This window comes from Mesorhizobium sp. M0590 (assembly GCF_040320905.1).
Taxonomy (GTDB): domain Bacteria; phylum Pseudomonadota; class Alphaproteobacteria; order Rhizobiales; family Rhizobiaceae; genus Mesorhizobium.
The window spans coordinates 1-113717 of sequence record NZ_JAMYQN010000018.1; the positions used below are offsets into that span (position 1 = coordinate 1).

Below are 113717 nucleotides of genomic sequence, written 5' to 3' on the forward strand. Positions count from 1 at the left end.
TGGCCAGGTTATTATGTTATTAAGACACATGAGGACTAAGCCCCCCATGCCCGACTAAATTGTGTCGTGCTGTGGGCCCCCGCCCCACCGAAAGGTGCGGCGGGCTTTTTGCATTTTCCCTCGCATTCTGTACGATCTTTCTTTCGCGACAGGGCGGCTCGATCCGGCGCTGCCCGACCAAGATGCGCGTTAGGCATGGGAGATGGTGTCATGCTTGCCAAGGTCCTGACACAAGCGGCAGTCCTGACAGCCGGGGCGCTTCTGTTTGCCGCGACGGCCCACGCCCGGCCGGACAGCCGCGCGATGACGTGCGAACAGACACAGCTTCTGATCCAGAGGCATCGCTCGGTGGTGCTGACCACCGGCCAGAACACCTACGATCGATACGTCCGCCAATTCGGCAATGAATGCGACTGGCCGCAGGTGCCGCGCGCCGCTTATATCAAGACGCGTGACGGTCAATGTCCGGTCTATCGCTGCCAGGATCCGGTCTTCGACCTCCCGGACTGAAAGCAAGGGTTTTTCATCCGACCGCCGATGCAGAATGCGGAAGGCGGTGGCTCATTCCTCGTCGAAAGGACCACCTTCCCGTTGGAGATCGCGCGAAATGACGCGTTCATCGGTGTCGTCCGGCAAGGCCTCGTCGCTTTCCTGGTAAGCGTTATCGTCGTCCTCCTCCGGCAGTTCGCCGCTTTTCTCGACGTCGTAGCGAATATCGCCGTTTTGCGGCACGCCGTCAGGGAGGATTCTCCCGCTCCGGATGGCGTCCCAGTCCTGCTGCTGGATCGTCGGGCTCTCCGTCTCGTCGTCGGTTCGTTCTTTCCTGCGCGGTTTCATCGCGGTTCTCCATAATGTCAGGGGCCCTGAATTGGCTCAGTGGTTGAACTCATAAGTCTGGCGGCCGGTTCCGGGCCGCTGCGGTCCGGGCGCATTGCCGCACGACGGAACCAATCGCGCCTGCCCGCCTTCACATTCAGAAGATACTGGCGCGAAAGGAGCTCGATATGAGACCGCTCATTTTCTTGCCGTATATGCTAGGTGCGCTGCTGCTGGCGGTGCCGGCGGCCGCGCAGCCGGGCGAACAGGCGCAATCCGACCGCTGCAAAGTCGAGCTGCCGGACCAGAACAGCGAGCAGCAGAAGCCGGCCGGCAACAATTTGTCCGATACGCTCGAGCCATGCGGTGGGGTCCTGAAGCCCCCGCCAACGGGCGATCAGGGCATGGCGGCGCCACCGCCGGACGAGGGCAGGACCCCGGTGATCAAGCCCGGCGAGGTGCCGCCACAGCCGCCAAAGCAGTAGCAGCGACGAGCGGCAACTTCGCGCCGCTTGCGCCGGCAGGTTTGTTGCACTCGCTTAGGAACATTAGCTTGTCCTAAATGTTATTTCAGACGCAGTAGATATCACCCCCCTCCGGTATCGCTGCTGATCGGGAAACCGATCGGCCCGCGTCTTGCGACGCGGGCCACCGCAGTTCATTCGCAGTCCATTCGCCGCATCGCGCGGGCACTTCACCGGTGTTCGATTAGCCGCCACTTACGGAACAACAAGGTGGCGTGGGCGTTTGCCTAGAGGGTTCGCCGCTTCGACCGGAATGCCGCGTCGCAATTGTAAGGGCGAGGCCCGTAACAACAGGAGTAGACGATGAAAATCCACCTTGTTCCTGCTGCGGCGGGATTGGCGTTGCTTGCCGGCGTCGGCGTGGCCACCGCGGACCAGGTGATTGTCACGCCCGAACAGCAGACGGTCATCCGCGAATACGTCCACAAGCACCCGCTTGCGTCGATCAGTCTTCTGGGGGTGGAGCTCAATATCGGTTCCACGTTGCCCGATACGGTCGAGCTGCAACCGATCGATGTTCCAGACGTGCGGTACAGATACGTCGTCGTCGGCAATCGCACCGTGCTCGTCGACCCAGGCACCCGCAAGATAGTGCAGGTCATCGAGTGATCGGCGTTGCCAAACCGCGAACCGGGTTTGGAAAGGTCACGGTCTAATAACCAAATCAGAGCTCCATCCCGCGCGATCGGGATGGAGCCGCTGTCGTCTCGAAACAAGGAAAGGAGCCATTCCCATGCTGCCGCATGTCGAGCCGGTCAACGTGGCCGCCGCCGTCGACAAACTGCTTGCTGAACGAGGCGATGGCCTGCTGTCGATGAAGGCGGCGATAGCACTGTTGCGCGAACGCACCGGAACCGAGCGCTCGGACGCCGACCTTGAAGGGCTGATCATCAAGAAGGCGGCGCTCCTCGGCGTCGCTGTCCTGTGTGACAGAGAGGCTCAATGACGGTGTTGCCTGCGCCTCAAGACGCGGGTCGAAATTTCAGCTAGAACAGCGTTGCTTACGCATGAACCGAGCCGACGGAGGTATCAGTGACGGACAGGCAGGAACGGATTCGCCAGCGGGCACACGCGATCTGGGAACAGGCAGGCAGGCCCGATGGGGCGCATCAGCAGCATTGGGATCAGGCTACCACAGAAATCGACACGGAAATCGCCGCGAAAGAGAAGACCGCCAGCCGGCCGAAGCCGAAAGCACGCCAGCCTAAGCCGGCGCCCGTCACCAAGGACGGAAGCAAACCCAAGGCGCGACCACGCAAAGCGTGAACGAGCGGATTTAGGCAGACTTGGATTGAACGCGTCCAAACGGCAGAATTCAGATCCATTATAGGCTACGTTCATGGTATAGGCCCGGCCGCCTGGCGATTATGTACTTTACAAACACGGCGATGCCTGATACCTTGAATCCACAGTAGGAATCCGGGTTATGAGCGTCCTTTCCGAGCCACATTTCCACAACGAAGAAGCTGCTTTTGAGCGGCTGGAAGCGATTGTTTGGCCCGAAGGTCCGATTTGCCCGAAGTGCGGCAACTGCGAACAGGCGCGCATTACCCGAGTCTCTGGCCCAACCGCTCGCACCGGCCTTCGCCGCTGCTTGGAGTGCAAGAAGCAATTCACCGTGAAGGTCGGAACGGTGTTCGAATCAAGCCATGTGCCGCTGCACAAGTGGTGGCAAGCGGCGCACCTTCTTGCGTCCAGCAAGAAGGGTATCAGCGCTCACCAACTGCATCGGACTTTGCAGGTCCAGTACAAGACCGCGTGGTTCATGTTCCATCGCTTGCGTGAGGCTATGCGTGACGGGGTGCTGTCCCCAATGGGCGGCGATGGCAAACAGGTCGAAGTTGACGAAACCTACATCGGCCGCCTGAAAGGCGCTCCGGTGAAGCGTGGCGGCGGCGCTCACAAGAATTCTGTCGTTACGCTGGTCGAACGTGGCGGTCGCGCTCGTTCCTTCCATGTCGATACCGCTCGCATGGGCAATGTCATGCCGATCGTTCGCGCCAACATCGCGCGGGAAAGCGCGCTCATGACTGACGAGTCCGGCATCTATCGCCGCGCCGGTCAGGATTTCGCCTCTCACGATTTTGTCACGCACTCCAAAGACGAGTATGTTCGCGGTGACGTGCATACGAATACCGTGGAAGGCTACTATTCGATCTTCAAGCGTGGCATGAAGGGCATCTATCAGCATTGCGGTGAGCAGCACTTGCACCGCTATCTTGCTGAATTCGACTTTCGCTACAGCAACCGCATCGCGCTTGGCGTCGATGACAACAACCGGACGGTAAGGGCTATGGCTGGCATCGTTGGAAAACGACTGAAGTACCGGGACTCATCGGGCGTCGGGGCGGAATAGGCGAGAAAATGGACCGTGTCGTCATAACGGTGCACCCCACCGTCTCCGATGAAAAGTTGCTGAGCGTCACCGACGCCATGCAGCAGGTTCTCGACCACATGAAGCTATTTGAGGCCGCTCAGCAGTCGATGGGCGACCCGCACTCGCGTTTTGAGTGGAGGCTGGAGAAAGCCAGCACCAATAGCCCGTTTACTGTCGTTGCCGTTGCGCAAGCGTCCAATCCTTCGGTCAATGTGTCGGCCATGGCTAAGCGCGTCAAAGCCGAAGTCTCGCAAGGTCTTCGGAGCCTCATGACGCGCGGCACTCCTCCGGAATGGATGACGCACGATACCTTCGCTGTTGCCAAAGGCATCTTCGCCAGAAATCTAAACGGCATCGGTGAGACTTATATTGATTTTGAAGACGGTGACGTGATCTCGATCACGCCCGATCAGGCGAAAGCCGGTATCAACACGCTTGATGCTTTCAACGTGATGGATTTCGAGCAAGATCTAGTGCCGCGACAGTCGTTCGGCGAGATTGAAGGCGTGATGCTTGCGGCTGGTCGCTATCGCAATAGAGAGGCTATCCAGATCAAAAACGAAATGTATGGCTTCATCTGGTGCACTCTTTCCAGAGACCTAATCGAAAGGTTCGGTGACGAGCATTCCATGAGCGATATTTGGAAGGGAAAAACCCTTGGGGTACATGGGCGGCTCAACTACATCGCCGGCGGAAAATTGCAGACCATAGACGCGGTCGAAGTGCGGGAAATTGAGTTTGCCCCTCTTGTGAATTTGGAAGCGATACTTGATCCTGATTTTACGGCGGGGATGGACCCTCACGAATATTTAGAGCAATTGCACGAAGGGCGGCTTGGCTAAAAGAGTGTATTGGGATTCCTGTACGTTTCTCGGCCTCATAAACCAGGAGCCGGGCAAGCTGAATAATTGTGCCGCAGTGTGGAAGGAAGCCGAAGCCGGCGACGTACTGATCTACACGTCATTCTTCACCTTTGCGGAGGTCTTCAAGGCGAAGTGCGAGGACGCCGGCAAGCCGCTTTCTGAGGATGGCGATAAGCAAATCGAATTGTTGCTGCGGCAAAGATGGATTCGCGCGGTCGTCGTTGACGAAAAGATTGGTGTCGCCTGTCGAAGGCTTATGAGACATCACACCGAATGCAAGAAGCCCTCCGATGGCATCCATTTGGCAACGGCGCTGGCCCTGAACGTCGATGAGATGCACACGTTCGATGGCGCCGATTTGCTCAAGCTGGACGGTAAGGTGAACCGCGCTGATGGCAAGCCGCTGAAAATCTGCCCTCCAAAACCAACGCCTAAGCCACCTAAGCCGCAGCACGATATATTTGAGGGCGCCCAATGACCGCGAAGCACAAGTCCGCAAAGCGGGATGACGCAACACAGTCGCGCGCGTTCATAGAGAAGGCGCGCGAGATTGAAGCGGACGAAGGGAAATCCGATGCCGATGCCCTAATGGGCAAGCTGGCGCGTACCCCGGCTGACCACAAGCAAAAGCCGAAGGGCAAGAAGGCACGATGAGCGTCGTCAGCGGTGTGGTGCTTTGTACATCTATTGCTGAAGATTGTTCGAGCCCGAACGGTCAGCCCGTTCTTTTCGAGCGCATACAGGAGTGGCTAGCGGAGCGCGCCGGCCCCTTCCAACAACTTAACAGCGTCGAGGCTAGCTTTGGCGGCAGCAAGCATCCGCAAATGTTTGTAGCTGGCGGCGGCTTCAACCATTTCTCCGAAGACGACTTTGCGGCCTACGTGATGTCGCTGCCTTGGCAAAACCCAGAAAACGTTGTGTTGGTGATCGACCCCGAAGAGGGGGCTACCCGCGTCTTCAGACCTCCCTGTTTGTAAAGTACATAATCGCCCCGCCTTGTCCGGATCGGTCCGGTCACGGCGGAACTGCCCTGCCCAGGCAATGGCAACAGCCATTCCTCGTGCCTGCCAGTGCAGAGCTCATATTCAGGCGCGAGATTCGTCGGCGCCAAGCCCGCCATCCCAATGGCGGGCTACTTACCGCCTTGCACGTGGCGGCAGCAGGGCGGGGCTCACACGAGCACGCGCCTCAGTGTGTTTGACGGCCAGGATCCGGCGAAGCGGACGCTCCGTCTTCCAAGGCGTCCCAGCCCACGGCGGGGCTTCTTTGCATCAGCTGAGGGCACGCAAACTCCGCCAGATCGGTTTCCGCGAAGCCGTCGAACTCGATAGCCGCCCCGTAGAGCTGGGCTGCTTGCATGACGAGCCATTCGATGTCTTCGCGCGCAACATTCTCGGCGAGGTTCTGCAGTCGCGCGGCTTCGGCGACAGCAGTCAGATTGATGGCAATCCCGGACCGCAATGTAGCCCGAACTCGGGAACTGACGTCTTCGTGCAGGCGAACCGAAAATCCGTAGCGCATGGAAAACCTTCCCTTCAGGAGCGGTTTATCCCTCGCTTTCACCATGCGCCCAGAGTCGGCGATTGACAAGCGAAAATCTTGAAAAATCATTTAGTATCAAATAGTTAGTGTATTTTGTCGATTGTGCGGTTGATGCTTGATCCGCTTCATTGGATTTCTGCACGGATCACGCATCTGGAGATCTTGACGTACTCTGCCAACATACCTAACTCTACGAAGAATTAGGAACATGCTAACTCAGCTAGTTTTAGCCTGGTATGACTGGAGGCCGAGATGTCCGAACTGGAACGCCCGGAACGATTGCAGATCATGCTGACCGCCGATGAACTGGCGGCGTTGGAGAACTGGCGCTTCGACAAGCGCATGCCGAGCCGGTCGGCCGCGGTACGGGAACTTTTGAGGCGAGGCCTCACAGCCGATGGTTTCCTGACGGCGGCGCATGGGACCAAGTCGCGCGACTTCGGCATCCTGCCGCATTCTGCAGATGGCGACGGGGCAGTCGACGGGGTGCCCCAGAAGGAATAGCGTCGTTTCCGCGGCGATCGCCCGCTCTGCGACCGTGCTTCGCGACTCTCTTGCTTCGCGATGAGCTGTGAACGTCTGGTCCGCTGATCGCCGCGAAGTAGAAGAGATCCAAAGCTCTGTCTTGCCAGACGCTCCGCAATCAGGGAGTGCTCGATCGGCATAGTGTGGGCCCGGGAATTTGCCGATGACGCTGGAATTGACGGCCGGCGACCAGTCGATGCTGCATGGCGAGCAAGGCTCGGCAGCGGCTGCCGCCATGAAGATCCTGGTCGCTTTCGCGAAGGCGGTCGGCGCGCGCAAATTGCTGGACATTGCCGGTGCCCATATCGACGGCTGCCTTTATCACGGCCAGGCCAGCCTCGATTTCGTCGAAATGCTGATCGAGGGCGGCGGCCGCGTTCGGGTGCCGACGACGCTGAACGTCGGTTCGTTCGACCTCATCCATCCCGGATTGGTGAAGATGCCGGTGTCGCAAGAAACGCCGGCGCGACGCCTGATGAAGGCGCATCTGGAACTCGGCTGCCAGGCGACCTTCACCTGCGCACCCTATCAGACCCGGTTCCGGCCAAGGTTCGGCGAGCAGATCGCCTGGGGTGAGTCCAACGCCATCGTCTTTGCCAATTCGGTGATCGGGGCGCGGACCAACCGCTATGGCGATTTTATCGATTTGTGCTGCGCAATGACCGGGCGCGCGCCGGCATGGGGGCTGCATCTGAGTGAAAATCGACGAGGCCAGGTCCTGTTCGAGCTGACTGACGCTGCTTTCGAGCCAAGCGACGCTCTGTTTGTCGGCGTCGGGCTGATCATCGGGCAAAGGGCTCGCGACCGCATTCCGGTGATATCGGGCCTGCCGCAGCCGCGCGACGAGGACCAATTGAAGGCGCTGGGGGCGGCGGCGGCAACGACGGGTGCCGTGGCGCTGTTTCATGCCGTCGGCATCACGCCGGAGGCGAAGACGCCGGATGAGGCGTTGCACGGCCTGGCGCCGGAGGAAAAAATCCGGATCTCTCGCGCTGACATCCACCATGCGCTGGCCAGGCTGTCGAGCGTCCCCGATGGCGTGCAGCTTGCAGCCGTGTCGTTAGGCACGCCGCATTTCTCCTATGACGAGTGGATGCGCCTGTTGCCGCTGCTGCGCGAAGTCGGTCCAGGCAAGGGTGTCCCAATCTATGTCAACACAGGGCGCGCGACGCTGACGCGGCTGCAGGACGAAGGCGCACTGGCCGGCATGGAAGCCTTCGGCCTCGTTCCGGTCACCGACACCTGCACCTATGTCACGTCGATCCTCGAGCGTCTCGATGGCGTGGTGATGACCAATTCGGGCAAATGGGCGCATTACGCACCTGGCAATATCGGTGTCTCGGTGGCCTTCGGTGACATGGAAGACTGCGTCCGCTCGGCTGCGGCCGGCCGCGTCGTGCGAGGCGCGCCATGAAGACGCCGGCCAGAACCGGTACATTCCACCTTTCCGGCTCGGCACAAGGCCCAGCGCTGGTGCTTTCGCAGGCGCTCAGCTTCTGGGGCGGGATCGACGTCGAAACGGGCGACATCATCGACCATTCGCATCCGGACCTGGGCGGCAATATCGCCGGCAAGATCCTGGTGATGCCGAGCGGGCGAGGGTCGTCGTCCTCGTCTTCGGTTCTGGCCGAAGCGATCCGCAGAGGCACGGCGCCGGCCGGCATTATCCTGGAGCGGCCGGACCCGATCCTTGCCGTCGGCGCCATCGTTGCCGAATTCCTCTATGAAATCAGCATGCCGCTCGTTGTCTGCGACATGTCAGGCATTGTCTCCGGCGACCGGATCGCAATCGGTCTGGGCGAAGATGCGCAAGCGATGGTGAGCAAGCTCTAGCCGGCCATCAGTCCCGCCGCGCCCCGCCGCCAGTAGGCTGCCGCCAGTGTTTCGTTGCGGCCGAGCGCCAGCGTGCCGCGCCAGTGTTCGCGCACCGTCGTGGCGGCTGCCGCTTCGGCCGCGAACCAGCCGAATGCCGAACCGGCCGGCCATGCGACCAACCTTACCCACAGGAGCGAAATGGCATGGTCGGCAGTGATAGCGGGCAGATGCGCTGGTTTCGATCGGGCAGCATGACGGTTATGCTGCCGCTGGCGTGTCTGTCCTTGCGCCGTCTTGCGGGTTCAAGGCGCTGGCCGCCGAGACGGTCGTCGCCGGCGGCGGAGACGAAGGCGCTGTTCGTATTGGACGGCGCATCTATGATCGGCTTCGGCCCTCCTTTCAGATCTCCGGAATGCTTTCCCTGAAGATCACCTGCAGCCTTGGCTGGTGCAATTCGTAAGGCAAGCCCCTGACCGCATGGCTCAAGGTATTGAGCGCCTCGCGGGCCTCGACGCGCGGGTTCTGGTCGATGACCGCGTCGAGCGTGCCGTCGAGCAAGAGCTCCTTGGTGCCCTCCGTTACCTCATGGCCGAGAAAGACCGTCGACAGTGCACGCCCGCGCTCCTTGAGTGCGCGGGCGATGCCGGTGTTGCCGGCGCCGACATTGTAGATGGCGGCCAGGTCCGGGTGCCGGTCCAGCAGGGCGGAGGCCTCCGAATAGGCTTTTTCCCGGTCGTCGAGCATCTCGCGCATCTCGACGATCTGCAGATTGGGCGATTCTTCCGTCAGTATGTGGCGGAAGCCCATCTCGCGCTCCTCGTGGCCGCGGTAGGAGAGCGAACCGGCGAACAGCGCGACCTTGCCCGGACGCCCGGCGCCCATGAAGCGGTTGAGAAGGTAGCCGGCGAGCCGGCCGGCGGCGCGGTTGTCGATGCCGATATAGGCGACCCGCGGCACATGCAGGATGTCGGAAGCGATGGTGACGACCTTGACGCCGCTGGCCGAAAGCGAGCGGATCGCCTCACGCACAGTTGGATGGTCGAGCGCGATCACACCAACGCCTTGCGTCTGCCCGTGCAGTTCCTGCAGCAGACGCGCAAGCCGGTCCGGATTGAAACCTTCGATGGTAGCGACGCGGACGTCGAGGTCGGGCCGCGCCTGCGCCTGCGCCTCGATCTGGCGGTGCAGCATCTTGATGAAGGAATTGGTGCCGGCGGGCAGGGCGAAATCGAGCCGTATTACCTCACCGCGCAGCGCGTTGAGCGAGCTCGGATTATTCGAATTTTCAGCGATATAGCCAAGCCGCTGTGCCGTTTCGAGCACGACCTCGCGGGTGCGCGCCCTGACCCCGGCGCGGTTGTTGAGCACACGGTCGACCGTGGCGGCCGAAACGCCGGCCTCCCGGGCTATGTCTGTCAGGGTGGACCGCACTGTCGATCACCTCATTCCAAAACGCGCCAGGGGCGCATCGAGATCACGCATTTCATGGGTCCACCGTCGGAGAGCGGCTTCATCGCCGTCCGCGATTCTGATGGGAAATGATGTAACCGGCCTTGGCCGATGCGCAAGCCGCTGCGCTATACCAAAATGCCCAAGCAGACCAAAGCGGGGAGGTGGGCAGCCGGGCTCCCTCAAATTCAAGCACCGGCTTCAGTATGAGAGCCTTTACAAACGCCATTCTTCCCCTCCCATGAGATGTTATGAGGTGTATTGATTATTTATGATGTTGACAGCCTTCGTATAGTGCCGTCAATATCCATCATAAGGGCCGTGGAGGAACAAGGCCCTGAGGGAGGAGTTCCAATGTCGAATTTGATCCGCGTGTCGCGGCGCCGTTTGCTGGCGTCCGGTGGAAAGGCAGCAGTCCTTGTTGCCGCCGCAGGTATTGCACCGAAATTCATTCGCCCGAGCCGTGCCTATGCGGCCGATGCCCTGGCGCCCGGCATGATCGGTGGCCCGACGGGCTTCGACGGCTCGGAACGCTATCAATATGGCGCCGACACGCCCGAGGGTCGCGCCATCGAGGCGGCCAAGGCGATGAAAGGCGCCGGCAAGGCGCCGGCCAAGATCGTACTTGGCCTGTCCGACGGCTCGATCGGCCAGTTGACCCAGCCGTTTCCGGCCGGTGCGCCGTCGATCAAGGATCTCTGGGAGAAGGAAACCGGCATTCCGTTGGAAATCGTCGGTGTGCCAAACGGCCAGGAATTCACCAAGACGATGCAGGACATCTCCACCAAGGGTGGGGCCTACGACATCTACGCGGTCGAATGGAACCGCCTTGGCGACCTCGCCGAAACCGGCGGCATCCTCAAGCTCGACGACTTCGTCGCGCAATACAAGCCGGAATGGGACGATCCCGAGCGCGGCTATGTCGACGGCGCCAAGGGCGTCTCGCTGCTCAATCAGTATCGCGGCTCGACCTATGGCGTGTCGCTGGATGGCGACTTCCAGACATGGGTTTACCGTACCGATCTGTTCGGCGACGCAAACGAGAAGAAGGCCTTCTCCGACAAATACGGCTATGAACTGGCGGCGCCGAAGACCTGGAAGCAGCATGACGAGATCGCGGCTTTCTTCCAGCGCCCGGACAAGGGCCTGTTCGGCTCGACCGATCTGCGCAACCAGGGCTGGGGCTACACCAACTGGTATCAGCGTTATGTCTCAATGGCTTCGCCCAATCAGTTCTTGTTCGACGACGCCGGCAAGCCGCTGATCAATTCGGAGCAAGGTATCGCGGCGACCAGCGAGTACATTGCGTCGCTTTCGCATCATTCGCCGGATGCGATCTCCTGGGGCTGGCCGGAGCAGTACGGCAATTTCGCCAAGGGCGGCGCGGCCATGACCTGTGCCTTCTCCAATCTGCCGAAGTTCCTCGACAATGCCGGCAACAAGGATTCAGCTGTCACCGGCAAGATCGGCTCGATGCTGCCGCCCGGCCGTGAAATCGACGGCAAGCTGGTCAGCCGGTCGGTGCTGTGGCTCAATCTGTCGGCGTCGGTGTCCTCGCAAGCCAAGAATCCGGAGGCCTGCTACCTGTTCCTGCAGTGGCTGGGCTCAAGCCGCATCTACGCCTGGATGACTGCCAATCCGGGCGGCTACTTCGATCCGTTCCGGCTATCGGATTTCTCGGATCCGCTGGTTCGCCAAACCTATCACGCCTACCACATGGACGTGGTGCGAGAGACGGTCGCCCGCACCGTGCCCACCATCAACTATCCCGGCGCCACCGCCTTCCACAATGCGCTGGACGAGAACCTCGTCGCCGCGCTGACCAAGGCCAAGACAGCCGAGCAGGCGATGGCCGACACCGAGGCCGAGTGGAAGAAGATTGCCCGCCGCACCGGCGAGGAGAAGCTTCTCGAAGCCATCAAGACCAACAAGGAGGCCTGGCCGACCGTCCTCGATCCGATCGCCTGATCCTCGCAGGATCTTACCAAGAAGGGGAGGAGCGGTCGCTCTTCCCCTCGGCAACGAAGGACCCAGCAAAGCCGCAAGATGAAGCGTTCAGTTCCTTTCGAGATATTGCGCTATGCCGCGATCCTTGCGGCGATGGCGGTTACGCTGGTGCCGATCCTGTGGATGGTGTCGATGGCGTTCAAGCCGATCGCCGAATGGTCGGCGACCGGCGCCGACCTGACATGGTGGCCGAAGAACCCGACACTCAGCAATTTCCGCTTCGTCTTCGGTGAATCGACCAACAATCTGATCGTCGCGCTCGACCGCACAGCTTTGAAGCCGATCCTGTCATCGCTGCTGTCGGCCACATTCGGCACGGCAATCGCCATGTCGGCGGGCACCGCGGCGGCCTACGGGCTGTCGCGCTTCGGCTCGGGCCAGAACCTGCCGCTGGCGCTGATCCAGCTTCGCCTGTTTCCGCCGATGGCGGTCATGACCCCGGTGATGATCATGTGGGCCTTCCTCAACTTCACCGACAGCTGGTGGGGGCTGTCGTTGATCTACGGCATCGTCACGCTGCCTTTCGCCTTCTGGCTGATGAAGACCTTCTTCGACGACATGCCGCGCGAGATCGAGGAGGCGGCACTGGTCGAGGGCTGTTCGCGGTGGCGCGTCTTCACGCGCATCACGCTGCCGATGATGCGCGCGCCGCTGGCCAGTGCCGCGCTGTTCGTCTTCATCCTCAACTGGTCGGACTATCTGATTGCGCTGCTTCTGACCACGCGCGAATGGGTGACGGTCCCGGTCTACATGGCCTCGCTGTCCTCCTCGATGACCGGCCAACTCTACGGCGCCAAGGCAGCCCTCGGCCTGATAGCCGCAGTGCCGCCTGTCATCATGGGCATCGCCATCCAGCGCCATCTGGTGCGCGGGCTAACTTTCGGGGCGCTCAAGCAATGAGCGCGGTGACTGCGACGATTTCGGAGGGCGACATGCAAGCCTCCAAAGCGGCGTCGGTGCTGCCGGACGACGGCGCAAAGCTCGGCTTCCGGCTGACGCTGCCGGCGCAGATCCTGGTGCTGTTCATCGCCGTCTTCCCGCTCCTGATGCAGCTCTACATCAGCCTGACCGACTGGTCGCCGCTGTCGGGCACCGGCTGGTGGAACGCCTGGTCGATGTGGAACAGTTTCGCCAACTACACCGACCTTGCCGCCGATGCGCGCTTCTGGAGTGCGCTGAAGCGCACGGCCATCGTCATGATCGTCTGCGTGCCGGCGGAGTTCCTGCTCGGCTTGGCGCTCGCGACACTGTTTGCCGACGAGTTCCCCGGCAAGCGGATCTTCTACTCGATCCTCTTGATGCCGATGATGGTGGTGCCGGCGGTTGCCGGCTACATGTTCTTCATGCTGTTTCAGTCAGGCGGCCCGGTCAACGACATCCTGTCGGCGATCTCAGGCTTTCCCGTCACCATCGCCTGGCTGTCGGACCCGACGCTGGCGCTCATCGCCGTCATGGTCGCCGACATCTGGCAGTGGACGCCGCTGATGTTCCTGATCCTGCTTGCCGGCCTGGTCGGCGTGCCCGACGACCAGATCAAGGCGGCGACGCTGCTCGGCGCCAACCCGTGGCAGCGCTTCGTCACCATCGTGCTGCCGAAGATGAAGACGATCATCATCATCGCGCTGGCGATCAGGGTGATCGAGAACTTCAAGATATTCGACACGCTTTACATCATGACCGGCGGCGGTCCCGGCGTCGCTACCGAAACCATCTCAGTCTACATCTACAAGCTCACCACCCAGGACCTGATCTGGGGCTATGTGGCGGCAATCGCGCTGGCCATATTGATCGTGCTGTCCATCGCTGCGGTGTTTGCCATGAAACGCATGGCCCGGGTACGCGAGGTGGCGGCATGAGCACCATCCACCTGCAGAACCTGGTCAAGAAATTCGGCGACTTCACCGCGCTGAAGACGATGGACCTGGCCATTGCTGACGGCGAGTTCATGGCGCTGCTCGGGCCGTCCGGCTGCGGCAAGTCGACGACGATGAACATGATCGCCGGCATGGAAGGGCCGACCAGCGGCAAGATCCTGTTTGGCGAGCGCGACATGGCCGGCGTGCCGATGGGGCGGCGCGGCGTCGGCTTCGTCTTCCAGAACTATGCGATCTTCACTCATATGAGCGTGCGGCAGAACCTCGCCTACGGGCCGAAAATGCGCGGCGCACCAAAGGCCGAGATCGGCCGCCGTGTCGACGCCATTGCCGAGATGCTGCAACTGACGTCGCTGCTCGACCGCAAGGCGGACAGACTGTCGGTCAACATATTGCAGCGGGTGGCGATCGGCCGTTCGGCGATCATGGAGCCGGCGATCTTCCTGCTCGACGAGCCGCTTTCCAATGTCGACGCCGCCTTCCGGGCAGTGATGCGGACCGAACTGAAGCAGTTGCAGCGGCAGTTCCGGCAGACCATGGTCTACGTCACCCACGATCAGCTCGAAGCAATGACCATGGCCGACCGCATCGCGGTGATGGACCACGGCGTGCTGCAGCAGGTCGGCACGCCGCTCGAGGTCTACAACAACCCGGCCAATGTCTTCGTCGCCCGCTTCATCGGCGCGCCGGGCATGAACCTGCTCAAGGGCAGGCCGGCGGAAAGCGACCGAGGTCTGGTCATCGATCTCGGCCCGCTCGGCGTGACACCGCCGCTGCCGGTCGAGATCGCAGATGCCGTACGCAGGATGCGCGGCGAGGTGTTTTATGGCTTTCGACCGGAGCAGGTGACGCTGGCTGAAGGTGGCCGTGGCCTGTCCATGCCGGTGAGTTTCGTCGAGCGGATCGGCGCGCGCACCATCATCCACCTTGGCGACGGCGAGACTGCGGTGAAGGCGGTGTTCGACAATGATGTCGGGCTGGCGATCGGGCAGACAGCTGTCGTCGCGCCTGCGGCGGAGGCGGTGCGCGTCTTCGACGCCGCCTCCGGTCTTGCATTGAGAGCAGGTTGAGATGGCCGATATCGTTTTCCGTAATGTGACAAAACGCTATGGCGGCACGCTTGCCGTCGACGATGCGTCGTTCGCGGTGAACGACAACGAGTTCTTCTGCTTCTTCGGGCCGCCGCTGTCGGGCAAGTCGACGATACTCCGTCTGGTGCTCGGGCTGGAAACCCCGGACGCGGGCGAGATCCTGATCGGCGGAAAGCCGGTCAACACAGTGTCGCCGGCCGACCGCAACGTCGCCATGGTGTTCCAGAATTTGGCGCTGTTTCCGCATATGAGCGCGCGCGACAACATCCGCTTTCCGCTGGTCGAACGCCGGGTCGCCGAAGCCGAGATCGAAGAGCGCGTCGCCGACGTCGCAGCCAAGCTGCATATAGGCCATATCCTGCACAAGCCGCCGGCACAGCTTTCCGGAGGTGAGCGGCAGCGCGTGGCGATTGCCCGCGCGCTGGTGCGCGACCCGGCCGCCTATCTGATGGATGACCCGATTTCGGCGCTCGACGCCCGGCTGCGCGAGGAGACGCGCGTCGAGCTCAAGCGCATCCAGCGCGAGCTTGGCAAGACGCTGATCTATGTCACGCACGACCAGGAAGAGGCGATGTCGGTCGCCGACCGCATGGCCATACTGGAGAACGGCAAGATCAGGCAGATCGGCGCGCCGGCCGAGATCTATGACCGGCCGACCAGCACCTATGTGGCGCGGCTGCTCGGCTCGCCGATGATGAATATATTGAAGTCGGTGCACGGCGCTGAAGGCGTGGAGGCGGCGGAAGGCACGATCCGCATCGCGGATACCGGCGCCCCGGCCGATGCCGTGGAAATTGGACTCAGGCCGGAAGATATCAAGGTTAAGGCCTGGTCGGAGGGGGGCGCGGGCCGCGCGGCGCGAGTGTTCGAGGTCGAGCCGCTCGGCGGCTACACGGTTGTGACGCTCGCCGCCGGGCAGGCGCGTCTGCGGGCGCTGTTGCGCGGCCAGCCGGACATCAGGCCGGACGCGATGGTGGCGATATCCTGCGAGCCGGGCAGGGTGCATTATTTCGGGCAAGGCGGCGGAGCGCTGGCAAGATGACGGTGGCTGCAAGGAACGAGCTTCGGGAGGAATATATGGCAAGCCAAGAAATGGTGGGCAACGGCTTCGAGCCGGACGTTAAAGTCCGCACCAGAGAATACAGGATCGGCTGCGTCGGCGCCGGCATGATCATGGCCGAATGTCACCTTGCCGCCTACAAGGAAGCCGGTTTCCCCGTGGTGGCGATTGCCTCGCGGACCAAGGCCAGCGCCGAGAAGGTCGCCAAACGCTGGGATATCCCAACCGTCCACGACACGCCGGAACAGCTCATCGAGGACAAGAACGTCGAGATCATCGACCTTGCCTTTCCGCCGGACAAGCAGCCGGCGCTGATCCGCCATGCTCTGAAGCAGGCACATATCAAGGCGATCCTGGCGCAGAAGCCATTGGCGCTGTCCCTTGAAGAGGCAGTCAAACTTCGCGACGAGGCGGCCAAGGCAGGCAAGATCCTCTCGGTCAACCAGAACATGCGTTACGACCAGTCGATGCGCGTCTTGAAGCAGATCATCGACAGCGGCGCGCTCGGCGACATCGTTTTCGCCCAGATCGACATGCATGCGATCCCGCACTGGCAGAGCTTCCTCGAGGACTATGACCGGCTGACGCTCGCCAATATGAGCGTCCACCATCTCGACGTATTGCGCTTCCTGTTCGGCGATCCCTTGGAGATCACCAGCCTGACCCGCAAGGATCCGCGCACCCGCTTCGATCATTCGGACGGCATCACCGTGTCGACGATAAAGTTCCCGTCGGGCGTGCTCGCCGTATCGCTTGAGGATGTCTGGTCCGGTCCGCGCCAGGAGGGCTACAAGGACGACCAGCACATCAATTGGCGCGTCGACGGCACCAAGGGCGTCGCCAAGGGCACCATCGGCTGGCCGACAGGTTCTGCCTCGACGCTGACCTATGCCTCGACCGAGACCACCGGTGGCGAATGGGTGACACCCAAATGGGATACGATGTGGTTCCCGCATGCCTTCATCGGCGTCATGGAGCAGCTCCAGCACGCGGTTAAGACGGGCGAGCCGCCGGCGCTCTCGGTCGCCGACAACGTCAAGACCATGGCGCTGGTCGAAGCCGGCTATCGCTCGATCGACATGGGCCGGACAGTCAAACTTTCCGAAATATCAACTGACTGAATTACTTACAGGGAGGACTTCACACCATGATGCAGGCAGGTATTTTCACGGGTTATTTCCCGTATGGCCTCAAGGAAACCGCGCAGAAGATCCGTGCGCTCGATTTCAACACCGTACAGCTCGACCTGCATTTCAAGGACATAGATCTGTCGGCCGGGCAGATCACCAGGGACAAGGCCAAGACCGTCCGCGATACGTTTCGCGATCACAATCTGCCGATCTGCTGCGTATCGGGCTATACCAACATCATCCATCCGGATATGGCCGAGCGCGAGCGGCGCGTCGGCTATTTGAAGGAGATCATCCGCAACGCACGCCATTTCGGCACCCCTTACGTGATCTCGGAAACCGGTACCTACAACACCGAGTCCGACTGGGTGCATCACCCGAAGAACAAGACCGAGGAAGGTTTTGAGGAATGCCGCAAGGTCATCGCCGACCTTGCCCAGACCGCCTATGACCACGGCGCGGTCTTCCTGCTCGAAACCTATGTCAACAATGTCGTCGGTTCGGTCGAGGAGACGGTGAGGATGTTCGCGCAGGTCGACCACCCAGGCCTCGGCCTGCTGATGGACCCGACCAACTATTTCGAAACGCACAACATCGACAGGATGGACCAGATCCTGAACCAGGTGTTCGACACATTGACCGACAAGATCAAGATTGCCCACGCCAAGGACGTCAAGCGTTCCGGCGGCGACAAGTCGGAAAAGCACGCAGACATCGGCGACGAGGACGCGCTGGAGAGCCACACCTTCCGCGGCGTCGGCGAGATCGAGCTGCCGGCGCCCGGCCTCGGTTCGCTGAATTACGACCTCTATCTCAAGCGGCTGGCCGAAAAGCATCCGAACATCCCGGTCATCATCGAGCATCTTTCGGAAGACGACGTGCCCCGTGCCAAGAAATTCCTCGACGGGAAATTCCGCGCCAACGGACTGTGATGGCGCGGTTCGGCTACGAAACAAGGGAGGAAGAGAAATGTTGAAATTCGCGTTGAAAATCGCTGCCGCGGCGACGGTTCTCGCCGGTGTTGCGCTGGGTACGCCGGCGCTGGCGCAGGACGCCCAGAAGACGTTCTACCTGCTGTCGCATGGCGGCCCGTCGGATGCCTTCTGGATCGACTGGAATGCCGGCGCCACCAAGGCCTGCGACCAGCTCAAGGTGACCTGCAAGATCTCGTTCAGCGGCGGCGACATGGCGGCGCAGAAGGAAGCCTTCAACTCGGCACTCGCCGCCAAACCGGACGGCATCGCCACGACCTCGGCGCAGCCCGGCCTGTGGACCGAGGAGGTCAAGGCAGCCAAGGCGGCCGGCATCCCGATCGTGTTCTTCAATACCGACGATCCGGCAACCGGCCGGCAGGCCTATGTCGGCGCCGACCTTAAGGAAGCCGGTGTCATCTGGGCGAAATATCTGGTCGACCACAAGATGGTGAAGCAGGGCGACAAGGTGTTCCTGCCGGTCGAAGTGCCGGGCGCCAGCTACCAGCAGCTCGAGACCGAAGGCATTGCCAGCGTCTTCGATCCGCTCGGCATCAAATATGATGTGGTCGATTGCGGCACCGATCCGGCCGGCATCATCGCCAAGATGACCGACTACATGGTGGCCAACAACCCGCCGGCGATCATCGCGCTCGGCGATTCCGTTGCGGCCAGCGTCAAGCGGGTGTTCGACGGCGCCGGCGTGCCGGCCGGCAAGATCCCGGTCGTCGGCTGGGGCAATTCGAAGGAAACGGCCGAGTCAGTGAAGTCTGGGTTCATCAACGCGGCTGCCTGGCAGTTTCCCTCGGCGCAAGGCTTCATGCCGGTGGCGCTGCTCGGGCTGGCCGCCGCTGGCGAACCGATCGGCTACGACATCCACACGTTCAGCCTCTACGACGCGTCGAGCGTCGAACCGATCCTGAAACTCTACAACAAGTGATTGAAATTGACGCTCGCCGCGCAGGCGGCGGGCGTCACCTTGAAATATGGTCGAAACAGTCATGACAATTGCCGCAGAAGAGGAAATGCCGCGTACCAAACGCAGGTCGAGCCTGATGCGCTCGCCGCAGTTCTCTTCGCTCGTCATCCTGATCGTCCTGCTGGCGGTGTTCGCGATCGCCGACGCGAATTTCCTGTCGCCGCTCAACATCTCCAACATGATGGCGTTCCTGCCCGAGCTCGGCATCATCGCGCTCGGCATGACGCTGCTTCTGACGGCGGGCGAGTTCGACCTTTCGGTCGGTGCCGTGTTCGGGCTGGCGCCGGTCGTCGTCATGCTGCTGGTGCAGAACGGCGGGTTTGATATTGGCGTCGCGCTGTTGGCCGGCCTGCTGCTCTGCATAGCGATCGGTGCGATCAACGGCCTGATCGTCACCAAGATCGGGATCTCGTCCTTCCTGGTGACACTGTCGATGTTGCTCGTCGTGCGTGGGGCAGCGCTTTACATGACCCAAGGCTTTCCGCTGAAATCCTGGAACCAGCCAGGCTTCTTCGTGACGCTGCTGGCCGGCAGCTTCAATATCGGAACGTTCCGTTTCTATACCTCGCTGTGGTGGTTCATCGGCCTGTCGCTACTGGCGATCTATGTGCTGCGCTACGCCAAGCTCGGCAACTGGATCAGCGCTATCGGCTCGAACCGTAACGCTGCCGTGGCGCGCGGCGTGCCGGCCGATGCGGTCAAGATCTGGCTGTTCATCCTGACCTCGGTGCTGGCCGGTCTCGCCGGCATGATCAGCGCCTTCCGCATCTCTGCCGCCTCGCCGGTGGCCGGCACCGGCTACGAGCTCGAGGTGATCGCCATGGTGGTGGTCGGCGGCACTGCGCTGACCGGTGGGCGCGGCACCATCCTAGGCACCATCGTCGGCGCGCTGATGCTGCGCAGCATCCGCAACGGCATCGTGCTGATCGGCGTGCCCGGGCTCGCCTACAACATCTTCGTCGGCATCATCATCCTTGCCATGCTCATCCTGCACGCTTTGCTGCAGAAGAACGCCGCCAGGAGCTGATCATGGAAGTGCTTCGGCTGCAGAATTTGCAAAAATCCTTCGGCAGCGTCCGCGCCCTGAAGAGCGCCTCCTTCACGCTCAACGAGGGCGAAGTGGTGGCCTTGCTCGGTGACAACGGCGCCGGCAAATCGACGCTGATCAAGGCGATCTCGGGCGTGTTTCCGGTCGATCGCGGCGAGATCTATGTGCGCGGCCAGAAGGTCTCGATCCGCTCGACACGCGATGCGATGGATCTCGGCATCGAGACCATCCACCAGGACACCTCGCTGGCGCCCGATCTCAGCATTGCGCGCAATCTTTTCCTCGGCCGCGAGCCGGTCAATCTCAAATGGCTGGGCGTGTTCGCGCCGCTCGATCTCGCTCGATTGCGCGATGCTGCGTCGGCTCTATTGAAGCGCGTCGGCATCTCGAAAAAACTCGACGCCGATGCGCTGGTCAGCACATTGTCGGGCGGCGAGCGCCAATCGATCGCCATTTCGCGTGCCATGCAATTTGCCGCCAAGGTCATCATCCTCGACGAGCCGACCAACAATCTCGGCGTCGAGGAAACGCACGGCGTGCTGCGCTTCGTCAAGGAAGTGCGCGACGCCGGTCACTCGGTGCTTTTGATCACCCACAACATCCATCACGTCTTCCAGGTCGCCGATCGCATCATCGTCATGCGCCGCGGCGAGATCGTCGCCGAGCAGACGGTCGCCGACACCGACCTGCTGACCGTGGAAAGCATCATCACCGGCGCCGACATGTCGGCCCTGCTCAAGGAGACGAGAGCGAAATGAAGGTCGGGAGCAAAGTGAAAGAACTGGCCGTCACATGGTAGAGCTTTACGGCAAGACGCTGTCGCGCCGGCAGGTCTCGGAACGATCCGGCATGCTGTCGCAGTTCGCCGGCGTGCGGCTGATGACGCTTGGCGACGGCGTCGAGCGCGGCATCCGCATGCTCGAATTCCGCACCGGCTCCGGCCTGCGCTTCACCGCGCTGGTCGACCGGGCGCTCGACATCGCCGACTGCGACTTCAAAGGCCAGGCGATCGGCTGGCACTCGCCGAGCGGTTTTCGCCATCCCGGCCTGCACGAGTATGAAGGCGAGGAGGGATTGGCGTGGGCGCGGTCGTTTTCCGGCCTTCTGCTGACCTGCGGCCTCGACCATATATTGTTCATGAACGAAGTACCGGCCGATACCTACAACTACCCGCCGAAGACGATGGTGCGCCATTCGCTGCACGGCCGCATCAGCACCATCCCGGCGCGGCTGACCGGCTATGGCGAGACCTGGGACGGCGACCGCTGCGTGTTGTGGGCCGAAGGCATCGTTCAGCAATCGACTGTATTCGGCGAGGATCTGCACCTGCTGCGGCGGATCGAGGCCGATGTCGGCGGCAACGAGATCCGGCTTTCGGACCGTGTCGTCAATCACGGTTTCAACCGTACGCCGCATATGTATTTCTACCACATCAATATCAGCCATCCCGTGCTCGACGAAGGATCGCGCTACCTGGCGCCGATCCGCGACGTCGTCTGGGCGGGCCATGCCGGCGAGCGCTATGAAGTGCAGAAGGTCGGCTACCGCACGGTGCCGGCGCCGCAACCGGGATTCAAGGAACAGGTCTGGCAGCACGAACTCGGCGCCGACAGCACCGGCGAAGTCCCTGTGGCGGTGGTCAACGACAGGCTCGGCCTCGGCTTCGAAGTGGTCACGCGCAAGGACCAGTTGCCTTGCGCCTATCAATGGCAGAATTTCCAGGCCGGGCAGTACGCGCTTGGGATCGAGCCCTCGACGCATCATGTGCTGGGAAATCTGGCCGCGCGCGAACGCGGCGAGATGATCTGGCTGGAGCATGGCGAGAGTCGCTCCTACAATGCCGTTTTCCGGGTTCTCGACGGCGCCGGCGAGATCGCCGTCGCCGAGAGCCGGATCGCGGCAATCGCCAGGCAGCCGCAGCAGGATTATCCCCAGCCGTCGGGCCATTTTCCTGTTCTTGGAGGCAGGTCGTGATAATGGCGAACAGAATACGGGACACCAGTTGGGAGGCTGGCTCCGGCCGGAGCGGGAAGGGCTCGCGGCCGAGAGGGAATTGGAGGTCACAATGGCTGGCACGGTAAAGCGCGATTACAGCCTGGTCGGCGAAAGCACGCGCAGGGCGATCGAGACGGGACTGGCCTCGGCGGAGTGGTACCACACGGATGTCCCCCGCAAGGCGATCAAGGAGTTGATGCAGCGCTCAGACGGCCCGGCGATCCGCGACACGATCATTTGGATCGTCGCCATCCTCGGCTCGGCCGCCGGCGCCATCTATTTCTGGGGCACCTGGTGGTGCGTGCCGTTCTTCTTCGTCTACGGCGTGCTCTACGGCTCCTCCAGCGACTCGCGCTGGCACGAATGCGGCCATGGCACTGCCTTCCGCACGCGCTGGATGAACGATGTCGTCTACCAGATCGCCAGCTTCATGCTGATGCGCAACCCGGTGACCTGGCGCTGGAGCCATGCCCGGCACCATACAGACACGATCATCGTCGGCCGCGACGCCGAGATCGCCGTGATGCGCCCGCCGGACCTTTTGCGTGCGGCGCTGGCTTTCACCGGCATCCTTGATTTTCGCTATTCGCTTCCGGCGCTGGTACGCCAGGCGTTCGGCAAGCTGACGCCCGACGAGAAAAGCTACGTTCCCGAGATGGAACAGCACAAGGCCGTCATCGCGGCGCGCTGGCATATTGCCATCTATATCGCCACGATAGCACTCGCCCTCTACATGCAGTCGTGGGTGCCGGTGGTGCTCATCGGCGTGCCGCGCCTCTACGGCACCTGGCACATGGTGATGACCGGCCTGCTGCAACACATCGGTCTGGCCGACAACGTCGTCGATCACCGGCTCAACACCCGTACCGTGTACATGAACCCGATCAGCCGGTTTATCTACTGGAACATGAACTACCACGTCGAGCACCACATGTTTCCGATGGTGCCCTATCACGCGCTGCCCAAGCTGCATGAATTGATCAAGCACGATCTGCCGGAGCCGAACCCGTCGATATGGCATGCCTATCGCGAGGTCTGGCCTGTCCTGCTCAGGCAGCTCAAATACGAGGATCATTTCCTCAAGCGCGAACTGCCGCCAACGGCCAGGCCCTATCGTGGCGAGTTCCACGAAGTGAACATGTCGGCGGCGGCTGAATAGGCACCGCACCGGCGCCATGCAGAAAATTTCAGGAGAGATATAGAATGGCCGATTGGGTCGAAGCGTGCGCCGTGGACGATGTCGAAGAGGAAGACGTCATTCGCTTCGACCATGGCGGCCGCACCTTCGCGATTTACCGTTCGCCGGACGATGAATTCTTCGCCACCGACGGGTTTTGTACGCATGAGAAGGCGCATCTGGCCGATGGGCTTGTCATGGACGACATCATCGAATGCCCAAAGCACAATGGCCGCTTCAATTACAAGACCGGCCAGGCCAAAGGGGCTCCCGTCTGTGTCAATCTGCAGACCTATGCGGTCAAGGTGGAAGCTGGCAAGGTGATGATCCAGATCGCCTGACCGGCCTTCTGTCACGTAGCAAAGGGGACCAAAATCCATGAGCCGGAAAAGACCGACCGTCGCAGACCTGCGGGCCATGAAGGGCAAGCGGCAGCTGACGATGCTGCGCGTGCTGACGATGGACGAGGCCGAGGCCGCCGAACGCGCCGGCGTCGACATCGTCTCGGTGCCACCGGAGCTGGTGCTCAATCCGCAATACCGCGATGCGGCACCCAGCCTGTTCACCATGCCGGGCGAGAATTTCTTCGAGATCGGCACCGCCGATGATTTCGTCCGCTGGGCGTTCCGGCTCTACAAGGCCAGCGCCGATGCGGTCTATTGCAGCGCCGGCTATGCCACCATCAAGCGGATGGCCGACGACGCCATTCCGGTAATCGGCCATGTCGGCCTCATCCCGTCACGCGCCACCTGGACCGGCGGCTTCAAGGCTGTCGGCAAGACCGCCGACACCGCCATGCAGGTGTTCGAAGCGGTGAAGCAACTGGAGGCCGCCGGCGCGATCGGCGCCGAGATCGAAGTGGTGCCGGTGGAAGTGGCCAAGGCGATCTCGGAACGGACGTCGCTGATCATGCTGTCGATGGGAGCGGGCACCGGCTGTGACGCGCAATATCTGTTCGCCGACGACATCCTCGGCCAGAACCGCGGCCACATGCCTCGGCATTCCAAGGTCTATCGCAATTTCGCCGCCGAATACGATCGCCTGCAGGCCGAACGCATCGCCGCCTTTTCCGAATATGTCGCCGATGTGAACAGCCTGGCCTATCCCGAAGACAGGCACGTCGTGCACATGGACCCGGACCAGCTCAGCCTGTTCCTGGAGAAGATCGAAGCCGCATGAGATACGCCGGCTGCGGCACAAAGCGTCATCGCGGATCGTAAAAGGCCGGTTCGGCGCCAGGGCCAGGTCATCGCATGGCCGGCAGCGATGCCACACGAAAGTTTGTTGGACCAGGTCTGGACGGCACCGGCCAGATGCTGTTGAAACCGGTGCGTCATCGGTTTGCCGGACAATTGTGCGGTTGCCGATGGAGCGGGTGAAAATTCCCCTTCGGACAGTTCTGTGCATGACCGCCATTCCCGAAAACAAAGCCTTGCCCGAAACCGCGCCGGCGGCGCGGCAAGCTCGGCGGGTGGCGCTGATCGTCGCCGTCGCCTTTTTCATGCAGCTTCTGGATTCGACCATCATCTCGACCTCGCTGCCGCAGATGGGAGAATCCTTCGGCGTGCCGGCGGTGGCGATGAGCATCGGCATCACCGTTTATATGCTGACCATGGCGGTGTTCGTGCCGCTGTCCGGCTGGCTTGCCGACCGTTTTGGCGCGCGCAACATCTTCCTCGTGGCGATTGCCCTGTTCACGCTGGCCTCGCTCGTTTGCGGCATCTCACAGAACCTGGCCGAGTTCGTCGCCGCACGCGCGGTTCAGGGCCTGGGCAGCGCGCTGATGACGCCGGTCGGCCGCATCCTGGTCCTGCGCAACGCGCCGAAATCCGAGCTTCTCAACGCCACGGCGCTGATCACCTGGCCGGCGCTGTTCGCGCCGGTGGTCGGGCCGGTGCTTGGCGGCTTCATCACCACCTATCTCTCCTGGCACTGGAATTTCTTTATCAACATTCCGCTTGGGGTTGCCGGTTTGGCGCTGGTCGCCCGCTTCATTCCCGGCGACCGCGAAGGCGGCGCTAGGCCGCTCGACTGGCCGGGCTTCCTGCTGACCTCGGTGGGGCTCGCCGCGATGCTCTATGGCCTCGAGCGCATCGCGCATCCGCAGGAGGGTGTGTTGCCGACCGTGGCACTGCTCGGCACGGGCATTTTGGTCGGCTGGCTGGCGGTGCGGCATCTGGGAAGCGCCAACCATCCGCTGCTCGATCTCACAGCTTTCAAGGTGCAGACCTTCGCCATCTCGACGCTGTCGGCCGGCACGATTTTCCGGATCGCCATCAACGCCACGCCGTTCCTGCTGCCGCTTTTGTTCCAGGTCGGCTTCGGACTGAGCCCAGTCGATGCGGGCATGATGATCCTGGCCTATTTCCTCGGCAATCTCGGCATGAAGGCGGTGACGACGCCGACGCTGAGGCGCTTCGGCTTCCGTTCGGTGCTGATCGTCAACGGGGTGATCGCTTCCTTGTCGATCATGGCCTGCGCGGCGCTTTCGCCGCAGACGCCGCAAGCGTTGGTGGTGGTGCTGATGCTGATCGCCGGCCTTTCGCGATCGATGCAGTTCACCGCGCTCAACACACTGGCCTTCGCCGATGTGGCCTCACCGCAGCGCAGCTCGGCGGCGACGTTGTCCAGCATGCTGCAGCAGGTGGCGATGCTGTTCGGCGTAGCGGTCGCCGCGGCACTGCTCAACCTGTCGCAGATCGCCAGGGGGGCTGCGGCGCTCGATCTCGTCGACTTCCGACTTGCCTTCCTGGTGATCGGCGCAATCGGGCTCGTCGCCTCGTGTCGCTTCCTGGCGTTGCCGAAGGCTGCCGGCGCCGAGGTCTCGGGCCATGTTTTGCGGATTTGACGCGGGAATCCAGCGGCGATCGCGGACATAAATTCTGCCTGCTTCGCTCGTTGTGGAACAAACTTTTGCGAGCGCTCCGATCGGCACGGTTAATGCAAAAGTGCTTGAGTTCCTGGCATTGCGCCAGCCTCGCCAATCGGCGCGTCCAACCGCGGAATTTCCTCGCAAGCCGGCCTGCAATGCGCGGATTCATTTGACGAATTGGTCTTGAGCCGATTAGCTTTCGTTCCGATGGCCGCAGAGGGAGCAGGGCGTAGCCATCGCGGGTGAAAGCGGGCAATGAACGCGACCGGCTGGCTAAACTGGAGAAGCCTGAACCAGGAGGGCATTGTCTTTGCCATCGCGGTTGTGCTGTTCATTGCCGCCGCCATCGGACTGCCTGGTTTTATCAACTCGAACAATCTCGTTGCCATCGTGCGCTCGGTCTCGGTGCTGGGCATATTGGCGCTCGGCATGGCGGTCGTCATTATCGGCAGGGGCATCGACCTGTCGGCGGTGGCGATCATGGCGATGTCGGTCGCCTGGTATCTGCAACTGCTGAATTCGGGAACATCCGACGGGCTGGCCTTCGCCTATGTGCTCGCTGGCGTTCTCGCCATCGGGCTGTTGAACGGAATCCTGGTCGCCTACGCCGAGGTTCCGGCGATCTTCGTGACGCTGGCGACCGCATCCTTCGTCTTCGGCTATGTGCGCTCACAATTGATCACACAGGACGCCGTGCCGGTGCCGCCCGGCCATTGGGTCGAGCTTCTGGGCGGGCTGCGTTTCCTCGACATCCCGGTCGAGGTCTTTGTCTTCGCCGGGCTGGCTTTCGCCTTTTTCCTGTTCCTGCGCTACACCAAATGGGGTCGCTACGTCTATTTCGCCGGCGACAACCCGGTTGCCGCGCGCAACATCGGCATTCCAGTGCGCCCGATGCTGGTGCTGCGCTACGTGCTGTCGGCCCTGGTCTCGCTGGTGGCCGGCCTGCTCACCGCCGCCAGCCTGCATTCGATCAACACCCGCATCGTCAATTCCACGCTGCTCTACGACATCGTGCTGGTGGCGGTGATCGGCGGCATCGGTCTGTCTGGCGGGCGGGGCGGGGTGCGCAACGTGCTGGTGGGTGCCGCGCTGATCGGCATCCTGCTCAATGCGATGACCATCATCGACATTCCGCTGCTCTATCAGAACCTGATCAAGGCCGCGATCCTGCTGGCGGCGATCATCGTCGATGGGTTCATCAATCCGCGCGACGAGCAGACCGCGCAGCAAGGCGACATTTAGACTGACGCGAACGGTTGGGGCCGGCCGCGAACGACAACGACCAAACCAGAGGATGTGACATGAAAATCATCAGGACGTTTATGGCTGCCGCGGCAGCGCTTGCCGCCTCCGCATTCGTGGCGCCAAGCTTCGCGGCCGAAGATCCGGGTCCGGGCGCCTATTCGCAAGCACTCAAGGGCAAGCGCGTGATGCTGGTACCGATGGCGATGGGCTTCGACCTGGCACAGGGCTGGGCGCATTACCTGAAGACGGAGGTCGAGGCCTGGGGCGGCGTGTTCGAGACGCGTGACCCGAACTGGGTGGTCGATGCCGGCGCGCAGGCGATAACCGACGCAATCTCGTCGGACACCAGGCCGGACGTGCTGATCATCCATTCGCCGGACCTCAACTCCTATGCCAAGCTGATGAAGAAGGCGCAGGCCGCAGGCACCTATGTGCTTTTGGTCGACAATCCGGCGAACTTCCCGGCCGATGCCTTTGTAGGCAGCGACTGGGATCGGCTCGGCCAGCTGGAAGCCGAAGCGGCGATCAAGGGTTGTGGGCCGAACTCGTCCAAGAAGATCGGGCTAGTGCAGGGCGACCAGGCCAACTCGTCGAGCCTCTACCAATATGCCGGCATCATGAAGGTGCTGGACAAGAACCCCGACTTCAAGGTCGTGGCCAAGCCTGACTCCAACTGGGATGCGACGACCTCGCGCAACGTGACGACGACGATGCTGCAGCAGAACCCCGACATCTGCGCCATCATCGATTTCTGGGACGGCGACGCGACCGGCGCATCTGCTGCGATCCGCGATGCCAAGCTCGAGGGCAAAGTCTTTCTGGTCACCACCGGCGGTGGCGAAAAGACCGCCGACTGCGACAAGCTGCAGGACGGCACCTATGGCGCGGTGGTGATGACCGACCTTGCCCGCCAGTCGGGCGACATCAACGCCGTCATCAAGTTCCTGTTGCAGAGTGGCCAGCCGGCCGGCACCTCGCACACCTACATCTACACGCTGGAGAAGGCGACAACCAAGGCCGACCTCAAGCCAGACAGCTGCTGGGACTTGAAAGCACTGCAAGCCCAAGCTGCGGCCAAGTAGGCCGGCTTTCCTGAGCTTGGCGCTGCCCCTCATCCGCCTGCCGGCACCTTCTCCCCGTATAGTGACGGGGAGAAGGGATACGCTCCAACGCTGGCGACCCCCTCTCCCCGTCTCTATACGGGGAGAGGGTAAGGGTGAGGGGCAGCGCAAACCTGAGGCGATTGTTCTGCGGATAGCCCGGCCTCTTTTTCCCTTTTCTCTCGAATAGCAGCAACCGATGTCCTTTCGCGAACGCCTCCAGTCCTGGCGCTACAATCTCGTGCCCGACCATCTCGTCGGCGAGATATTGAGCAAACGCTGGACCGACAACGCCATTCCGTTCCTGGCGCTGGTGGCGACGCTCGGCGTGTTCGGTTCAATCATTCCCGGCTTCTTCAAGCCGATGTCGCTGCAGGAATCGACCCGCCAGCTCGGCGAGTTCTCGCTGGTGGTCACCGGCATGACGGTGGTCATGCTGGGCGGCGGCATCGACCTTTCGGTCGGCTCGATCTTCGCGCTGTCGTGCTTTTCCGCCGTGTTCGTCTTCTTCATCCTCGAACAGTCGGTGTGGCTGGCGCTGGCCGCCTCGATCGTCACCGGCCTGCTGTTCGGCGCGATCAATGGCTATCTGATCGGCTATTTCCGCCTGCGCGCTTTCCTGACGACACTGGTCACCTTCATTTTCGGGCGGGCGCTGTTCGACATACTGGTCACCACCTATGCCGCCGACGTGCAGCTTTCCGATGCCACATCGGATGTGCTGGACTTCATCGGCGACGATACCTTTTGGGGCCTGTCGGTTGCGGTGTGGGCGGCGATTATCCTGGCCATCATCACCCACGTCGCGCTGACGCGCTCGCGGCCCGGCTGGCATGTGCAGGCGGTAGGCGGGTCGCGGCGCTCGGCCCACAATGCCGGCATCCGCGTGCGCCACACCGTGTTCATGACTTATGTGTTCTCCGGCTTCTGCGCCTCGCTCGGCGGCTTTCTCATCGCCTGCCGGCTGAGCGGGGCAGGGCCGGGAACCGGCCTCAACCTTGAGGTCATGGCGTTGACGGCGGCGGTCGTCGGCGGCGTCAGCCTGGGCGGCGGCCGCGGTTCGGTGATCAAGGGGCTGATGGGCGCAATCATCGTGCTGACGATGACCAACGGGCTGATCCGGCTGGGCTATGGCACCGGCACCAACCAGATGGTGCTGGGCATCATGCTGGCCGTCGCCGTCACCATCGACATTCGCTGGCTGAAGAACCGCCACAAGGTTCTGGACGAGGTCTATGTCGCACCGGTCTATCTGAAAATGGGCGCAACGCAGTCGGCGGCACCGGGCTCGGGCACGCCTTACGAGCTCGACAATCGGCTGTCTGGGGCTGACCATATCGGGCTCGGCGAGCTGGAAGGGCCGGAAGACGTCATCCTCGACCGCGACGACCATCTCTATTGCGGCACCAGGCATGGCGAGATCGTCCGTTTCTTCGCACCGGACTACAAACGCTCGGAGGTCTTTGCCCATATTGGCGGCTTTCCGCTCGGCCTGGCCTTCGACAAGACAGGCAATCTGATCAGCTGTGTTGGCGCGATGGGCCTTTATTCGGTTTCGCCGCAGCGGGAGGTGAAGCGGCTTTCGGCGGAAACGTCGCGCTCCTGGACCTCGATCGTCGACGATGCGCGGCTGCGCGACCCAAATGATTGCGACATCGCGCCGGACGGCCGCATCTACTTCACCGATTCCACCAAGCGCTATGACGCGCACGACTGGGCGCTGGATTCGATCGAGAACCGCGCCACCGGGCGGCTGCTCGTCTATGATCCGACGGACGGTTCGACCAAGACATTGCTCGACGGCTACCGTTACACCAACGGCGTCTGCATGGCGCATGACGGCAAGTCGCTGTTCTTCGCCGAAAGCTGGGCCTGCCGCGTGCACCGCTACTGGCTGGAAGGGCCGAAGGCGGGCGTTGCCGAATGCGTCATCCGCGACATGCCTGGCTACCCCGACAACATCAACCGAGCGTCGGACGGCAATTACTGGATGGCCTGGCTCGGCATGCGCACGCCAAGCTTCGACCTGTCGCTGCGCCACCCCGACATGCGCAAGCGCATGACGCGCCGGCTGCCGCAGGACGAATGGCTGTTCCCCAACATCAACACCGGCGGCGTGGTGAAATTCAACGAGAAGGGCGGCATCGTCGAAGCGATGGGCGACCTGTCGGGCGCCGCGCATCCGATGGTCACCTCGATGCGCGAGCACAAGGGTTTTCTGTTCGTCGGCGGTATTCTCAACAACCGCATCGGCCGCTACCGGATTGCCGGGGCCGACCCGAACTGGACCAGCCCCGCTTCTTACTGGGGGGCGAAGGCATGATGCTGGACCCGATCCTCGACATCTTCCGCGGCAAGGCGGTGACCATCCCGCCGCTCGACGGCGCCTTCAGGCCGAACACGCTGCTGGACGATGCTGCGGCCTTCGCCGAACTGCTCGAGCCTGATAATCTGCTGGTCGCCGACGGCCGGCTGCTGGTTTCCAGCGGCAATGCCGTCTACGCGCTCGCCGCCGGTGGCGCGCCTGTTCTGGTCGAGACATTTCCGGCCGCAGTCACCGCGCTCGCGCGCTCGCCTGCCGGCGAACTGACGGTCGGGCTCGAAAGCGGCAGGCTGCTGATTGCAGGCAAGGAGGCCGCCCTGCCGGCCGAGATCCGCTGCATCACAGCACTCGCCTACGCGGAAGATGGCACGCTTTGGCTGGCAAATGGCTCGGCCGACCACGGGCCGTCGCAATGGGCCGCCGATCTGATGAAGAAGGGTGCGTCGGGTTCGCTGTGGAAGCGCGATCCGGCAGGCAGCGAATTCCGCAAGCTCGCCGGTGACATCGCCTTTCCCTATGGGCTGCATCCAACCGGCAAGGACGTGTTGGTCGGCGAGAGCTGGCGGCACCAACTCGTCCGCTTCGACGGCGCGACAGGCAGCCGCTCGACGGTGCTGGCGCATCTGCCCGGCTATCCCGCGCGGCTATCGCCCGCCGCCGATGGCGGTGCCTGGCTGGCGCTGTTTGCGCCCCGGAACCGTCTGATCGAATTCGTGCTACAGGAAACGCACTATCGGAACGACATGCTGGCGCAAGTGTCGCCGCAACACTGGATCGCGCCGGCACTCGCCTCCAACCGCAGCTTCCTCGAGCCGCTGCAATGCGGCGGCATCCGCACCATGGGCATCCACAAGCCGTGGTCGCCGAGCCGCTCCTACGGGCTGGTGGTCAGGCTCGATCGGGACATGCGGCCGCGGTACAGCCTGCACAGCCGCGCCAACGGCACGCGCCACGGCATCTGCAGCGTGGCGGAGACAGACGGTCGCCTGTTCATTGCCTCGAAAGGCGGCGATTGCCTGCTGGCCATCGATCTGGCTTCAGGAGGGCATCGCTGATGGAACCGATCGTCCGCCTGGAGAACGTGACCAAGACCTATCGCGGCGTGCCTGCGGTGAAGAATGTCAGCTTCGAGCTGCGCAAGGGCGAGATCCACGCGCTACTCGGCGAGAACGGTGCGGGAAAATCGACGCTGACCAAGATCATCGCCGGCGTCGTCGACGCGACATCGGGAAAGATGTTCCACAAGGGGCAGGAGATCGCCTACGGCTCGCCGCACGCGGCGCTTCAAGCCGGCATCGCCATGGTGTTCCAGGAGACCAGCCTGGTGCCGTCGATGACGGTGGCGCAGAACCTCTACCTCGGCACGGAGCGCTTTCTCAACCGGCTGCGCGGCACCTACATCTCGGCGCAGCAGTTCCTGCAGTCGCTGAACTTCCCGGTCGACCCGAACGCCATGGTGGCGACGCTGGGCGCCGCCAAGCGGCAGATGGTCGAAATTGCGCGCGCCGTCCACCACAATGCCGAGATCATCATCTTCGACGAGCCGACGGCGACGCTGACGCCGGAGGAGAAGCGGCACTTCTTCGCACTGATCCGCCGGCTCAAGGCAAGGGGGGTGTCGATCGTCTTCATCAGCCATGCGCTCGAAGAGGCGCTTGATATCGCCGACCGCATCACCATCCTGCGCGACGGCGAGCTGGTGATCACCGACAATACCGCCGCTTTCGATCGCGACAGGATCGTCGCCGCCATGGTCGGGCGGACGCTTTCGGGACAGCTCTACAGCCAGCGCGACGAGGCCAGGCTGCGCAGGGCCGGCAGGAAGGTGCTGTCGGTACAGGACATCTCGATGAGCAATGTCGTGCGCAACAATTCCTTCTCGATCTTCGAGGGCCAGATCACCGGCGTGTTCGGGCTGATCGGCTCGGGCCGCACCGAGACGTTCAAGATCGTCTCCGGCATCTACAAGCGCGACTTCCTGCGCGGCGGCAGCATCGAACTGCACGACCGGCCGGTGCGCTATCTCGTGCCCAGCGAGGCGGTGGCGGACGGTATCGTCTATGTCACCGAAGACCGCAAAAGCGAGGGGATTTTCGAGACGATGGACGTCGCCGAGAACCTGTTCGGCGGCTTTTTGGCGGCGGGGCGGGAAAAGGGCTGGGTAATCAACGCGCAGGAGATGCGGGCGATGTCTGCCGAATGGACCAGGACGCTGAACGTCAAGGCGATCAACGACAATGCCCGCGTGGTCGAGCTTTCCGGAGGCAACCAGCAGAAGGTGGTGATCGGCAAGGGGCTGGTGCAGAAGCCGCGCATCGTCGTCTTCGACGAGCCGACGCGCGGCGTCGATGTCGGCGCCATCGCCGAGATCCACCAGATCATCAACCGGCTGGCCGATGAAGGCCTCGCCGTCGTCGTCATCTCGTCCTACCTGCCGGAGATCATGAACCTCTCCGACCGCATCCTGGTCTGCCGGCAAGGCCGCATCGTCGAGGAGTTTTCGCCTGCGGAGGCCACGGAGGAGAAGATCATGTACGCGGCCGTGCATTAGGTTCCCGGGCGCGGAAGGTTGACATTTGGATGGTTTTTGCGCCGGCGGATCGTACACTTTGGAGATTGGCCGAGGCGGCCGTCGTTTCGTCATCCTGGGGCGAAGCAAGGAGCGAAGCGACGCGGCGCAGACCCCAGGATCCATGCCGCTACATCAGAGCGCTGCCGCGGTGCAGCATTCTGCTCCGCTGCACGCTTCGAGTTGTGTGCGTCAAGTTCTGCAAAATGGCGTGGCATTGCGGTGACGTCGGCGTGTCCGCCGCGCAGCCCCCGTGTTTAGCGGAGCGGCGGACACATGACGGTGCTCAGGCGGCCAAGGCCCTCAGGCTCTCCTTCTTGTGCTCGCGCAGATGATCCATGTTGAGGTAGCGGGTCGGGATCCCAGGGTCTCCGCGACGGAGCTTCGCTCCTGCTTCGCCCAGGGATGACGAAGGTGAGGGGCCTCGGCCAGCCTTACGGTCTTGCCTCAGCGCGTCAATTGCTGATTCATCCAAGGCGGTTAGCCGCCTTTTCTCCCGACCTGATTCAACGACCTCGCATAACGATCCAAACGAAAGGACCAAGCCATGGCCACGACGAAACTTCTGACCGATGCCGAGGTCCAGGCGATTCCCGCCGTGAAGGCTGTGTTCGACGACATCCGCGCGACGCGCAAATCCGATTTCGTCAACAATTTCTGGCGTGGGCTGGCCAATGATCCGGTCTCGCTGAAGCGGGTCTGGGAGCAGCTCAAGGCGGTGATGGTCGCTGACAGCGCCATCGATCCGCTGACCAAGGAGATGATCTACATCGCCGTCTCGACCGCCAATGGCTGCTCCTATTGCGTCCACTCGCACACCGCCGCAGCGCGGGCCAAAGGCATGACCGACGCGCAGCATGGCGAGTTGGTCTCGATCATCGGGCTGGCCGGGCAAACCAACCAGATGGTGACAGCGCTGCAGATCCCGGTCGATCCGGAATTCGAGGTGAAGTGAGGTGAGGCGCGGCGCCTTCCCTTTTCCCCTTGTGGGAGAAGGTGGCCGAGCGAAGCTCGGTCGGATGAGGGGTGCTGGACGGATCGCGGCCTTGGAGACGTAAGTGCTTCAAATCGCTTGGATTTTCTCCGCCGAGTTTCTTCCAGCACCCCTCATCCGTCTCGGCGCTACGCGCCGATCCACCTTCTCCCACAACGGGAGAAGGGATGCGCGCTACACCGGCCGATAAACCTTCGCCGCAGTGTTCCAGAAAATATCCGCCTCGGCGGCCGCGCCATGTTTGCCTACGGCTGCGCGGTGCGCCCTGATCAGCTCGGCATGGCTGGTCCACAGCTTCTCGATCGGGAAGTTCGAGCCGAACATCAAATGGTCGCTGCCGAAGATGTCGATGGCGTTGTCGACGATATAGCCGATCAGCGCCGGGTCGTTGCGGTGGACGAAGGTGCCGAGGCCGGACAGCTTTGCATAGAGGTTGGGCGCCGCTGACAGCGTGCGCAGGCCGGACTTCCACGCCTCGGTGGTCTCCGGCTCCATGTCGGTCAGCATGCCGGCGTGGGTGAGGATGAAATTGGTCTCGGGGTTGTCGCCGACGAGCGTCAGCCCATCCTTCATCTGGGCGGGGAAAAGCTGCAGGTCGAAGGATAGGCCGTAATCCTTGAGCCGCGCGACATTGGCCCGCACCTTCGGGTCGATGACCTGATCGGCCGAGGCGGCGAAGCGGAAGGCCGGCGTTCCGTGCCAGTGCAGCTGCATGCGCACGCCGCGCAGCAGAGGGTATTTGATCAGCCGGTCGATCCGGGAACGCACGTCGTCCACGGTCATGTCGGCATAGCCGACGATGGCGTGCGGCCAGCCGGTTTCTTCCGCGGTCTTCTGCAGGAACGCGACCTCGTTCTCGAAATCCTCCTTGGCCCAGTTGGTCTGGACATAGACCGCCTTCTCGACGCCCGAGCCTTGCTGGTCGGCGAGGAATTCCTCGATCGGATAGTCGCGGCGGATCGGCTCGTAAGGGCCAAAGATGCGCGGCACCATCGGCCCGACCAGCCATGGCTGGTCCTTTTGGCGCCAGATGTGGAAATGCGCGTCGATCGCCTTCTGCATCACGAAACCCTCTTCCAGATTGCCGCGGCCGCAGGGGCGGGGCGGGCGAGCGACAGGATGAACTCGGTGAGGCCGGCGATCGACGAGCCGTCGACCAGATCGTCGAGCACCGGCAGGATGGTGCGAAGTGCTGCCGTGGCCGGCCGAAAACGCGGATCGCCGGCCAATGGCGTCGCCAGCGAAAGCCGAAAGGCGCGGGCGCTCAGCCGGCGTATCGCCGTCTCCAGCTCGGAATGGTCGCCGCGCTCCAGCGCATCCGACAGGATGACGATTGCCGCCCCGCGTGCAAAGGCGGAGAAGCGCGGCACCGATAGAAACGCGAGCAGCGTCGGTCCCATGCGGGTGCCGCCGTCCCAGTCGTCGACCTGGGCAGCGGCGCGGGCCAGCGCCTGGTCGCGGTCGCGAATGCGCAGCGGCGAGGTGATGCGGGTCAGCCGTGTGCCGAAAGTGAAGACCTCCGCCCGGTCGGCGCCTTGCACGGCCGCATGCGCCAGCTTGAGATAGTCCGAGGTGTAGAGCTTCATCGAGCCGGATACATCGATGAGGATGAGAAGCTTGCGCGGCACCGCCTGCCGCCGGCGCAGCAGCGGCGAGGGGATATCGCCGTCGGCGCTGACGATTTCGCGAAGCGAGCGGCGCAGATCGAGCTTGCCGCGCGCATGCGTGCGTACGGTGCGGAAGGAGCGGCGCGCGGGCAAAGCGGTGGCGAGCTTGCGGCGGAAGGCGGCAAGCCCGTCGCTGTCGCGATGGAACTCGCGGACGCTCAACTGTTCGCTGGCCGAAGACAATTCGCCGCCTTGCTCCTGGCGGACCACCTCGATTTCTTCGTCGCCCGTTGCACCATCGTCCTTGATGCGGGTTTCCTCGTCGGCCTCGCCTTCGACCAGCGCCGCGGCGTCGCCATAGAAATGGCTCCGGAAATGCGCCTCGAATTCGTCGCGGCGGTCGGGCGGCGGCGCCAGCGTGGCGAGGGCCGCTTCGCGGATGTCGGCCATCGAACGGGGACCGAGCAGGGTTACGGCCTGCATGAAGTCTAATACCTGCTCCGGCGCGACAGCAAAGCCATAGCGGCGGAGCAGCCGGCCGAAGCCGAGCATTGGGGTTGCGGCGCGCGGCAAGCTGACTTTGTTACACATGGCTGACAGGTCTTCGGCGTCGCGATCCTTCGCGCCCCCCTCTGTCCTGCCGGACATCTCCCCCACGAGGGGGGAGATTGGCAGTTTCGTTGGCGTCGCCCTTCCTGCAACATTGGAGATTGGCGAAAGCATTCGTGACTGCCAATCTCCCCCCTCGAGGGGGAGATGTCCGGCAGGACAGAGGGGGGCGCCGTAGAGCGCCAGTATTGTGGAAAGAGGCGGGTCGATTGCGCATCACGCCAGCGCCTCCTCGACAATCTTGCCGAGCTCGGGCGCGATGCAGGAAAGGTCCTCCTCGTCTTTGATCAGCACGCCAATGGCCCGGCGGAAGGCTTCCGGCCAGGGGCTGCCGCCCTTTTCGAGGATGGTGGCGGCATTGGCCCATTCGACCGCCTCGGCGATGCCTGGCGGCTTGGCCAGCGGACGCGCGCGGATGTCGCGCACGGCGGAAGCCACGGCGCGCGCCGTGGCCTCGGCGACGTCGCCGGCGCGCAGCATGATGATCTCGGCCTCGCGAATGGCGTCGGGATAGGTGATCGAGTGGTAGACGCAGCGCCGCCGCAGCGCTTCGGCCAGTTCACGGGTGCGGTTCGAGGTCAGGATGACGATCGGCTGCGCCGTCGCGCGAATGGTGCCGCGCTCGGGAATGCTGATCTGGAAATCGGACAGGAATTCCAGCAGCAGCGCTTCGAATTCATGGTCGGAACGGTCGATTTCGTCGACCAGCAACACGCGCTTTTCCGGCGCCTTCAGCACCTGCAGCAGCGGCCGCGCGATAAGGAAACGGTCGTCATAGATGTCGACCTCGTGCTCGCCGGCATGGCGGATGGCGAGCAGCTGGCGCTGGTAGTTCCACTCGTATAGCGCATGTGCGGCGTCGATGCCTTCATAGCATTGCAGCCGCACCAGATCGCGCCCGAGCAGTTCGGCTATCGCCTTCGCCGCTTCGGTCTTGCCGACGCCAGGCGCGCCTTCGAGCAGCAGCGGCTTGCCCAGCCGGATCGCCAGGAAGATTGCGGTGGCCAGGCTTTCATCGGCGAGATAGTGCGAGGCGGCGAGGCGGGACGCCACCGCCTCCGGCGAGGTCGCGACTGTCTCTGCGCTTGAAGTCCGGGCGCTTCTCTTGGGCATTTCCAGCACTCAGTTCGGGGCTTGCGCCTTCAGCGCCCGCAGGATGCGCTCCGGCGTGATCGGCAGCGTGTCGATGCGCACGCCGACGGCGTCGAAGACGGCATTGGCGACCGCCGGGATCTGCGGGTTGGCGCACATTTCGCCCGGCCCCTTGGCGCCATACGGCCCGTCCGCCGAGGGCCGTTCCAGCACGATGATCTCGGTTTGAGCGAGATCCCCAGGACCCGGCATCAGATATTGGTTGAAGTCGGTGCCGCCATGGTCGCGATTGGGATAATAGGGTTCGGTCGTTTCGTAGAGCGCATGGCTGATGCCCATCCACGAGCCTCCGACGAGCTGCTGCTCGACCATTTTCGGGTTCAGCGCGCGGCCGATCTCAAAGACGTTCTTCACGGTCAGCACGGTGACCTCGCCGGTCTCGTCGTCGACCTCGACCTCGGCAACCGTGCAGGCGTGGGCGTAGCAGGTCGACGGCTTCATCGCGCCGGTTTCCTTTTCGGGATAGGAGCGGGGGATCAAAAACATGCCGCGGCCGGAAATTGAACGACCGCGCTTGAAATGCGCCGACAGCGCGACATCGAAGATCGAGATCGATTTCTGCGGCGCGCCCTTGACCAGGATGTTGCCCTGGCCATCGGTCTCGAGGTCGGACGCATTGACTTCAAGCTCCTCGGCCGCCACTTCCAGCATCACCTGGCGGGCTTCCCTGGCCGCCTGGATGACTGCATTGCCGGCGCGGTGCGTGCCGCGCGAGGCGAAGGTGCCCATGCAATGCGGGCCGGTGTCGGTGTCGGCGGTGTCGACGACGACGCGGTCGGTCGGCACGCCGATCGTCTCGGCGCAGATCTGCGCCATGATCTGCTTCATGCCCTGGCCGAGATCGACGCTCGACAGCGTCACCATGAAATTGCCGGTCGGCGTCGAATGGACCAGCGCCTGGGTCGGGTCGCCGCCGAGATTCATGCCGGTCGGATAGTTGATCGCGGCGACGCCGCGTCCGCGCCTGATCGCCATCTCAAACTCCCTTCGCGTAAGACGACATCGCCATGAATTTTTCTGCCACGGGCCAGTTGGCGGCGCGCGAGGCTTCCTGCATGCACTCGATCAGCGCAGCACCCTCGGTCGGCTGCCGATGTGCTTTCATGTCGCCATCGCGATAGGCGTTGATGAAACGGAATTCGAGCGGGTCCATGCCGATCAGCCGGGCGAGCTTGTCCATCTGTACCTCCAGCGCGAAATCGCCGATCGTCACGCCGAAGCCACGCATCGCAGAGGACGGGGTGCGGTTGGTGTAGACGCAGTAGGTGTCGATCCAGACATTCGGGATCGTATACGGGCCGGGATAATGCCCGGCGCCCTTCTGCGCGCCGTAGGGCGAATGGCGCGAATAGGCGCCGGCGTCGGTGTAGCCGGTCACTTTGCGCGCGACGATGCGGCCGTCGTTCATGACGCCGTCCTTGATGACGACTTTCTCGGCGGCGCGCGGCGAGGAAATCTGCATCTCTTCCTCGCGGCTGTAGATAAAACAGACCGGTCGTCCTGTTATTTTGGCGCCAAGGATGGCGATCGGCTCGACGATGACGTCGACCTTGCCGCCAAAGCCGCCGCCGACAGTGCCGCCGACGAAATGCAACTTGTTGCCGGGCATCTGCAGGATGATCGAGGCGTTATCGAGAGTGAAGAACATCGCCTGCGTGTTGGTGTAGCAGGTGAAGCGGTCGTTGCCCTCCGGCGCGACGATGCAGCCGGTCGTTTCGGTCGGCGCATGCTCGATCGGTGAAGACTGGTAGGTCTGTTCGAGCACGTGGTCGGCTCCTGTAAAGCTTGCCTCGACATCGCCGAAGCGCACCTTGCGGCATTCGCCGCTGTCGTAGAGGTAATAATTCCGGCCATGGTACTCATTGACGATCGGCGCGCCGGGCTTCAGCGCTTCCTCCATGTCGAAGACGGCCGGCAGCACTTCGTAATCGACCTTGACCTTGGCGGCGGCTTCCTGCGCGGCGCGCTCGGTCTCGGCCAGCACCGCCACCACGGCCTCGCCCTTCCAGCGCACCTTGCCGTCGGCCAGCACCGTCTCGTCCTCCGGCCCGATCTGGATCAGGATCAGGATGGTGTAGACATTGTGCGGCACATCCTTGGCGGTCAGCACCTTGACGACGCCGGGGTGCTTTTCCGCCTCTGACGTATCGATGCTGCGGATGCGGGCGTGATGATGCGGGCTGCGCACCATCTTCAGGTGCAGCATGCCGGGAAAATTGCGGTCGGCGAAATAGGCGGTCTTGCCGGTGACATGGCCGGGCGAATCCGATCGCGGCCGCGGCTGGCCGATCTCGTGCAGATCGTCCTTGCGCTGGTCGGCGAAATAGCTCTTGCGGAGTTCCATTTTCTTGACTCCCCTCAAGCCGCGTTCTGCGAATTGGAGCGCGCGGCGCTCAGCACAGCCTGGATGATCGGCTCGTAACCGGTGCAGCGGCAGATATTGCCCGACAACGCCTCGACCACGTCCTCGCGGCTGGGGTTCGGGGTTTGGTCGAGCAGCACCTTGGCGGCCATGATCATGCCCGGCGTGCAGAAACCGCATTGCGTGGCGAAAGCATCGAGGAAAGCGCGTTGCAGCGGATGCAGCACGCCGCCTTCCGCCAGTCCCGAGGTGGTGGTGACGGTTGCGCCGTTGCAGGTCTCGGCCAGCGTCAGGCAGGACAGCCTGAGCTCGCCGTCGATGATGACCGAGCAGGCGCCACAGGTGCCTTGATGGCAGCCGCCCTTCGGCGAGGTGTCGCCGATCTTGTCGCGCAGCGCATGAAGCAGCGTTGTGCCGCTGTCGATGAATTCGGCCTTTTCGGCACCATTGAGCGTGAACTGAACCGGGACCTTTGCCATCTTTTTACTCCTTGCGCCGCAGCCAGGCGGACATACGCGCCACGGTCTTTCAGGCGAGCAGCAGCCGGCCGAGATGGACCGGCAGGACTTCGTTGCGATACCAGGCACTGGCGATCGGATCGGTTCGCGGCGAAGTGCCGTCGCGGGCAACAGCCAGTGCCGGTGCGATGCCCTCGCTCGTGAGTTCCCGGCCAATCAGGGCCTTCTCCGCCGCCCTGGCACGGATCGGCCGGTCGGCCATGCAGCCGAACGCGATCCGCGCTGACGACACGGTGCCGTCCGGTGCGTGCTCCAGCACGGTCGCGATGCTCAGCACCGAAATGCCCTTTGGCTTGACCCTCGACACTTTCAGGAAGCGAAAGCCGCCTTCCTTCGGAATCGTGAAGCCGACCGCAGTGACGATGGCGTGGTTGCTTTCGCGCTTTGCGAGGAATGTCTCAATCGGCAGCTCGCCGTCATCGGCGCTGACAGTTGCATCCAAAGCCAGCAGCGCAACGGTGAAATCGCCGTAAGGCGTTGGCGCGAAGAGATTGCCGCCGACGCTCGCCATGTTGCGGATCGCCGGGCCGCCGACGGCGCGCGCGGCGTGGGCAAGAGTGGCCAGATCCGGGTGACGGGCGATCGCCGCCATGGTCACCGAGGCGCCGATGCGGACCGTGCCGCCGGAGACGCTGATGGCCGACAACGCCGGGTCGGTCGACCTGACGAAACCGGAGATCGACACGTCGCCTTCATTGACGGCGCGCACGACCAGCGTGCCGCCACCGAGATAGCGGGCGCCGGCGGCTTTCAGCGCCGCGCTGGCGTCCTTCACCGTCGCGAAAGTCTGCAATGCAAGCGTCATGGAACGCTCCCTTTTTCGGGCTTAGTCCGTCATTCAACTCTGGCCGGCAAAGTGGTTCTTCAGGGCGTTGAACCCGCCCTGGAAAACATTGGCGCCCATGCCTTCGGCCAATTTATCGGCTTCCTCAGGAGCGGCGTCGAAGCTGGCGGTCCATTCGGCATAGGTGCGGTCGCCGTCGGTCACCCGCCGCAACTGCAGCGTCGCCTTGTGGTTGGTGAGCGGCTGCGGCGTCTCCAGGATGGCGTAGCTGACGAGGAAGTTCTCGTCGGAGAAGTCGAGCAGCTTTTCGCGCAGGCGCGCGCCGCTGGCGAGCTGGAAATTGCGCACGCAGCCGATCGTGCCGGCATCCTTGCCGTCTTCGATATGGCTTTCGACCATGCGCGGGTGCCAGCTCGGCAGGCCGTTGAAGTCGCGTATGCGCGCCCAGACCTTTTCGACCGGCGCGTCGATGACGCTGGAGATGGTGACTTTCGCCATATGATCGTTCCCTTGCAAATCGGCTGCCTGGGAGGGTAGGGCGGCAGGCTCGGCAGCGCTTATCAATGCGTCTTGAACGCCTATCAAATAGTCTGAAAAAACGGGCGCTCAGCTGATCGCCCGCGCCGCCTCGCGGTAAAGCGTCGGCGGGACGCCGACATGGTCGCGGAAGAAGCGCGAGAAATTGCCTTGCGTGGTGAAGCCGAGATTGCAGGCGACCGAGATCAGCGGCTCCTGCGACCACTGCAATTGCCGCACCGCTTCCTCCATGCGCAGCGTGTTCCAATAGACGTTGGGCGTCAGATTGGTCTGTTCCTTGAACAGCGCGAAAAAATGCGGCCGCGACAGGCCGACGCTGCGCGCCATGTCGTCGAAGCAGATACGCTCGCAGACATTGGCTTTCATCAGCTGGATCGCCTTGCGGACGCGGAAGTCCTGCATGGTGTTGACGCGGGCGCGCACCGTCTGCGGTGCGGACGCGTCGGCGGCATCGAGCACGCTGTCGATGAAGCGCTCGATCTCGTAATTGGCGATGTCGTCGATGCTCTCATTGTCGCTGAGATGGTCGAGGAGGTTAGCCGCTGACTTGTGCAGCCAAGGCTCGAGCGTGATTGCCGGGGTGGAGAACAGCGGCGCGGAGGAAGGCAGCTCGCGGCGCCTTCGAGCCCAGTCCGGATCGATGTAAAAGGCGAGGAACAGGCCGGGCGTGCCGTCGCGGGACAGAGCGTGGCTGTGCGGCTGGAAGGAATTGATGCCGGCGGCGGTGCCCGGTCCAAGCCGCACCGTCTCGCGGCCGATGGTCATCTCGCCGGCCGTGCCTTCCAGCCAGATGATGATATGCGCCTCGACATGGGCATGGGTGACGAAGTCGCTGGCGACGTTCAGGACAGAAACATGTCCGAACCGGCCCCAGTAGAGCCTGATCGCTTCCGTCATGGGTATATCCTCCCGCAGGCGACTGGCCTCCCTTCGCCTGCTGCGAGCGATTGTGCGGCGCAGTTCGGGCTTGCGTCAAGACGGATGTGCACGTCCGGGCGCCGGCCATGCGCCGCAGCGGCGGATTTTCAGACCCGGCGATAGGAGCGCGTCCCCTTGTCCCCCTGTGGGAGAAGGTGGATCGGCGCGCTAGCGCCGAGACGGTTGAGGGGTGTTGGAAGAAATGAGGCGATGCCAAGCTGGAGCACCCCTCATCCGTCGCCTTCGGCGACACCTTCTCCCACAAGGGGAGAAGGGGGAGGCTGCGCTTGAACGTCAGTCGTTGCGCCTGAAATTGCGGATGCGGTCGAACAGCACGGCGAGCAGGATGGCGCCGCCGATGAACACGCCTTGCCAGAAGGCATTGATGCCGAGCAGGCCGAGGCTGTTGCGGATGACCTCGATCAGCGCCGCGCCGACGACCGCACCGAAGGCCGTGCCCATGCCGCCGGCCAGGTTGGCGCCGCCGATGACGGTGGCGGCGATCACCTGAAGCTCCATGCCGTTGCCGAGATTGGTGGTGACCGCGCCCAGCCAGCCGGTCTGGATGATGCCGGCAAGGCCAGCCGCCAATGCCGAGATCATGTAGACGACGACCTTGATCTGGCGCACCGGAACGCCGGTCAGCGTTGCCGCATGCTCGTTGCCGCCGATGGCGAAGATGTGCCGGCCGAATTTCGTCCAGCGCAGCACAAAGCCGGTGATCAACGCCAGCACGATCATGTAAAGCACCGGATTGGCGATGCCGAACACCCAGGCGCCGCCGCCCAGCGCCAGCAGCTTGTCGTGATCCGGCCCGAACTGGAAGACGACGGTGTTGTTGGAGGCGACCATGGCAAGGCTGCGTGCGATCGACAGCATGCCGAGCGTCACCACGAAGGGCGGGAAGCCGAGATAGGCGATCAGAACCCCGTTGAAGGCGCCGATGATCAGCGCTGTCGCGATCGCAGCGCCAATGCCTATCTCGATGCCGTAGCCGGCATGCATGGTCACGGCCAGCACCATCGAGCACAGGCAAAGCACCGAGCCGACCGACAGGTCGATACCGCCGGTGATGATGACGAAGGTCATACCGAGCGCCACGATGGCGACGAAGGTGACGTTGCGGGTGATGTTGTAGAGGTTCTTGGTCGTGGCAAAGGAATCCGTGGCCACCGACAGGAACAGGCAGGCGAGGATGACCGCGATCACCACCCAGAAGGTCTGGCTGGCAAACACCTTGCTCAGCAAGGTGTGCTGCTTGTGCGCGATCGTCTGATCAAGGGTGACTGCCATTATCGACCTTTTTTACTCATGGTTGAGGCGTCAATCATACCTGTTCGATGGCGCCGGTGATGAGCCCGGTGACTTCTTCCGGCGAACTCGATGCGATCGTCTTGTCGGCGACCTTGCGGCCGCGCCGCATGACGATGACGCGGTCGGCGACGTCAAAGACGTCGGGCATGCGGTGGCTGATCAGCACGACGGCGATGCCCTGGTCGCGCAAATGGCGGATCAGGTTCAGCACCTCGGCGACCTGGCGCACCGAGATCGCCGCCGTCGGCTCGTCCATCAGCACGATCTTGGCCTGCGAAAGCATGGTGCGGGCGATCGCCACCGCCTGCCGCTGGCCGCCCGACATTTGTTTGACCAGGTCGCGCGGGCGCGTTTCGGATTTCAGCTCGGCGAAGATCTGGCCGGCACGCTTGTACATCGCAGCATAGTCGAGGATGCGAAGCGGCCCGAGGCCGCGGCCCAATTCACGGCCGAGATAGACGTTGGCGGCGGCCGTCAGATTGTTGCACAGTGCCAGGTCCTGATGGACGATTTCGATGCCGTGCTGGCGCGCCTCGACCGGCTTGTGCAGGATCAGCTCCTTGCCGTCCATCTGCATCGTGCCATGGCTCGGCGGGAAATTGCCGGCGATCATCTTGACCAGCGTCGACTTGCCGGCGCCGTTGTCGCCCATCAGGCCGACAACCTGTCCGGCCTCGATCGACAACGAAACGTCGTTGACCGCCTGGATGGCGCCAAAATGCTTCGAGATGTTGGTGAGTTCGAGAACCGCCACCAGCCTTCTTGCCTCCCCGTGCTTTGCGGCCTGCGGTTCTGCCGCGGCCTTTCGCTCTCCCCAGTTCCTCCCGGAGGCAGCGATTTTGCCCATTTACGCATAAGCCACCTTGGCGTCAACCACGGCTTCTTTCGAAAAATCAGTTTTGTAGGACAAATAGCATTGACGTCGGTGACAAGGCGATATTAGCTAAGTGTCGGAGGAGCTTGCGCCGATCCCCCGGGGTTGCCGGGAGGAATCGGTGAGGGTTTGTCGGTCAGGGATTTGGCAACCAGCAGTATCTGTCGGTGCCGGTCTGAGACTGAATATGAAAATGCTTATCGACCTGGCTTGGCGACACGAGTGCGACGTCCTCTGTCATCTTGCTCCGGGTCGATCTGTGTGTGGCGGGCACGCCGTGTCCGTTTGTTTCAAAGGGAGGACTGACATGAGGAAATCACTATTGCTCGCTGCCGCCGCCGTCATGGCGTTGGGTGCCGGGCCGGCTATGGCCAAGAAACAGCTCGTCATCGTGGTGAAGGGTCTGGACAATCCATTCTTCGAGGCCATCCACCAGGGTTGCGAGAAGTGGAACAAGGAAAACGCCAGCTCGGAATATGAGTGCTTCTACACCGGACCAGCGTCGACCTCGGATGAGGCCGGTGAAGCCCAGATCGTCCAGGACATGCTGAGCAAGCCCGATACGGTGGCAATGGCGATTTCGCCATCGAACGCGCCGCTGATCGCGCAGACGATCAAAAGCGCCAATCCGTCGATCCCGATCATGACCCTCGACGCCGACCTCAGCAAGGAAGATGCGGCGCTGCGCAAGACCTATCTCGGCACCGACAATTACCTGATGGGTCACAAGATCGGCGAATACATCAAGAAGGCCAAGCCGAATGGCGGCAAGATCTGCACCATCGAAGGCAATCCGGCCGCCGACAACATCCTGCGCCGCGCGCAGGGCATGCGTGACGCGCTGTCGGGCAAGGACGGCCTCGCGGCGCTGGCAGGCGAAGGCGGCTGGACGGAAGTTGCCGGCTGCCCGGTGTTCACCAATGACGACGGCGCCAAGGGCGTGCAGGCGATGACCGACATCCTCGCCGCCAATCCCGATCTCGACGCCTTCGGCATCATGGGCGGCTGGCCGCTGTTCGGCGCTCCGCAGCCCTACCGCGACCTGTTCAAGCCGATGGCCGACAAGATCGCCAGCAACGCCTTCGTCATCGGCGCCGCCGACACGATCGGCGACGAGGTGGCGATTGCCCGTGACGGACTGGTGACCGCGCTGGTTGGCCAGCGGCCGTTCGAGATGGGCTACAAGGCGCCCTCGGTGATGATCGACCTGGTCGACGGCAAGCCGGTCGCCGATCCGGTGTTCACCGGCCTCGACGAATGCACCAAGGACACCGTCGACACCTGCATCCAGAAGTAGGTTCGCAGTTTCGGGGGGCCCCCCCCCCCGCACTAATCCCCCACGCCCCCCGCCAACCCCGTCACCAATTTGTTGTTTCGTTTTGGGGGGGCCCCGGCTCGCGGGGCCCCCCGTTCGCACTGTCCATACAAAACGCACGAGGCGACGCTGCTTTGGAGCGTAGGCCGCTGCTTTGTCGTGCCCTGAGTTCAGGCTTTCGACAAGCAGCCGCCGGGGAATACCAATGCCGGACGCGACATCAAAAAAGCGACCCGCCAAATTCAAGGCAGAGGCTGAGCGGCCGGCCGTCGTTCGGCGTGCCGATGCCGCGCACTTTCCCGGCTCGAGCGTGCATGCCTCGCTCGCCAACGAAATCGGGCTGAGGATCGTGCGCGGCGATTATCCGCCGGGAACCATCCTGCCCAACGAAGCCAAATGGTCGGAGACCTTCGACGTCAGCCGCTCGGCGGTGCGCGAAGCCATAAAAATGCTGATGGCCAAGAGCCTGCTTGCCTCGCGCCCGAAAATCGGCAGCTGGGTCGAGCCGAAGGAGCGCTGGAACCTGCTCGATCGCGACGTGCTGGCCTGGTATGCGACCTCGCCGGACCGCGAGGTGTTCCTCAGGACCGTGCAGGAGTTCCGCCACATCATCGAGCCGGAGGCCAGCGCCTTTGCCGCGATGCGGCGCACCGACGAGCAGATGGCCGAGATCAGTCAGGCCTGCCGCGAGATGGGCGAGGCAACCAATCTGCAGGAGCGCACGCGCGCCGACACGCGGTTTCACCTCGCCATCCTGCGCGCCTCGGGCAACGATCTGCTGGTGCCGCTCGGCGTGCTGATCGAATCGGCGCTCGACCATTTGTTCCAGTTCGTCACCCGCGAGACCAGCGATCAGCGGCGGGCGCAGGCACTGCACGAGGCGATCGAGAAGAACATCCGCCTGCAGCGGCCCGCCGCAGCCCGCGCCGCGGTGCACAGGCTTCTTGCCAACACCGACGATGTCATCGGCCGGTCGCGCCGGTGATTTATACCGCAAAGTCCGGCGCCGCCCCTCATCCGGCTGCCGCCACCTTCTCCCCGTATAGTGACGGGGAGAAGGGGCTGGCCGCGATCTTGGCACACTCTTTTGCAATGGAAATAGTTGGCGAAATCATCAGCGAAAGCGTCCTTCTCCCCGTCACTATATGGGGAGAAGTGCCCGGCAGGGCGATGAGGGGCGGCGCTGGCGTTGATTGAAAAATAGCGCGCCGTGCGCATTGCCCATGCGCTTAGATCGTCTGCATTTTTCGCATCCTTGGCCGGCATGACGTCGACACCGTTGAGCTTTGTGCGACCGGGGGGCATATTTTGTTCTTGCTTTGTGCCGGCAGCTATGCTACTAATTTCGGTATGGTGCTAATTGGCTCCAACGACCCGCCCACCGAGGCGGGTTTTTTGTTTCTGGCTTTCTCTTCGATCGGACGTTGCGTGTTGCAATGCACCGACTTTTCGACAACACCGACGACGTCATCTGCCCGGTTGCGCTATTGATTTGTCATATAGGTTGGTGCTGCCCCTCATCCGGCTGCCGCCACCTTCTCCCCGTATAGTGACGGGGAGAAGGGGCTGTTCTTGCAACGCAGGCAGTTGGCTTGCAACGCAGGCAGTTGGCGAAATCATTGGCGAAGGCGTCCTTCTCCCCGTCACTATACGGGGAGAAGTACCCGGCAGGGTGATGAGGGGCAGCGCCGGCCTCGATTGAAGGCAGTGTACCGGGCGTATCGCACAAGCCTCAGATCGTCTGCTTCTTGCCATCCCTGGTCGGCATGAGGTCGACGCCGTTGACCTTGCCGATATGCGTCGCCAGCATCGGCACGTACTGATCGGCGGGGCCGGTGGCAAAGGCGCCGGCGAAGGCGTTCTTGGTGGCGTTGCCGAGCGGGTTGGCGATGCCGGCAGCACCCGCCATGGACTCGAGATAGGTGAGATCCTTGAAGGCATTGGCGATGGTGAATTTGTGCGCGTCGCGGTCGCCTTCCAGCGTCCAGCGCATGAAGGTCTGGTAGAAGCCGCAATCCATGCGGCCGTTGCGGATGACGCTGTCGAAGCGCGGCGGCGAGATGCCGACCTTCTGCGCCAGCGCCAGCGCCTCGGAATAGATCGCGGCGTAGCCGAGCGAGATGAAATTGTTGAGCAGCTTCATGCGATGGCCGTCACCGGTGTCGCCGATATGGACGATGCGCCCGGCCCAGGTTTCGAGCACCGGCTTCAGCCGGGCAAAGACCGCGTCGGGCGCGCCAACCATGGCATCGAGCGTGCCTTCCCAAGCCTCCTTCGGGGTGCGGCTGAGCGGGGCATCGACATAGTCGACGCCGAGCGCCTTGAGTTCGGCGGCCAGCGCCACCGTCGAGACAGGATCCGAGGTCGAACAGTCAACGACAACCGATCCCGGCTTCAGGCCCTCCTTGAGGCCGCCTGGACCCCGAATGATGGCTTCGACTTCGCGGGAACCGGTGACGCAGATGAAGACAACCGTCGATGCCGCCGCCACGTCGCGCGAGGTCGCCGCTTCCTTGGCGCCCCGGCCGAGCAGGTCTTCCGCGGGCTTGCGGTTCTTGCGGCCGAGAAACGTCAGCGGATAACCTTTGTCGACGATGTTCTTCGCGATCCCGTGCCCCATCAGGCCAAGCCCGATGAAGCCAATCTTTTCACTCGCGGCAGTCGTGTTCATGTCGTTTCGTCCTATTTGCAGTGATGGATGACGGCGCTGCACCTTGCCGGCGAATTGTTGAGGCGGTTTTTGCCGCATGCCATGGCAGGCGATTGCAGAGTTCGATATTGTCTGACAATACACATGAATTCCAGGGAATGTGGAGAGCAAAATGACAAAGCGGATCATGTTCACCGGCGGCAGCGGCAAGGCCGGGCGCCATGTCGTGCAGTATCTGGTCGAGCAGGGCTGCCAGGTGCTCAACATCGACACCAAGCCGCTCGACAATCCCAAGGTGCGCACGCTGATCACCGACATCACCGACAGCGGGCAGGTGTTCAATGCGCTGTCGAGCTATATCGGCCTGCACGAATTCGACCCGTCGCTGCGTTCGCAACCGATCGATGCCGTTGTGCATTTCGCGGCGATCCCGCGCATCATGATCACGCCCGACAATGAGGTGTTCCGCATCAACGCGCTCGGCACCTACAACGTCATCGAGGCCGCGGTGAAGCTCGGCATCCGCAAGGTGGTGATCGCCTCCAGCGAAACGACCTACGGGCTGGTCTTCGCCAACGAGCCGCGCAACCCGACGCATTTCCCGCTCGATGAGGCGTACGACGTCGATCCGATGGACAGCTACGCGCTATCCAAGGTGGTCAACGAGAAGACGGCGCGCGCCTTTGCGCTGCGCAGCGGCTTCGACATTTATGCCTTGCGCATCGGCAACGTCATCGAGCCGCATGAATATTCGTTGTTTCCGAAATGGTTCGCCGATGCGGGTTTCCGCAAGCGGATCGCCTGGAGCTATATCGATGCGCGCGACCTCGGCCAGATCACGCTGCGCGCCATCGAGAAGGACGGGCTCGGCTACCAAGTGTTCAATGCCGCCAATGACGACACCTCGTCCGATCTGCCGACAGCCGAACTCCTGAGGCGGTTTTATCCCGATGTGCCGGTCAAGAGCGAACTCGGCGAATACGAGACGCTGCTCTCCAACCGCAAGGCGCGGGACGTGCTCGGCTTCCGGCCGGAACACAGCTGGCGGAAATATGTCAAGACGACCTGACGGGCGCAGCTGACGCGGAGCCGCCACTGGGCCAGCCCCGAATTGCTCGTCATGACTCCAGGCTTACACCGGCTACGACCGATGCGCCCACACCCTAGGTTCAGGCGTTCGCAGTCGGGTTCATCCATACGATTTCCCAGACGTAGCCATCCGGGTCTTCAATGTGGCGGTTGTACATGAAGCCAAGATCCTGTGCGGGGTTGGGATCGGCGCGACCGCCCGCCGCAACCGCGCTGGTCAGTGTTGCATCGACGGCGTCGCGGTTATCGACAGTGAGGACGATCATTGCCTGGCTGTCGCGCCGTGCGTCGCCGATTGGGCGTTTGGTGAATTCGCGGTAGTGGTCATGGGTCAGCAGCATCACCCCGATCGTGTCCGAGAACATGAGCGAGGTGGATTTCTCGCCCGAAAACTGCGGGTTCACAGTGCCGCCTAGCGCCACGTAGAACGCCGTCGACGCCGACAGGTCACGGACAGGCAGGTTCACGAAAATCATTTTGGGCATCGATTTCTCCTTCTCCAAGGCTGCGCGCTGCGCTATTGTCTTGCTGCAATGTAAGTAGATGCAATGTATCTTGATTGCAAGATACATTTTGCCGAGGGAATATTTGCCATGGATCGCGCCGAGGCCGCAGCTAAGCAATGGGCCCGCGAGCGCCCCGATCTTCCGTCGTTACCTGTTGAAACGGTAGGTCGTCTGCTTGATGCCGCCGCACGGGTTATCCGCGATCACATGAACCCGTTGCTCAAAGAAGCAGGCCTGAATGTAGGTGAGTTCGATGTGCTCACGCCGCTTAGGCGCGCCGGTGAACCCTATATGCTTTCACCTACTCAGCTCTACGAATCGGCAATGATCTCCTCGGGCGGCATGACCAGCCGCCTGGACCGGCTGGAGCGCGCTGGGCTGGTTGAACGACGCCCCGATCCCGCCGACCGGCGCGGCAAGCAAATTGCGCTGACGACCGGCGGCAAGCGCGCGATAGACGATTTGATCGGTCCAATGGTGGCGCTGGAAGAGCAATTAATCTCCGTGCTGACGTCGGCGGAGCAGGAAACTCTTAATGCTCTACTTAAGAAATTGCTCGCCGGCCTTTGAATTAGAAACTGTTTTGTCGTTCACGGAAACGCCGAACCGACCTATATTTTTTGTTTTGAGGCAATTCCGGGCGGAAAATCGTTTCACACTTTTCCTGGAATTGCTTCAGGTCGTTGTCCACGTCGGCACTCACCTCTGCCTCTGAATCAACGAGTCCTGACCCTACTTGTCTTTCCAGAATTCGGCCTGGAGTTGCGCCGCTTCATCGGCAAGCAGCGGGCCGACGACTTCAGTCGGACGCTGCCCGGCTTCGAAGACGATCCTGCAGGGCAGGTCGAGTGTGGGATTCTCGACATGTGCGCCCGTCAACCCCTTGAGGTCATGTTCGCTCTGCCCAAAGACGACCCGTCCGATGCCCGCCCAATAGATTGTGCCGGAGCACATCGCGCAAGGTTCGGCCGACGTGTAGAGGGTGCAGGAGGCCAGCTTTTCGAGACTGACATTCATCCCCGCCCACGAGGCCAGCAGCCTTTCGGCATGAGCGGTGCGGTCGCCGCCGCCGGCTTTGTAACCGTTGGGCTGCTCGCGCAACACATTGCCGTCTTTGTCGGCGAGGAGCGAACCAAAGGGATGTTCGCCAGCATCGCGGGCCCTGCGCGCGACTTCGAACGCCTGACGGAGCAGACGCTCATCATAGGGGCGTTGTGGCATCGGCAGATCCTCCGGCGCTTGATCATAGTGCCGAACAATCCGTCGACTCAAGTCGGCGGCCTAGGTGGTAGTGAGTCAGTTTTGAAATTTGGACATTTTTCAGAGTCTTGTGAACACGGATGAAGTGCACCAGCCGGTGTACAGCGCAACCATGTAAGCGCGGTTTTCGAACTTTCTTTGAGAACGCATTAGCCAGGCGCGTAAGGGGGCGCATCTGCATGCGCATGGTAAGGATCTGCCGTTCACCGAGCGACGTGCTGACGTGCGCCAGATTCGATGCGGGTCTTCCTTGCGTCAGTCCGCACCGTGGGGCCGTAGCGGGCGCGGGTTTTCAGGGGCAGCTTGTCAGTTGGCGTATCTAAGTAGTGGGATTCGTGCTCCACTCTGGGGATTGCCGGGGCAGGCCCTAGAAATCCAATATCGCAAAATTGCTATGGAAAAATTGACATACCGATGCTATGTGGATGGGACTAGGCCAAACCTGTGGCGACATTGGTACGATAGCAATCCAAGCTTTCAGGGTACCCACGACTCTACGTTCAAAATATTGGAGCAGATACCGAATTTCCAGATGCCCTATTCGAAAGTGTTGGAAGACGGGCTCGTGGAGGTTAGGCTAAACGGATTAGTGAAGTGGAGGATATTTGGCTTTTTTGACAGAACCGTGCGGAGAGAATTCGTCGTTGTTGCTATTGGAAATCATAAACAGAACGTCTACACACCGAAAGGTGTTCTCAGTAGTGCATATTACTTGAAGAAAGAAATTGAGGCTGGAAGAGAGAAGGCTGATCGCTGTGAGCGTCCTGAATAGCCTACCGAAATTCCTACGCAAAGAATACCGTGATGGGTTCCTGCATACTCAAGTGCGGGGTGGAATTGCGTATCAAATACAAGCTTTGCGAAGAAAGTTTCACATGTCGCAGGCCGATTTCGCGCAAAAAACCGGCAAGACGCAAAGCGTTATCTCACGGTTGGAGAGCACCGAGTACGGCAAAGTCACAGTGCAGACCCTACTCGACATTGCGAGCGGCTTGGATGTCGCTCTGCTCGTCCAATTCGTGTCTTACCCCGATTTCTTACAGCGAACAGCGGATATGTCCGATAAGGCCCTTCAGCCCGAAACCATTCAGGAGAGCCTCTCACAAAGGCAATTTCTATACGGCACTAGGGATCAGGACTTCCTAGAAGCGAAGCCTGCGCAAGCCAAAAAAAGAGCGACCATCCAGCCGTTTTCCATCCCGCGAAATATTGAGAATATAACCCAAAACGGCATCCAATGAGACTACTCAAGGTTCTTCCTTCTAGCGCTATCAGATCGGTAACGTTCAACGTTGAGGCCAATCCGGCGGTCTATGGCGGCAATGCCGTCCGGGCAATTAATGCAAGATACGGATTTCTAGAGTCACCACAACGCCTAGCTGATTTTGACTACGATGCAGGGGTTAAGTTTCTCAGGGGCAACTTTGAAGGCCACATTGTGGACCTCCAAATCTTTTTACGCGGCATAAAAGCCTATAGCGCAGATGGCACTACTGTCTGTGATGCTTTCATTGACGACTTTATAGGCGCGACAAAAGCCGCTGGCGTCGAAGTAGATACTTCATCGCTCTTTAGGGCGTATAGTAGCGCTATAGAGGTTGAATTTTTAGGGAAGTTCGACACGCTCTTCACAAAAATGAGCGGCTTCAGCAAACTGGTAGGCTCAAAAATTGTATCTTATGGCGGCCCTAATGATGAATTCCGTGGGGTTGGGATTAGCTTTGTTGGCAGCCTTGAGGGGCCAGCGCCAGATCCATTCCGTCTTGAACGGCGCGTTGGTCATGCTTGGGATTCCCACACGTTCTTTTCACTAGCGCCGCTCTCGACCGATGACCATATCGAGACACTTACGGAATTAGAGAAACTTATCTCTTAGCCGCCCAACGCTTCTCAGCAGCCTTCCTAGCGATCTCGGCGTGCCGCACCGGCGTCATGGTCTCGGCGCGCTTCTTTCCGCCCTTTGCGCCAAGTGCCTTTGCGGCAGGGTCTTTGCCGTCGTCCTGCACGTCGTCGGCTTCCTTGCCGGTAGCAATGCGCATGACGCGGACGGCGTTGCCGATCACGTCGGCGGGGCGCTTCTGGCCTTTAGGTCCGGTTGGCATTCAGCCTCGCCCCAAGCGTCCTCGCATCATTTATACCTTCAGTTTTAAGGGCATCGTAGTCGGACCCGTGGCGTTCGACCGAACGACCGTCAAAATGACGGCCACGGATTCGGTAGTGGCCAACCGATATCTCGTCAGCCACGAACGTCCAGCCCTCCAATCCATCTTGCGTGAAACTGAGCACTGTCGCTCTCCATGCTTTTTCGGGTAAGCATATAGGCGTTTCCGCCTTGGCCGACAAAACCGGGATAGGCGCTTTCGCATATTTCAAATTTCAAACTGAGACATCACCGACCGCTGGCGTCGCTGGCGAGCTTTGGGAAATCAGTGATATCGTCGCGCTGATCCAAGCCAAAGAGGCAGAGAAGCCTATGGTTCGCGGCCAAAAGGCAGGGGAGTGAGGACATTTGAAGTACGAGTGGGCGAACAATCCTCACTTGTTTGTTCCAATAACGGCGTGTGTCGTTGTCTTGGCCCTGAGTTTCGCGGGCATGTTCGTCGCACTCCTAAGCATACTTCTGCGCACCGACTTCTATGGGTCAATTGATGAGCAGAACCTTCCATGGAGCAAACGACTGGGGAAGCGAGACGCAAGGGTTCGTGCTGGATTTTGGTCAGCCCGGTTCCTGATACCGCGCCGGGTGATTGCATATGGTGCTGTTGTGTTCGTCTGCAGCTTCGGTGCGGTCGCGCTTATTTTAACCGTCTTCGGCCATCCGTCTTGATCGAATTTTCACCCACTCCCACCCAGGCTCAGGACTCGTTGCGTTTGGGGCGTTGAGCCAGCCAGATGCTGCCGATGACGAAAACGACGCCGGCGATTTGAGGCAAGGTCAGGGTCTGATCCAGGAATACCCATCCAAGCAGCACGGCCGTCACCGGGCTGAGGAAAAGCAGCGATGACACCACTGCGGATTCGAGTCGCGCAATGCCCCGGAACCAGAGGACATAGGTCAGCGCCGCACCGACTAGCCCGAGCCACGCCAGTCCAAGCAGGTTGGCGCCGGTCGGGAGCGGGATGGAAGGCTCGAAAAGCAGAGCCACTGGAACGAGCAGCAGACCGCCGGCAGTCAGTTGCCATGCCGTAAAGGCGAGCAGCGATGCTGGCGGCTGCCACTTGCGGCTCAACACGCTGCCGAAGGCCATTGAGGCCGCCCCGGCGAGGCCGGCGGCAACGCCGACCGCATCGAGCGTCGCGTTCGGGGTCAGCACCAGCAATGCAACACCGGCGATCCCGACAAGGGCGGCGACAATCGCCAACCGGCGGACAGGGCTGGCAAGCAGGGCAGCGGCGAGGAAAATCACAATCAATGGCTGGACCGACAGCACGGTCGCCGCGACCCCGCCCGGAAGCCGGTAGGCGGCGACAAACAACATGCTCAGGAAAATCGAGATGTTGAGGGCTCCGAGGACGAAACTACGCAGCCACCAGATGCCCGTCGGCAGTTGCCGAACGATCGCCAGCAGCAGCAATCCGGCGGGCAGGGCCCGCAGCATTGCGACCGTCATCGGCGAAAAGTTCGGCAGGAACTGCGTGGTGACGATATAGGTGCTGCCCCATATCGCGGGTGCAATGGCTGTAAGCAACAGATCGAAACGGCGCGTTTTCATAAGATTTCCAGTACTTCGGCAAGAGGGCGGCGCGGCTTTTGCGGCCAGTTGCCGGGCGCGGCGCGGCCGACCGCGATGAGCATCACCGGCACTTCATTGCGCCCAAGGCCAAACTCGCGGGCCACGCCTTCGGCGTCGAAGCCGGCCATCGGACCGGAGCCGAGGCCCAGCGCTTCGGCCGCGAAAATCAGCGTTGCGGCGCCAAGCGTTGCCGAGCGCACCGCTTCGTCGCGGGCTGCTAGAGGATCGGCATATTGTGCGCGGGCGCCTTCCTGCCAGCCCGAAGCCATATCCACCGGCATGAAGCCGGCTTCCACGAAAGGACGCAGCCTTGCATCGAGGGCAGCGTGGTCGGGCAGTACGCCGCAGATGATGAACGTGACGGCTGCCTCCTGCACCTTGGCCTGGCCATGCGCCACGCTGCGCAATCGTGCCTTTGCTTCCGGCGTCCGCACGGCGATGAACCGCCAATTCTGAAGGTTGTAGGCGGTTGGCGCGCGCGTTGCGAGGCGTGCCAGTTCCTCGACCTCGGCATCCGTCAATGCGTGCGAGCCATCGAACCGATTGGCCGATATGCGTCGCTCGATAAGGGAGATTGTGGGGTTGGTCATCATGTCATTCCAAACCTGAGAAAGTCGTTCGGAAAGCAGATAGACAATTTACCAAGGAGCGATAATATGCGATAATTGAAAGACATTGTTTACTAGAAGAGAATGGTGAGATGGATCGCCTGACGGCGTTGCAGGTTTTCCGCCAGGTGGCGGAACTGAACAGCTTTGCCGAAGCCGGACGGCGGCTCGGTCTCTCGCCACCCGCCATCAGCAAGAACATCGCCGAGCTGGAGGCGGATCTGGGGGTGCGGCTCATCAACCGGACGACGCGGCGCATGGCGCTGACCGAAGAGGGCAGGATCTACCTGGAGCATGTCACGCAGGGGCTCGATGCGCTGGCCAGGGCCGACCGGGTGCTCGGCCCGATCAAGACGGCGCCGAGCGGCACGTTGCGGGTCAGCGCGCCGATGACTGTCACGTTGACGCGGCTTTCGGCTGCCATGCCCGCGTTTCTATCGCGCTATCCCGATTTGAAGCTCGATCTGCACCTTGACGACAGGCGCGTCGATATCGTGCGGGAGGGATTTGACCTTGCCATTCGCGGCAGCGACAATCTCGAGGATTCCAGCCTGGTCGCCCGAAAGCTTGCGGTCATGCCGCACGTGCTTTGCGCAGCTCCGTCCTATTTCGAGGAGCATGGCCGGCCCAAGACGCCTGCCGATTTGAAGGCGGCCAATTGCATCCGGTTCAGCCTCTCGGGGCATGCGGACATATGGGAATTCCGCAAGGACGGCCGCGCCGAGCGGATCGCCATCGACGGACGATACACGGTCTCGTCAAGCCTTGCCGTGCGCGATGCGCTGCGCGCCGGCTTCGGCGTCAGCCTGATCCCTTATCCCTATGTCGAGAGCGACCTGAAAGCAGGCCGGCTGCAATCGGCTCTGGATGACTGGGAAAAGGTCGAAACCACGCTCTACGCGGTCTATCCGGCACGGCAGCATCTTGCCCCGAAAATCCGCGTCTTCCTTGATTTCCTGATCGAGGAATTCAGTCGGGACAAAGAGAAGCCGTTCGTACCTCCCCGGCGTGAACGCTCGGCAAAGCGCGGTGTCGGCGAGGGGACGGATGCGGAAAATCAGACTGAGATATTGCCGGCGATCTCATCTCCTTGACACGCCTCCAAATCCGGACTTTGTGGAGCCATGCGGGACGCGAAGCCGAATAAGGGAAAGACAGCGGCCGAGGCGTTCGCCGAACGCACGAGCGGTATCCGCCGGGCCGATGCGGCGCGCATGCCGGGGTCGAGCGTTCACGCGTCGCTGGCCAACGAAATCGGGCTGAGGATCGTGCGCGGCGACTATCCGCCGGGAACCATCCTGCCCAATGAGGCCAAATGGTCGGAGACCTTCGACGTCAGCCGCTCGGCGGTGCGCGAGGCCATCAAGATGCTGATGGCGAAGAGCCTGCTGTCGTCACGTCCCAAAATCGGCAGCTGGGTCGAGCCGAAGGAACGCTGGAACCTGCTCGATCGCGACGTGCTGGCCTGGTACGCGACCTCGCCGGATCGTGAGGTGTTCCTCAGGACCGTGCAGGAATTCCGCCACATCATCGAGCCGGAGGCCAGCGCTTTTGCCGCCATGCGGCGCACCGACGAGCAGATGGCCGAGATCAGCCAGGCCTGCCGCGAGATGGGTGAGGCGACCAACCTGCAGGAGCGGACGCGCGCCGATACGCGTTTTCATCTCGCCATCCTGCGGGCCTCGGGCAACGATCTGCTGGTGCCGCTCGGCGTGCTGATCGAATCGGCATTCGATCATCTATTTGCTTATACCACGCGGGAACTCGACGATTTGCAGCATGCGCAGAGGCTGCATGAGGCAATCGAGAAGAGCATCCGCCTGCAGCGGCCGGACGCGGCGCGCAATGCGGTGCGCAAGCTGCTGGCCAATACCGACAGCGTCATCAAGTCCAGATAGCGCCGTTCGGCTACAGGTGGAGTGCTCAGTCGAAGGGTGCGGTCGCGAGATGCCGCCGGGTCAGCCCGATCAGCAGCGCCTGGTCGCGGGCGGCGTGTTCGGGTGGGTTGACGACGGCATCGCCATTGACGATCGCTGCCCAGAAGCCACGCATCTCTTCGACGAAGGCTTCGGCGTAACCGGCACGCAAATCTTTCTTCGACAGCGTGTGACCGTCCGAGGTCGTCACCGTCAGCCGGATCGGATGATGGTTGAGCCAGGGCGAGGGGAATTCGAGCTCGAGGCTGGCATCGTCGAAGAACAGCGTGATCCGCTCCTTGTAGTCGGCGAGCTTGGGCACAGTGAGATGCGTCATGGTCCACAGTGCCTGCCCGTCCAGCAACTTGACGGCGCCGTGGCCGCCGTCGCCATTGGCAAAGATCTGCGCGCCGACGACCTCGCCGTCCGGCACGCCGAGCGCATCGAGCAGGCCATGGACGGCATTGACATCGTGAATCAAGGCCGAGCTGTAAGCGCCGGTAAATCCACGGAAAGCGAGATCGGTCAGATGCACGCCGATGGCCTCTTCGACCTGGCGCTTCTGCTTGGCCGCGACAGCGGCGATCATGTCTTTTGGGATATCGGTGCCGCGCCTGTAGGGCTGATGGGCGATGAACGGCCAGGCGTCGGGATCGTTTACCTCCACCGAGACCGCGCGCAGCGTGCTCGATGTTCCGGGCAGCGAAGCGAGCGCCAGCCGGTAATTCGGGTCGAAGCGCTTCATATAGCCGACCTGAACGATTTTCCTGGCGGCATCGCGCGCGGCGACGATCTCGGCGATTTCCGCCAGCGAATAGCAGAGCGGCTTTTCGCAAAAGACATGCAGGCCGCGCGCCAGCGTCGCCAGCACCTGTTCGTGATGTAGCGGGTCCGGCGAGCCGATCACCACCGCGTCGAGGCGTTGGTCGAAGAGCTGGTCGATCGTTTCGAAATTGGCAATGCCATGGGTGTCGGTGACGAACTGCCGCGAAATCCTGGAGGGATCGGCGACGCCGACCAGCTCGAACAATTCACCGAGGCGCAGCAGATTGGGGATATGCTCGACCTGCGAGATCATGCCGGCGCCGACGACCCCGACGCGTATCCTGCTCATTGGATCATTCCCCGCAATGTCCGATTGTCAGCTCAAGGCGCCGCAGGCGGCCGGTTGCCGATCTGGGCGAGCAGGCCGGCAATCTCCGCCTCGACCGCCTTCAGATCCTCGCCGCCCGACATGATCGAGATGACCTCGTCGCGTGAGATCTCGGACTTGGCGTAGGTGCCGCGATTGCGGCCGCGGTTGAGCAGCGTGAAGGTGTCGCCGACCGGATAGGCATGGTGGATGTTGTGGCTGATGAAGATGACGGCCAGGCCCCGCATGCGCGCTTCGATGATGAATTTCAGCACCATCGCCGCCTGGTGGACGCCGAGTGCCGAGGTCGGCTCGTCGAGGATCAGCACGCGCGCGCCAAAATGCACGGCGCGGGCGATCGCCACCGACTGGCGCTCGCCGCCCGACAGCGTGCCGACGGCCTGCGTCGGATCGCGCACGTCGATGCCGATATCGGCCATCGCCTGCCTGGCGATGGTGTTGGCGCGCTCTTTGTCGATGCGCGAGAAGGGCAGGCTGCTTTTGGTCGGCTCGCGGCCGAGGAAGAAGTTACGGGTGATCGACATCAGCGAGATCATGCCGAGGTCCTGGAACACCGTTGCCACGCCGAGCTCCTGCGCGTCGCGCGGGCTGCGGAAGGTGACCGGCTTGCCGTCGACCAGGATTTCGCCCTTGCTCGGCCGATAGACGCCGGACAAAACCTTGATCAGCGTCGACTTGCCGGCGCCGTTATCGCCGAGCAGGCAGTGGACCTCGCCCGGATAGACCTTGATGTCGATGTCCTGGAGGGCGCGCACCGAGCCGAAATTGACGCTGACGCCGCGCAGTTCCATTGCCGGTTCGGTCATTTGGGCCGGTTCGGTCATTTGCCACCTCCGCGGCCGAGCGCCTTCAGCCTGATGTAGTTGTTGACCAGCACGGCCATCAGGATGACGATGCCGAGGAAGACCTTGAACCAGTCGGTGTCGATGCCGGTGTAGAAGATACCCATCTGCACCAGCCCGAAGATCAGCGCGCCGAACAGCACGCCATAGACGGTGCCGTAACCGCCTGTGAGCAGCACGCCGCCGATGACGGCGGCGATGATCGCCTCGAATTCCTTGAGCAGGCCGCGCGTGGTGTCGGCGGAGCCCGCCTCCATCACCTGGATGGTGGCAAGCAGTGTCGCCGCGCAAGCGGTGTAGACGAACAGGCTGATCTTTACGCGATCGACCGGCACGCCGACGTTGCGGGCTGCGATCAGGTCGCCGCCGGTGGCGAAGATCCAGTTGCCGTATTTCGTCTGGGTGAGCACGTAGCCGGCCAGCGCCGTCAGGCCGAGCCACCAGACGATCGACATCGGAATGCCGGCGACGAAGGGAATGCCGTCGCTGCGGGTGGCGATCCAGCCTTGCGCGCCCATCCAGCGGAACAGGCTGGTGAGCAGATGGCCGTTGAAAATGCCGGCCGTCGCCGGGTCCGGTGCGCCTTCGAGTATGTAGGGGATCTGGGTGCGGCCGGTGGCGGCGCGGGTGATGCCGATCGACAGTCCGCGCAGGATATAGAGCGTGGCGAGCGTGACGATGAAGGAGGGCAGGCGCGTCTTCACCACGATCAGGCCGTTGAGATAGCCGGTGAGGATGGCAACGGCGAAGGCACAGGCGATGCCACCCCATAGCGGCAGGCCCCAGTACTTCACCGTCAGCCCGATGACGACACCGGCAAAGCCGACCATGGAGCCGACCGAAAGATCGAACTCGCCGGCGATGATGAGGAGTGCTGCCGCGGTGGCGACGATGCCGAGCTCCGCCGACAGCGTCAGGAATGTCATCGATCCCTGCAGCGAATAGAGGTTTGCCGCGCCCGGCAGCAGCGCAAAGATGATGATCGTCGCAAGCAGCCCACCGGCGGCACCGGCTTCCGGCCGGCGCAGCCACTGGGTCAGCTTGCCGGTGCTGGCCAGCCGCTCGTCGGCGCCGGCGGCCCGCTTCGACGTCATGCCGAAGCGGTCGGTCGCCTTCAGTTCGCCCGGAGGTATCGCCTTGTCTTCCACGACCGCCATTAGGCTCTCCAATCGCTCAATTCGCAATCTTCGAACGGATCGGGAGAGCGCTTGGCGCATTCTCCCGTTCCGTCGGAGCGCTTGCCTAGCGGATGCCCTCTTTGGCGAGCGCCAGGATCGCCTTGGCTTTTTCCGGTGAGTCTATGAACAGCGGTCCGGTATAGGCGTTGTTCTGCGGCCAGAAGCCGTGCGTTGCCTGCTCGACCAGATAGATCACCGGCAGATAGCCCATCAGATATTGCTGGGCGTCCATGCCGAAGCCCATTTCGCCGGCGACGACAGAGTCGAGAACCTCCGGGCTGATGTCGAATGTGTAGAGCTTGAGCTTGCCGAACAGTTCCTTGTCGCGGAACATCGGGATCAGCGGGTTGGCGGCGGTGGCGCCGAGCGCAAAGACGGCCTGCGTGTCGGGATGCGCCGACAGATAGGCTTCGGTGCGGCGCTGGATGTCTGCGGGATCGGGCGCCACGGCCAGAACCTCGGTGCCGCCGCCGGAGGGCTTCAGCCCGTCATTGAGGCCCTGGCAGCGCTGGTCGAGGCTGACATTGCCGACCTCGTGGTTGATACAGACGACCTTGAGCGTGCCTTCCTTGGCCAGCCGCTCGCCGGCCTTCTTGCCGGAATCATATTCGGAAACGGTGCCGACATAGAGCGTAGTGCCGAGCTCGGCGCCTTCCTTTTCGCCGGAATCCAGAACCACCATGGGAATATTGGCGGCAAGCCCGGATTTGACCGATTTGCCGAGCGCATTGGCGTCGGCGATGGAGACGGCGATACCGTCCGGCTTGGTGGCGATGGCGGCGTCGAGAAGCCGGGCCTGCTCGACCACGTCGAAGACCTGCGGCGCGTAATATTCGACCTTGGCGCCGGTAAGGGCGGCCGCGTCATCGACGCCGCGCTTGACCACCGACCAATAGGGATCGGACGCCGACCCATGCACCACGAAGGTGATGCGCACGTCCTTCGGATCCTTGAGCCCCGCGGCATGCGCAATGCCTGTCATCAGGCCCGCCGAGACGAAGGCGCCCAATGCCACTTTCAGAAGAGTTTTCATCTTATTCTCCCATTTGTCGTTGCAGTTCCAATCCCTCTGGCGCCGTTTTCCGGCCGCGACGATCGGCTCACGTCGCGGATCGGGTGGCCGCTTTGCGGGCCTTTGCCGACGCCAATCGCTGTTCGCCCGCGGTGTTGCCGCGGGCTGTTGTTGATGATCGCCCGGCCGAGAGCGTGGCGCGAAGCTCCTCGCGCAACGCCTTCATGCCGATGATGTCGATCGGCTGTGCGGCGAGCCAGTCGCGAAAGCCCTGGTCGCGGAACAGCTCGTACTCTTCGGTGCGGATATAGGCGGAGCGCGGCTCGATCAGCTCGAGTTCACCGGGCGCGTTACAATGCAGGCAAAAGAAGGTCAGGCCCTCGCGCACAGCCTCGATGAGCGCTTTGTAAGCCGGCTCGATCGGCCTGGAACGCGGCCGGCCCCAGGTCGTCTGGATGGCGGCGTCGAAAATGGCAAAGCCGCCGGCACGGGCCAGCGCCACGCCGCGCTGGAACGCCTCCTCGGTGACGCCGACCAGATTGTCGTTGGGGGAATAGGCGGACAGGGTCTTGGTCAGCAGCACGGGCAGCTGATATTCGAGCCCGAGCTTGATGTAGATAGCGCAGAATTCCGGCGACAATGCCGCGCCCATATGCGCGTCGAGATGGGTGACGTCGATGCCGGCGCGATAGGCGGTGTCGATCTGGGCGCGAAGCTCGGCCTCGACCGCCTGCGGCACCGCCTTGCGGCGCGTGGTCGCCACATCCGGCCAGAAGAAGCCGAACTCGTCGGTCAGGCCGGCCGCCCGCGACGGCGCGGTCAAGGGCCGCCATTTGTAGTGCTGCTTCTCGCTGTTCAGCGTCAGGTGGACGCCAAGGTCGAGGCCAGGATTGGCGGCGGCGCTTTCGGCCATTTCGAGGAACCACGGGCATGGCACCATCACCGCGCCGGAACTGCAGACACCCAGCCCGCTCAATTCGAGGAAGGCGCTGTTGGCGCCGTGGCACATGCCGACATCGTCCTCGTGGAGCACGATCCGTTTGCTGGAGCCGGCGGCGTTCACGACCGGCCGCCTTCCCGCCGGCGCGCCGGTTTCGAGGGTCTTCCAAAGTGTGTCCCGTATTTCATGGAACCAACCGTTTGCCCAACTGGCCGGAATGGAACGCCGAAACCTGCCTTTCCGACAGGGCCACTTTGGCGAATTCGGATGGGTACGATTTGCCTGCCGGCTGAGACACTTAGCTGCCGATTTCCCCAGTCACGGTTCAAAACCAGTCATAGGAACCGTCTTCCGGGCGCAGATGGCTTGGTCGAATAGCGGCGGAGTGGTTCTTTCAAACTGTGCCGACAAGCCTACAGCTGTCCACACCATCAAGCGACCACATTATCAAGTGACCCACACTGTCAAGTGACTGGAGGCCTGTCATGTACACCGCCGGCGAAGAGGAAATCGAAGCCATTGCCAGGGTGATCCGCTCGGGCGCGCTGTTTCGTTACGGCAAGGACAGCGAATGCGACCGCTTCGAGGCCCGCTATGCGCAGCATCTTGGCGTCGAGCATTTCGCGCTGGCCGCCAGCGGCACCTATGGGCTCGCCGCCGGCCTGATCGGCCTCGGCATCGGCCCGGGGGACGAAGTGCTGGTGCCGGCGCACACCTATATGGCGACAGCGACCGCGGTGCTGTCGGTCGGGGCCATTCCAGTCATCGTCGACATCGACGAGAGCCTGACCATCGATCCCATCGCCCTGCGCGATGCCATCGGGCCGCGCACCAGGGCGGTCATCCCGGTGCATATGTGGGGCGCTGCCTGCAACATGAATGCAATCATGGACATTGCTGCCAAGCGCGGCTTGCTGGTGCTGGAGGATGTCTGCCAGGGCATCGGCGGCGGCTATGAGGGCCGCAAGCTCGGCTCGATCGGCCATGCCGGCGCTTATTCCTTCAACTACTTCAAGAACATGACCTCGGGCGAGGGCGGCGGCATCGCCACCAGCGATCCGAAAGTGGCGGAGCGGGCGCGCTGCGCCATCGACCCTTGCCATTTCTACTGGCAGGGCAGAAGCGACAGCATCAAACCCTTCGCCGGCATCGGCGCGCGTGCTTCCGAACTGATGGGGGCGATGCTCAACGTCCAACTCGACCGGCTGGACGGCATCATCGAGGCGATGCGGGCCGAGAAGAAGACGGTGCTGGCCGGTACCCGCCACCTCAGCAATCTTGGGCTGACGCCGTCGCCGATGAACAGCGCGGACGACGATTGTGCCGCACAGGTGATGTACCTGCTGCCGAGCGAGCAGGCGGCGCAGACTTTTTCGAAGACCATTCCGAGCGTCGTTGCCGGCAAGACCGGCCGTCACAATTTCACCCAGTGGGACCAGGTGCTGATGCATGAAGGCGCGCATCATCCGGCGCTCAATCCTTACGCACTGCCCGAGAACCAGGGCCTGCGGCTGGATTATTCCGACGACCTCGGCAAGCGCTCGCTCGACATCCTCAACCGCACCGTGATGGTCGCCATGAACCCGGCGCACAGCGATACCGACATTCAGGACATGATCCACAACATCGACGCGGCGGCGCGGGTGGCGCTGGAGAATGCTTCGCTCGATGATATCGAATTGCGCAAGGCGGCACCGGTTGATCTGCAGAAGTTCGACAGTGTGAACTAGACCAGATCCGGCGCGGTTTGCTACCCTGCGGCCGAGTTCCTTGTCCGGCGGCCGGGCGAGGATTCCGGCCGGTATTACCGGTCGTCAAAAATCCGCAGGCCCGTGTCGGATAGGCCGGGCTCCGCTCGTCCTAGGGGCATCGATCACCAACAGGGAGGATTAACGATATGCCCGGCACCGTACGTCTGCACCGCGTTCTGACAACCAGCCCGGAGAAAGTCTACCGCGCGTTCCTCGAAGCGGATGCACTTGCGAAATGGCTTCCGCCGAACGGCTTCACCTGCACGGTTCACCACTTCGAGGCGAAAGTCGGCGGTACGTTCAAAATGTCCTTCCGCAACTTCACCACCGGCGACAGCCACTCGTTCGGCGGCGAATATGTCGAGCTCGTCCCCAATGAGCAACTGCGTTACACCGACCGGTTCGACGACCCCAACCTGGCCGGCGAGATCGAGGTGACCGTGACATTGAAGAAAGTGTCGGTCGGCACCGAAGTGAATATCACGCAGGCAGGTATTCCAGACGCCATCCCGGTTGAGGCCTGCTATCTCGGCTGGCAGGAGTCGCTGCGAAATCTGGCGAAGCTCGTTGAACCCGAGATCAACCAATAAGATAAAGCGCTGCCCTGGCTGCGTTGGCATCGCTAACCGGAAACCCAGGGGTGACGCCGTTCTTCCCAGGCGACATGCGCTGGGGCCGGAAAGGCGGGATCGGCGAAGCAGCCAACGGCGACGGCGATCCATTCAGGCTTTTGCTCGGGCTCCCAGAAGACGCTTGAGCCGCAGCCCGGGCAGAAATGGAAAGTGACGTGGTGGCCGCTCCGAGCTGACCGGCTGTAGGTCTTGGCGTCGCCTTCGGCTTCTACCTTGTCGCGCGCAAAGAAGGCGGCGACGCCGTATGTGCTGCCGGTCCGTTTCTGGCAGTCGAGGCAGTGGCACTGTGCGACCAGTTGCGGCTCTCCGTTACAGGAGATCCTCAGTTGCCCACAGGCACAGGATGCGGTTCTCATGGCAATCCTCATGGTTCAGATGAATGCGCCGCCAGCCCATACCGGCGGTGGCATGCTTCAGGTTTTCGGGGAGTTTCGGCCTTGGAAAGCGCTCTTTGCGCGAACGCCAAAAAACAAGGACCGATGCCCCATCTTCCTAATCACTGCGGGCGATTGACTCAACCCCGCGGTGAACGAGATGGAGAGCCGGCTCTAGCTTCTGTCCAATCTTAGAAACGCGGCGCGCAGCGCCAGCACGGCGCGCATGATCTGGCGTTCGTCCATCGCCGCGTAGCCGAGCAGCAGCCCGTGCTCGGGCACGCTGGAATGGTAGTTGATCGAGATGCCCTGGACGTCGAGCCCCTCCTTGACGGCTGCGGCGACCACGTCACTGTCCTTATAGGGCCTGACAAAGCTGGCCAGCAGCTGCATGCCGGAATCGTTTTCCGTGACGGTCAGCCATTCCGCCAGATGCTCCTGGCACAGCTTGACGAAGTTCGCCTGCCGGCGCGCATAGAGCCGGCGCATGCGTTTGAGGTGCGTGGCAAAATAGCCCTGCGTGATGAAGTCGTTGACCGTTGCCTGCAGGATCAGCGGCGCGAACTGACCGGTGATGCTCACCGCCCGGTCGAAGGGCACCGACAATTCGCGCGGCACGATCAGATAACCGATGCGCAGCGCCGGAATCAGCGTCTTGCCGAAGCTGCCGATATAGACGACGCGGTCGGCATGATCGAGCCCGCGTAGCGCCGGCACCGGCCGGCCGCGGAACCGGTATTCGCCATCATAGTCATCCTCGACGATCCAGGCGCCGTTGCGTTCGGCGATGTCGAGCAGCTGCAACCGCTCCTCGATGCGCATGATCGTGCCGAACGGCCATTGGCAGGATGGTGTCACATAGATCAGCCGCGGCGGCGGCAGCTCCGGATCGGCAAGATGCCAGCCGCGCCGGTCGACCTTCAACGGTGCCAGCCTGGCGCCGCTGGCGAGAAAGGCGCTCTTGGCGCCGAGATAGCCGGGCTCCTCCATCCAGACGTGGTCGCCTTCGTCCATCAGCACGCGCGAGACGAGATCGAGTGCCGCCTGCGCACCGGTGACGATGATCACCTGGTCGGCGGTGCAGCTGATGCCGCGCGACAGGCCGATGGTCGAGGCAATGGCCTGACGCAGGCCGGGATGGCCGGCAAAGGAGAGATAACCAAGCAGGCTCTCGTCGCGGCTGCGTGCATTGCGCACCAGAAGGCTTGACCAGATGGTGAACGGAAACGATGCCGTTTCAGGAACGCCGGGATGGAAATTGATGACGCCGGCATTGCGTGGCGGTTGCGGGCCGTTGACGATGGTCTGGCCACGCCGCGACAGCTTTTGCGGCGCTGCCAGTCCGGCGCGCAGGGATGCCAAGGGGCGGTTCTGCTGGATCGGCGCCACCCAGGTGCCCGATCCGGCACGCGCCTCGATAAAACCTTCGGCAAGGAGCTGGTCATAGGCGGCGATGACCGTGTTGCGCCCGACCTTCAGATCTTCGGCCAGCGAGCGCGTCGACGGCAGCAGCGTGTTCTGCGGGATCTGGCCGTCAAGGATGAAGCGTCGCAAGGCGCCGTAGATCTGACGATGCATCGGTTCTTCCGAAGCACGGTCGACCGACATGATGTCGAGGGAAAGGCGCATGTGGTCGGCCACGGCACTATCCCCCGACGGACCGGGCGGCGCGGGCGATCTTTTCCTCGTTGAGCCGGCAGACAGTGTCGAGCACCAGTCGCCTGGTTTCGGGGCGGATCTCGCGGCTGTTCTTCAGCGCGCGATGCACGGTGGCGGCGCCAAGTTCCGCCTTCTCGGCAATCTCCCGGATGGTGCAAAGCCGTTCCATGCCAAGCGCAGCTTCGAAAGCCATGTCGCTCCTCCTCGGTTGCATCAAGGCACGGCTTCCGGCCGGCCTCAAGCTTGAAAGTCGGGGTTTTAATCCAGAGCCGGGATTCTGCGATCCGCGCCGCGCAGGGAGCAAGGCGGCGCGGATCGCCGGGCGCTTTCGCGTCGCTAACCCCATCGAGGCGCGCGCCCATTATGTTCCTCCGGCTCGCAATGCGGGCCGGTCAGCCTGCCTTCCGAGTCGCCACTTCGAAGCCGGCCTCGCGGGCGGTGGCGAGCAGCGAGAAATAGCCTTTGCTGGCATAGGTCAGCGGATGCGCCTTGGCCGGATCCTGCTCGGCTTCGACAACGAGCCAGCCTTCATAGCCGCGCGCAGCGAGGGGTTTCAGCAATGACAGGAAATCGACCGAGCCGTCGCCGGGCACGGTAAAAATGCCGTCCATTACCGCCGCCATGAAGCTCATGTCCTCGCGGCGTGCCCGTTCCAGCACCGCCCTGCGAACGTCCTTGCAATGGAAATGCACGATACGGTCGAGATGCCGTTGCAGCAGCGATTGCGGGTCGCCGCCCGAAAACAGGCAGTGGCCGGTATCGAACAAAAGGCCGACGCTTCGGCCCGTCGCCGCCATCAGCCTGTCGACTTCATCGTCCGTCTCGACGATGGTGCCCATGTGGTGGTGGAAGGCCATGCCGACCCCGAATGCAGCCATGCGGTCGGCGAGGGCGGTCAGTTTCTTGCCATAGGACGGCCAGTCCCTGTCGGCGAGGCGCGGACGCTCGGAGATCGGTGCGAAAATGCCGTCATGGCGACCGCGCGAGGTGTCGGCGTAGACGACGATCCTGGCGCCAAGGTCGCGCAACAGCTGAAGATGTGGGGTGATCGCCGCGAATTCCTCGTCGACCGTGCGGTCGAGAATGCGGCCATCATACCAGCCGGAAACGAGTTCCAGGCCATAGGAAGACAGGAGCCGCCCAAGCACTTCAGCCTGGCGCGGAAATTTGCCGCCGAGTTCGGTGCCGCGGTAGCCGGCCAGCGCCGTTTCCGACAGGCAAGTCTCCAAGGACGTATCCCCGCCAAGCGCCGGAACGTCGTCATTGCTCCAGGTGATGGGATTGATGCCGATCTTGACCGTCATGACGCCAGGCTTTTGCGGGCTTGGGAAGACAAGCCGAGCCTGCAGACTGGCGACAAAGAGGCCCTGTCACTAGGTCCAGTTCAGCCGAATTTGGCAGAACCAATTAATGGTGACCGATTCTAGTCTTCCTTTGGGCGGCCAAAAAGGACGCGCAGTTCATCCTTTGCGTCCTCCAGCACTTCCTTCTGCGCCGCCGGCAGGTTCTTGCCGGCGCGGTTGATGTAGAAATTCAGCATCGACATGGCGGATTGAAACGGCCCTGCCTTGCGTCGGTCGCTGTGCTCGGCCGATCGCTTCAACGAGGCGGCGATTTTCCTTGGATCGTGGGATTCGAAGATATGTTCCTCGAGGTCCAGCGCGTCACTGTGCTCGGTGACGTCGGCGGACCATTTCCGTTGCGCGGTCATGGCAAACTCCTTCCACTAGGTCGTTGCCGGAAAACGCCTTATGGCGCACCCCTGTTCCACTTCGGCCCGAATCGCTGGAGCCACGGATTTGCCTGTCGTGGCGCTGCTCGGCGATGCGAATGCGCCGATAGTGGTCAGAACCGCCGATTCAAGAACTGCGGACAGGAAACGCTCTTGACCCCAATCGTCTCAAGCCAGGCAGGAAGTTCCGGCATCGACAGTGCCTATGCCTGGATACGGCTCGGCGTCTCGATGCTGCTGGCAACGATCGGCGGGGTCGGCATGTGGGCGGTGGTCGTGGTGCTGCCTGCCGTGCAGGCAGAATTCGGCGTCGATCGCGCCGCTGCCTCGATGCCCTACACCGCGACCATGGTCGGCTTTGCCGCGGGCAATGTGCTGTTCGGCCGCGCCATCGACCGCATGGGGTATTGGATCCCGGCGCTGATTGCCGCGATTACACTTGGCGCCGGCTTCATGCTGGCGTCGTTGACCAGTTCGATCCTGCAGTTCACCCTCGTCCAGGGCCTGTTGATCGGCGTCGGCTCGTCGGCGATCTTCGGCCCTTTGATCGCCGATATCTCGCATTGGTTTAACCGTCGCCGCGGCGTCGCGGTGACGGCTGCCGCGTCCGGCAACTATCTCGCCGGAGCGATCTGGCCGACGGCGATGCCCTATGTCATGCAGACCGAAGGCTGGCGCTTCACCTATGCCGCGATCGGCGTCGTCTGCCTGGTCACCATGGTGCCCTTGATCCTGCTGCTCCGGCGCGGCGCACCGCCCCAGGCGGCTCCGGGATCGCCGGGCAGCCGCGTGGTCCAGCCGATCTCCCTGTCGCCGGCGGCCTTGCAGGCGCTGCTCATCGTGGCCGGGCTCGGCTGCTGCGTGGCGATGTCGATGCCGCAAGTCCATATCGTCGCCTATTGCATGGATCTCGGCTACGGCGTGGCGCATGGCGCCGATATGCTGTCGATCATGCTGGCGGCGGGCGTCGTCAGCCGGCTTGGCTCGGGTTTCCTTGCCGATCGCATCGGCGGCGTGAAAACCCTGCTGATCGGCTCGGTGCTGCAATGCCTGTCGCTGTTGTTCTATATCCCGTTCGACGGGCTTGCCTCGCTTTATGTCGTCTCGCTGGTCTTCGGCCTGTCGCAAGGCGGCATCGTGCCCTGTTATGCGATCATCGTGCGCGAATATATGCCAGCCAAGGAGGCTGGCCAGCGCGTCGGCATCGTCATGATGGCGACCATCTTCGGCATGGCGATCGGCGGCTGGATGTCGGGCTGGATCTACGATCTGACCGGCTCCTATGCCGCCGCGTTCCTCAACGGCATTGCCTGGAACCTGCTGAATATTTTGGCCATGGTGCTGCTGCTGTGGAAGGCCCGGCGCAGCGCTGCTGTGGCGGCCTGAAGCACAGCGGTACGGATACAGTCTCTCCGGCCGTCGCTTGACAATAGCCGAAGGCTGCGCGACGCCAGACAAGGTGTGGCAACGGGCCAGGTTGGCAAGGCAGCAGTGGCAAAGACCCTGAACATCGTCTCACGGTCGCGTCTGGGCGGTTGCCCGGCTTCGGGACCAGTACGGTGATCAAGCCGCGCTCGCGCCGCGGCGGCGGCCGCCCGACCATCGCCGATGTCGCCCGCAAGGCCGGCGTCGGCGCCATTACCGTGTCGCGCGCCCTGCGTGAGCCGGGGCGTGTCTCGGAAGATCTGCGCCGCCAGATCGAGTCGGCCGTGAACGAACTCGGCTATGTGCCCGACCCGAATGCGCGGGCGCTGGCTTCGGCGCGCGCCGAGGTCTTTGGCGTTCTGGTGCCGTCGCTTACCAACAACGTCTTTGCCGAAGTGGTGCGCGGCATCTACGACAGCCTGTCGGACGGCCCTTTCCGGGTTCAGCTCGGCAACACCCACTATTCCGGCCTCGAGGAAGAGCGGCTGCTGCAGGTGTTTGGCCCGCAACGCCCGGCGGCGCTGATCGTGGCCGGCATCGACCAGACGCTGGCCTCGCGAAAACTGCTGGAAACGGCAGGCTGTCCGGTGGTGCAGGTGATGGAGACCGGGCCCGATCCGGTCGACATGATGGTCGGCTTCTCGCATTTCGAGGGCGGCAAGGCGGCTGCGGAACATCTGATCGAGGCAGGCTATCGCCGGATCGGCTTCATCGGTGCGCGCATGGATCCGCGTTCGCAGCGGCGGCTTGCCGGCTATCGCGCGGCGATGGAGGCGGCCGGCCTGTTCGATCCGAGGCTCACCACCACGACGCCGGTGCCCTCCAGCGTCACCCTCGGCCGCGAATTGTTCCGCGACGCGCTGGCCAAGGTGCCGAGCCTCGATGGGGTGTTCTGTAACAATGACGATATCGCCCTTGGCGTGCTGTTCGAATGCCACCGCGCTTCGATCGCCGTGCCGAAGACGATCGGCATCGTTGGCTTCAACGATCTCGACATGATGGAGGTGGCCTTTCCGTCGGTCACCAGCGTTCGGACCTACCGCTACGAGATCGGCCGGCGGGCGGTCGCCATGGCGCTTGCGGCGATCGAAGGCAACAGGCCAGAGCAGCGGGTCGTCGACCTTGGCTTCGAACTCAAGCGACGTGAGAGCACGGCGCGCTGAAGCGAGCTTCGACGCAATGGCGCTTTACACTACGTCATGGTAGCGCTACCAGTTATCGCCGGGCGGTACTTCGCCCCGACGATGGGAGGCTGTTTATTATACATAAGCGACAGCTCATGCTTGTTTATTATGTATAATATGATAGTTTTTGCGGGACTAGCCGGGCAGCAAAGGAGGGGATCGGGTCGGCATTCGGCCACCTGAACGCGCGACGGATACGGCGGGAGGTGCCGGGCCGGAAACGCGCAAATTCATCGGCGTAACAACAAACAAAACTGCAACTGGGAGGAATATCGATGATCAAGTCACTCGTTGGCGGAATCGTTGCCGCCACTGCTTTCGTCATGCTGAGCTCGTCGGCGATCGCCGATCCTGAAATCGTCAAGGGGCCATCGGCCGAGCCTGACTGCTTCGCGCCCTGGTCGGCCGATACGCAGTTCTTCAAGTTCCCCAAGAAAGACGGCCCGTACCGCATCGCTCTGGCCAACGGCTATATCGCCAACACATGGCGCATCCAGATGGTGCAGACGGCAAAGGCCTATGCAGCGCAGCCGGAGGTCGCGGCCAAGCTCAAGGAATTCAAGGTGGTCTCGACCGGCGAGGACGTGCCGGCCCAGATTTCGGCAATCAACAATTTCATCGATTCCGGCTATGACGCGATTGTCGTCAACGCCCAGAACCCGACCGCATTCGGTCCTGTCATCAAGCGGGCCAAGGAAGCCGGCGTGGTGCTGGTCGCCTTCGACAACATCCTCGACACCAAGGATGCCATCAACGTCAATGTCGACCAGAAAGGCCTTGGCGAATTGTGGGCCAACTGGCTGGTCAAGCACGTGCCGAACGGCGGCAAGGTGCTGGAAGTGCGCGGCGTCGCCGGCACGTCCGTCGACACCGATCGCCATAACGGCATCCACGAGGTTCTCGACGCTTCCGGCAAGAAATGGGATGTCACCGAGGTCGTCGGCAAGTGGGATGACGGCGTTGCTCAAAAGGCTACGGCCGATGCCATTGCCACCAACGGCCCCTTCGACGGCATTACCGGACAGGGCGGCGATACCGGCATCGTGCAGGCGATGATCGATGCCAAGCATCCGTTCGTGCCGTTCGGCGGCGAGACGGAGAACGGCTTCCGCAAATTCTGCGCCAAGTTCGCCGCTGACGGCCTGAAATGCTCGTCGGCCGGCACCGGCCCGGCTCAGGTCGCGGTTGCCATCAAGACGGCGATTGCAGCACTTGAAGGCCAGGTCGTGCCGCAAGCGGTCAAGCTGCCGCTGGCGATCGTCGAGGATCCGAACTTCAAGGCAGGCCAGGATTTCTTCCCCGATCAGTCCGACAATTTCTTCGTCGGCAATTCCTTCCCGACCTGCGGCATCAATTTCACGGCGCAGGAAATCATGGGCCAGAGCAAGGAAAACCAGTAAACTCCGACAGCCCGACGCCGCGGGAATCCCGCGGCGTCGGCGCTCGACATCCTGATTGCCAAGCGCCTGGGGAGGGCCGATGGACGGTGCGGTTCCGCTCTTCCGCATGGAAGGCATATCCAAGCGCTATGGCGGCGTGCGGGCGCTGGAGAAGGCCGAACTGTCGGTCACTCCAGGCAGCATCCACGCCATTCTCGGCGAGAACGGCGCCGGCAAATCGACGCTGATCAAGGTCATGGCGGGGGTCGTTGCGCCCGACGAGGGCCGCATGATGCTGGACGGAAGCGAAGTTACCTTCGCTTCGCCGGCCGCTGCCAACCAGGCCGGCATCGTCTGCATCTTCCAGGAACTGTCGCTCGTCCCCGAACTCAGCGTCGCCGACAACATCGTCATTTCCGATCCGCCGAAGCGTTTCGGCATGATCGACCGCAAGGCGCAGCGCCGCATCGCCGAAGAAGCCCTGGCTCGCGCCGGCGCTTCCGATATCCATCCGCTGGCGCTGGTCAAGGATCTTCCTCTTTCAAGAAGGCAGATGGTCGAGATCGCCAAGGCACTGGCGCGCAAGCCGCGCATCCTGATCCTCGACGAGGCGACCTCGGCGCTGACCGCGGCTGACGTCGCCAGGGTTTTTGCCGTGTTGAAGCGGTTGCGTTCGGAAGGGCTGGCGCTGCTCTACATCTCGCACCGCATGAACGAGATCGCCGAGCTGGCCGACCAGTGCACGGTGTTCCGCAATGGCCGCAATGTCGCCAGCTACGCCGCCGGCACCAAGAGCGACAATGAAGTTGTCGAGCTGATGATCGGGCGCGAATACAGCCACATCTTTCCGCCCAAGCCCGCGCGGGCGGCTGCCGCAGCCACGCCGGTTCTCGAGGCGCGCAGCCTGTCATGGACGGATCGGCTGCACGATGTCTCGCTGTCGGTCGGGGCGGGCGAGGTGGTCGGGCTTGGCGGCCTCGACGGCCAGGGCCAGCGCGAATTGCTGCTCGCCTTCTTCGGTGTGCTGCGCGGCCTGTCAGGCCAGATACTGATCGACGGCAGGCCGGTGGCGATCGCCAGTCCGGCTGCGGCGCGCGATGACCGGATCGGCATGGCGCTGATCCCGGAGGACCGCAAGACCGAAGGGTTGATGCTGCCGATGACGGTGCGCGAAAACCTCTCCTTCGCCGCCCTTGACCGGCTGTCCAGGGCCGGCATCATCGATCGCGCCGCCGAGCAGCGGCTGATCGACGATATGGTCGGTCTCCTGGCGATCAAGACCGCCGGGCTCGACATTCCGGTCGGCGCGCTATCCGGCGGCAACCAGCAGAAGGTCGTCATCGCCAAATGGCTGATGCGGCAGCCGCGCATCATCCTGCTCAACGACCCGACGCGGGGCATCGATGTCGGCACCAAGCAGGAGCTTTACCAGTTGATGCGCAAGCTTGCCGACCAGGGTGCGGCGATCCTCTTCTATTCGACCGATTATGACGAGCTGATCGGCTGCTGCGACCGCGTGCTGGTGCTCTATGACGGCGCCGTCAAGCGTGAACTGGTCGGCGCCGAAATCACCGAGCGGGCGCTGATCGCCAGCGCGCTCAACATTCACGAAGAGATGCCAAGGCAAGGAGCGGACGCGTGAAGGATTGGCGCTACTGGCTTGCCGAACAGCGCGGAACGCTGCTGGCGTTCGGCATCTTCGTTGTCATGTTCGTCATCTACACCTCGAACCATCCGGCGGGCTTCACCGCCAACGTCGTACAGACGGCCTCGAACAAGGGCGTGCTGCTCGCCTTCGTCGCCATGGCGCAAACGCTGGTGGTGATCACCGCCGGCATCGATCTCTCGGTCGGCATGATCTTCACGCTGACCAACTGCCTGGCCTCGTGGCTGGTCGTCGGCACCGGCATCGAGACCGCCTTCGGCGTCCTCGCCGTGCTCGGCACCGGGCTGCTGTGCGGGGCAATCAACGGCGCCATCGTCATCTATGGACGCCTGCAGCCGATCGTCGCCACCATCGCCACCGGCGCGGTCTATTTCGGCATCGCGCTGCTGCTTCGGCCGTTTCCCGGCGGCTCGGTCAATGAAGGGCTCGCCGATGCGCTGACCGGGCGCCTGTTTGGTTTTGTGCCGGCGAGTCTGGTGACGCTGCTGGCGGTCGTGCTCGTGGTCTGGGTGCCGTTCAGCCGGTCGGTGCTAGGCCGCGCCGCTTATGCAGCCGGCTCCTCGGAGATGGCGGCCTACATGTCCGGCGTGCCGATCCGGCGTGGAAAGTTCGCCGCCTATGCGCTTGCCGGTCTGCTTGCCGCGATCGGCGGGCTGTTCCTGACGTTCTTCACCTATACCGGTGATGCGGCCTATGCCAGCGGCAACGCCTATACGCTGTTTTCGATTGCCGCGGTTGTGCTTGGCGGCGTGTCGCTGTTCGGCGGCAAGGGCAGCGCCATCGGCGCGATCTTCGGCGCGCTTGCCTTCCGCACCATCGGCGACCTGCTGTTCGTCTTCGATTTCGATCCGCTCTGGCAGCCCCTGTTCCAGGGCGTCATTCTGCTGATCGCGGTCAGCCTCGGCGCGTTCGCCCTGTTTCGGGTCCGCAACCGGCTGGAGTGGTTCCTGTGAGCGAAACGACTGTGAGTGGTCTCGCCGGCCGCATGCCGAAATTCCTCCGCCGCGCCGACCCGGCGGTGCTGACGGCGTTCGCCTGTATCGTGCTGCTGCTGTTCCTCGGCAGCCTCTATTCGCGCAGCTTCCTGTCGCCTGAATACCTTTTGCAGCAGCTCAAGGTGGCGTCGTTTCTCGGCGTCATCGCGACCGGCATGATGCTGGTCATCTTGCTCGGCCAGATCGACCTGTCGGTGCCCTGGTCGGTGGCGGCCGGCGCCATGATGGCCTGCGCCGCGGCCGCATACGGTACCGTCGGCGTGGCGCTTGCCATTCCGTTCGGCATCTTCTGCGGTGTTCTGATCGGCATCGTCAACGGCATCGGCGTCGCCTATCTGCGCATTCCCTCGATGATCATCACGCTTGCCACCAACGCCGTCGCGCAGGGGCTGATGGTGGTCTACACGGGCGGTTTCTCGCCGCAGGATTCGGCGACCGGTGCGATGCGCTATCTGGCGACCGGCTTTGCCGTTCCTGCCGTGCCCAACGCCGTTCTCATCTGGGCGCTGATCGGCGCCGCAATGGTGTTCGTGCTGACCCGCACCGGCTTCGGCCGCACCGTTTACGGCATCGGCAATCGCGAGCGTGCCGCCTATCTTTCCGGCATCGATACAAGGCGCGTGGTGATGATCGCCTTTGCGGTTTCGGGCGGGCTCTCCGCCTTCGGCGGCGTGCTGTTGGCCGGCTATGCCTCCAAGGCGGCACAGTCGATGGGCGATGCCTATCTGCTGCCGTCGATCGCCGCGGTGGTGCTCGGCGGCACCTCGATCCTCGGCGGGCGCGGCTCCTATCTCGGCACCGTCGCCGGGGTAATCCTGATCACCCTCCTGCAATCAATTCTTTCCGTCATGCAGATGCCGGAGGCGGGACGGCAGATCATCTACGGCGTCGTCATCGTCGCCATGCTGCTGCTCTATGGCCGCGCGCCGGCAAGCCGCTGACCTGCATGACCGGTAAAGACGTGGCATATAAGCCGGCAAGCACTGTTCGAACGATACCCGCCATCGTGGTGATGGGCGTTGCCGGCTGCGGCAAGTCGGTTGTCGGCGAAGCGCTTGCAGCGGCATTGGGCGCCGTCTTTATCGAAGGCGACAGGCTGCATCCGCCCGAAAACGTCGCGCGCATGGCGAGCGGCCAGCCGCTCACCGACGCGCTGCGCGAGGGCTGGCTCGACGCGATCGGCCAGCGGATGGCCGCGTCGGTCGCAAGCGGGCAAGGTGTGGTCGCCGCCTGCTCGGCGCTGAAGCGCAGCTACCGCGATCGCCTGCGCGGCTTTTGCCCGGATATCGTTTTCGTTTACCTGGAAATCGACCCGGCAACAGCAAAACAGCGCGTCGGCAATCGCAAGGGTCATTTCATGCCGGCAAGCCTGGTCGACAGCCAGTTCGCCACGCTCGAGGCGCCAGCGGCGGACGAGGCGGCGATAACCTTGGATGGCACGCGTCCGGTCGCCGACACCGTCGCGACTGCCTTGAGCCTGCTCGCGCGCTAGATTTGCGACGTCAGTTCGACTGGGAAATCGTCATTGTCGGCGTCGCGCATGGCCGCGAGGCTGCGGTTGTCCAGCACCTCGGCGATCGCCTGCCGGACCTCCAGCATCATGTGCCGAACCTGGCAGGTCGCCTCGTCGCAATCCTCGCAGCGCTGGTATTGCGTGCGGCTGGCGCAGGGGATCGGCGCCAGCGGCCCGTCGAGGACACGCACGACATGGCCGATCTTGATCTCGGAAGCCGGCCGGGCAAGGCGGTAACCGCCTTCCTTGCCCTTGCGGCTCTGGACGAAGCCGGCGTTACGCAACTCGCCCAGGATGGCATCCAGGAATTTCTTGGGGATGTTATTGGCGACCGCAATGTCGTTGACGAATGCGAGCTGGCCGACCGGCAGGCCCGACAGATGCACGAGGGCCTTGAGGCCGTATTTGCCTTTTTTGGTAAGCATGCCCCGAGTCAACCCATGAAGCCCCAACCACCCGCGTCTGGCGGCTGTTTGTGTGCAAATCATGACGGTTTGATCACGCGAAGCCGTTCGCGAAAACAAGCCGTCCGTTCTCACGGTAGGCACAAACGCGTTGATTCTTTGTAACGTTTTGGACGGAATGCGCCCGGAAAGTGCCAGAAATCACCTTTCGCGGCGCGAAAGCAAAGAAGCCGGCAAAGCCGGCTTCTGTCAAAGTTGGAAGATCGCCTCAGCGGCTGCCATAAGTCTGGTCGAGCAGGCCGCCCGCTGCAAAGTGCTCGGCCTGGACCTTGGCCCAGCCGCCGAAGACGTCCTCCACCGTCAGCAGGCGGACATCGGGAAACTCAGCCTTGTATTTGGCGGCGACCGCCGCGTCCCGGGCCCGCAGGCCGTTGCGGGCGGCGATGTCCTGGCCCTCCGGCGTATAGAGGAAGTCGAGATAGGTCTTGGCGAGATCGCGCGTGCCATGCTCGTCTGCAACGGTGTCGACGATCGCCACCGGAAATTCCGCCAACAGGCTGACCGAAGGCGTTACCTGCTCGAACTTGTCCTCGCCATACTCCTTGCGGACGCCGCGCGTTTCCGACTCGAAGGTGATGAGTACGTCGCCGATTTCGCGCTGCACGAAAGTGGTGGTCGCGGCGCGCCCGCCGCTGTCGAATACCGGCACGTTGTTGAACAGCTTGGTGACGAACTCCTTCACCTTGGCGTCGTCGTCCCTGAAAGCTTCCTTGGCGTAGGCGGTGGCCGCAAGATAGGTGTAGCGCGCATTGCCCGAGGTTTTCGGATTGGGGAAGATCACCTGCACGTCGTCGCGCACGAGATCGCTCCAATCCTTGATGTGCTTCGGATTGCCGGCGCGCACCAGGAAGGACGGCAGCGAATAGAAAGGCGAGGCGTTGTCCGGAAAGTCCTTCTGCCAGTCGGCGGAGATGAGGCCCTTTTTGACCAGGAAGTCGATGTCGATGACCTGGTTGAACGTGACCACGTCGGCGCCGAGGCCTTCGGCGATGGCACGCGCCTGCGCCGAAGTTCCGGCATGCGACTGATCGATGGTCACACCGGGGTGCCCGGCGACGAACGCTTTGTTGACCTGCGCAAACAGTTCGCGGCCGACATCGTAAGAGGCGTTCAGCAATCTGTCGGCCGACCAGGCTTGGGAGGATGCGAGGACCAGGCCGGCCAATGTGGCGACGCCAAGCAAAAATCGCTTCATGAAAACAGGGCTCCAATGCCATGCGCTTAATGCCGGACCATAGCGGCAAGGCATCGTGCGCGACGAGGCACGCAGAGTGGCCGCTCCACGTTGTCGATAAAAGAAATATTCCCGCTGTGGGCGATTGCTAGTTTTTTCTTTCAAGAAGGGCCTTCCGCGCAGCCTGGAAGGGGTGCCGATTTCGCCCGCGTGCACGACGGTTCCCGGCCGGCCAACGCGATGCAAGGCGATTGCATCGCCGCCCTGTCTGGCATATACAAATAGTATATACAAGGAGCTGTTGTCATGTCTCAACACCGCCATTCAACAACCCCGCCGAAGGAGGCGAAGCTGTTTCGTAACAATCGCAGCCAGGCGGTGCGCATTCCTGTCGAGTTCGAACTTCCCGGCGAAAAGGTCTTGATCAGCCGTGAAGGCGACCGCCTGATCATCGAGCCGGTCCGCAAACCTGGCCTCACCGCACTGCTCGCGCAATGGGCGAAAGAGCCGCCGCCCGATGCCGAGGAAGACTTTCCCGAAGTCGAGGATATGCCTGTCAAATCCGAGTAATTTTTTTGATGCGGTTCATGCTGGACACGAACATTGTCAGCGACATGATCCGAAATCCGGCCGGGAAAGCCGCAAGCGCTGTCCTGCGCGTGGGAGACGCCGCCGTGTGTACCAGCATCGTGGTCGCGTCGGAACTGCGATATGGCTGCGTCAAGAAAAGATCAGCCAAGTTGCACAAGAAGGTCGAGGAATTGCTGGCTGAGATTCCCGTCTTGCCGCTCGATGTGCCGATGGATGCCGAGTACGGCGCGATTCGCGCAGAACTGGAAGGCAGGGGCCAGACCATCGGCCAAAATGACCTTTTTATTGCTGCCCACGCCCGTGCGCTTGGAACTACCCTGGTGACCGCCAACACCGGGGATTTCAACCGGATCAAAGGCCTGAAGGTCGAGAACTGGCTGGTGTAGCGCCTGATAGAGGATCAAGCGGCCGGAAAAAGCTTCCAGCGCCGCGGCCGAAAAGCCACGCGACTTTTCTGCGCCGCCGGATGGTCGATGGGCAATTCGATCTCGACCCGCTGACGTTCGCCGCCGATTTCGAGCTCGACCCGCCTGGTGCCGGCGACGCGGCGGCTGGCGGCGACCGTGCCGGCGATGCAGCCGTTGCATTCTTCCACCAGATCGACGTCGTGCGGGCGAAAGAACAGCGTCGCTTCGCCTTGCGGTGCGTGCGGCGCGGAAAGCCCGATCGGCCGGTCGGCGATCCAGACCTGGCCGTCCTCGACCTTGACCGGAAGCGAACTCGATTCGCCGATGAAGCCGTAGACGAAGGGCGAGTTCGGAGTGTCGTAGATTTCGTCGGCGGTGCCGACCTGCTCGATGCGGCCCTGGCTCATCACTACGACGCGGTCGGCAAGCTCCAGCGCCTCTTCCTGGTCATGGGTGACGAAGACCGTGGTGTGGCCGGTGGCGTCGTGGATGTCGCGCAGCCAGCGGCGCAGTTCGCGGCGCACCTGCGCATCGAGCGCGCCGAACGGCTCGTCGAGCAAAAGCACGGCCGGTTCGATCGCCATGGCGCGGGCCAGCGCCACGCGCTGGCGCTGGCCGCCCGAAAGCTGTGCCGGATAGCGTTTTTCCAGACCGGAAAGCTGAACGAGGTTGAGGAGTTCCGAGGCGCGGCGGCGGATTTCCTTCGCCGACGGGCGTGACGGCCCGTGCCGGACCTTGAGTCCGAAGCCGATATTGTCGGCGACCGTCATATGGCGAAACAGCGCGTAGTGCTGGAAGACGAAGCCGACATTGCGCTCCTGAATCGACTTTTGGGACGCATCCTCTTCGCCGAAGAAGATCTTTCCGCGGGTCGGCCGCTCCAAGCCGGCAATCAGCCTGAGCAGCGTCGTCTTGCCGGAACCGGAAGGTCCCAGCAGGGCGATCAGTTCTCCCGACTTGATGTCGAGCGAAACGTCGCGGAGGGCCGGAAACCGCTCAAACTCCTTGCGCACGTTGGCAACGCGAACTTCCATGCAAATCCCTTTTGTAGTTGATGCATGCCGTTATCCCAAAACCGGTTCCCACTTTTGGGCGACATTAAATCTTTGTTTTATGCATGTCGTTGTCCAAAAACCGCTACACACTTTTGGGCGACATGCATTTGTCAGTGTCCGCGCGTCGCGGCGATCTCGGCGCCGTAGCGCATCTCGAGAAGTGTCTTCAAGACCAGCGTGACGAGCGCCAGGCCGGCAAGCAGCGAAGCGACGGCAAAGGCGGCGGCGGCATTGTACTCGTTATAAAGGATTTCGACATGCAGCGGCATGGTGTTGGTCAGCCCGCGTATGTGGCCCGACACGACCGAGACGGCGCCGAACTCACCCATCGCGCGGGCATTGCACAACAGCACGCCGTAGAGCAATCCCCATTTGACGTTGGGCAACGTCACGTACCAGAACGCCTGCCAGCCATTGGCCCCGAGCGACAGGGCAGCCTCCTCGTCGCCATTGCCCTGTTCCTGCATCAGCGGGATCAATTCGCGGGCGACGAAGGGGAAGGTGACGAAGACGGTGGCCAGCACGATGCCCGGCACGGCAAACAGGATGACGATGCCATGCGCCTTGAGCCAGGCGCCGAGCAGGCCTTGCGCGCCGAACAGAAGTACATAGACCAGGCCGGAAATGACCGGCGAGACCGAAAAGGGCAGGTCGATGAGTGTGGTCAGGAACGCCTTGCCCTTGAACTCGAACTTGGCGATCGCCCATGCGGCGGAGATGCCGAAAGTCACATTGAGCGGCACCGAGATCGCCGCGACCAGAAGCGTCAGGCGGATCGCCGAGCGCGTGTCCGGTTCGCTCAGCGCCTGTGTGTAGGCCTCGATACCTTTGGCGAAAGCTTCCTTGAAGACGATGATCAGCGGCAGGAGCAGGAAAATGCCGAGGAAGGCAAAGGTCACGATCATCAGCACGGTTCTCGCCGTGCGGCTCTCGGTCACCGCCGGCGACTGGCTTTCATGGTGCGGCGCGTAGGATTTGATCTCCGGGTCAGCCATAGCGCTTGCGGCTCCAGGTCTGCACCAGGTTGATGACCAGCAGCATGACGAAGGACAGCGCCAGCATGATCGCCGCTATCGCGGTCGCCGCGGCGTAATTATATTCCTCCAGCCGGATGACGATCAGAAGCGGCGCGATCTCGGATTTGAACGGCAGGTTGCCGGCGATAAAGATGACGGAACCGTACTCGCCGACGCCGCGCGCGAAGGCCAGCGCGAAACCGGTGACGATGGCAGGCGCCAGTCCGGGTAGTAGAACGCGGCTGATGATCTGGAAGCGATTGGCGCCGAGCGTGGCGGCCACTTCTTCTACCTCCTTGTCGATCTCCTCCATGATCGGCTGCACGGTGCGCACGACGAAGGGCAGACCGATGAAGACCAGCGCGATGACGATGCCGAGCGGCGTATACGCGACCTTGATGCCGAGCGGCGTCAGCAGGCTTCCGATCCAGCCATTCGGTGCGTAAAGCGTGGTCAGCGCGATGCCGGCAACCGCCGTCGGCAGCGCGAAGGGCAGGTCGACCATGGCATCGGCGATGCGGCGGCCTGGAAAGCTGTAGCGCACCAGCACCCACGCGACGATCGTGCCGAAGACGACGTTGACGGCGGCGGCAATGAAGGCGGTGCCGAAGCTGATTTCAAGCGCGTTGATGGTGCGGCGGTCGGTGACGATCGCCCAGAAGTCGGTCCAGCCGAGCGCCGCCGAGCGCCAGATCAGCCCGGACAGGGGAATGAGGATGATGAGGGTGAGGTAGGCAAGCGAGAAGCCGAGCGTCAATCCGAAACCCGGAATGACGCTCGGCTGCCTGAATCGCCACCCCGCCTTGGCGGGTGCTGTGGTCATGTCGTCCTGATCTAAATGCTACTGGGCCGGTTTGTAGATCTGGTCGAATATACCACCATCGCCGAAATGATAAGGCTGTGCCTTCTTCCAGCCGCCAAAAAGCGGGTCGTCGATGGTGATCAGCTTGATCTCAGGCAGCTTGGCCAAGTCCTCCGCCGGCACCAACTGGGGCTTCGAAGGGCGATAATGGTTTTTGGCGATGAGCGTCTGGCCTTCCTTGGAATAGAGATAGCTCAGATAAGCTTCGGCAACTTTCCGCGTGCCTTTGGCGTCGACATTAGCGTCGACCACGGCGACCGGCGGCTCGGCCAGGATCGAGGTCGGCGGGTAGACGATGTCGAAATTGTCGGCGCCGAACTCGTCGAGCGCCAGATAGGCCTCGTTTTCCCAGGCGAGCAGCACGTCGCCCAGCCCTTTTTGCGCGAAGGTCACGGTTGCGCCGCGCGCACCGGTGTCGAGAACCGGGACATGCGCATAGAGATTGCCGACGAATTCCTTGGTCTTGGCCTCGTCGCCGCCATCCTTGACGCTGGCGTAGGCCCAGGCGGCGAGATAGTTCCAGCGCGCACCACCGGAGGTCTTGGGATTCGGCGTGATCACCTGGACGTCGTCCTTGACCAGATCGCCCCAGTCATGGATGCCCTTGGGGTTTCCCTTGCGGACGAGAAAGATGATGGTCGAGGTGTAGGGCGCCGAATTGTTTTCGAATTTCGTCCGCCAGTCGGGATTGATCCTCTTCGCTTTCGAGACAATGGCGTTGATATCGCCTTCGAGCGCCAGCGTCACCACGTCGGCGTCGAGGCCGTCGATCACGGCGCGAGCCTGCGCGCCCGACCCGCCATGCGACTGCTGGACGGTGACCGTCTCGCCTGTCTCGGCCTTCCAGTGGGCGGTGAAGGCCTCGTCGAATTGCTTGTAGAGCTCACGCGTCGGATCATAGGACACGTTGAGAATGGTGGTGTCGGCAAACGCGAAACCGAGCGTGCCGAACTGGACAGACGTGGCGACCAGTGCGCCGAGCAGTTTCCTGAAATGAGGTTTGGTCATTTCCGCCTCCGTTGAACTCGCGCCAAATCTACCGAATTGATAGAATTTAGATGCATTCAATGTTGCCTTTTTTGGCCTATTGAAGCAATTTTTCGCCTAGTTTCGGCGATGCGAGAAACTATTTTCCCGCATGGACCATGATCGCGCTCCCGACGCAATTATCTAGAGACGGCTAGCTCTTCGGCAATGGCTGCGTCGCGCCCGAAGGTTTCGGCCGGCTATTCGGCGGTAACGGGAAAGTTGAAGCGCTCTTTTGGAAACGGCTCGTTCTCCAGCGTGAAGTGCCACCATTCGCGGGCGTAATTCTTGAAGCCGCGGGCACGCATCGCCTCGACAAGCCTTTTGCGGTTAGCCGCCGCTTCACTGGCTATCGGTCGGTGAGCCGTTTCGCTCGCTGGATCGAAACAGTCGAAACCCGTGCCGAAATCGAGCGTGTCGGCATCGGTCGCGCCGCAGGCCGGTTTCGGAGCGCTCTTGCGGTCGGCTCGCGCGATCGCGACATCGACCGTCGATCCGCGCGAATGGGTGGACAGTTCGCCGATATAGCCCTTGGGGATGAGATCCTTGCGCTTGACCTTTGGGTACCATTGCGGGTCCGGTGGTCCACTCGTTTTTGTCCAGTCACCCATGTCGGAGACAGCCCGCGCAGGGCGATAGCAGTCGAACACGACCAGCGTCAGTCCTTCGGCGGCAATCGCTTTCTGCACTGCCGAAAGCGCTTGCGCCGCTTGCCTGGTGAGGACGCATACCGGCGCATCGTAGCCGCTTACCTTGCGATGCAGGAAATTTTCGAGGCCGGCATAGCGGATATCCTGCCGGATATTGGGATCGATGTCGGCCAGCCGAACAAAGCTGGCGGGCAGCGCGTCAGCAGACGCCGAGAAAGTACCGGCGGCCGAAAGCAAGACGTAAAACACAATCCCCTGAATCACCTGCCGGAAATTATTCAAGGGAAACTTTCACTCGACGAAAACCTTCACACTGGCCGCGCGTCCCGCCGCGTCGATCACGGTTAGGGTCGAATAGCCGGCGCCGTCCGGCTGCCAGGTCGCGGTGCGCCGCCGGTCGATGCCGACCAGCGGCTTGCCGTTGGCCAGCCAGCGGAATGGTGCGCGGCCGCCTTGCAGCTTGAGCACCAGCGGCGAGGGGTCGGCCGAGGAAGTGCCGAGATCGACGCGAGCGCCGTCGGGCGGAAAGATGATGGTTGGCGCAGGTTCGGTCGGCGTCGCCTGTACCAGCCCATCGGCGCCGGCGCCGAAGCGCGTCAGCGTCACCGGCAGCTCCTCGCGCTTCGGACGCCGGACGCCGGACGGCTGGCTCGGCAGCGGTACGGCGGCCAGGCTGGAACGGACAAAACCTTCGAACAGGATGGGCGCAGCCGAGACATAGCCGGACAGGCCGGGCACCGCGCCGGCGTCGGGGCGGCCGACCCAGACGCCGAGCACGTAGCGGCCGTCGAAGCCGACCGACCAGGCGTCGCGATAGCCGTAGGAGGTGCCGGTCTTGTAGGCGATGCCGCGTTGGGCGGCACCCTGGGGAGGCTTGACGCCTGACAGGATGTCGGTGATCTGCCAGGTCGCCTGCCCGTCGAGGATGGTGGTGGTCGAGCGTTCGGCATTCGCCGGCTCGGTGCCGTCATGCAGCGTGTGTGCCTTGCCGCCATTGGCAAGGCCGGCATAGAGTTGGACCAGGTCGCGCAGGGTCACCCCGACGCCGCCGAGGCCGATCGCCAGGCCGGGCGCTTCGTTGACGGGCAGGATAGGGGTCACATCGGCCTGACGAAAGCGTGCCATCAGCCGGGCCGGGCCGACCGCGTCGAGCACGCGGATCGCCGGCACGTTGAGCGACAATTGCAGCGCCTGCCTGATGCTGACATCGCCCTGATAGCCCATGTCGAAGTTCTTCGGCCGATACCCGGAGAAATCGGCTGGGCTGTCCTCGATCAGCATCTCCTGCGCCACCAGGCCTTGTTCGAAGGCGAGGCCGTAGATGAACGGCTTCAGCGTCGAGCCAGGCGAGCGAACGACCTTGGTCATGTCGATCCAGCCCGAACGGCTGGCATCGAAGAAATCGGCAGAGCCGACCTCACCAAGAATATCGCCGGTACGGGCATCGGCCAGTACCATGGCCACCGAGAGGCGAGGGCCGAGCCTGGCGGCCGCATCCTTGGCCACCTGCTCCAGCCCTTCCTGGACACTCTTGCGGATCGTCAGTTGCAGCTTCTGGCCGGGAACAGCCTTGGACAGCATCGTATAGGCCGCATGGGCAGCGAGCGCCGGCAAGGTGCGCCGCAGCCCCGACACATCGTCGAGCGCGGCACGCGCGGCCTCACGTTCGCCGAGCAGGCCTGCCGAGACCATGCGGGTCAGCACCCGGTCGCGGGCAGCGTGGGCAATCTCGAGATTGCGATCAGGGCGTCGCTTTTCCGGCAATTGCGGCAAGGCGACGAGCAGGGCCGCCTCCGAGACCGTCAGCCGTTTCGGCTCCTTGCCGAAATAGGCAAGCGAAGCGGCGCGCACACCTTCGAGATTGCCGCCATAGGGCGCCAGCGTCAGATAGCGTTCGAGGATCTCGCGCTTGGAAAGCCGCCGTTCGATCTGGAGGGCGCGCAGCATCTGCTTGATCTTCGAGCCGAGGCTGCGGCTGTCGCGCGGTTCGATCAGCCGGGCGAGTTGCATCGGCAGCGTCGAACCACCGGAGACGATATGGCCGCTGGTCGCGAACTGGCCGGCGGCACGCGCCAGTGCCAGCACGTCGACGCCTTGATGATCCCAGAAACGCTTGTCCTCATAGGTGACCAGCATGTCGACGAACTGCTTGTCGACCTGGTCCAGGCTGGTAGCGAGCCGCCAGTAGCCATCCGGCGTAGCGAAGGCGCGCAGCAGCTGGCCGTCTCGGTCCTGCACCTCGGTCGAGACCGTCAAAGCAGCCGGCAGCGGCGGCGGAAATGCGCGGTCGAGCTGCCAGAGGGCGGCGGCGGTGATTGCAGCGAGACCGGCCAAGGAAATGCCCGTGATGGCCGCTCGGCGCAGGAATTTTCTGGAGAGCATGGCGCCGCCCCTCATCCGCCTGCCGGCACCTTCTCCCCGTTTAGTGACGGGGAGAAGGGGGCTGTCGCGACCCTTGGCGCCTTTTCTGCGACGTTAAAGGTCGGCGAAAACTTCGGCGCATGGCTCTTTCTCCCCGTCTCTATACGGGGAGAAATGCCCGGCAGGGCAATGAGGGGCAGCGCCATCGCCATATTCCTATCCGCCATTTTTTTGCCTTACGGCGCCTTGACCTCCATCATGCCGGTGGCGGTGCGGGCCGAATATTGCGGCCGGTACATGTCCTCGATCGTTGCCGCCGGGTGGGCGTAGGTGCCCGGCGTCACCGCGCGCACGACGTAGGCGAGTGTGATGTTGCGGTCGCCGTCGCCGTCGTTGGGATTGAACGCCGCGACGAAACGGTCGTCGCGGAATTCGAGATGGGCGGCATCGGTCTGCGCCAGCCAGGAGAAGTTCGTCAATTGGGCGCTGGAGACCAGGCCCGGATTGTCGATCTCGAGGCCGGCCGGCAACAGGTCGGTGATCAGCAGTCGCGAAGGCCAGGTGTTCTGCTCGTAAACCTTGAGCACGACGACATAGCGTTCGTTCTGCTTGACCTCCGTCACGTTGGCCTCTGTGCCGTCTAGCTTGTAGTAGGTACGGCTGATGGTAAAGCCGTTGCCGCCGGCCGGCAGAGGCTGGATCGGCGAGGCCACGGTGGTGACGACCGCCTGCAGCGGATTTCTGCCGGTGTTGACGATGGTCAGCGGACTGTCGGCCAGGTCGCCACCGGCGATCTGGTCCGCATAGCCGCCGGCATGCGGTGCGCCGTTGACGGTCAGCGCGATCGAATCATTGCCGGCCTTCAGCGCGCGGGCCGCCAGCAGCATCCAGGACTCGTCCTGTGTGCTGGTCCACCTGGCGTCGGCGCGTTCCCTGGTCACCAGCTGGATCAGCGCCGGCACGATGGTCGGCACCGGCTTGCTTTCCGCGGCAAGCGCCAGGATCGCCGCGCCGTCACGCAGTGGCGAGCCATAGTCGGACCGGTAATAGTCATATTCGGGCGTCGACTTGGCCAGTTGCAGCGCGGCCTGGAAGGTTGCCTCCGAGCGCTGGGTGTCACCGTAGAGCGCGAGAGACGCCGCCAATTGGGCGACGGCCATCGGGCTGGTAAAGGCTTCGAGCTGGGTGTCGGCATAATAACGCAGATCGCCGACCGAGGCCTTTTTGTTGCGGGCAAGCACATAGAGCGCATAGGCGATCTCGCTGCCGCGATCCTGGACGTCCTGATCGTAGCCGATCGCGTTCTGCAGATTGCTCAGCGCCTGGTTCATCGCCAGGGCCGGTACGTCGTACTTCTGCTCGTGCGCCCGGGTGAGCAAATCGGTGACATAGGCGTCGAGCCACAGATCGCCGGAACCCGGACCCCACAGGCCGAAGCTGCCGGCCGATGCCTGGTAGCTCAGCACCTTGTAGATAGCGTCCTGGACGCGGCCATGCAGATCGGGGTCGCTGGCCATGCCGATGCCGGAAGCCATCTCGTTGACGTAGAGAAGCGGCATGGCGCGGCTGGTGGTCTGTTCGGCGCAACCATAGGGATAGCGGTCGAGCGTCATCAGCAGCGACGGTACATCGAAGGCAGCCGCCTGCGAAACGCCGACGCTGACCGAAGCGCCATCGAGCAGGCTTGCCGCCAGCAGTTCCTTGTCGACGCGCAGCGCGCCGCCATTGCCCTTGAGGTCGACGACCATGCGGGTGGTCACCGGCAGTTGCGCTGGGCGCACCGGCACATAGAGCGTCTGCTCGACGGCGGTGCCGTCGGCATGCGCAAGCTTGATGGTGATCGAGGCGTTGCCCGCGGTCTGCGCAACCAACGGCACGGTCAGCGTCTGCCGCTTGCCTTTGGCCAGCGTCAGCTTTTCAGGCAAGGCGGCACTGCCGGTAGACAGGTCGCCCGTCGTGTCGATGGTCAGCTTGTAGTCGCCAGCGGGGCCGTCGGTGTCGGCGACGTCGAGCCGCATGACGGCGGAATCGCCGGGCGCCAGGAATCGCGGCAGGCCGGCGGTGATCACCACCGGATCGCGAACGATGACGTCGGACTGGGCATGGCCGACTGCTTCCTTTGTCCAGGCGACGGCCATGACGCGCACGGTGCCGTTGAACTGCGGAATGTCGAAGTCGATCCGCGCCTTGCCGTCGGCGTCGAGCTGGACCGGGCCGGAGAAGAACGCGACCAGCTTTTCGGTCGGCGGACTGCCTTGCGATTGCATGTTGGCGCCGTCGCCGCCGGTGCGCAGCTTACCGGTTGTGCCCAGCGAGCCGTCGATCAGCCGGCCATAGATGTCGCGAACCTCGAGACCGAGCATGCGCTGCCCGAAGAACCAGTTCTCCGGATCCGGCACCTTGTAGTTGGTCAGGTTGAGGATGCCGACGTCGACGGCCGCGACCATGACATAGGCGTTGGTGCCGGGCTGAACGCCGGCTACGGCGACCGGGATCGACAGCTGCTGGCGCGGCATGGTCTTGTCCGGCGGCGCCAAGCTGACGGCAAGCTTCCGCGAGCCGGGATCGAGCTTCAGCCATTTGACGCCGATGGCGCGCGCCGGCATACGTGTCTCTTGCGCATCGCCCGGCCTGAACAGCGTTGCCGTGACGTAGGCGCCGGCACCCCAGTCGTCGCCGACCGGGATGTCGACGGTGCTGCCGCCGGCCGGCACGCTGGCGGTGACGGTCTTCAGGAGCTTGTCGGCGCCGATGGTGACGAGCAGCTCGCCGGCAAAGTGCGGCGACACTTTGAGCTTGGCCACTTCACCCGCCGCATAGGTATCCTTGTCGAGGGCGATCTCGAGGCCGTCGGGCGTTTCGGTGGTGGTGGAACTGACATACCAGCCGGCGTCGAACTCGTAGCTGGTGGCCGGGCCTTCCGGATCCGCTGTCTCGATCTCGAGCCGGTAGCGGCCCCAGTCGACCGGGAGCGACACCGTCGCCTCGCCATCGGCGCTCAGGTCGACCTGGCCGTTGGCCACCGCCTTGGTGAAGGTGACCGGCTCATAGTTCCAGGAGTTGCTCGAGCGGTACCACTGGTAGCTACGCTCGACCTTGACCAGCGACCACTGCGCGCCCTTCAGCGCCTCACGCTTGCCGTCTGGGTCGACAGCGATCAGGCTGAACTTGGCCGTGCCGCCTTGCGGCACCTCGTCGTCGTCGAAATCCGGGCGGATGCCGATCATGTGGCCCTGCGGGCGGATGCCGATATTCAGCGAGCGCTCGACGGCACGGCCGCCGGTTTCACGCATCCTGACAGTGACCTTTGCATCGACCAGCTTGGTGGTGGATGGCAATTGATCGACCGAGACCGGGAAGGTCGCCTTGCCGTCCTCGCCGACCACCGGCAGGCCGGTGAAGGGCGTCACCGTCGGTTCCGCCGACTGTTCGTCGGCCAGACCGAAGGAATAGCCTTTGAAGCGGTCCCAGTCGCGGGCGGTCGACAGCGTCAATTCGCCTTCGAGCGCGAGGCCCGCGGCCGGCGCGCCGTAGAGAAAGCGGCCGTCGACGGTAATGTTGGCGGTCTCGCCCTGCGCGATCTCCTGCTTGTCGGAGGACAGGTCGAACTCGATGCGGTCCGGTACGAAGTCCTCGACCAGGAACATCTGGCTGGCGACCGCCGCCTGCTTGGGATCGGTATGGATCGCCACCGTCCAGGTGCCGCGCATGGCGTTGGGTTCCAGCGGCAGGTCGACCGCGTGACCGCCGGCCGATGCGCCGTCGCTGACGATGCGGCGGTCCTCGACGCCGTCGGGCCGCGAGAAGATGAAGGTCAGCGGCAGGTTCTCGACCGCCTTGGCGGCACTGTCGCGGGTAAGAGCCGCGACATGGACATCTTCGCCGGCGCGGTAGATGCCGCGCTCGGTCCAGGCATAGACGTCGAGCGCGCCAGGTGCCGGCCGTCCGGCGACGCCACGGTCGGACAGGTCGAAGCCGGCGCGGCCCATATCGAGGAAGACGAAATCGTCGTCGCCCTGTTTGGCCATCAGCACGGCCGGGGCCATGCCGCTGTCGCCGCGCGTCAGGCCGGGATTGAACACCGCCCGCCCTTCCGCGTCGGTGGTCGCGGTGCCGAGGATTTCATTGTTCCTGGCCAGCAGCGTCAGCTCGGCGCCGGCGATCGGCTTGGCGGTTGCGAGCGAACGGGCAAAGACGTTCAGCCCATCCTGTCCGGTATAGGTCGACAGGCCGATATCGGAGACGACGAACCATTGCGTGGCGTGCGAATCATAGTCGTCGCTGCGATCGTTGACGGCTTGTGCGGTCAGCACATAGACGCCGGGCTTGCGCTTCGGCAAAGCCTCGTCGATTGGGAAGGAGGTAGTGACTTCCTTGTTGAGGTCGTTGGCGATGTCGAGCTGGCCTTGCCAGACCGGCTCGCCCATCTGTTCGGAGATGTTCGAAATGTCGTAGCCGTCAAGCTGGCGCAGGAACTGATATCCCGACAGAAGCTGGGCCAGCGAGCGGTCGCCGATGCGGAAGAGCTTCATTTCGGCGGCATTCATGTTGACGGTGACGACCGGTATGCCGCGGCGTGCGCCTGCGGGCAGCACGAAGCTGTCGCCGGTGAAGCGGGCCGAAGGCGCGCGGTCCTGCACGTAGATCGACAGAACCACCGGTGCCGCGGTGACTTCGCCAATGGCGGCCGGCAAGCCGGCGCGGAAGGTCACGTCATAATGTTGGCCGTGCTCGAGTCCTTCGACGCAGATCTGCTTGTCCTTGGCTTCGACGCCCTTGGGAGCGGCGTTGTCGACAGTAACGAACTGCGAGTAGTCGACGCCGGTCTTGACCAGTTCCTCGGAGAACTGCGCGCAGATGCGTGGCGCGCTGGTGTCGGCATCGACGGTATGATCGATGACGCGGAAGCCCTTGCGGGCCTTGAGATCCTGATAGGCGGCCCTGACTGCCGGCGAATTGACGAGAGCGAGGCTCGCCTCGTAGGCCTGCAGGGCCGGCCTGTAGAGATCGCGGCGATCAAGGCCGTCCCCGAGCAGCGCCAGCACGTCGGCGCGCGTCTTGGTGGTGCGCAGCAATTTGTAGGCGTTGAAGGCGGCGGAAGTGGCGTTCGCCGGTAGGGTCGACGGCTCCGAGCTGTTGGCGGTCGGATGGACGGCAAGCGTTTCGCGCGCCAGCTCGAGCCAGAGCTGGCCATCATAAGGCAACACCGAAACCGCCGCTTCGTATTTGTGCATGGCCGAGCGATGATCGCCCGTCAACGCCGACTGTTCGGCGCCGGCTCTCAGGGCCGTCAGCCCTTCTGTCGGCTTGGTGTAGGTCGGGCCAGTGAGCTTGTTGCGGTATTGCTGGGCCTGGTCGGCCATCCAGTTGGGGAAGAAGGCGAGTTCGGGTGGCGCGCCGATGTCAGGATCGCCATCGATGTTGACGATCTTGCCGGCGACGGCGCCGCCGAAGGGTTTCAACGAATTGTAATCGGATTTAAGGAAGCACCATTTGGCCTTGAGGTTGTAGGTGAAGGCGCGGCAGGCCGGGTCGCCGAGGCAGGTGGTCTTGCAATGGTCGAGGCTGACATTCTGGTCGGATCTGAGATCGAAACCGAAATAGTCGGAATTGTCCGATGTCACCACCCGCCGGGCTTCGGCCGCTTGCGCGACACCGCTCCAGGCAAAAAAGAGAAGGAAAAGAATCGATAGACCACGAGCCGCGCGCATTGCCATAAACCCCTCCAGACAAGTGCTTACGTCCAGAAATCTTCAAGCTTCAGTCGCGCTTGTCAACATCGGGACGCGGCAGGATCCGCCTGCCAACGGTTTGCTTTCCGGCCGGTGACCGGTAGTAGCTCCATAGGACAGGGGATCACGCTTTCTTGCGGCGACGCAGAAGGTGTGAGTTCCAAGCCCTGTCTATTTCAGCAATTGGATTGTGGCCCCTTTACGAGTGCTTCAGAACTTCATTCCAATTTTAGGTTTGCGAGCTAGGCTAGGAGCGTAATGCCGGCGTATGAAAGGCAGATGTCGGGAGGAACCGCGCCACGGCGCGCGCTTTCGCGCGCCCTGCTTTTCGCATTGTTGTGCTCTACGGCACTTGTTGCCGAAACCGGAAGTGCGGCAGCCTTCGAGATTTTCGGCATCAAGCTGTGGGGATCCAAAGACGAAGATGCCGATATCGTCGACCCGCTGCGCTATGCGGTGACGATCGAGGCGCCGGACGCCGACAAGGATCTCGCCGAGAAGCTCGAAAACGCCTCGGCGCTGAAGGCCGACGAGGAACACCCGGTATCCGGTTCTCTCGGCCTGCTGGCCAAGGCGCGCAGTGACCGTGAGCAACTTGTTGCCGCACTCTACACTGACGCCCGCTACGAGGGTGTCGTCACCATCACTATTCAGGGCAAGCCGCTCGACGATCTGCCGCCCGATGCCGAGTTTTCGGGTCCGCAGCCGATACCGGTGGTGATACGCATAGCAGCCGGGCCGAAATTCACGCTTGGCAACATCAGACTGGAAGGCGATGCGGCGGGGCTGGCAAGTGCCGATTTCGGCCTGATCGCCGGCGGTGACGCCAGTTCGGGCGCCGTGCTCAAGGCCGAGGCGGCGATCGTGCGGGCACTCAAGCAAGAAGGCAGGCCGCTGGCCAAGGTGACGGGCCGCGAGATCGTCGCCGAGCACGCCGGTTCGACGCTCGACGTGACGCTTGCCGTCGCGGCCGGCCCGGTCGCCGGCTATGGCGACACCACTGTCGAGGGCACGGAAAACGTCGACCGCGACTTCACTGAATATATGACCGGCCTTAAGCGCGGGCGCCAATATTCGCCCGATGAGATCGACGATGCGCGCGACCGGCTGCTCGGGCTCGAGGTCTTCAACAGCGTGACGGTGAAGGAAGCCGACGCCCTCGACGCCGAGGGCAACATCCCGATCGGTGTCCAGGTAAGCGAACGCAAGCCGCGCTATTTCGGCATTGGCGGCAGCTTCTCAAACACCGAAGGGCTGGGCCTCGAAGGCTATTGGGGGCATCGCAATCTGTTTGGCCGCGCCGAAAAGCTGCGCATCGACGGCAAGATCAGCGGCATCGGCAGCAACGACTTGACCCAGCTCAATTACAATGCCGGCGTCATGTTCGAAAAGCCGGGCGTGATCGGGCCGGCGTCGAAATTCATTGCCAGCGTCAATACCGTGCTGGAGCACCCCGACGCCTACGACCATTTCTCGGTCAAGGGCAGCACCGGCCTATCCTACGAACTCGACAAGAAGCAGACGGTTTCCGCGCAAGTCGCGCTGGATTATTCGAGGATCCACGACGCTTTCGGCAAGCACACCTATCTGATCGCCAGCATTCCACTGCAATATGTCTACGACAATCGCGACAGCAAGCTCAATCCGACCCGGGGCTTCAGGGTGCTGGCCTATGGCGAGCCGAGCTACGACATTTTGAGCGGGGCTGCGTTTGTCAAGCTGAAGGGCGAGGGGTCGGCCTACCAGTCACTCGATTCGGCCTCGAAATTCGTTTTCGCCGAACGTGTCGCCATCGGCTCTATCATCGGCGCCAGTCTTCAAGATGTTCCGGCAGATCGACGCTTCTACTCAGGCGGCGGCGGTTCGGTGCGCGGCTATGCCTATCAAGGCATCGGCCCGAAGGACAGCAATGGAGAGCCGATCGGCGGGCTTTCCTTCTTCGAGACCTCGGTCGAGATGCGCATCGCCGTCACCGACAAGATCGGCGTCGTGCCGTTCGTCGATGCCGGCACGGTGTCGACCAGGCAGGTCCCCGATTTTTCGGACATGAAGGTCGGCGCGGGTGTAGGCTTGCGCTATCTGACGGCGTTCGGGCCGCTGCGCGTCGACGCGGCGGTGCCGCTCAACCGCGGCCCCGACGATCCTCATTTCGGCATTTATGCCGGCATCGGCCAGGCATTCTGATGGCAATATTCAGGCGCATCCTCCGTATCCTTTTCTACACGCTGCTCATCGTCGTGGCAGCGGCGGTGGGGGCGCTCGTCGTGCTGACCAAAACCGAGCGCGGCCGCGAAAACCTTGCCGGCATCATCTCGACCATGGCCTCGACCGGTGATCGCAAGGTCACTGTCGTCGGCATCGACGGCATCTGGTCGGGCGCGCTGAGGGTCGATCATGTCGTTCTGGAGGATCGCGAAGGCGCCTGGATGGTGGCGCGCAACGTGGCCGTCGATTGGTCGCCGCTGGCACTCCTGTCGAAGAGCTTCAGCGCCGATCGCATTGGGGCCGAGCGTATCGAGTTGGCAAGGCCGCCGGTGGCCAATACACAGTCGAGCCAAAGCGGAGCGACGACGCTGCCGGTTTCCATCGACGTCAGGCAACTCGACCTTCCCGAAATCGCGCTCGGGCAGGCTCTGGCCGGCAGCGGTGTCGCCGAACTTGCAGCCAAGGGAGCGCTCAAGGCGGACGCCTCACCATTGGCGATCGAGACCAACCTCAACATCGTTCGCCACGACGGCAAGCAAGGCACGGTCGACGCCAAAGCCCATTTCGCGCCGGCCGACAACAAGCTCGACCTCGACCTTAAGGCATCCGAGCCGGCCGGCGGCATCATCGCCAACCTGCTCAACCTGCCGGGCGCGCCGCCGGTCAACATTGTCGTTTCCGGCACCGGACCGCTCGCCAACTGGAATGGCATAGGGACCTTCGTTGTCGACGGCCGGATCGTCACCCAGCTTACCGGTCGCCATCAGCTCACCGACAAGGGTCATTATGTCGAGGCCAACGGCGATGGCGAATTCGAGCGCTTCCTGCCCGAAACCCTGAAACCGCTGTTTGCCGGCAAGACCACCTTCGACCTCGCCGGCACAGCGACCGCGGCCGGCGGCGTCGATGTCGAGCGCGCCAATATCGACAGCGGCGCCGTGCACGCGACCGCCACAGGCATTGTCGATCCGAACGGCGCCAGCGACCTTTCGGTGAAGCTCGCCGCAAAGGGGCCGCCGATCGTGCTCAGCCTCGGCAGCGAGGCGCAGCCGATAACCGTGGCGATCAAGGATGCCACGGCCCGCGCTTTCGGCGGTGGCAAGGCGCCGATGGTCGATATCGGCGCGTCGCTGGTCTCGGTGGTGGCGGGCGGCACGCGGGTGGACGACCTGATCGGGCAAGTGCATTCCGATGGTTTCGACATCCAGAACCGTAGCGGGCCGGTCACCATCAAGCTGACGGCGGCCGACCTGAACACCGACGTCGCGACTTTGGCGCCGCTGATAACGGGCAGGGTCAGCGCCGGTCTCGCCGGCTCCGTCAGCAAGGAACAGATTGTCGTCGACGACGGCACGCTACGCAGCGACGCGCTCAATGCGTCCGTAACAGCCACAGTGGCGCTTGCCGATCTGTCGATGACGCTCAAGATGAATGCCGACGCGGCTTCGACGGCGCTGCCGCCGCAAATCAGCTCGGTTCTCGGCGAGCGCGTGCAGTTTTCCGCAACCGCGACACGCGACCCGGACGGTGCGTTCGCCGCCAACGCATTGCAACTCACCTCCGGCACGCTTAGCGCCAGCGGCACCGCCAGTGCGCAAGGCACCGATATCCGGGCCGACATCAAGGGTACGCTGGGCGACGTATCGGTGCTGTCGCCGCTGGTCGGCGCCAAGGTCGGCGGCGCCGTCGGTTTCGCGCTGACCGCAAGCGGCGCGCGCAGCGCTCCGGATTTCTCGGTTTCGGCCAACAGCGACAGCCTGACGGCGTCCGGTCATATGGTGAAACAGATCAAGCTGAGCGCGAGCGGCAAGGCCGATATCGCCAGTCCAGCCGCCGATGTCTCGCTGACCGGCTCGGTCGACGACCAGCCGCTCGACCTCAAGGCATCGCTGGTCACAACCGACGGCAAGCGCTCCATCAATGGACTTGCCGTCTCGTTAGCCGACAACAAGGTCTCCGGCGACCTCGGGCTCGACGACAACCTGCTGCCGCTCGGCACGTTGACCCTCGATGCCGCCGATATTGCTCCGCTGGCCGCACTCGCGGGCCAGTCGGTAGCCGGCGACGTGCGCGGCACCATCCGCTTTGCGAACGACAACGGAGCGCCGACGGTCGCGATCGATGCGACGAGCGCCGTGATTTCGCGCGGCGAACTGGCGGCGAAGACAATCGCCGTCAACGCGCTGGTCGCCAATTATCTCAAAGCACCGGCAATCGCCGGCAAGATCAAGGCCGACACGATCACCTCCGGAACCACGGTGATCAGCGGCATCGATGTCGACCTGAAGCGCGATGGCGACTGGACCGGCTTTAGCGGCGGCGCCACGGTCGCCGGCATTCCGGCCAGCGCGTCCGGGCGGGTCAGGGTTGCGAACGGCACCACCAGCATCGAGCTTGCCTCGGGCGAGGCGACCATCCGCGGCATCAAGGCAGCTGTCGCGCAGCCATCAGCGCTGACAATCGCCAATGGCAGGGTGAGCATAGAGAAATTGGCGCTCGGTGTCGGCGGTGGTTCGGTTGCCGTGTCGGGTACGGCCGGCCAGACGCTCGATCTCGCTGCCACCTTGTCGGCGGTGCCGGCAGCGCTTGCCAATGATTTTTCACCGGGTCTCGATGCCGTCGGCGCGCTCAGCGGCACCGCGCAGGTCACCGGATCGTCGGCTGCCCCAGATATTCGCTTCACCGCCCGCCTCAGCGGCGCCGAAACCAGCCAGACCCGGCAGGCTGGCCTCGGGCCGCTGGATCTCGACGCGGCAGGCCGTTTCTCGTCGGCCAGCGGCCTGGCCATCGAGCAGGCGACGCTTGCCGGCGAGAAAATCTCCGGCAAGGCAGCCGGCACCATCAATCCGAACGGTGCCAGCGATTTTTCGCTCGACCTGGCCTCTACCGGTCCGAGCCTGCCGTTGTCACTTGGCAGCAAGGAGAGCCCGATCAAGCTCGAGCTACAGGCGATATCGCTAACGGCGGCCGGGCAGGGCGCCCAGCCGAAGCTCGACATTTCCGCGACGCTGCCATCGGCCGCCACCAATCTGGCTAAGATCGAGGGCATCACGCTTGCGCTGCACTCCGATCGCTTTGACGTGAAAGCCCGGAGCGGGCCGATCTCCGGCACCGTGACTGCCGAAAAAATCGGCCTCGACAATCCGACTATCGCGCCGCTGATCGCCGGCAAGGTCACCGCCAAACTCGCCGGCAGCCTTGCCGCCGATGCCATCGTCATCGATAGCGGCACGGTGACCAGCGACGCGTTGAACAGCGGCTTCAACGGGCGGGTCTCGCTGGCCGACGGCGCCATCGCCCTCAATGTCAAGGCGGACGCCGCCTCGGCGGCACTGCCGGGGTCGGTACGTGGCGTGCTCGCCGAGCGAACGCAATTCAGTGCCGCGCTGAAGCGGGACGCCAATGGCAATGTCACCGCCAATACCGTCAGGCTGTCGTCCGGTTCGCTGACGGCAGACGGCCAGGCGAGCCTTGCCGACAACAAGCTCAGCGCCGACGTCAAAGGCGCGCTAGGCGACGTCTCGCTGCTATCCAAGGACGCCAAAGGCGCCATCTCTTTCGCGCTGAATGCGCAAGGCGCCAGCACCGCGCCGGATCTGTCGCTGAGTATCAACAGCGACAGGCTTTCGGTCGCGGCGCGCGAGATCACCGGTCTGAAGCTCACTGCCACCGGCAAGGCTGATGCCGCCAACCCGGCTGCGAATGTGCAACTCACCGGAAATGTCGGCGGCCAACCGCTGCAGGGCAGCGCCGTGCTGGCGACATCGGACGGCAAACGCGCCATCAATGGACTTTTGCTGTCGCTCGGCAAGAACCGTATCTCCGGCGACCTGGCGCTCGACGATGCCTTCCTGCCGGCCGGCACCGTGGCGCTCGACCTGCCCGATATCGGTCCGCTTGCGGCCCTGGCACTGGAAAAGGCCGATGGCGATGTGCGCGGCACGATCGCCTTCTCCAAGGCGGGTACCGTGCCGCAAGTCGCCGTCAAGGCGACGACGGCCTCGATCTCGCGCGGCGATGTCTCGGCCAAGGCCGTGAGCATCGACGCGCTGATCGCCAACTGTCTGGCGGCACCGGTGATCTCGGGCAAAATCCGTGCCGACAGCGTAACTTCCGGCGGCACGGCTATTCGGGGCGTCAACGTCGATCTCAAGCGCGACGGCGAATGGACCGGCTTTTCCGGTGGCGCCACCGTCAAGGATATTCCGCTGAGGGCGGCCGGCCGGGTCAAGGCGGTCAAGGGCACGACGACGGTCGAACTTGCCTCCGGCGAGGCGACCATCCGCGGCATCAAGGCGGCCATCGCCCAGGCCTCGACCATCAACATCGCCAATGGAGTGACCAGCCTCGACAGGCTGGTGCTCAACCTCGGCGGCGGCACGGCGACGGTCACGGGCAAGGCTGGGCAGGCGTTCGACCTCAACGCGACGCTGGCCCGCATCCCGATCTCGATAGCCAACAGTTTTTCGCCGGGCCTCGATGCCGCCGGTTCCATCTCAGGCACGGTGAAGGTGACGGGCGCGCCGGCCAATCCGGCCGTTGCCTTCAAGATCGACGCCGCAGGCGTTCAGACGTCGCAGACCCGTGGTGCAGGTTTCGGCGGCATGGGCGTTTCATCCTCAGGTACGTATTCGGGCAACAGACTGACGTTCGACGCCAACATGAGCGATGCCGCCGGCCTCGGCCTCAAGGGCGGCGGCACGATGACGACATCAGGCGGGCCCACCCTTGATCTCAACTTTTCCGGCAAGGTGCCGTTCGCCTTCCTCACCAGGACACTCGCCGCGCAAGGCCTGTCCCTGAGCGGCACGGCCGACGTCGATGTGCAGGTGCGCGGCCCGGCGACGTCGCCGGTGATCTCAGGCACGGTCCGCACGTCAGGCGCCCGCCTGCTCGACGCGCGCTCGGGGCTTGCGATCAACGACATCACTGCCGATGTCGCTATCGGCAATGGCGTGGCCAGGATCAATCGCCTGACCGGCACGCTGTCGACACGCGGCAGCCTTTCGGCCAGCGGCACCGTCGGCATCGATCCGGCTAAGGGTTTTCCAGCCGATCTGTCGATCAAGCTCGTCGACGGCCGCTATACCGACGGCAAGGTGGTCACTGCCAATCTTGGCGGCGACCTGACCGTCAAGGGACCGCTCATCTCCGCGCCGGTGATTTCCGGTACCGTCAACTTGGCCAAGACCGTCATCACCGTACCCGAAAAGCTGCCCGGCTCGCTGGCCGAGCTCAACGTCAAGCACAAGAATGCGCCGGCCGCCGTACGTGCGCAGGACAAGGCGTTGCGCCCGGCCGCTGCAAGCAGCGGTGGCGGCGGCAGCGGCCTCAATCTCGACGTCACAGTCAATGCGCCGAGCCAGATCTTCATCCAGGGCAGGGGTGTCGACGCCGAGCTCGGCGGTTCGCTGCGGCTGACCGGCCCGGCATCGTCACCCCAGGCGGTCGGCACCTTCACCTTGCGGCGCGGGCGGTTGACGATCCTTGCCAAGCGGCTGACCTTCACCGAAGGCACCGTCGGCTTTTCCGGCTCTCTGGTGCCCTACCTCAATCTCACGGCGCAATCGAAGACGACCAGCGCCACCGTGACCATCGTGGTGTCGGGCGAGGCGAACAACCCGAAATTCACCTTCTCCTCGGTACCCGCGTTGCCGGAGGATGAGGTGCTGGCGCAGCTGATCTTCGGCCGTTCGATGTCGAACCTGTCGCCGCTGCAGATCGCGCAGCTTGCCGAGGCTGCCGGACAACTGGCCGGCGTCGGCGGCTCGACCTCCCTGCTGCAGAACCTGCGCAGCGCAATCGGCGTCGACGATCTCGACGTAATCACCGATGAACAGGGTGGCACCGCCGTCTCGGCGGGCAAGTATCTCAACGACCGTACCTATGTGACGATCCAGAAGGGCGACAGGCCGGGCTCGGGTAAGGCAACCGTCGATCTCGACGTTGGGCGCGGCGTCAAGCTGCGTGGCGAGGCAACCGACGCCGGCGAAGCCAAAGGCGGTGTTTTCTACGAACGGGAATATTGAAACCGGCCGTTCGCGCAGAACAACTGGTTGCCTGAAGAACGAGCGGCGCAGCGGCGAATGTCCCAGTTTAATTGCCCGTTGAGATTTCAGACGAAATCCCTGGCGCAGTAGCAAATTTGCGCCAAGACTGTCGTTATCGCGCGAACCGCCCTGCTTTCAAAGTTGCACATTCCTTGGCATGTTCCCAATCCGTGCCGTCTTTGACATCATGGCGCGGATGCGGAATGTTAAAAGGCAGAAAGCCAACAATGGGAGTTAGTCATGACGATCTACAAGAGTAACGGCGACCGCGTTCCCGATCACATCCTGGCCATGGCCGAAGATGCCAAGGCAGGCAAGATGGATCGTCGCGAATTTCTGGCTCTCGCCAGCGTCTTCGGCGCCTCGACGGCGATGGCCTATGGCATGCTTGGCCTTGCAGACCCGACGCCGGCCAAGGCGGAAGAGGTGAAGGGCAAGAAAGGCGGGATACTGAAGGTCGCGCAATGGATTAAGGATCCGAAGGATCCGCGCAAGTCCGACTGGTCGGAAATCGCCAATGCCGAGCGCCAGGCGCTCGAGCCGCTGGTCAAATACACCACCGAATACACGTTCCGCCCCTATCTGCTGGAGAGCTGGGACGTGAATGACGACGCCACCGAATACACGCTGCATGTGCGCAAAGGCGTCACCTGGAACAACGGCGATCCGTTCACCGCAGACGACGTCATCTTCAACCTCAAGCGTTGGGCCGACAAGAAGGCCGAAGGCAATTCCATGCCGGGTCGCCTCGGTTCGCTGGTCAAGGACGACAAGCTGGATGAGAGCGCGGTGACCAAGGTCGATGACCACACGATCAAGCTGACGCTCAGCAAGCCGGATATCGCCCTCATTCCCAACGTGTGCGACTATCCCGGCCTCATCGTCCACAAGACGTTCGACGAAAAAGGCGGCGACTTCAAGTCCTGCCCGATCGGCACTGGGCCGTTCGAGCTGGTCTCCTACGATGTCGGCCAGAAAGTGGTCTACAAGCGCCGCGAAGACAACAAATGGTGGGATGGTGACGTCTTCCTCGACGGCATCGAGTTCATCGACTACGGCACCGATCCGGCGGCGATGGTCAGCGCTTTCGAAGCAGGCGAAGTGCACACCAATTTCGAAACCTCGGCCGACTATGTGTCGATCCTCGACGGCATGGACTTGGCGAAGTCCGAGGTCGTCACCGCCTCGACGATCGTCTGCCGCACCAATGTGGCCAACAAGCCTTACGGCGACCAGAAGGTTCGCAACGCCCTGCAGCTCGCGGTCGACAACGCTGTCGTCCTCCAGCTCGGCTACGGCAATGCCGGCACGGTTGCCGAGAACCACCATGTCGCCCCGATCCATCCGGAATACTACGAATTGCCGAAGGTTGCTCGCGACCCGGCGAAGGCAAAGGCGCTGATGGCGGAAGCCGGCCAGGCCGATTTCGAGCACGAGCTGATCACGGTCGACGAGGACTGGCACAAGAACACAGGCGATGCGATCGCCGCGCAGATGCGCGACGCCGGCATCAAGGTCAAACGTACGGTGCTGCCGGGTTCGACCTTCTGGAACGACTGGACGAAGTATCCGCTGTCGATGACCAACTGGAACATGCGGCCGCTCGGCGTCCAGGTTCTGGCGATCGGGTATCGTACCGGTGAAGCCTGGAATGAGACGGCTTGGTCGAATCCGGAGTGGGATGCCAAGCTCAACGCTGCGCTCGCGGTTGCCGACGCAGCCAAGCGCAAGGAAATGATGAAGGACATCGAGCAGATCCTGCAGGATTCCGGCATTATCATCCAGCCTTATTGGCGCAAGCTCTACAGCCATTCGGTCAAGGCGGTGCAGAACTACAAGATGCACCCGACCTTCGAGCGCGACTACGGCAAGGTCTGGCTCGAGCAGGCCTGACCGGACGATCCGGAAAGGGGCGTCTCGCCCCTTTCCCTCGCTCTTTGCATGGTCCTTGGACCGGAAGTCGGCGCAGCAAAAAGTTGCGGACTCTTCGGCCTGGGTCTGCAATAAAAAGGGTATTGCATCTGGGACTGGTCTGAAGGCTTGTTCTGCCGCTGGCGGCAGCGCACGGCTTGCAAACCGGTTCCACCCCCCAACCCGACCGGCAGGGGACCGCCATGCTTTCTTTCGTTATCAGGCGTCTCGGCACCATGGCATTGACGATGCTGTGCCTGACGATGATCGTCTTCTTCCTGGTCAATCTCGGGCCTAATCTGAAGAAGCTCGCGATCAGCCAGACCGAAATGCACACATCCGCCGAGCAGCTTGAGGCTTGGCTGGTCAACCATGGCTATCGGCAGAATTTCTTTATCCGCTACGGCCAATGGCTGGGCATCATGCCCAAGCAGCCGGTGACCGACCCGGCGACCGGCAAGCCCGCACAGCGTTTCTCCTTCTGCAACGATCCGGTCGTGCCGACATTCTCCGGCATCCTGCAAGGCGATTTCGGTTGCTCGACCAAGTTCAAGACGACGGTCGCTTCGAAACTCTTTCCGGCGCTCAGCGCCACCGGCATCCTGATGCTCTGCGTGCTGGCCGTAATGGTGCCGATCTCGCTTTTGATCGGTATTCTCGCCGGCATGCGCGAGGGTTCACGCACCGACCGCACATTGTCGGTGGCTTCGATCGCCTCGACGGCGACGCCCGAATATGTTTCGGGCGTTATCTTCACCGTGATCTTTGCCTCCTGGCTTGGCGTGCTGAACGGTTCGGCGGCCTCGGCCAGCCAGGGCATCACCTTCTATAATTTCACCTTACCGGTGATGACGCTGGCGATATACGGCATCGGCTACATCGCTCGCATGACCCGCGCCTCGATGGTGGAGGTGATGACACAGCAATATATCCGAACCGCCCGGCTGAAGGGCCTCTCCTTCGGCAGCGTGGTGATAAAGCACGCTCTGCGCAACGCGCTGATCGCGCCATTCACGGTCATCATGCTGCAGTTCCCCTGGCTGCTCACCGGCGTCGTCATCGTCGAGGTGATGTTCCGCTACCAGGGGTTCGGCTACACGCTGGTCGAGGCCGCCGGCAACAACGACATCGATCTTCTGCTCGGCTGCTCGCTGGTCTCGGTGTTTATCGTCCTGATCACACAGCTCATCTCCGATGTCGGCTACGCGTTTCTCAATCCGCGCATCAGAGTTCAATAGGAGACCGGCGGATGCAGGTCGAATATCTCAGCGCCTTCAACGTCGTACTCGGCGTGCTTACCCGCTTCTGGCCGGTCTGGATCGCTCTCGCCCTGGTGATGGGGGCGAGCTTCGGCTACAAGAAGAAGCTAGGCCTTTACGGCCAGCTTTTCGACAGCGGCGTCGGCATCGTCGGCGTCGGCATCTGCCTGTTCTGGCTGTTTACGGCGATCTTCGCGTCGACCATCTCGCCCTTCGATCCGCTCGCCCAAGTGCCGATCATGAAGGACGCGCTGCCGGGCGCAATCGAGCCGGCGTCGAAACTTGTATACTATTTCGGCGGCGACAAGCTCGCCCGCGACGTGTTCTCGCGCATGGTCTATGGCAGCCAGATCGTGCTGATCATCGCGCCGGCGGCGACCGGTTTTGCGCTGATGGTCGGCATTACGCTCGGCCTGCCGGCCGGCTATTATGGCGGCAAGATCGATACGGTGCTGTCCTTCCTCGCCAACCTTGTGCTGGCCTTCCCGGTGATCCTCCTGTTCTACCTGCTGGTGACGCCGGGCATCATGGACACGCCGATCCCCTACGCGATGGCAGGGCTGTTCTTCCTGTTTCCGATCATCTTCTTCAGTGTGCTGTTCTGGACGCGCTACAAGAACCGCCCCGACCGCCTCTATATCCTGCTTGGCCTGACGTTGGTACTTGGCGGCTGGATCTATGCAGGCCTTGTCTTCGATGCCGATCCGTTCAAGATCATCCACATCGATCCCAACCAGCTCAACATCTTCGTGGCGGTGGTGTTCGCCTCCAGCCCCGGCGTGTTCCGCATCGTGCGCGGCCTGGTCATGGATATCAAAACGCGCGACTATGTTGCGGCGGCACAAACGCGCGGTGAATCGCCCTGGTACATCATGCTGTGGGAGATATTGCCCAATGCGCGCGGGCCGCTGATCGTCGACGCCTGCCTGCGCATCGGCTACACCACGATCCTGCTCGGCACGCTCGGCTATTTCGGGCTGGGACTGGCGCCGGAAAGCCCGGACTGGGGCACGGCGATCAAGGATGCCAGCCGGCTGCTGCGCTCCTTCATCCACCCGGCGCTGCCGCCGACGATCGCATTGATGTCGTTCGTGCTCGGCCTCAACCTCCTGGCGGATTCGTTGCGCGAACAGTCTATGAAAGATTGATGCCGGGAAGATCGATGCCGGGTTCGGCCCGACATGCCTGAAGAACAAGGATTGGAGCGACCCATGAATGAGGCAGTTCGAAATCCCGCCAAGCCGACCAATGGGCCGACCAATGGGCCGATCATCGAGATCGAGAACCTGTCGATCTCCTTCTTCACCCGCAAGGGCGAAATCCCGGCGGTCATGGATTTTTCCTGCACGGTCATGCCCGGCGAGGCGATGGGTATTGTCGGCGAATCCGGCTGCGGCAAGTCGACCGTGTCGCTGGGCATCATGCGCGACCTCTCCAACATCGGAAAGATCGTTGGCGGAAAGATCAAATTCCAGGGCAAGGACATGGGAGAACTGTCCGACGAAGAACTGCGAGCTATCCGCGGCAACAAGATCGCGATGATCTACCAGGAACCGATGGCCAGTCTTAACCCGGCGATGAAGGTCGGCCAGCAGCTGATGGAAGTGCCACTGATCCACGACAAGGTGTCGAAGGACGAAGCTTACAAACGCGCCTTGGAAATGGTGCGCGCGGTGAAGCTGCCGGATCCCGAGCGCATGATGCGTTCCTACCCGCACCAGCTTTCCGGCGGCCAGCAGCAGCGCATCGTCATTGCCATGGCGCTGCTGTCGAAGCCTGCGCTGCTTCTGCTCGACGAGCCGACCACAGCGCTCGACGTGACGGTTGAGGCCGGCATCGTCGACCTGGTCAAGGGGCTGGGCGAGAAGTTCGGCACCTCGATGATCTTCGTGTCGCACAATCTCGGCCTGATCCTGGAGACCTGCGACCGCATCACGGTGATGTATTCGGGCGAAGCGGTGGAGACCGGCAAGATCAAGGACGTCTTCGACCGGATGCGCCATCCCTACACGCAAGGCCTGTTCCGCTCGATCCCGCTGCCGGGCGCCGACAAAAATTCGCGGCCGCTGATCTCCATCCCGGGGCAGTTGCCGCTACCGCACGAGCGGCCGAAGGGCTGCAATTTCGGCCCGCGCTGCCACCATTTCGTCGAGGGCGTCTGCAACGCCGCCGAAATTCCGATGATCGCGGTCGAAGGCCATGACGGGCATTTCTCGCGCTGTGTGCGCTTCAACGAGATCGACTGGGAGGCGCTGCCACCCGGCGCCAAGAAGGTCAACGAGCGGGTGGTGCCCGGTGCGCCGGTGCTCCAGATCGAAGACCTCCGGAAGTACTACAAGGTCGGCGGCAGCGAAGTGTTCGGCTCGAGCGAGGGCCGTGTCGTCAAGGCCAATGAGACGATCTCGTTCATGGCGCGCGAATCCGAGACCGTCGCTATCGTCGGCGAATCCGGCTGCGGAAAATCGACCCTGGCCAAGGTGCTGCTCGGCCTCGAAACGGCAAGCTCCGGCCGCGTGAAGCTCGGCAACAAGGAGATCCAGTCGACCGGGATCGAGAAGCGCAGCGTCGACACGGTGTCATCGATCCAGATGGTGTTCCAAAATCCGTTCGACACGCTCAATCCCAGCCATTCGGTCGGTTCGCAGATCATCCGTACGCTGGAAAAGTTCAATGTCGGCGACTCGGTGGCCGACCGCCGCAAGCGGATGCTGGAATTGCTCGACCTGGTGAAGCTGCCGAGGGCATTCGAGACACGCAAGCCGCGCCAGCTTTCAGGCGGCCAGAAACAGCGCATCGGCGTTGCGCGTGCCTTTGCCGGCGACGCCAAGGTGGTGGTGGCCGACGAGCCGGTCTCGGCACTGGATGTGTCGGTCCAGGCCGCGGTGACCGAGCTCTTGATGGACATCCAGCGCAAGAACAAGACGACGATGCTGTTCATCAGCCACGATCTGTCGGTTGTGCGCTACATCGCCGACCGCGTCGTCGTCATGTATCTCGGCTATATCGTTGAGCAAGGCACGACCGACCAGATATTCGCGCCGCCCTATCACCCCTATACCGAGGCATTGCTGTCGGCGATCCCGATCGCCGACACAAGCGTGGTCAAGAAGCACGTCGTGCTGGAGGGCGACATCCCTTCGGCGATGAACCCGCCGTCCGGCTGTCCGTTCCAGACGCGCTGCGGCTACAAGAAACTGGTGCCGGACAACCTTTGCGAAACCAAGGTGCCGCCAGTCAAAAATCTCGGCGACGGCCATATGAGCTTGTGCTGGCTGTCCGACGACGTGCTGGCGAAAATGGAGCCGGTGATCAAATTCGACAAGGAGCACGCCGCAAATGAGGGCGTGCCGGATGATGCAAACCACGGTGTTGGCCCGGGCTTTGCCGGAGATCCGCCCAAGCGCCCGCATGGCAAGACTGGCAGCGTTGAAGCCGATGCCGAGGGTCAGGCAGTGGAGAATGCCGAAGCGGTCGCCAAAGCCCGCCGTCACGAGGTTCGCGACGAGGTTTCAGAGACCGGCACCTCAAGCTCTGCCGACAGCCAGGTGGCACCAATCATGCCGCCGACTGTCGGCGACGGCCGACAGGCCGAGGACGCCACGCGCAAGCCGCGCAAACCCAAGGGCGGCTGAGAGCCGTTAATAGGCTAGGGCGCGCATTGCCGTAGCTGCGCGGCGTAGTCCTGCGCCATCTGTTCGGTGGCATGCGCATAGCGCTGCACGTCGGCGTCGCCGCGATTGCCGCGCTTATAGGCATTCCAGCCGAGATAGTAGGCGAGATACAGATTGTAGGTGTCGTTGCGGGCGACGCCGAGGGTCTCGGCGGTCTTGGAATGATACCAGCCGACGAAATCGACGGCATCGGCAAACCTGGTGCGGCGCGCCGCCCAGCTGCCGGTCTCGTTCTGGTATTGCGCCCAGGTGCCGTCGAGCGCCTGCGAGAAGCCGGTGGCGCTGGAGATATGTTTCCAGGGAATGAAGCCCAGCAGCTTGGTGCGCGGCGGCCTGGCGTTGCTCTTGAAGCCGGATTCCTTGCGCACCGTCGCCATCAGCACGGGAACCGGCACGCCGTATTTCTGCTCGGTGCGTTGTGCCGCCGCCTGCCAATTGTCGAACCAGCCGTCATTCTGGTCGAAAACGGCGCAGACATCGTTGATGTGGTTCGGCGGCGTCGCGCAGGCCGAAAGCGCCAGCGGCACGGCAATCGCTACAATTTTACTAAAACTCAACCTACGCATTGCAAGAGCATTAGGCCGAAAACATAAAAGGAATCTTGCTGCGTTCCTTAACGGCTCATCGGCCGCTTTGCCTGACGCGGAACAAGTATAACCATTCCGACGTTTGTTGTCGCTTTTACCGATGTGAAATTCCCGGAATGCCGCCTTGGCTAAAATCACGCCCGCAGGTGGCGGATTCTTGACAGCTCGATCCTCGTGCCGGCGCTTTGATGCGCGGCATGAGCGAACCAAGACGCAAGCGCGGCGCCGAGCGAACCAGCAACAGGGGACCGACCGCCATCCCGCAACTGCCGTTGCGCCGCGTCACCAATCCCTATCCGCCAATGGCGATGCTCTCGGCCGACCAGATCGAGGCGATCCACCAGGCGTCGATGCATATCTTGGAGAATTTCGGCATCGAGGTGATGAGCCCGCGGGCGCTGTCGCTGTTCGAGAAGGCCGGGGCCAAGGTCGATCATGCAACGATGAACGTCCGCATCGATCGCGGCATGATCGAGGAAGCGCTGAAGACGACGCAGTCCAGCTATACGCTGACGCCGCGCAATCCCGCCCATGCCGTCCACCTCGGCGGCAATACCATCAACTTCACGCTCGTCGCCGGGCCGCCGAATGTGCACGACATGGAGCGCGGCCGCCGTGCCGGCAATTTGCGCGATTATTCCGATCTCGTCCGGCTGGCGCAGCATTTCAACTGCATCCACATGCTAGGCAACCAGGTCTGCGCGCCGGTAGAATTGCCGGCGAATTCCCGTCATCTCGACACCTATTTCGCCAATCTGACACTGACCGACAAAAGCTTTCACGTCTCGGCCATCGGCCGCGGCAGGGCGCTCGACGGCATCGAAATGATGGCAATCGCGCGCGGACTGACGCTTGACGAGATGCGCGACGATCCCGGCGTCACCACGATCATTTCGGTCAATTCGCCGCGCCGCTTCGACGAGATGATGGCCGAGGGGCTGATGACGATGGCCGAGTTCGGCCAGTCGGTGGCGGTAACGCCATTCACGCTGATGGGGGCGATGAGCCCGGTGACGCTTGCCGGCGCGCTCGCCCAGCAGAATGCCGAGGCGCTGTTCGGCGTGGTGCTGACGCAGCTCGTCCGCCCCGGAGCGCCGGTGATGTATGGCGCCTTCACCTCCAATGTCGATATGAAATCGGGAGCGCCGGCGTTCGGCACGCCTGAAAACACCAAGGCGAATATCGCGTCCGGACAGTTGGCGCGGCGTTACAACCTGCCTTATCGCACAACGCCGGGCTCGGCTTCCAATGCCGCCGACGCGCAAGGCGCCTATGAGACGCTGATGGCGCTGTGGGGCGCGGTGCTCGGCCATGGCAACCTCGTCTACCATGCCGCCGGCTGGCAAGAGGGCGGACTGACAGCGTCGTTCGAAAAGTTCATCATCGACGTCGAGATGATCCAGCACATGATGGAGTTTTTGCGCCCGATCGAGGTCAACGAGGCCGAGCTTGCTGTCGAGGCTCTGGGTGCGGTTCCGACCGGCGGCCATTTCTTCGGCGAGCCGCACACTCTGGAGCGCTACGCCACAGCCTTCTACCAGCCGATGCTGTCCAACTGGCAAAATTTCGAGGCCTGGCAGGAGGCTGGCGGGCTCGATGCCACGGCGCGGGCGACGAGGCTTTGGAAGAAGGCGCTGGAGGACTATGTCGAGCCGGTGATGGAAGTCTCCAGGCGCGAGGCGCTTGAGACGTACGTGGCCAAGCGCAAGGAAGCGATCGGGCAAAGCGAGCCGTGATGATCGAAGGCTCGCGCTCGTGGGGCTCCTCCCCGAATTCATCGTTCCCATCCAACTCGTTGACGTCAGAGAGAATCCCATGAAATCGCATGCAAAGGTAGTGGTTATCGGCGGTGGCGTCGTCGGGTGCTCCGTGCTGTTCCATCTGGCCCGGCACGGCTGGACAGACATCGTGCTTCTGGAGCGCGATGAATTGACCTCCGGCTCGACCTGGCACGCCGCCGGCGGCATGCACACGATCAATGGCGATCCCAATGTCGCCAAGCTGCAGAAATACACAATCTCGCTCTACAAGGAGATCGAGGAACTGTCCGGCCAGGCGACCGGCGTGCATTTGACAGGCGGCGTCTTGCTGGCAGCGACGGAGGCGCGGCTCGACTGGCTGCGCGGCGTCGTCGCCAAGGGCCGCTATCTCGGCATCGAGCTCGAGGAGATATCGCCTGATGAGGCGGCCGAGCTGATGCCGTTGCTCGATCCCAAGCAGTTCGTCGGTGCCGTGCGCAACAAGGAGGACGGTCATCTCGATCCGTCCGGCGTTACCCATGCCTACGCCAAGGCGGCGAGGAAGCTTGGTGCCGAGGTCGAGCGTTTCACCAAGGTCGAGGACATTGTGCGGCGCGCCGACGGGTTGTGGCGTGTCATCACCAACAAGGGTGAGGTGGTGGCCGAGCATGTCGTCAACGCCGGCGGCCTGTGGGCGCGTGAGGTCGGCCGCATGGTCGGGCTGGAGCTGCCGGTGCTGGCGATGGAGCACATGTACCTGATCACCGAGGACATGCCGGAAGTCGCCGCCTGGAACCAGAAGACTGGTTCCGAAATCATCCATGCCGTGGATTTCGATGGCGAGCTGTATTTGCGCCAGGAGCGCGGCGGCATGCTGATGGGCACTTATGAAAAGGCCAACAAGCCTTGGTCCGAGTTCCAGACGCCATGGAATTTCGGCCACGAGCTGCTCGAACCCGACATCGACCGGATCGCGCCGTCGCTGGAGGTCGGCTTCCGGCATTTCCCGGCCTTCCAGAACACCGGCATCAAGCAGATCATCAACGGGCCCTTCACCTTCGCACCGGACGGCAATCCGCTGGTCGGGCCGGTGCGCGGCCTGCCGGGGTTCTGGGTGGCCTGTGGTGTCATGGCCGGGTTCTCGCAGGGCGGCGGCGTCGGGCTGGCGCTGTCGAACTGGATGATCGAAGGCGATCCCGGCGCCGATATCTGGGCGATGGATGTGTCGCGCTACGGTGACTGGGCGACGATGGCCTATACCAACGCCAAGGTGCGCGAGAACTATTCGCGGCGGTTTTCGATCCGCTTCCCGAACGAGGAACTGCCGGCTGGGCGACCGCTCAAGACGACGCCGGTCTATGATCTGTTGTCGGCCGAGGGCGCGCAATGGGGCGTCGCCTATGGGCTGGAAGTGCCGCTGTGGTATGCGCCCGAAGGGGTCAAGGACGAATTCTCCTGGCGCCGCTCGAGCGACTTCGAGCATGTCGCGAAAGAAGTGGAGACGGTTCGGCAACGCGTTGGTCTGTCGGAAATCTCGTCATTTGCCAAATACAGAGTGACCGGCGCGGGTGCAGCAACCTGGCTCGACCGCTTGCTGGCCTGCAAGCTGCCAAGGCCCGGCCGCATGGCGCTGGCGCCGATGCTGAAGGAAGACGGCAGGCTAATCGGCGATTTCACGCTGGCCAATCTCGGCGGTCCAAATTCTGCATGTAAGGATTGGTTCCTGGCCGGCAGCGGTGTCGCCGAGCAGTACCACATGCGCTGGTTCGAAGCGCACCTGCCGAAGGACGACTCTGTTAGCATCGAGGCGCTGGGAGCAAAACTCACCGGCTTATCGATCGCCGGGCCGAGCGCGCGGAACCTTCTTGAAAAGGTCACACGATCTGACGTGTCGAATACGGCCTTTCCGTTCATGGCCATCAGCAGGATGGATATCGGCATGGCGCCGTGCCTGGTCGGGCGCGTCAGCTACACCGGCGACCTCGGCTACGAGATCTGGGTGGCGCCGGAATATCAGCGTGCCGCCTGTCAGGCGCTGATGGCGGCGGGCGAGGAATTCGGCATCGGCCTGTTCGGCTCGCGCGCGCTCAATGCGCTGCGGCTCGAGAAGAATTACGGCTCATGGGCGCGCGAATACCGGCCGATCTATGGGCCGCTGGAGGCCGGCCTCGACCGCTTCGTCGCCTACGGCAAAGAGGCCGATTTCATCGGCAAGCAGGCGGCGTTGGCCGAGCGCAAGCAAGGCGGCAGACTGCGGCTGCGGGCCTTTGTCGTCGATACTGTCGATGCCGACGTCATCGGCGACGAGGCAATCTGGTACGGCGGTGCCGTGCGCGGTTGGGTCACGTCGGGCGGCTACGCGCATCATTCGAAAAAGTCCGTCGCCATCGGCTATGTGCCGAAAGAGATTGCCGACGAAGCCGACGGCTTCGAGATTGAGCTTCTGGGCAAACGCCACGCTGCGCGCATGCAGCGGATCCCGCTGTTCGACGCGAATTTCGAGCGGATGCGTGGGTGACGTTTCAGGCACCGCGGCGGTTGTCCAGCGCCAGGGCGCCGGCGCCGGCGAACACCAGATACAGGAAGATGAAACAGAACGATATTGCCGCATCGCCGCCGTTGTTGACCGGGAAGAAGTCGCGCGGCATGTGCGCCATGAAATAGGCGATCGCCATCTCGCCGCTGAGAAGGAATGCCACCGGCCTGGTGAAAAGCCCCAATACCAGCAGGATGCCGCCTCCGAATTCCAGGATGGCCGCGGTCAGCGATAGCCCGCTCATGGTGCCGGCATGGTCGCCGACGGGGAAATTGAACAGTTTCTGGGTGCCGTGCTCAATGAACTGCAGCGCCGTCATGATGCGCAAGGCGGCAAGGGCGAACGGTTGATATCCGGCGAGGCCTTCGAAAAGCTTCATCTACGACTCCATTTTCACCTAGCCCGGCCATAGGTCATCGCCAAAGGCCGGACCATTCACATAGTCCGGCCTGCATTCAACTGTCGGTGAGTGAGTCGTGAGGCGTGCTGCAGCCTTGGGGCCGCACGATGGCGGCCCCGCGATCAGCGCGGCCGTTAATGCCCGGGCGCTGTCAGAGCAAAGTGCGCGCCTTGCGGGTCTGTGCACTGTACGATCCAGCTGCCGCCGGGGACCTCCATCGGACCCATCAGGATCTTGCCGCCATTGTCGGTGACGCGCTTGGCTGCCGCGTCGATGCCGGGCACGTTGAAATAGAACTGCCAGACCGGCGCCGGGATCTGCTCGGGCTTGTTCATCATGCCGCCAACGGGCTCGCCGCCGAAGGCGAAAAGCTGATAGACGCCCATCGGACCCATATCCATGGCGTCGCCCTTCTCCCAGCCGAACTGGCTGGAATAGAAATCGAACGCCGCCTTCCAGTCTGACGTGTAGAGCTCATGCCAGCCGA

Annotated in this window: 106 protein-coding genes (1 of these 106 running past the window's edge); 63 read left to right on the plus strand and 43 right to left on the minus strand. The window is 62.8% G+C overall.

The genetic code is table 11. The features are described from left to right. Nucleotides 1–210: 210 nt before the first annotated feature. A complete protein-coding gene (locus NKI52_RS25075) occupies nucleotides 211–510 on the plus strand; it encodes a hypothetical protein (protein WP_023675763.1) in 300 nt (99 codons plus the stop codon). Nucleotides 511–561: 51 nt separating this feature from the next. Here the strand turns inward: NKI52_RS25075 and NKI52_RS25080 are convergent, their stop codons facing one another. Then, nucleotides 562–837, minus strand: coding sequence for a hypothetical protein (locus NKI52_RS25080; protein WP_023675764.1), 276 nt, complete (start codon nucleotides 835–837; stop codon nucleotides 562–564). A gap of 167 nt (nucleotides 838–1004) precedes the next feature. Here NKI52_RS25080 and NKI52_RS25085 point away from each other — a divergent pair, with 167 nt between their 5' ends. The 9 genes from NKI52_RS25085 (at nucleotide 1005) to NKI52_RS25125 (ending at nucleotide 5557) form a co-directional block, all read left to right on the plus strand. Continuing rightward, a complete protein-coding gene (locus NKI52_RS25085) occupies nucleotides 1005–1301 on the plus strand; it encodes a hypothetical protein (protein ID WP_352571258.1) in 297 nt (98 codons plus the stop codon). 342 nt (nucleotides 1302–1643) lie between these two features. Continuing rightward, on the plus strand, nucleotides 1644–1949 hold the full coding sequence (locus tag NKI52_RS25090; protein ID WP_023675766.1) for a DUF1236 domain-containing protein: 306 nt from the start codon (nucleotides 1644–1646) through the stop codon (nucleotides 1947–1949). A gap of 124 nt (nucleotides 1950–2073) precedes the next feature. Beyond that, nucleotides 2074–2286, plus strand: a complete 213-nt coding sequence (locus tag NKI52_RS25095; protein WP_352594171.1) for a hypothetical protein — start codon at nucleotides 2074–2076, stop codon at nucleotides 2284–2286. 86 nt (nucleotides 2287–2372) lie between these two features. Further along, a complete protein-coding gene (locus tag NKI52_RS25100; RefSeq protein ID WP_352594170.1) occupies nucleotides 2373–2606 on the plus strand; it encodes a DUF2934 domain-containing protein in 234 nt (77 codons plus the stop codon). A gap of 160 nt (nucleotides 2607–2766) precedes the next feature. Further along, nucleotides 2767–3696: an IS1595 family transposase gene (locus NKI52_RS25105; protein WP_352614486.1), complete on the plus strand. Its 930-nt coding sequence runs from the start codon at nucleotides 2767–2769 to the stop codon at nucleotides 3694–3696. Between the two features lie 8 nt (nucleotides 3697–3704). Further along, nucleotides 3705–4559 (plus strand): hypothetical protein, encoded by an 855-nt coding sequence (locus NKI52_RS25110; protein WP_352614488.1) that lies wholly within the window; start codon nucleotides 3705–3707, stop codon nucleotides 4557–4559. Then, nucleotides 4552–5058 carry a type II toxin-antitoxin system VapC family toxin gene (locus NKI52_RS25115; RefSeq protein WP_352614489.1) on the plus strand — a complete coding sequence of 169 codons (507 nt, stop codon included), beginning with the start codon at nucleotides 4552–4554 and terminating at the stop codon, nucleotides 5056–5058. Before NKI52_RS25110 ends, NKI52_RS25115 begins: the two co-directional genes overlap by 8 nt. Then, complete coding sequence (locus tag NKI52_RS25120; protein ID WP_352614490.1) at nucleotides 5055–5234, plus strand: hypothetical protein; 180 nt, start codon at nucleotides 5055–5057, stop codon at nucleotides 5232–5234. The genes NKI52_RS25115 and NKI52_RS25120 overlap by 4 nt, the downstream gene beginning before the upstream one ends. Then, a complete protein-coding gene (locus tag NKI52_RS25125; RefSeq protein WP_352614491.1) occupies nucleotides 5231–5557 on the plus strand; it encodes a hypothetical protein in 327 nt (108 codons plus the stop codon). The genes NKI52_RS25120 and NKI52_RS25125 overlap by 4 nt, the downstream gene beginning before the upstream one ends. Before the next feature lie 211 nt (nucleotides 5558–5768). Here the strand turns inward: NKI52_RS25125 and NKI52_RS25130 are convergent, their stop codons facing one another. Next, nucleotides 5769–6101: a hypothetical protein gene (locus tag NKI52_RS25130; RefSeq protein ID WP_023675769.1), complete on the minus strand. Its 333-nt coding sequence runs from the start codon at nucleotides 6099–6101 to the stop codon at nucleotides 5769–5771. A 273-nt stretch (nucleotides 6102–6374) separates the two neighbouring features. Here NKI52_RS25130 and NKI52_RS25135 point away from each other — a divergent pair, with 273 nt between their 5' ends. The 3 genes from NKI52_RS25135 (at nucleotide 6375) to NKI52_RS25145 (ending at nucleotide 8480) form a co-directional block, all read left to right on the plus strand. Next, nucleotides 6375–6626 carry a hypothetical protein gene (locus NKI52_RS25135; RefSeq protein ID WP_023675770.1) on the plus strand — a complete coding sequence of 84 codons (252 nt, stop codon included), beginning with the start codon at nucleotides 6375–6377 and terminating at the stop codon, nucleotides 6624–6626. A 184-nt stretch (nucleotides 6627–6810) separates the two neighbouring features. Next, nucleotides 6811–8061 carry an aconitase X gene (locus tag NKI52_RS25140; RefSeq protein WP_352700171.1) on the plus strand — a complete coding sequence of 417 codons (1251 nt, stop codon included), beginning with the start codon at nucleotides 6811–6813 and terminating at the stop codon, nucleotides 8059–8061. Beyond that, nucleotides 8058–8480 (plus strand): aconitase X swivel domain-containing protein, encoded by a 423-nt coding sequence (locus NKI52_RS25145; protein WP_023675772.1) that lies wholly within the window; start codon nucleotides 8058–8060, stop codon nucleotides 8478–8480. The genes NKI52_RS25140 and NKI52_RS25145 overlap by 4 nt, the downstream gene beginning before the upstream one ends. On the opposite strand, the gene NKI52_RS25150 is transcribed toward NKI52_RS25145, so the two are convergent. Both NKI52_RS25150 and NKI52_RS25155 read right to left on the minus strand, forming a co-directional pair. Then, nucleotides 8477–8641, minus strand: coding sequence for an SIP domain-containing protein (locus tag NKI52_RS25150; RefSeq protein WP_352700172.1), 165 nt, complete (start codon nucleotides 8639–8641; stop codon nucleotides 8477–8479). The two genes, NKI52_RS25145 and NKI52_RS25150, sit on opposite strands and share 4 nt — an antisense overlap. A gap of 220 nt (nucleotides 8642–8861) precedes the next feature. Further along, nucleotides 8862–9893, minus strand: a complete 1032-nt coding sequence (locus NKI52_RS25155; protein WP_352700173.1) for a LacI family DNA-binding transcriptional regulator — start codon at nucleotides 9891–9893, stop codon at nucleotides 8862–8864. A gap of 372 nt (nucleotides 9894–10265) precedes the next feature. On the opposite strand from NKI52_RS25155, the gene NKI52_RS25160 reads away from it, so the two are divergent. From NKI52_RS25160 to NKI52_RS25260, 21 genes are all read left to right on the plus strand, one after another. Beyond that, the gene (locus NKI52_RS25160; protein WP_352452729.1) at nucleotides 10266–11879 is read left to right on the plus strand and encodes an extracellular solute-binding protein; all 1614 of its coding nucleotides are present in this window, start codon (nucleotides 10266–10268) and stop codon (nucleotides 11877–11879) included. 78 nt (nucleotides 11880–11957) lie between these two features. After that, on the plus strand, nucleotides 11958–12818 hold the full coding sequence (locus tag NKI52_RS25165; protein ID WP_352700174.1) for a carbohydrate ABC transporter permease: 861 nt from the start codon (nucleotides 11958–11960) through the stop codon (nucleotides 12816–12818). Then, nucleotides 12815–13774 carry a carbohydrate ABC transporter permease gene (locus NKI52_RS25170; protein WP_352700175.1) on the plus strand — a complete coding sequence of 320 codons (960 nt, stop codon included), beginning with the start codon at nucleotides 12815–12817 and terminating at the stop codon, nucleotides 13772–13774. The genes NKI52_RS25165 and NKI52_RS25170 overlap by 4 nt, the downstream gene beginning before the upstream one ends. After that, a complete protein-coding gene (locus NKI52_RS25175) occupies nucleotides 13771–14862 on the plus strand; it encodes an ABC transporter ATP-binding protein (protein ID WP_352700176.1) in 1092 nt (363 codons plus the stop codon). Before NKI52_RS25170 ends, NKI52_RS25175 begins: the two co-directional genes overlap by 4 nt. Before the next feature lies 1 nt (nucleotide 14863). Beyond that, nucleotides 14864–15925 (plus strand): ABC transporter ATP-binding protein, encoded by a 1062-nt coding sequence (locus NKI52_RS25180; protein WP_352465289.1) that lies wholly within the window; start codon nucleotides 14864–14866, stop codon nucleotides 15923–15925. Between the two features lie 50 nt (nucleotides 15926–15975). Further along, nucleotides 15976–17064: a Gfo/Idh/MocA family protein gene (locus tag NKI52_RS25185; protein ID WP_352579122.1), complete on the plus strand. Its 1089-nt coding sequence runs from the start codon at nucleotides 15976–15978 to the stop codon at nucleotides 17062–17064. A gap of 26 nt (nucleotides 17065–17090) precedes the next feature. Beyond that, a complete protein-coding gene (locus NKI52_RS25190; RefSeq protein WP_352700177.1) occupies nucleotides 17091–18005 on the plus strand; it encodes a sugar phosphate isomerase/epimerase family protein in 915 nt (304 codons plus the stop codon). 37 nt (nucleotides 18006–18042) lie between these two features. Continuing rightward, entirely contained in the window at nucleotides 18043–18984 is a 942-nt protein-coding gene (locus NKI52_RS25195; protein ID WP_023675781.1) for a sugar ABC transporter substrate-binding protein, read from the plus strand. Nucleotides 18985–19045: 61 nt separating this feature from the next. Further along, nucleotides 19046–20050, plus strand: coding sequence for an ABC transporter permease (locus NKI52_RS25200; protein WP_352700178.1), 1005 nt, complete (start codon nucleotides 19046–19048; stop codon nucleotides 20048–20050). Further along, a complete protein-coding gene (locus NKI52_RS25205) occupies nucleotides 20047–20829 on the plus strand; it encodes an ATP-binding cassette domain-containing protein (RefSeq protein ID WP_352700216.1) in 783 nt (260 codons plus the stop codon). Before NKI52_RS25200 ends, NKI52_RS25205 begins: the two co-directional genes overlap by 4 nt. Nucleotides 20830–20863: 34 nt before the next feature. Continuing rightward, entirely contained in the window at nucleotides 20864–22045 is a 1182-nt protein-coding gene (locus NKI52_RS25210; RefSeq protein WP_352700179.1) for an aldose 1-epimerase family protein, read from the plus strand. A 91-nt stretch (nucleotides 22046–22136) separates the two neighbouring features. Beyond that, nucleotides 22137–23225 (plus strand): fatty acid desaturase family protein, encoded by a 1089-nt coding sequence (locus tag NKI52_RS25215; RefSeq protein ID WP_352700180.1) that lies wholly within the window; start codon nucleotides 22137–22139, stop codon nucleotides 23223–23225. 44 nt (nucleotides 23226–23269) lie between these two features. Beyond that, nucleotides 23270–23584 (plus strand): MocE family 2Fe-2S type ferredoxin, encoded by a 315-nt coding sequence (locus tag NKI52_RS25220; RefSeq protein WP_352465283.1) that lies wholly within the window; start codon nucleotides 23270–23272, stop codon nucleotides 23582–23584. Nucleotides 23585–23621: 37 nt separating this feature from the next. Continuing rightward, nucleotides 23622–24422, plus strand: a complete 801-nt coding sequence (locus NKI52_RS25225; protein ID WP_023675787.1) for a 3-methyl-2-oxobutanoate hydroxymethyltransferase — start codon at nucleotides 23622–23624, stop codon at nucleotides 24420–24422. Between the two features lie 226 nt (nucleotides 24423–24648). Further along, on the plus strand, nucleotides 24649–26091 hold the full coding sequence (locus NKI52_RS25230; protein WP_352700181.1) for a DHA2 family efflux MFS transporter permease subunit: 1443 nt from the start codon (nucleotides 24649–24651) through the stop codon (nucleotides 26089–26091). Between the two features lie 279 nt (nucleotides 26092–26370). Beyond that, nucleotides 26371–27357 carry an ABC transporter permease gene (locus NKI52_RS25235; RefSeq protein WP_023675789.1) on the plus strand — a complete coding sequence of 329 codons (987 nt, stop codon included), beginning with the start codon at nucleotides 26371–26373 and terminating at the stop codon, nucleotides 27355–27357. Nucleotides 27358–27416: 59 nt separating this feature from the next. Beyond that, nucleotides 27417–28442 carry a sugar ABC transporter substrate-binding protein gene (locus tag NKI52_RS25240; RefSeq protein ID WP_352465280.1) on the plus strand — a complete coding sequence of 342 codons (1026 nt, stop codon included), beginning with the start codon at nucleotides 27417–27419 and terminating at the stop codon, nucleotides 28440–28442. 217 nt (nucleotides 28443–28659) lie between these two features. Next, nucleotides 28660–30783, plus strand: a complete 2124-nt coding sequence (locus NKI52_RS25245; RefSeq protein ID WP_352700182.1) for an ABC transporter permease — start codon at nucleotides 28660–28662, stop codon at nucleotides 30781–30783. Then, complete coding sequence (locus tag NKI52_RS25250) at nucleotides 30780–31838, plus strand: SMP-30/gluconolactonase/LRE family protein (RefSeq protein ID WP_352571248.1); 1059 nt, start codon at nucleotides 30780–30782, stop codon at nucleotides 31836–31838. Before NKI52_RS25245 ends, NKI52_RS25250 begins: the two co-directional genes overlap by 4 nt. Next, on the plus strand, nucleotides 31838–33334 hold the full coding sequence (locus tag NKI52_RS25255; RefSeq protein WP_352571247.1) for a sugar ABC transporter ATP-binding protein: 1497 nt from the start codon (nucleotides 31838–31840) through the stop codon (nucleotides 33332–33334). Before NKI52_RS25250 ends, NKI52_RS25255 begins: the two co-directional genes overlap by 1 nt. A 565-nt stretch (nucleotides 33335–33899) precedes the next feature. After that, nucleotides 33900–34307, plus strand: coding sequence for a carboxymuconolactone decarboxylase family protein (locus NKI52_RS25260; protein ID WP_352571735.1), 408 nt, complete (start codon nucleotides 33900–33902; stop codon nucleotides 34305–34307). Between the two features lie 213 nt (nucleotides 34308–34520). Here NKI52_RS25260 and NKI52_RS25265 read toward each other — a convergent pair whose 3' ends face one another. The 11 genes from NKI52_RS25265 to NKI52_RS25315 all read right to left on the minus strand — a co-directional run bounded on the left by NKI52_RS25265 (nucleotide 34521) and on the right by NKI52_RS25315 (nucleotide 44901). After that, nucleotides 34521–35408, minus strand: coding sequence for an amidohydrolase family protein (locus NKI52_RS25265; RefSeq protein ID WP_352571803.1), 888 nt, complete (start codon nucleotides 35406–35408; stop codon nucleotides 34521–34523). Further along, on the minus strand, nucleotides 35408–36544 hold the full coding sequence (locus NKI52_RS25270) for a vWA domain-containing protein (RefSeq protein WP_352571736.1): 1137 nt from the start codon (nucleotides 36542–36544) through the stop codon (nucleotides 35408–35410). The genes NKI52_RS25265 and NKI52_RS25270 overlap by 1 nt, the downstream gene beginning before the upstream one ends. A gap of 234 nt (nucleotides 36545–36778) precedes the next feature. Beyond that, nucleotides 36779–37675 (minus strand): AAA family ATPase, encoded by an 897-nt coding sequence (locus NKI52_RS25275; RefSeq protein WP_352700183.1) that lies wholly within the window; start codon nucleotides 37673–37675, stop codon nucleotides 36779–36781. Nucleotides 37676–37684: 9 nt separating this feature from the next. After that, complete coding sequence (locus NKI52_RS25280; protein WP_352571738.1) at nucleotides 37685–38689, minus strand: xanthine dehydrogenase family protein molybdopterin-binding subunit; 1005 nt, start codon at nucleotides 38687–38689, stop codon at nucleotides 37685–37687. Between the two features lies 1 nt (nucleotide 38690). Beyond that, the gene (locus NKI52_RS25285) at nucleotides 38691–40058 is read right to left on the minus strand and encodes a xanthine dehydrogenase family protein molybdopterin-binding subunit (RefSeq protein WP_352571739.1); all 1368 of its coding nucleotides are present in this window, start codon (nucleotides 40056–40058) and stop codon (nucleotides 38691–38693) included. 14 nt (nucleotides 40059–40072) lie between these two features. Then, nucleotides 40073–40555 (minus strand): (2Fe-2S)-binding protein, encoded by a 483-nt coding sequence (locus NKI52_RS25290; RefSeq protein WP_352503850.1) that lies wholly within the window; start codon nucleotides 40553–40555, stop codon nucleotides 40073–40075. A 49-nt stretch (nucleotides 40556–40604) separates the two neighbouring features. Next, the gene (locus tag NKI52_RS25295) at nucleotides 40605–41399 is read right to left on the minus strand and encodes an FAD binding domain-containing protein (protein WP_352700184.1); all 795 of its coding nucleotides are present in this window, start codon (nucleotides 41397–41399) and stop codon (nucleotides 40605–40607) included. Between the two features lie 33 nt (nucleotides 41400–41432). Further along, nucleotides 41433–41876: an SRPBCC family protein gene (locus NKI52_RS25300; RefSeq protein WP_352648639.1), complete on the minus strand. Its 444-nt coding sequence runs from the start codon at nucleotides 41874–41876 to the stop codon at nucleotides 41433–41435. Between the two features lie 108 nt (nucleotides 41877–41984). After that, nucleotides 41985–42812 carry an AraC family transcriptional regulator gene (locus tag NKI52_RS25305; RefSeq protein ID WP_352700185.1) on the minus strand — a complete coding sequence of 276 codons (828 nt, stop codon included), beginning with the start codon at nucleotides 42810–42812 and terminating at the stop codon, nucleotides 41985–41987. Nucleotides 42813–43127: 315 nt separating this feature from the next. Beyond that, nucleotides 43128–44126: an ABC transporter permease gene (locus tag NKI52_RS25310; protein ID WP_254820532.1), complete on the minus strand. Its 999-nt coding sequence runs from the start codon at nucleotides 44124–44126 to the stop codon at nucleotides 43128–43130. 34 nt (nucleotides 44127–44160) lie between these two features. Beyond that, nucleotides 44161–44901, minus strand: a complete 741-nt coding sequence (locus NKI52_RS25315) for an ATP-binding cassette domain-containing protein (protein WP_352700186.1) — start codon at nucleotides 44899–44901, stop codon at nucleotides 44161–44163. 427 nt (nucleotides 44902–45328) lie between these two features. Between NKI52_RS25315 and NKI52_RS25320 the strand changes: the two genes are divergently transcribed. Together NKI52_RS25320 and NKI52_RS25325 are read left to right on the plus strand one after the other, a co-directional pair. Continuing rightward, a complete protein-coding gene (locus NKI52_RS25320; protein WP_023675805.1) occupies nucleotides 45329–46318 on the plus strand; it encodes a sugar-binding protein in 990 nt (329 codons plus the stop codon). Nucleotides 46319–46541: 223 nt separating this feature from the next. Continuing rightward, nucleotides 46542–47321, plus strand: a complete 780-nt coding sequence (locus tag NKI52_RS25325; protein ID WP_352458921.1) for a FadR/GntR family transcriptional regulator — start codon at nucleotides 46542–46544, stop codon at nucleotides 47319–47321. Between the two features lie 747 nt (nucleotides 47322–48068). Here the strand turns inward: NKI52_RS25325 and NKI52_RS25330 are convergent. Then, on the minus strand, nucleotides 48069–49007 hold the full coding sequence (locus tag NKI52_RS25330; RefSeq protein WP_352700187.1) for an NAD(P)-dependent oxidoreductase: 939 nt from the start codon (nucleotides 49005–49007) through the stop codon (nucleotides 48069–48071). 151 nt (nucleotides 49008–49158) lie between these two features. Here NKI52_RS25330 and NKI52_RS25335 point away from each other — a divergent pair, with 151 nt between their 5' ends. Beyond that, nucleotides 49159–50055, plus strand: a complete 897-nt coding sequence (locus NKI52_RS25335) for an NAD-dependent epimerase/dehydratase family protein (RefSeq protein WP_352700188.1) — start codon at nucleotides 49159–49161, stop codon at nucleotides 50053–50055. A gap of 100 nt (nucleotides 50056–50155) precedes the next feature. Here the strand turns inward: NKI52_RS25335 and NKI52_RS25340 are convergent, their stop codons facing one another. Continuing rightward, nucleotides 50156–50560 (minus strand): VOC family protein, encoded by a 405-nt coding sequence (locus tag NKI52_RS25340; protein ID WP_352456261.1) that lies wholly within the window; start codon nucleotides 50558–50560, stop codon nucleotides 50156–50158. A gap of 108 nt (nucleotides 50561–50668) precedes the next feature. Here NKI52_RS25340 and NKI52_RS25345 point away from each other — a divergent pair, with 108 nt between their 5' ends. After that, complete coding sequence (locus tag NKI52_RS25345) at nucleotides 50669–51151, plus strand: MarR family winged helix-turn-helix transcriptional regulator (protein WP_352700189.1); 483 nt, start codon at nucleotides 50669–50671, stop codon at nucleotides 51149–51151. Nucleotides 51152–51313: 162 nt separating this feature from the next. Here the strand turns inward: NKI52_RS25345 and NKI52_RS25350 are convergent, their stop codons facing one another. After that, entirely contained in the window at nucleotides 51314–51802 is a 489-nt protein-coding gene (locus NKI52_RS25350) for a nucleoside deaminase (RefSeq protein WP_352700190.1), read from the minus strand. A 571-nt stretch (nucleotides 51803–52373) separates the two neighbouring features. Here NKI52_RS25350 and NKI52_RS25355 point away from each other — a divergent pair. The 3 genes from NKI52_RS25355 to NKI52_RS25365 are packed head-to-tail and all read left to right on the plus strand — an operon-like array spanning nucleotide 52374 to nucleotide 53717. Then, the gene (locus NKI52_RS25355) at nucleotides 52374–52613 is read left to right on the plus strand and encodes a hypothetical protein (protein ID WP_352700218.1); all 240 of its coding nucleotides are present in this window, start codon (nucleotides 52374–52376) and stop codon (nucleotides 52611–52613) included. Nucleotides 52614–52665: 52 nt separating this feature from the next. Further along, on the plus strand, nucleotides 52666–53082 hold the full coding sequence (locus NKI52_RS25360; protein WP_352700217.1) for a helix-turn-helix domain-containing protein: 417 nt from the start codon (nucleotides 52666–52668) through the stop codon (nucleotides 53080–53082). Continuing rightward, the gene (locus NKI52_RS25365; protein WP_352700191.1) at nucleotides 53079–53717 is read left to right on the plus strand and encodes a hypothetical protein; all 639 of its coding nucleotides are present in this window, start codon (nucleotides 53079–53081) and stop codon (nucleotides 53715–53717) included. Before NKI52_RS25360 ends, NKI52_RS25365 begins: the two co-directional genes overlap by 4 nt. Here NKI52_RS25365 and NKI52_RS25370 read toward each other — a convergent pair. Then, the gene (locus tag NKI52_RS25370) at nucleotides 53707–53943 is read right to left on the minus strand and encodes an RNA-binding protein (protein ID WP_352700192.1); all 237 of its coding nucleotides are present in this window, start codon (nucleotides 53941–53943) and stop codon (nucleotides 53707–53709) included. The genes NKI52_RS25365 and NKI52_RS25370 overlap by 11 nt on opposite strands. Nucleotides 53944–54173: 230 nt before the next feature. Between NKI52_RS25370 and NKI52_RS25375 the strand changes: the two genes are divergently transcribed. Then, complete coding sequence (locus NKI52_RS25375; RefSeq protein ID WP_352700193.1) at nucleotides 54174–54344, plus strand: hypothetical protein; 171 nt, start codon at nucleotides 54174–54176, stop codon at nucleotides 54342–54344. A gap of 352 nt (nucleotides 54345–54696) precedes the next feature. Here NKI52_RS25375 and NKI52_RS25380 read toward each other — a convergent pair whose 3' ends face one another. Together NKI52_RS25380 and NKI52_RS25385 are read right to left on the minus strand one after the other, a co-directional pair. Beyond that, nucleotides 54697–55554 (minus strand): EamA family transporter, encoded by an 858-nt coding sequence (locus NKI52_RS25380; protein ID WP_352700194.1) that lies wholly within the window; start codon nucleotides 55552–55554, stop codon nucleotides 54697–54699. Further along, nucleotides 55551–56165, minus strand: coding sequence for a nitroreductase family protein (locus NKI52_RS25385; RefSeq protein ID WP_352700195.1), 615 nt, complete (start codon nucleotides 56163–56165; stop codon nucleotides 55551–55553). Before NKI52_RS25385 ends, NKI52_RS25380 begins: the two co-directional genes overlap by 4 nt. 110 nt (nucleotides 56166–56275) lie before the next feature. On the opposite strand from NKI52_RS25385, the gene NKI52_RS25390 reads away from it, so the two are divergent. Next, on the plus strand, nucleotides 56276–57277 hold the full coding sequence (locus tag NKI52_RS25390; protein ID WP_352700196.1) for a LysR family transcriptional regulator: 1002 nt from the start codon (nucleotides 56276–56278) through the stop codon (nucleotides 57275–57277). Nucleotides 57278–57307: 30 nt separating this feature from the next. Next, entirely contained in the window at nucleotides 57308–58081 is a 774-nt protein-coding gene (locus NKI52_RS25395; protein WP_352700197.1) for a FadR/GntR family transcriptional regulator, read from the plus strand. 25 nt (nucleotides 58082–58106) lie between these two features. Here the strand turns inward: NKI52_RS25395 and NKI52_RS25400 are convergent, their stop codons facing one another. The 5 genes from NKI52_RS25400 to NKI52_RS25420 form a co-directional block, all read right to left on the minus strand. Further along, the gene (locus tag NKI52_RS25400; protein WP_352700198.1) at nucleotides 58107–59213 is read right to left on the minus strand and encodes a Gfo/Idh/MocA family protein; all 1107 of its coding nucleotides are present in this window, start codon (nucleotides 59211–59213) and stop codon (nucleotides 58107–58109) included. Between the two features lie 32 nt (nucleotides 59214–59245). Then, nucleotides 59246–60058: an ATP-binding cassette domain-containing protein gene (locus NKI52_RS25405; RefSeq protein ID WP_023675815.1), complete on the minus strand. Its 813-nt coding sequence runs from the start codon at nucleotides 60056–60058 to the stop codon at nucleotides 59246–59248. A gap of 14 nt (nucleotides 60059–60072) precedes the next feature. After that, the gene (locus tag NKI52_RS25410; protein WP_352595412.1) at nucleotides 60073–61188 is read right to left on the minus strand and encodes an ABC transporter permease; all 1116 of its coding nucleotides are present in this window, start codon (nucleotides 61186–61188) and stop codon (nucleotides 60073–60075) included. A gap of 148 nt (nucleotides 61189–61336) precedes the next feature. After that, complete coding sequence (locus NKI52_RS25415; protein WP_023675817.1) at nucleotides 61337–62305, minus strand: rhizopine catabolism ABC transporter substrate-binding protein; 969 nt, start codon at nucleotides 62303–62305, stop codon at nucleotides 61337–61339. 67 nt (nucleotides 62306–62372) lie between these two features. Further along, entirely contained in the window at nucleotides 62373–63347 is a 975-nt protein-coding gene (locus NKI52_RS25420; protein ID WP_352700199.1) for a polysaccharide deacetylase family protein, read from the minus strand. Between the two features lie 362 nt (nucleotides 63348–63709). Between NKI52_RS25420 and NKI52_RS25425 the strand changes: the two genes are divergently transcribed. Then, complete coding sequence (locus NKI52_RS25425) at nucleotides 63710–64954, plus strand: DegT/DnrJ/EryC1/StrS family aminotransferase (protein ID WP_352700200.1); 1245 nt, start codon at nucleotides 63710–63712, stop codon at nucleotides 64952–64954. Nucleotides 64955–65121: 167 nt separating this feature from the next. Then, a complete protein-coding gene (locus tag NKI52_RS25430) occupies nucleotides 65122–65565 on the plus strand; it encodes an SRPBCC family protein (protein WP_023675820.1) in 444 nt (147 codons plus the stop codon). A gap of 32 nt (nucleotides 65566–65597) precedes the next feature. Here the strand turns inward: NKI52_RS25430 and NKI52_RS25435 are convergent, their stop codons facing one another. The 5 genes from NKI52_RS25435 to NKI52_RS25455 form a co-directional block, all read right to left on the minus strand. Then, nucleotides 65598–65963, minus strand: coding sequence for a GFA family protein (locus NKI52_RS25435; RefSeq protein ID WP_352700201.1), 366 nt, complete (start codon nucleotides 65961–65963; stop codon nucleotides 65598–65600). Between the two features lie 192 nt (nucleotides 65964–66155). Further along, on the minus strand, nucleotides 66156–67622 hold the full coding sequence (mocR, locus tag NKI52_RS25440; protein ID WP_352700202.1) for a rhizopine catabolism transcriptional regulator MocR: 1467 nt from the start codon (nucleotides 67620–67622) through the stop codon (nucleotides 66156–66158). Between the two features lie 4 nt (nucleotides 67623–67626). Then, complete coding sequence (locus tag NKI52_RS25445; protein ID WP_023675823.1) at nucleotides 67627–67833, minus strand: LacI family DNA-binding transcriptional regulator; 207 nt, start codon at nucleotides 67831–67833, stop codon at nucleotides 67627–67629. A gap of 199 nt (nucleotides 67834–68032) precedes the next feature. Continuing rightward, a complete protein-coding gene (gene iolE, locus NKI52_RS25450) occupies nucleotides 68033–68944 on the minus strand; it encodes a myo-inosose-2 dehydratase (protein ID WP_352700203.1) in 912 nt (303 codons plus the stop codon). Nucleotides 68945–69063: 119 nt separating this feature from the next. Further along, nucleotides 69064–69351, minus strand: coding sequence for a DUF3175 domain-containing protein (locus tag NKI52_RS25455; protein WP_352505533.1), 288 nt, complete (start codon nucleotides 69349–69351; stop codon nucleotides 69064–69066). Between the two features lie 174 nt (nucleotides 69352–69525). Between NKI52_RS25455 and NKI52_RS25460 the strand changes: the two genes are divergently transcribed. From NKI52_RS25460 to NKI52_RS25490, 7 genes are all read left to right on the plus strand, one after another. Next, the gene (locus NKI52_RS25460) at nucleotides 69526–70758 is read left to right on the plus strand and encodes an MFS transporter (protein WP_023675826.1); all 1233 of its coding nucleotides are present in this window, start codon (nucleotides 69526–69528) and stop codon (nucleotides 70756–70758) included. A gap of 173 nt (nucleotides 70759–70931) precedes the next feature. Continuing rightward, on the plus strand, nucleotides 70932–71960 hold the full coding sequence (gene gntR / locus NKI52_RS25465; protein WP_352700204.1) for an HTH-type transcriptional regulator GntR: 1029 nt from the start codon (nucleotides 70932–70934) through the stop codon (nucleotides 71958–71960). A 296-nt stretch (nucleotides 71961–72256) separates the two neighbouring features. Next, nucleotides 72257–73381 carry a sugar ABC transporter substrate-binding protein gene (locus NKI52_RS25470; protein ID WP_023675828.1) on the plus strand — a complete coding sequence of 375 codons (1125 nt, stop codon included), beginning with the start codon at nucleotides 72257–72259 and terminating at the stop codon, nucleotides 73379–73381. Between the two features lie 79 nt (nucleotides 73382–73460). Then, nucleotides 73461–75002 carry a sugar ABC transporter ATP-binding protein gene (locus NKI52_RS25475; protein ID WP_352595379.1) on the plus strand — a complete coding sequence of 514 codons (1542 nt, stop codon included), beginning with the start codon at nucleotides 73461–73463 and terminating at the stop codon, nucleotides 75000–75002. Then, a complete protein-coding gene (locus NKI52_RS25480) occupies nucleotides 74999–75979 on the plus strand; it encodes an ABC transporter permease (protein ID WP_023675830.1) in 981 nt (326 codons plus the stop codon). The genes NKI52_RS25475 and NKI52_RS25480 overlap by 4 nt, the downstream gene beginning before the upstream one ends. Next, nucleotides 75976–76962, plus strand: coding sequence for an ABC transporter permease (locus NKI52_RS25485; RefSeq protein ID WP_352456242.1), 987 nt, complete (start codon nucleotides 75976–75978; stop codon nucleotides 76960–76962). The genes NKI52_RS25480 and NKI52_RS25485 overlap by 4 nt, the downstream gene beginning before the upstream one ends. Before the next feature lie 5 nt (nucleotides 76963–76967). Beyond that, nucleotides 76968–77513: a gluconokinase gene (locus NKI52_RS25490; RefSeq protein ID WP_352453285.1), complete on the plus strand. Its 546-nt coding sequence runs from the start codon at nucleotides 76968–76970 to the stop codon at nucleotides 77511–77513. Here the strand turns inward: NKI52_RS25490 and NKI52_RS25495 are convergent. Continuing rightward, nucleotides 77510–77959, minus strand: coding sequence for an RrF2 family transcriptional regulator (locus NKI52_RS25495; protein WP_006202816.1), 450 nt, complete (start codon nucleotides 77957–77959; stop codon nucleotides 77510–77512). The two genes, NKI52_RS25490 and NKI52_RS25495, sit on opposite strands and share 4 nt — an antisense overlap. Nucleotides 77960–78206: 247 nt before the next feature. Further along, nucleotides 78207–79193, minus strand: a complete 987-nt coding sequence (locus tag NKI52_RS25500; RefSeq protein ID WP_352700205.1) for a sulfate ABC transporter substrate-binding protein — start codon at nucleotides 79191–79193, stop codon at nucleotides 78207–78209. Between the two features lie 285 nt (nucleotides 79194–79478). Between NKI52_RS25500 and NKI52_RS25505 the strand changes: the two genes are divergently transcribed. Both NKI52_RS25505 and NKI52_RS25510 read left to right on the plus strand, forming a co-directional pair. Next, the gene (locus tag NKI52_RS25505) at nucleotides 79479–79742 is read left to right on the plus strand and encodes an antitoxin (protein ID WP_352700206.1); all 264 of its coding nucleotides are present in this window, start codon (nucleotides 79479–79481) and stop codon (nucleotides 79740–79742) included. An 8-nt stretch (nucleotides 79743–79750) separates the two neighbouring features. Further along, nucleotides 79751–80149 carry a type II toxin-antitoxin system VapC family toxin gene (locus tag NKI52_RS25510; RefSeq protein WP_352595370.1) on the plus strand — a complete coding sequence of 133 codons (399 nt, stop codon included), beginning with the start codon at nucleotides 79751–79753 and terminating at the stop codon, nucleotides 80147–80149. Nucleotides 80150–80163: 14 nt separating this feature from the next. Here NKI52_RS25510 and NKI52_RS25515 read toward each other — a convergent pair whose 3' ends face one another. From NKI52_RS25515 to NKI52_RS25545, 7 genes are all read right to left on the minus strand, one after another. Further along, entirely contained in the window at nucleotides 80164–81204 is a 1041-nt protein-coding gene (locus tag NKI52_RS25515) for a sulfate/molybdate ABC transporter ATP-binding protein (RefSeq protein ID WP_352700207.1), read from the minus strand. A gap of 131 nt (nucleotides 81205–81335) precedes the next feature. Next, on the minus strand, nucleotides 81336–82220 hold the full coding sequence (cysW, locus tag NKI52_RS25520) for a sulfate ABC transporter permease subunit CysW (RefSeq protein WP_023675838.1): 885 nt from the start codon (nucleotides 82218–82220) through the stop codon (nucleotides 81336–81338). After that, nucleotides 82213–83064: a sulfate ABC transporter permease subunit CysT gene (cysT, locus tag NKI52_RS25525; RefSeq protein WP_023675839.1), complete on the minus strand. Its 852-nt coding sequence runs from the start codon at nucleotides 83062–83064 to the stop codon at nucleotides 82213–82215. Before cysT ends, cysW begins: the two co-directional genes overlap by 8 nt. A gap of 18 nt (nucleotides 83065–83082) precedes the next feature. Next, the gene (locus NKI52_RS25530; RefSeq protein ID WP_352700208.1) at nucleotides 83083–84111 is read right to left on the minus strand and encodes a sulfate ABC transporter substrate-binding protein; all 1029 of its coding nucleotides are present in this window, start codon (nucleotides 84109–84111) and stop codon (nucleotides 83083–83085) included. A 218-nt stretch (nucleotides 84112–84329) separates the two neighbouring features. Beyond that, nucleotides 84330–85028, minus strand: coding sequence for a M15 family metallopeptidase (locus NKI52_RS25535; RefSeq protein WP_352700209.1), 699 nt, complete (start codon nucleotides 85026–85028; stop codon nucleotides 84330–84332). Between the two features lie 42 nt (nucleotides 85029–85070). After that, the gene (gene pbpC / locus NKI52_RS25540; RefSeq protein ID WP_352700210.1) at nucleotides 85071–87161 is read right to left on the minus strand and encodes a penicillin-binding protein 1C; all 2091 of its coding nucleotides are present in this window, start codon (nucleotides 87159–87161) and stop codon (nucleotides 85071–85073) included. Between the two features lie 215 nt (nucleotides 87162–87376). Continuing rightward, nucleotides 87377–92857 carry an alpha-2-macroglobulin family protein gene (locus NKI52_RS25545; RefSeq protein WP_352700211.1) on the minus strand — a complete coding sequence of 1827 codons (5481 nt, stop codon included), beginning with the start codon at nucleotides 92855–92857 and terminating at the stop codon, nucleotides 87377–87379. A 273-nt stretch (nucleotides 92858–93130) separates the two neighbouring features. Between NKI52_RS25545 and NKI52_RS25550 the strand changes: the two genes are divergently transcribed. The 6 genes from NKI52_RS25550 to NKI52_RS25575 all read left to right on the plus strand — a co-directional run bounded on the left by NKI52_RS25550 (nucleotide 93131) and on the right by NKI52_RS25575 (nucleotide 107929). Next, nucleotides 93131–95056, plus strand: a complete 1926-nt coding sequence (locus NKI52_RS25550) for an autotransporter assembly complex protein TamA (RefSeq protein ID WP_352637282.1) — start codon at nucleotides 93131–93133, stop codon at nucleotides 95054–95056. Next, the gene (locus tag NKI52_RS25555; RefSeq protein WP_352700212.1) at nucleotides 95056–101106 is read left to right on the plus strand and encodes a translocation/assembly module TamB domain-containing protein; all 6051 of its coding nucleotides are present in this window, start codon (nucleotides 95056–95058) and stop codon (nucleotides 101104–101106) included. The genes NKI52_RS25550 and NKI52_RS25555 overlap by 1 nt, the downstream gene beginning before the upstream one ends. 261 nt (nucleotides 101107–101367) lie before the next feature. Then, nucleotides 101368–103020 (plus strand): ABC transporter substrate-binding protein, encoded by a 1653-nt coding sequence (locus NKI52_RS25560; RefSeq protein WP_023675846.1) that lies wholly within the window; start codon nucleotides 101368–101370, stop codon nucleotides 103018–103020. Nucleotides 103021–103241: 221 nt separating this feature from the next. After that, nucleotides 103242–104276, plus strand: a complete 1035-nt coding sequence (locus NKI52_RS25565; protein WP_023675847.1) for an ABC transporter permease — start codon at nucleotides 103242–103244, stop codon at nucleotides 104274–104276. Nucleotides 104277–104287: 11 nt separating this feature from the next. After that, entirely contained in the window at nucleotides 104288–105445 is a 1158-nt protein-coding gene (locus NKI52_RS25570; RefSeq protein WP_023675848.1) for an ABC transporter permease, read from the plus strand. A 63-nt stretch (nucleotides 105446–105508) separates the two neighbouring features. After that, on the plus strand, nucleotides 105509–107929 hold the full coding sequence (locus NKI52_RS25575) for a dipeptide ABC transporter ATP-binding protein (RefSeq protein ID WP_023675849.1): 2421 nt from the start codon (nucleotides 105509–105511) through the stop codon (nucleotides 107927–107929). A 14-nt stretch (nucleotides 107930–107943) separates the two neighbouring features. Here NKI52_RS25575 and NKI52_RS25580 read toward each other — a convergent pair whose 3' ends face one another. Then, nucleotides 107944–108534: a transglycosylase SLT domain-containing protein gene (locus NKI52_RS25580; RefSeq protein WP_023675850.1), complete on the minus strand. Its 591-nt coding sequence runs from the start codon at nucleotides 108532–108534 to the stop codon at nucleotides 107944–107946. A 218-nt stretch (nucleotides 108535–108752) separates the two neighbouring features. Between NKI52_RS25580 and NKI52_RS25585 the strand changes: the two genes are divergently transcribed. Beyond that, the gene (locus tag NKI52_RS25585; protein ID WP_023675851.1) at nucleotides 108753–110291 is read left to right on the plus strand and encodes a trimethylamine methyltransferase family protein; all 1539 of its coding nucleotides are present in this window, start codon (nucleotides 108753–108755) and stop codon (nucleotides 110289–110291) included. A gap of 79 nt (nucleotides 110292–110370) precedes the next feature. Continuing rightward, on the plus strand, nucleotides 110371–112812 hold the full coding sequence (locus NKI52_RS25590) for a GcvT family protein (RefSeq protein WP_352700213.1): 2442 nt from the start codon (nucleotides 110371–110373) through the stop codon (nucleotides 112810–112812). A gap of 4 nt (nucleotides 112813–112816) precedes the next feature. Here the strand turns inward: NKI52_RS25590 and NKI52_RS25595 are convergent, their stop codons facing one another. Next, entirely contained in the window at nucleotides 112817–113209 is a 393-nt protein-coding gene (locus NKI52_RS25595; protein ID WP_023675853.1) for a DoxX family protein, read from the minus strand. Between the two features lie 155 nt (nucleotides 113210–113364). Then, nucleotides 113365–113717: the final stretch of a VOC family protein gene (locus NKI52_RS25600; RefSeq protein ID WP_352647022.1), read on the minus strand. The gene runs 424 nt beyond the window's last position; the window shows 353 of its 777 coding nt (coding positions 425–777); its start codon lies off the right edge, out of view; the stop codon is at nucleotides 113365–113367.

Bases quoted from the DNA above. Each gene is read 5' to 3' on its own strand.
- NKI52_RS25075 (WP_023675763.1), top strand. From the start codon at position 211: ATGCTTGCCAAGGTCCTGACACAAGCGGCAGTCCTGACAGCCGGGGCG.
- NKI52_RS25080 (WP_023675764.1), bottom strand. From the start codon at position 837: ATGAAACCGCGCAGGAAAGAACGAACCGACGACGAGACGGAGAGCCCG.
- NKI52_RS25085 (WP_352571258.1), top strand. From the start codon at position 1,005: ATGAGACCGCTCATTTTCTTGCCGTATATGCTAGGTGCGCTGCTGCTG.
- NKI52_RS25090 (WP_023675766.1), top strand. From the start codon at position 1,644: ATGAAAATCCACCTTGTTCCTGCTGCGGCGGGATTGGCGTTGCTTGCC.
- NKI52_RS25095 (WP_352594171.1), top strand. From the start codon at position 2,074: ATGCTGCCGCATGTCGAGCCGGTCAACGTGGCCGCCGCCGTCGACAAA.
- NKI52_RS25105 (WP_352614486.1), top strand. From the start codon at position 2,767: ATGAGCGTCCTTTCCGAGCCACATTTCCACAACGAAGAAGCTGCTTTT.
- NKI52_RS25110 (WP_352614488.1), top strand. From the start codon at position 3,705: ATGGACCGTGTCGTCATAACGGTGCACCCCACCGTCTCCGATGAAAAG.
- NKI52_RS25120 (WP_352614490.1), top strand. From the start codon at position 5,055: ATGACCGCGAAGCACAAGTCCGCAAAGCGGGATGACGCAACACAGTCG.
- NKI52_RS25125 (WP_352614491.1), top strand. From the start codon at position 5,231: ATGAGCGTCGTCAGCGGTGTGGTGCTTTGTACATCTATTGCTGAAGAT.
- NKI52_RS25130 (WP_023675769.1), bottom strand. From the start codon at position 6,101: ATGCGCTACGGATTTTCGGTTCGCCTGCACGAAGACGTCAGTTCCCGA.
- NKI52_RS25135 (WP_023675770.1), top strand. From the start codon at position 6,375: ATGTCCGAACTGGAACGCCCGGAACGATTGCAGATCATGCTGACCGCC.
- NKI52_RS25140 (WP_352700171.1), top strand. From the start codon at position 6,811: ATGACGCTGGAATTGACGGCCGGCGACCAGTCGATGCTGCATGGCGAG.
- NKI52_RS25145 (WP_023675772.1), top strand. From the start codon at position 8,058: ATGAAGACGCCGGCCAGAACCGGTACATTCCACCTTTCCGGCTCGGCA.
- NKI52_RS25160 (WP_352452729.1), top strand. From the start codon at position 10,266: ATGTCGAATTTGATCCGCGTGTCGCGGCGCCGTTTGCTGGCGTCCGGT.
- NKI52_RS25165 (WP_352700174.1), top strand. From the start codon at position 11,958: ATGAAGCGTTCAGTTCCTTTCGAGATATTGCGCTATGCCGCGATCCTT.
- NKI52_RS25170 (WP_352700175.1), top strand. From the start codon at position 12,815: ATGAGCGCGGTGACTGCGACGATTTCGGAGGGCGACATGCAAGCCTCC.
- NKI52_RS25175 (WP_352700176.1), top strand. From the start codon at position 13,771: ATGAGCACCATCCACCTGCAGAACCTGGTCAAGAAATTCGGCGACTTC.
- NKI52_RS25180 (WP_352465289.1), top strand. From the start codon at position 14,864: ATGGCCGATATCGTTTTCCGTAATGTGACAAAACGCTATGGCGGCACG.
- NKI52_RS25185 (WP_352579122.1), top strand. From the start codon at position 15,976: ATGGTGGGCAACGGCTTCGAGCCGGACGTTAAAGTCCGCACCAGAGAA.
- NKI52_RS25190 (WP_352700177.1), top strand. From the start codon at position 17,091: ATGATGCAGGCAGGTATTTTCACGGGTTATTTCCCGTATGGCCTCAAG.
- NKI52_RS25195 (WP_023675781.1), top strand. From the start codon at position 18,043: ATGTTGAAATTCGCGTTGAAAATCGCTGCCGCGGCGACGGTTCTCGCC.
- NKI52_RS25200 (WP_352700178.1), top strand. From the start codon at position 19,046: ATGACAATTGCCGCAGAAGAGGAAATGCCGCGTACCAAACGCAGGTCG.
- NKI52_RS25210 (WP_352700179.1), top strand. From the start codon at position 20,864: ATGGTAGAGCTTTACGGCAAGACGCTGTCGCGCCGGCAGGTCTCGGAA.
- NKI52_RS25215 (WP_352700180.1), top strand. From the start codon at position 22,137: ATGGCTGGCACGGTAAAGCGCGATTACAGCCTGGTCGGCGAAAGCACG.
- NKI52_RS25220 (WP_352465283.1), top strand. From the start codon at position 23,270: ATGGCCGATTGGGTCGAAGCGTGCGCCGTGGACGATGTCGAAGAGGAA.
- NKI52_RS25225 (WP_023675787.1), top strand. From the start codon at position 23,622: ATGAGCCGGAAAAGACCGACCGTCGCAGACCTGCGGGCCATGAAGGGC.
- NKI52_RS25230 (WP_352700181.1), top strand. From the start codon at position 24,649: ATGACCGCCATTCCCGAAAACAAAGCCTTGCCCGAAACCGCGCCGGCG.
- NKI52_RS25235 (WP_023675789.1), top strand. From the start codon at position 26,371: ATGAACGCGACCGGCTGGCTAAACTGGAGAAGCCTGAACCAGGAGGGC.
- NKI52_RS25240 (WP_352465280.1), top strand. From the start codon at position 27,417: ATGAAAATCATCAGGACGTTTATGGCTGCCGCGGCAGCGCTTGCCGCC.
- NKI52_RS25245 (WP_352700182.1), top strand. From the start codon at position 28,660: ATGTCCTTTCGCGAACGCCTCCAGTCCTGGCGCTACAATCTCGTGCCC.
- NKI52_RS25250 (WP_352571248.1), top strand. From the start codon at position 30,780: ATGATGCTGGACCCGATCCTCGACATCTTCCGCGGCAAGGCGGTGACC.
- NKI52_RS25255 (WP_352571247.1), top strand. From the start codon at position 31,838: ATGGAACCGATCGTCCGCCTGGAGAACGTGACCAAGACCTATCGCGGC.
- NKI52_RS25260 (WP_352571735.1), top strand. From the start codon at position 33,900: ATGGCCACGACGAAACTTCTGACCGATGCCGAGGTCCAGGCGATTCCC.
- NKI52_RS25265 (WP_352571803.1), bottom strand. From the start codon at position 35,408: ATGCAGAAGGCGATCGACGCGCATTTCCACATCTGGCGCCAAAAGGAC.
- NKI52_RS25270 (WP_352571736.1), bottom strand. From the start codon at position 36,544: ATGTGTAACAAAGTCAGCTTGCCGCGCGCCGCAACCCCAATGCTCGGC.
- NKI52_RS25275 (WP_352700183.1), bottom strand. From the start codon at position 37,675: ATGCCCAAGAGAAGCGCCCGGACTTCAAGCGCAGAGACAGTCGCGACC.
- NKI52_RS25280 (WP_352571738.1), bottom strand. From the start codon at position 38,689: ATGGCGATCAGGCGCGGACGCGGCGTCGCCGCGATCAACTATCCGACC.
- NKI52_RS25285 (WP_352571739.1), bottom strand. From the start codon at position 40,058: ATGGAACTCCGCAAGAGCTATTTCGCCGACCAGCGCAAGGACGATCTG.
- NKI52_RS25290 (WP_352503850.1), bottom strand. From the start codon at position 40,555: ATGGCAAAGGTCCCGGTTCAGTTCACGCTCAATGGTGCCGAAAAGGCC.
- NKI52_RS25295 (WP_352700184.1), bottom strand. From the start codon at position 41,399: ATGACGCTTGCATTGCAGACTTTCGCGACGGTGAAGGACGCCAGCGCG.
- NKI52_RS25300 (WP_352648639.1), bottom strand. From the start codon at position 41,876: ATGGCGAAAGTCACCATCTCCAGCGTCATCGACGCGCCGGTCGAAAAG.
- NKI52_RS25305 (WP_352700185.1), bottom strand. From the start codon at position 42,812: ATGACGGAAGCGATCAGGCTCTACTGGGGCCGGTTCGGACATGTTTCT.
- NKI52_RS25310 (WP_254820532.1), bottom strand. From the start codon at position 44,126: ATGGCAGTCACCCTTGATCAGACGATCGCGCACAAGCAGCACACCTTG.
- NKI52_RS25320 (WP_023675805.1), top strand. From the start codon at position 45,329: ATGAGGAAATCACTATTGCTCGCTGCCGCCGCCGTCATGGCGTTGGGT.
- NKI52_RS25325 (WP_352458921.1), top strand. From the start codon at position 46,542: ATGCCGGACGCGACATCAAAAAAGCGACCCGCCAAATTCAAGGCAGAG.
- NKI52_RS25330 (WP_352700187.1), bottom strand. From the start codon at position 49,007: ATGAACACGACTGCCGCGAGTGAAAAGATTGGCTTCATCGGGCTTGGC.
- NKI52_RS25335 (WP_352700188.1), top strand. From the start codon at position 49,159: ATGACAAAGCGGATCATGTTCACCGGCGGCAGCGGCAAGGCCGGGCGC.
- NKI52_RS25340 (WP_352456261.1), bottom strand. From the start codon at position 50,560: ATGCCCAAAATGATTTTCGTGAACCTGCCTGTCCGTGACCTGTCGGCG.
- NKI52_RS25345 (WP_352700189.1), top strand. From the start codon at position 50,669: ATGGATCGCGCCGAGGCCGCAGCTAAGCAATGGGCCCGCGAGCGCCCC.
- NKI52_RS25350 (WP_352700190.1), bottom strand. From the start codon at position 51,802: ATGCCACAACGCCCCTATGATGAGCGTCTGCTCCGTCAGGCGTTCGAA.
- NKI52_RS25355 (WP_352700218.1), top strand. From the start codon at position 52,374: ATGCCCTATTCGAAAGTGTTGGAAGACGGGCTCGTGGAGGTTAGGCTA.
- NKI52_RS25365 (WP_352700191.1), top strand. From the start codon at position 53,079: ATGAGACTACTCAAGGTTCTTCCTTCTAGCGCTATCAGATCGGTAACG.
- NKI52_RS25370 (WP_352700192.1), bottom strand. From the start codon at position 53,943: ATGCCAACCGGACCTAAAGGCCAGAAGCGCCCCGCCGACGTGATCGGC.
- NKI52_RS25380 (WP_352700194.1), bottom strand. From the start codon at position 55,554: ATGAAAACGCGCCGTTTCGATCTGTTGCTTACAGCCATTGCACCCGCG.
- NKI52_RS25385 (WP_352700195.1), bottom strand. From the start codon at position 56,165: ATGACCAACCCCACAATCTCCCTTATCGAGCGACGCATATCGGCCAAT.
- NKI52_RS25390 (WP_352700196.1), top strand. From the start codon at position 56,276: ATGGATCGCCTGACGGCGTTGCAGGTTTTCCGCCAGGTGGCGGAACTG.
- NKI52_RS25395 (WP_352700197.1), top strand. From the start codon at position 57,308: ATGCGGGACGCGAAGCCGAATAAGGGAAAGACAGCGGCCGAGGCGTTC.
- NKI52_RS25400 (WP_352700198.1), bottom strand. From the start codon at position 59,213: ATGAGCAGGATACGCGTCGGGGTCGTCGGCGCCGGCATGATCTCGCAG.
- NKI52_RS25405 (WP_023675815.1), bottom strand. From the start codon at position 60,058: ATGACCGAACCGGCAATGGAACTGCGCGGCGTCAGCGTCAATTTCGGC.
- NKI52_RS25410 (WP_352595412.1), bottom strand. From the start codon at position 61,188: ATGACGTCGAAGCGGGCCGCCGGCGCCGACGAGCGGCTGGCCAGCACC.
- NKI52_RS25415 (WP_023675817.1), bottom strand. From the start codon at position 62,305: ATGAAAACTCTTCTGAAAGTGGCATTGGGCGCCTTCGTCTCGGCGGGC.
- NKI52_RS25425 (WP_352700200.1), top strand. From the start codon at position 63,710: ATGTACACCGCCGGCGAAGAGGAAATCGAAGCCATTGCCAGGGTGATC.
- NKI52_RS25430 (WP_023675820.1), top strand. From the start codon at position 65,122: ATGCCCGGCACCGTACGTCTGCACCGCGTTCTGACAACCAGCCCGGAG.
- NKI52_RS25435 (WP_352700201.1), bottom strand. From the start codon at position 65,963: ATGAGAACCGCATCCTGTGCCTGTGGGCAACTGAGGATCTCCTGTAAC.
- NKI52_RS25445 (WP_023675823.1), bottom strand. From the start codon at position 67,833: ATGGCTTTCGAAGCTGCGCTTGGCATGGAACGGCTTTGCACCATCCGG.
- iolE (WP_352700203.1), bottom strand. From the start codon at position 68,944: ATGACGGTCAAGATCGGCATCAATCCCATCACCTGGAGCAATGACGAC.
- NKI52_RS25455 (WP_352505533.1), bottom strand. From the start codon at position 69,351: ATGACCGCGCAACGGAAATGGTCCGCCGACGTCACCGAGCACAGTGAC.
- NKI52_RS25470 (WP_023675828.1), top strand. From the start codon at position 72,257: ATGATCAAGTCACTCGTTGGCGGAATCGTTGCCGCCACTGCTTTCGTC.
- NKI52_RS25475 (WP_352595379.1), top strand. From the start codon at position 73,461: ATGGACGGTGCGGTTCCGCTCTTCCGCATGGAAGGCATATCCAAGCGC.
- NKI52_RS25490 (WP_352453285.1), top strand. From the start codon at position 76,968: ATGACCGGTAAAGACGTGGCATATAAGCCGGCAAGCACTGTTCGAACG.
- NKI52_RS25495 (WP_006202816.1), bottom strand. From the start codon at position 77,959: ATGCTTACCAAAAAAGGCAAATACGGCCTCAAGGCCCTCGTGCATCTG.
- NKI52_RS25500 (WP_352700205.1), bottom strand. From the start codon at position 79,193: ATGAAGCGATTTTTGCTTGGCGTCGCCACATTGGCCGGCCTGGTCCTC.
- NKI52_RS25505 (WP_352700206.1), top strand. From the start codon at position 79,479: ATGTCTCAACACCGCCATTCAACAACCCCGCCGAAGGAGGCGAAGCTG.
- NKI52_RS25510 (WP_352595370.1), top strand. From the start codon at position 79,751: ATGCGGTTCATGCTGGACACGAACATTGTCAGCGACATGATCCGAAAT.
- NKI52_RS25515 (WP_352700207.1), bottom strand. From the start codon at position 81,204: ATGGAAGTTCGCGTTGCCAACGTGCGCAAGGAGTTTGAGCGGTTTCCG.
- cysW (WP_023675838.1), bottom strand. From the start codon at position 82,220: ATGGCTGACCCGGAGATCAAATCCTACGCGCCGCACCATGAAAGCCAG.
- cysT (WP_023675839.1), bottom strand. From the start codon at position 83,064: ATGACCACAGCACCCGCCAAGGCGGGGTGGCGATTCAGGCAGCCGAGC.
- NKI52_RS25530 (WP_352700208.1), bottom strand. From the start codon at position 84,111: ATGACCAAACCTCATTTCAGGAAACTGCTCGGCGCACTGGTCGCCACG.
- pbpC (WP_352700210.1), bottom strand. From the start codon at position 87,161: ATGCTCTCCAGAAAATTCCTGCGCCGAGCGGCCATCACGGGCATTTCC.
- NKI52_RS25545 (WP_352700211.1), bottom strand. From the start codon at position 92,857: ATGGCAATGCGCGCGGCTCGTGGTCTATCGATTCTTTTCCTTCTCTTT.
- NKI52_RS25550 (WP_352637282.1), top strand. From the start codon at position 93,131: ATGCCGGCGTATGAAAGGCAGATGTCGGGAGGAACCGCGCCACGGCGC.
- NKI52_RS25555 (WP_352700212.1), top strand. From the start codon at position 95,056: ATGGCAATATTCAGGCGCATCCTCCGTATCCTTTTCTACACGCTGCTC.
- NKI52_RS25560 (WP_023675846.1), top strand. From the start codon at position 101,368: ATGACGATCTACAAGAGTAACGGCGACCGCGTTCCCGATCACATCCTG.
- NKI52_RS25565 (WP_023675847.1), top strand. From the start codon at position 103,242: ATGCTTTCTTTCGTTATCAGGCGTCTCGGCACCATGGCATTGACGATG.
- NKI52_RS25570 (WP_023675848.1), top strand. From the start codon at position 104,288: ATGCAGGTCGAATATCTCAGCGCCTTCAACGTCGTACTCGGCGTGCTT.
- NKI52_RS25575 (WP_023675849.1), top strand. From the start codon at position 105,509: ATGAATGAGGCAGTTCGAAATCCCGCCAAGCCGACCAATGGGCCGACC.
- NKI52_RS25580 (WP_023675850.1), bottom strand. From the start codon at position 108,534: ATGCGTAGGTTGAGTTTTAGTAAAATTGTAGCGATTGCCGTGCCGCTG.
- NKI52_RS25585 (WP_023675851.1), top strand. From the start codon at position 108,753: ATGAGCGAACCAAGACGCAAGCGCGGCGCCGAGCGAACCAGCAACAGG.
- NKI52_RS25590 (WP_352700213.1), top strand. From the start codon at position 110,371: ATGAAATCGCATGCAAAGGTAGTGGTTATCGGCGGTGGCGTCGTCGGG.
- NKI52_RS25595 (WP_023675853.1), bottom strand. From the start codon at position 113,209: ATGAAGCTTTTCGAAGGCCTCGCCGGATATCAACCGTTCGCCCTTGCC.